The 115343-nt window shown below is 36.1% G+C and carries 116 protein-coding genes, 1 pseudogene and 1 other annotated feature (1 of these 118 cut by a window edge); of the genes and pseudogenes, 95 read left to right on the top strand and 22 right to left on the bottom strand.

Annotation, left to right across the window (positions count from 1 at the left end; translation table 11 throughout):
• Nucleotides 1-298: 298 nt before the first annotated feature.
• The 6 genes from menB (at nt 299) to menC (ending at nt 7722) form a co-directional block, all read left to right on the top strand.
• Entirely contained in the window at nt 299-1114 is an 816-nt protein-coding gene (menB, locus tag I586_RS13075) for a 1,4-dihydroxy-2-naphthoyl-CoA synthase (RefSeq protein WP_010762126.1), read from the top strand.
• Nucleotides 1115-1132: 18 nt separating this feature from the next.
• Nucleotides 1133-2602, top strand: coding sequence for an o-succinylbenzoate--CoA ligase (locus I586_RS13070; RefSeq protein ID WP_010766618.1), 1470 nt, complete (start codon nt 1133-1135; stop codon nt 2600-2602).
• Nucleotides 2599-3981 (top strand): isochorismate synthase, encoded by a 1383-nt coding sequence (locus I586_RS13065; protein ID WP_010766617.1) that lies wholly within the window; start codon nt 2599-2601, stop codon nt 3979-3981. The genes I586_RS13070 and I586_RS13065 overlap by 4 nt, the downstream gene beginning before the upstream one ends.
• Nucleotides 3965-5686: a 2-succinyl-5-enolpyruvyl-6-hydroxy-3-cyclohexene-1-carboxylic-acid synthase gene (gene menD / locus I586_RS13060; RefSeq protein WP_010766616.1), complete on the top strand. Its 1722-nt coding sequence runs from the start codon at nt 3965-3967 to the stop codon at nt 5684-5686. Before I586_RS13065 ends, menD begins: the two co-directional genes overlap by 17 nt.
• The gene (gene menH / locus I586_RS13055) at nt 5687-6529 is read left to right on the top strand and encodes a 2-succinyl-6-hydroxy-2,4-cyclohexadiene-1-carboxylate synthase (RefSeq protein WP_010766615.1); all 843 of its coding nucleotides are present in this window, start codon (nt 5687-5689) and stop codon (nt 6527-6529) included.
• Nucleotides 6530-6612: 83 nt separating this feature from the next.
• On the top strand, nt 6613-7722 hold the full coding sequence (menC, locus tag I586_RS13050) for an o-succinylbenzoate synthase (RefSeq protein ID WP_010766614.1): 1110 nt from the start codon (nt 6613-6615) through the stop codon (nt 7720-7722).
• Nucleotides 7723-7771: 49 nt separating this feature from the next.
• Here the strand turns inward: menC and I586_RS13045 are convergent, their stop codons facing one another.
• Nucleotides 7772-9301, bottom strand: coding sequence for an AMP-binding protein (locus I586_RS13045; RefSeq protein WP_010766613.1), 1530 nt, complete (start codon nt 9299-9301; stop codon nt 7772-7774).
• A gap of 306 nt (nt 9302-9607) precedes the next feature.
• On the opposite strand from I586_RS13045, the gene rpsF reads away from it, so the two are divergent.
• The 6 genes from rpsF (at nt 9608) to dnaB (ending at nt 14966) form a co-directional block, all read left to right on the top strand.
• Entirely contained in the window at nt 9608-9910 is a 303-nt protein-coding gene (rpsF, locus tag I586_RS13040; protein WP_010766612.1) for a 30S ribosomal protein S6, read from the top strand.
• Nucleotides 9911-9959: 49 nt separating this feature from the next.
• Nucleotides 9960-10511 (top strand): single-stranded DNA-binding protein, encoded by a 552-nt coding sequence (gene ssb, locus I586_RS13035; protein ID WP_010766611.1) that lies wholly within the window; start codon nt 9960-9962, stop codon nt 10509-10511.
• A 25-nt stretch (nt 10512-10536) separates the two neighbouring features.
• Nucleotides 10537-10776 (top strand): 30S ribosomal protein S18, encoded by a 240-nt coding sequence (rpsR, locus tag I586_RS13030; RefSeq protein WP_010762117.1) that lies wholly within the window; start codon nt 10537-10539, stop codon nt 10774-10776.
• A gap of 191 nt (nt 10777-10967) precedes the next feature.
• Nucleotides 10968-12944 (top strand): DHH family phosphoesterase, encoded by a 1977-nt coding sequence (locus tag I586_RS13025; protein WP_010766610.1) that lies wholly within the window; start codon nt 10968-10970, stop codon nt 12942-12944.
• Nucleotides 12945-13003: 59 nt separating this feature from the next.
• On the top strand, nt 13004-13456 hold the full coding sequence (gene rplI, locus I586_RS13020) for a 50S ribosomal protein L9 (RefSeq protein ID WP_010766609.1): 453 nt from the start codon (nt 13004-13006) through the stop codon (nt 13454-13456).
• A gap of 139 nt (nt 13457-13595) precedes the next feature.
• On the top strand, nt 13596-14966 hold the full coding sequence (dnaB, locus tag I586_RS13015) for a replicative DNA helicase (protein ID WP_010766608.1): 1371 nt from the start codon (nt 13596-13598) through the stop codon (nt 14964-14966).
• Between the two features lie 60 nt (nt 14967-15026).
• On the opposite strand, the gene I586_RS13010 is transcribed toward dnaB, so the two are convergent.
• The gene (locus I586_RS13010; protein ID WP_010766607.1) at nt 15027-15575 is read right to left on the bottom strand and encodes a GNAT family N-acetyltransferase; all 549 of its coding nucleotides are present in this window, start codon (nt 15573-15575) and stop codon (nt 15027-15029) included.
• Between the two features lie 246 nt (nt 15576-15821).
• On the opposite strand from I586_RS13010, the gene I586_RS13005 reads away from it, so the two are divergent.
• The 9 genes from I586_RS13005 to I586_RS12970 all read left to right on the top strand — a co-directional run bounded on the left by I586_RS13005 (nt 15822) and on the right by I586_RS12970 (nt 22388).
• Nucleotides 15822-17114, top strand: coding sequence for an adenylosuccinate synthase (locus I586_RS13005; RefSeq protein ID WP_010766606.1), 1293 nt, complete (start codon nt 15822-15824; stop codon nt 17112-17114).
• A 157-nt stretch (nt 17115-17271) separates the two neighbouring features.
• A complete protein-coding gene (locus I586_RS13000) occupies nt 17272-18147 on the top strand; it encodes a DegV family protein (RefSeq protein WP_010766605.1) in 876 nt (291 codons plus the stop codon).
• Nucleotides 18148-18425: 278 nt separating this feature from the next.
• Nucleotides 18426-18845 (top strand): DUF722 domain-containing protein, encoded by a 420-nt coding sequence (locus I586_RS12995; RefSeq protein WP_010766604.1) that lies wholly within the window; start codon nt 18426-18428, stop codon nt 18843-18845.
• A 497-nt stretch (nt 18846-19342) separates the two neighbouring features.
• Nucleotides 19343-19648, top strand: coding sequence for a hypothetical protein (locus I586_RS12990; RefSeq protein ID WP_010766603.1), 306 nt, complete (start codon nt 19343-19345; stop codon nt 19646-19648).
• A gap of 39 nt (nt 19649-19687) precedes the next feature.
• Nucleotides 19688-19930, top strand: a complete 243-nt coding sequence (locus tag I586_RS12985) for a hypothetical protein (RefSeq protein ID WP_010766602.1) — start codon at nt 19688-19690, stop codon at nt 19928-19930.
• 38 nt (nt 19931-19968) lie between these two features.
• Nucleotides 19969-20118 carry a hypothetical protein gene (locus I586_RS17375; RefSeq protein ID WP_167321484.1) on the top strand — a complete coding sequence of 50 codons (150 nt, stop codon included), beginning with the start codon at nt 19969-19971 and terminating at the stop codon, nt 20116-20118.
• A gap of 15 nt (nt 20119-20133) precedes the next feature.
• A complete protein-coding gene (locus I586_RS12980; RefSeq protein ID WP_010766600.1) occupies nt 20134-21456 on the top strand; it encodes a hypothetical protein in 1323 nt (440 codons plus the stop codon).
• Nucleotides 21457-21525: 69 nt separating this feature from the next.
• A complete protein-coding gene (locus tag I586_RS12975; protein WP_010766599.1) occupies nt 21526-22083 on the top strand; it encodes a hypothetical protein in 558 nt (185 codons plus the stop codon).
• 83 nt (nt 22084-22166) lie between these two features.
• A complete protein-coding gene (locus I586_RS12970; RefSeq protein ID WP_174270363.1) occupies nt 22167-22388 on the top strand; it encodes a hypothetical protein in 222 nt (73 codons plus the stop codon).
• 1014 nt (nt 22389-23402) lie between these two features.
• On the opposite strand, the gene I586_RS12965 is transcribed toward I586_RS12970, so the two are convergent.
• Nucleotides 23403-23840 (bottom strand): putative periplasmic lipoprotein, encoded by a 438-nt coding sequence (locus I586_RS12965; RefSeq protein WP_010766598.1) that lies wholly within the window; start codon nt 23838-23840, stop codon nt 23403-23405.
• A gap of 211 nt (nt 23841-24051) precedes the next feature.
• Between I586_RS12965 and I586_RS12960 the strand changes: the two genes are divergently transcribed.
• The 15 genes from I586_RS12960 to I586_RS12895 all read left to right on the top strand — a co-directional run bounded on the left by I586_RS12960 (nt 24052) and on the right by I586_RS12895 (nt 40260).
• Nucleotides 24052-27627, top strand: coding sequence for a hypothetical protein (locus I586_RS12960; RefSeq protein WP_010766597.1), 3576 nt, complete (start codon nt 24052-24054; stop codon nt 27625-27627).
• A gap of 108 nt (nt 27628-27735) precedes the next feature.
• Nucleotides 27736-28224: a hypothetical protein gene (locus I586_RS12955; RefSeq protein ID WP_010766596.1), complete on the top strand. Its 489-nt coding sequence runs from the start codon at nt 27736-27738 to the stop codon at nt 28222-28224.
• Nucleotides 28225-28271: 47 nt separating this feature from the next.
• Nucleotides 28272-28409 carry a hypothetical protein gene (locus tag I586_RS17270; protein WP_155854790.1) on the top strand — a complete coding sequence of 46 codons (138 nt, stop codon included), beginning with the start codon at nt 28272-28274 and terminating at the stop codon, nt 28407-28409.
• Between the two features lie 75 nt (nt 28410-28484).
• Entirely contained in the window at nt 28485-29567 is a 1083-nt protein-coding gene (locus tag I586_RS12950; RefSeq protein WP_010766595.1) for a hypothetical protein, read from the top strand.
• 16 nt (nt 29568-29583) lie between these two features.
• Entirely contained in the window at nt 29584-30501 is a 918-nt protein-coding gene (locus tag I586_RS12945; RefSeq protein WP_010766594.1) for a hypothetical protein, read from the top strand.
• A gap of 17 nt (nt 30502-30518) precedes the next feature.
• Nucleotides 30519-31439, top strand: a complete 921-nt coding sequence (locus I586_RS12940; protein ID WP_010766593.1) for a hypothetical protein — start codon at nt 30519-30521, stop codon at nt 31437-31439.
• A gap of 47 nt (nt 31440-31486) precedes the next feature.
• Nucleotides 31487-32068 carry a hypothetical protein gene (locus tag I586_RS12935; RefSeq protein WP_010766592.1) on the top strand — a complete coding sequence of 194 codons (582 nt, stop codon included), beginning with the start codon at nt 31487-31489 and terminating at the stop codon, nt 32066-32068.
• The gene (locus I586_RS12930) at nt 32068-32853 is read left to right on the top strand and encodes a hypothetical protein (RefSeq protein WP_244147885.1); all 786 of its coding nucleotides are present in this window, start codon (nt 32068-32070) and stop codon (nt 32851-32853) included. The genes I586_RS12935 and I586_RS12930 overlap by 1 nt, the downstream gene beginning before the upstream one ends.
• Before the next feature lie 4 nt (nt 32854-32857).
• Nucleotides 32858-35434 (top strand): phage tail tip lysozyme, encoded by a 2577-nt coding sequence (locus I586_RS12925; protein WP_010766590.1) that lies wholly within the window; start codon nt 32858-32860, stop codon nt 35432-35434.
• Nucleotides 35434-36096, top strand: a complete 663-nt coding sequence (locus I586_RS12920) for a hypothetical protein (RefSeq protein WP_010766589.1) — start codon at nt 35434-35436, stop codon at nt 36094-36096. Before I586_RS12925 ends, I586_RS12920 begins: the two co-directional genes overlap by 1 nt.
• A 4-nt stretch (nt 36097-36100) precedes the next feature.
• Nucleotides 36101-36292, top strand: a complete 192-nt coding sequence (locus I586_RS12915; protein ID WP_034702456.1) for a hypothetical protein — start codon at nt 36101-36103, stop codon at nt 36290-36292.
• Entirely contained in the window at nt 36282-36764 is a 483-nt protein-coding gene (locus I586_RS12910) for a hypothetical protein (RefSeq protein WP_010766588.1), read from the top strand. The genes I586_RS12915 and I586_RS12910 overlap by 11 nt, the downstream gene beginning before the upstream one ends.
• Nucleotides 36751-38481, top strand: coding sequence for a hypothetical protein (locus I586_RS16980; protein ID WP_010766587.1), 1731 nt, complete (start codon nt 36751-36753; stop codon nt 38479-38481). The genes I586_RS12910 and I586_RS16980 overlap by 14 nt, the downstream gene beginning before the upstream one ends.
• A 62-nt stretch (nt 38482-38543) precedes the next feature.
• The gene (locus I586_RS12900) at nt 38544-39365 is read left to right on the top strand and encodes a hypothetical protein (RefSeq protein WP_010766586.1); all 822 of its coding nucleotides are present in this window, start codon (nt 38544-38546) and stop codon (nt 39363-39365) included.
• Nucleotides 39366-39594: 229 nt separating this feature from the next.
• A complete protein-coding gene (locus I586_RS12895) occupies nt 39595-40260 on the top strand; it encodes an ImmA/IrrE family metallo-endopeptidase (protein WP_010766585.1) in 666 nt (221 codons plus the stop codon).
• Nucleotides 40261-40324: 64 nt separating this feature from the next.
• Here I586_RS12895 and I586_RS12890 read toward each other — a convergent pair whose 3' ends face one another.
• Nucleotides 40325-41956, bottom strand: a complete 1632-nt coding sequence (locus I586_RS12890; protein ID WP_010766584.1) for an ABC-F family ATP-binding cassette domain-containing protein — start codon at nt 41954-41956, stop codon at nt 40325-40327.
• Between the two features lie 250 nt (nt 41957-42206).
• Here I586_RS12890 and I586_RS12885 point away from each other — a divergent pair, with 250 nt between their 5' ends.
• The 6 genes from I586_RS12885 (at nt 42207) to I586_RS12860 (ending at nt 49411) form a co-directional block, all read left to right on the top strand.
• Nucleotides 42207-45104 carry a sigma-54-dependent transcriptional regulator gene (locus I586_RS12885; protein WP_010766582.1) on the top strand — a complete coding sequence of 966 codons (2898 nt, stop codon included), beginning with the start codon at nt 42207-42209 and terminating at the stop codon, nt 45102-45104.
• A 252-nt stretch (nt 45105-45356) separates the two neighbouring features.
• Entirely contained in the window at nt 45357-45851 is a 495-nt protein-coding gene (locus I586_RS12880; protein WP_010766581.1) for a mannose/fructose/sorbose PTS transporter subunit IIB, read from the top strand.
• A 284-nt stretch (nt 45852-46135) separates the two neighbouring features.
• On the top strand, nt 46136-47134 hold the full coding sequence (locus I586_RS12875; RefSeq protein WP_010766580.1) for a mannose/fructose/sorbose PTS transporter subunit IIA: 999 nt from the start codon (nt 46136-46138) through the stop codon (nt 47132-47134).
• Between the two features lie 33 nt (nt 47135-47167).
• Nucleotides 47168-47974: a PTS mannose/fructose/sorbose transporter subunit IIC gene (locus tag I586_RS12870; protein WP_010762081.1), complete on the top strand. Its 807-nt coding sequence runs from the start codon at nt 47168-47170 to the stop codon at nt 47972-47974.
• Between the two features lie 22 nt (nt 47975-47996).
• Complete coding sequence (locus I586_RS12865; RefSeq protein WP_010766579.1) at nt 47997-48908, top strand: PTS system mannose/fructose/sorbose family transporter subunit IID; 912 nt, start codon at nt 47997-47999, stop codon at nt 48906-48908.
• A 128-nt stretch (nt 48909-49036) separates the two neighbouring features.
• Nucleotides 49037-49411, top strand: a complete 375-nt coding sequence (locus I586_RS12860) for a DUF956 family protein (RefSeq protein ID WP_010766578.1) — start codon at nt 49037-49039, stop codon at nt 49409-49411.
• A 50-nt stretch (nt 49412-49461) separates the two neighbouring features.
• Here the strand turns inward: I586_RS12860 and I586_RS12855 are convergent, their stop codons facing one another.
• Both I586_RS12855 and I586_RS12850 read right to left on the bottom strand, forming a co-directional pair.
• Nucleotides 49462-50268 carry a DUF1129 domain-containing protein gene (locus tag I586_RS12855; RefSeq protein WP_010766577.1) on the bottom strand — a complete coding sequence of 269 codons (807 nt, stop codon included), beginning with the start codon at nt 50266-50268 and terminating at the stop codon, nt 49462-49464.
• 2 nt (nt 50269-50270) lie between these two features.
• Nucleotides 50271-50600: a PadR family transcriptional regulator gene (locus I586_RS12850; protein WP_010766576.1), complete on the bottom strand. Its 330-nt coding sequence runs from the start codon at nt 50598-50600 to the stop codon at nt 50271-50273.
• 194 nt (nt 50601-50794) lie between these two features.
• On the opposite strand from I586_RS12850, the gene I586_RS12845 reads away from it, so the two are divergent.
• The 4 genes from I586_RS12845 to I586_RS12830 all read left to right on the top strand — a co-directional run bounded on the left by I586_RS12845 (nt 50795) and on the right by I586_RS12830 (nt 53841).
• A complete protein-coding gene (locus I586_RS12845; protein WP_010766575.1) occupies nt 50795-51322 on the top strand; it encodes an HdeD family acid-resistance protein in 528 nt (175 codons plus the stop codon).
• A gap of 18 nt (nt 51323-51340) precedes the next feature.
• Nucleotides 51341-51742 (top strand): hypothetical protein, encoded by a 402-nt coding sequence (locus I586_RS12840; protein WP_010766574.1) that lies wholly within the window; start codon nt 51341-51343, stop codon nt 51740-51742.
• A gap of 106 nt (nt 51743-51848) precedes the next feature.
• Nucleotides 51849-52646, top strand: a complete 798-nt coding sequence (locus I586_RS12835; RefSeq protein ID WP_010766573.1) for an HNH endonuclease — start codon at nt 51849-51851, stop codon at nt 52644-52646.
• A gap of 103 nt (nt 52647-52749) precedes the next feature.
• Nucleotides 52750-53841: a DUF5105 domain-containing protein gene (locus I586_RS12830; RefSeq protein WP_010766572.1), complete on the top strand. Its 1092-nt coding sequence runs from the start codon at nt 52750-52752 to the stop codon at nt 53839-53841.
• A gap of 63 nt (nt 53842-53904) precedes the next feature.
• Here I586_RS12830 and I586_RS12825 read toward each other — a convergent pair whose 3' ends face one another.
• Nucleotides 53905-54102, bottom strand: coding sequence for a hypothetical protein (locus tag I586_RS12825; RefSeq protein ID WP_010766571.1), 198 nt, complete (start codon nt 54100-54102; stop codon nt 53905-53907).
• A gap of 166 nt (nt 54103-54268) precedes the next feature.
• Between I586_RS12825 and I586_RS12820 the strand changes: the two genes are divergently transcribed.
• From I586_RS12820 to dhaS, 5 genes are all read left to right on the top strand, one after another.
• Nucleotides 54269-54847, top strand: coding sequence for a TMEM175 family protein (locus I586_RS12820; RefSeq protein ID WP_010766570.1), 579 nt, complete (start codon nt 54269-54271; stop codon nt 54845-54847).
• A 275-nt stretch (nt 54848-55122) separates the two neighbouring features.
• Complete coding sequence (locus I586_RS12815) at nt 55123-57243, top strand: coiled-coil domain-containing protein (RefSeq protein ID WP_010766569.1); 2121 nt, start codon at nt 55123-55125, stop codon at nt 57241-57243.
• Nucleotides 57244-57393: 150 nt separating this feature from the next.
• On the top strand, nt 57394-58260 hold the full coding sequence (locus tag I586_RS12810; protein ID WP_010766568.1) for an ABC transporter ATP-binding protein: 867 nt from the start codon (nt 57394-57396) through the stop codon (nt 58258-58260).
• A gap of 11 nt (nt 58261-58271) precedes the next feature.
• On the top strand, nt 58272-59033 hold the full coding sequence (locus I586_RS12805; protein ID WP_010766567.1) for an ABC transporter permease: 762 nt from the start codon (nt 58272-58274) through the stop codon (nt 59031-59033).
• A gap of 132 nt (nt 59034-59165) precedes the next feature.
• The gene (gene dhaS, locus I586_RS12800; protein ID WP_010766566.1) at nt 59166-59714 is read left to right on the top strand and encodes a dihydroxyacetone kinase transcriptional activator DhaS; all 549 of its coding nucleotides are present in this window, start codon (nt 59166-59168) and stop codon (nt 59712-59714) included.
• A 44-nt stretch (nt 59715-59758) separates the two neighbouring features.
• On the opposite strand, the gene I586_RS12795 is transcribed toward dhaS, so the two are convergent.
• A complete protein-coding gene (locus I586_RS12795) occupies nt 59759-60751 on the bottom strand; it encodes a dihydroxyacetone kinase subunit DhaK (protein ID WP_010766565.1) in 993 nt (330 codons plus the stop codon).
• A 406-nt stretch (nt 60752-61157) separates the two neighbouring features.
• On the opposite strand from I586_RS12795, the gene dhaK reads away from it, so the two are divergent.
• The 14 genes from dhaK to rihC all read left to right on the top strand — a co-directional run bounded on the left by dhaK (nt 61158) and on the right by rihC (nt 73003).
• Entirely contained in the window at nt 61158-62141 is a 984-nt protein-coding gene (gene dhaK / locus I586_RS12790) for a dihydroxyacetone kinase subunit DhaK (protein WP_010766564.1), read from the top strand.
• A gap of 56 nt (nt 62142-62197) precedes the next feature.
• Entirely contained in the window at nt 62198-62785 is a 588-nt protein-coding gene (gene dhaL, locus I586_RS12785; RefSeq protein WP_010766563.1) for a dihydroxyacetone kinase subunit DhaL, read from the top strand.
• Entirely contained in the window at nt 62778-63146 is a 369-nt protein-coding gene (gene dhaM, locus I586_RS12780) for a dihydroxyacetone kinase phosphoryl donor subunit DhaM (RefSeq protein ID WP_010766562.1), read from the top strand. The genes dhaL and dhaM overlap by 8 nt, the downstream gene beginning before the upstream one ends.
• Before the next feature lie 23 nt (nt 63147-63169).
• Complete coding sequence (locus I586_RS12775; protein WP_010766561.1) at nt 63170-64300, top strand: glycerol dehydrogenase; 1131 nt, start codon at nt 63170-63172, stop codon at nt 64298-64300.
• Nucleotides 64301-64646: 346 nt separating this feature from the next.
• Nucleotides 64647-64949: a WXG100 family type VII secretion target gene (locus I586_RS12770; protein ID WP_010766560.1), complete on the top strand. Its 303-nt coding sequence runs from the start codon at nt 64647-64649 to the stop codon at nt 64947-64949.
• Nucleotides 64950-65171: 222 nt separating this feature from the next.
• Nucleotides 65172-65714, top strand: a complete 543-nt coding sequence (locus I586_RS12765; RefSeq protein ID WP_010766559.1) for a hypothetical protein — start codon at nt 65172-65174, stop codon at nt 65712-65714.
• A gap of 13 nt (nt 65715-65727) precedes the next feature.
• On the top strand, nt 65728-65931 hold the full coding sequence (locus tag I586_RS12760) for a hypothetical protein (RefSeq protein ID WP_010766558.1): 204 nt from the start codon (nt 65728-65730) through the stop codon (nt 65929-65931).
• Nucleotides 65932-66098: 167 nt separating this feature from the next.
• Nucleotides 66099-66635, top strand: a complete 537-nt coding sequence (locus I586_RS12755) for a hypothetical protein (RefSeq protein ID WP_010766557.1) — start codon at nt 66099-66101, stop codon at nt 66633-66635.
• A 198-nt stretch (nt 66636-66833) separates the two neighbouring features.
• Nucleotides 66834-67970 carry a hypothetical protein gene (locus I586_RS12750; RefSeq protein ID WP_010766555.1) on the top strand — a complete coding sequence of 379 codons (1137 nt, stop codon included), beginning with the start codon at nt 66834-66836 and terminating at the stop codon, nt 67968-67970.
• Nucleotides 67971-67986: 16 nt separating this feature from the next.
• Nucleotides 67987-68295, top strand: a complete 309-nt coding sequence (locus I586_RS12745) for a hypothetical protein (protein WP_010766554.1) — start codon at nt 67987-67989, stop codon at nt 68293-68295.
• Nucleotides 68296-68324: 29 nt separating this feature from the next.
• Complete coding sequence (locus tag I586_RS12740) at nt 68325-68582, top strand: hypothetical protein (protein WP_010766553.1); 258 nt, start codon at nt 68325-68327, stop codon at nt 68580-68582.
• A 201-nt stretch (nt 68583-68783) separates the two neighbouring features.
• On the top strand, nt 68784-71375 hold the full coding sequence (gene mprF, locus I586_RS12735) for a bifunctional lysylphosphatidylglycerol flippase/synthetase MprF (protein ID WP_010766552.1): 2592 nt from the start codon (nt 68784-68786) through the stop codon (nt 71373-71375).
• 235 nt (nt 71376-71610) lie between these two features.
• Nucleotides 71611-71943, top strand: coding sequence for a hypothetical protein (locus tag I586_RS12730; RefSeq protein ID WP_010766551.1), 333 nt, complete (start codon nt 71611-71613; stop codon nt 71941-71943).
• A 136-nt stretch (nt 71944-72079) separates the two neighbouring features.
• The gene (gene rihC, locus I586_RS12725; RefSeq protein ID WP_010766550.1) at nt 72080-73003 is read left to right on the top strand and encodes a ribonucleoside hydrolase RihC; all 924 of its coding nucleotides are present in this window, start codon (nt 72080-72082) and stop codon (nt 73001-73003) included.
• 209 nt (nt 73004-73212) lie between these two features.
• Here the strand turns inward: rihC and I586_RS12720 are convergent, their stop codons facing one another.
• From I586_RS12720 to I586_RS12685, 8 genes are all read right to left on the bottom strand, one after another.
• Nucleotides 73213-75849, bottom strand: coding sequence for a YfhO family protein (locus tag I586_RS12720; protein ID WP_010766549.1), 2637 nt, complete (start codon nt 75847-75849; stop codon nt 73213-73215).
• Between the two features lie 351 nt (nt 75850-76200).
• Entirely contained in the window at nt 76201-77028 is an 828-nt protein-coding gene (gene hisJ / locus I586_RS12715; RefSeq protein WP_010766548.1) for a histidinol-phosphatase HisJ, read from the bottom strand.
• 41 nt (nt 77029-77069) lie between these two features.
• Nucleotides 77070-78317, bottom strand: coding sequence for a glutamate-5-semialdehyde dehydrogenase (locus tag I586_RS12710; RefSeq protein WP_010766547.1), 1248 nt, complete (start codon nt 78315-78317; stop codon nt 77070-77072).
• A gap of 16 nt (nt 78318-78333) precedes the next feature.
• Nucleotides 78334-79128: a glutamate 5-kinase gene (proB, locus tag I586_RS12705; protein WP_010766546.1), complete on the bottom strand. Its 795-nt coding sequence runs from the start codon at nt 79126-79128 to the stop codon at nt 78334-78336.
• Between the two features lie 144 nt (nt 79129-79272).
• Nucleotides 79273-80511 carry a DUF1015 domain-containing protein gene (locus I586_RS12700; protein WP_010766545.1) on the bottom strand — a complete coding sequence of 413 codons (1239 nt, stop codon included), beginning with the start codon at nt 80509-80511 and terminating at the stop codon, nt 79273-79275.
• Nucleotides 80511-81698 (bottom strand): phosphoglycerate dehydrogenase, encoded by a 1188-nt coding sequence (locus I586_RS12695; RefSeq protein WP_010766544.1) that lies wholly within the window; start codon nt 81696-81698, stop codon nt 80511-80513. Before I586_RS12695 ends, I586_RS12700 begins: the two co-directional genes overlap by 1 nt.
• A complete protein-coding gene (serC, locus tag I586_RS12690) occupies nt 81699-82790 on the bottom strand; it encodes a 3-phosphoserine/phosphohydroxythreonine transaminase (protein WP_010766543.1) in 1092 nt (363 codons plus the stop codon).
• Between the two features lie 259 nt (nt 82791-83049).
• A complete protein-coding gene (locus tag I586_RS12685; protein ID WP_010766542.1) occupies nt 83050-83745 on the bottom strand; it encodes a MurR/RpiR family transcriptional regulator in 696 nt (231 codons plus the stop codon).
• Nucleotides 83746-83787: 42 nt separating this feature from the next.
• Here I586_RS12685 and I586_RS12680 point away from each other — a divergent pair, with 42 nt between their 5' ends.
• The 28 genes from I586_RS12680 to I586_RS12540 all read left to right on the top strand — a co-directional run bounded on the left by I586_RS12680 (nt 83788) and on the right by I586_RS12540 (nt 110253).
• Nucleotides 83788-84405, top strand: a complete 618-nt coding sequence (locus I586_RS12680) for an AAA family ATPase (RefSeq protein ID WP_010766541.1) — start codon at nt 83788-83790, stop codon at nt 84403-84405.
• Nucleotides 84406-84417: 12 nt separating this feature from the next.
• Nucleotides 84418-85734: a PTS sugar transporter subunit IIC gene (locus tag I586_RS12675; protein WP_010766540.1), complete on the top strand. Its 1317-nt coding sequence runs from the start codon at nt 84418-84420 to the stop codon at nt 85732-85734.
• 158 nt (nt 85735-85892) lie between these two features.
• Nucleotides 85893-87263: a hypothetical protein gene (locus I586_RS12670; RefSeq protein ID WP_010766539.1), complete on the top strand. Its 1371-nt coding sequence runs from the start codon at nt 85893-85895 to the stop codon at nt 87261-87263.
• Nucleotides 87264-87389: 126 nt separating this feature from the next.
• Complete coding sequence (locus tag I586_RS12665) at nt 87390-87869, top strand: dCTP deaminase/dUTPase family protein (protein WP_010766538.1); 480 nt, start codon at nt 87390-87392, stop codon at nt 87867-87869.
• A gap of 103 nt (nt 87870-87972) precedes the next feature.
• On the top strand, nt 87973-89343 hold the full coding sequence (radA, locus tag I586_RS12660) for a DNA repair protein RadA (RefSeq protein ID WP_010766537.1): 1371 nt from the start codon (nt 87973-87975) through the stop codon (nt 89341-89343).
• Nucleotides 89344-89423: 80 nt separating this feature from the next.
• On the top strand, nt 89424-90566 hold the full coding sequence (locus tag I586_RS12655) for a PIN/TRAM domain-containing protein (RefSeq protein WP_010766536.1): 1143 nt from the start codon (nt 89424-89426) through the stop codon (nt 90564-90566).
• On the top strand, nt 90553-91278 hold the full coding sequence (ispD, locus tag I586_RS12650; RefSeq protein ID WP_010766535.1) for a 2-C-methyl-D-erythritol 4-phosphate cytidylyltransferase: 726 nt from the start codon (nt 90553-90555) through the stop codon (nt 91276-91278). The genes I586_RS12655 and ispD overlap by 14 nt, the downstream gene beginning before the upstream one ends.
• A gap of 9 nt (nt 91279-91287) precedes the next feature.
• Nucleotides 91288-91761: a 2-C-methyl-D-erythritol 2,4-cyclodiphosphate synthase gene (gene ispF, locus I586_RS12645; protein ID WP_010766534.1), complete on the top strand. Its 474-nt coding sequence runs from the start codon at nt 91288-91290 to the stop codon at nt 91759-91761.
• Nucleotides 91762-91776: 15 nt separating this feature from the next.
• Nucleotides 91777-93234 carry a glutamate--tRNA ligase gene (gene gltX, locus I586_RS12640; RefSeq protein WP_010766533.1) on the top strand — a complete coding sequence of 486 codons (1458 nt, stop codon included), beginning with the start codon at nt 91777-91779 and terminating at the stop codon, nt 93232-93234.
• Nucleotide 93235: 1 nt separating this feature from the next.
• Nucleotides 93236-93436: a binding site (T-box leader), on the top strand.
• Nucleotides 93437-93581: 145 nt separating this feature from the next.
• A complete protein-coding gene (gene epsC, locus I586_RS12635) occupies nt 93582-94118 on the top strand; it encodes a serine O-acetyltransferase EpsC (RefSeq protein WP_010766532.1) in 537 nt (178 codons plus the stop codon).
• Nucleotides 94115-95527, top strand: a complete 1413-nt coding sequence (cysS, locus tag I586_RS12630; protein WP_010766531.1) for a cysteine--tRNA ligase — start codon at nt 94115-94117, stop codon at nt 95525-95527. The genes epsC and cysS overlap by 4 nt, the downstream gene beginning before the upstream one ends.
• Nucleotides 95524-95922 carry a Mini-ribonuclease 3 gene (locus I586_RS12625; protein ID WP_010766530.1) on the top strand — a complete coding sequence of 133 codons (399 nt, stop codon included), beginning with the start codon at nt 95524-95526 and terminating at the stop codon, nt 95920-95922. Before cysS ends, I586_RS12625 begins: the two co-directional genes overlap by 4 nt.
• A complete protein-coding gene (gene rlmB / locus I586_RS12620; protein WP_425250069.1) occupies nt 95903-96748 on the top strand; it encodes a 23S rRNA (guanosine(2251)-2'-O)-methyltransferase RlmB in 846 nt (281 codons plus the stop codon). The genes I586_RS12625 and rlmB overlap by 20 nt, the downstream gene beginning before the upstream one ends.
• 87 nt (nt 96749-96835) lie before the next feature.
• Nucleotides 96836-97366 carry an NYN domain-containing protein gene (locus I586_RS12615; RefSeq protein ID WP_010766528.1) on the top strand — a complete coding sequence of 177 codons (531 nt, stop codon included), beginning with the start codon at nt 96836-96838 and terminating at the stop codon, nt 97364-97366.
• 87 nt (nt 97367-97453) lie between these two features.
• Complete coding sequence (locus I586_RS12610; protein WP_010766527.1) at nt 97454-98014, top strand: sigma-70 family RNA polymerase sigma factor; 561 nt, start codon at nt 97454-97456, stop codon at nt 98012-98014.
• Nucleotides 98015-98147: 133 nt separating this feature from the next.
• A complete protein-coding gene (locus tag I586_RS12605; protein WP_010766526.1) occupies nt 98148-98393 on the top strand; it encodes a Veg family protein in 246 nt (81 codons plus the stop codon).
• 244 nt (nt 98394-98637) lie between these two features.
• A complete protein-coding gene (gene ispE, locus I586_RS12600) occupies nt 98638-99489 on the top strand; it encodes a 4-(cytidine 5'-diphospho)-2-C-methyl-D-erythritol kinase (protein WP_010766525.1) in 852 nt (283 codons plus the stop codon).
• 181 nt (nt 99490-99670) lie between these two features.
• On the top strand, nt 99671-100630 hold the full coding sequence (locus tag I586_RS12595; protein ID WP_010766524.1) for a metal ABC transporter substrate-binding protein: 960 nt from the start codon (nt 99671-99673) through the stop codon (nt 100628-100630).
• 78 nt (nt 100631-100708) lie between these two features.
• Nucleotides 100709-101419 (top strand): metal ABC transporter ATP-binding protein, encoded by a 711-nt coding sequence (locus I586_RS12590; protein ID WP_010766523.1) that lies wholly within the window; start codon nt 100709-100711, stop codon nt 101417-101419.
• Nucleotides 101420-101710: 291 nt separating this feature from the next.
• A complete protein-coding gene (locus tag I586_RS12585; RefSeq protein WP_051092212.1) occupies nt 101711-102169 on the top strand; it encodes a DUF2712 domain-containing protein in 459 nt (152 codons plus the stop codon).
• Between the two features lie 63 nt (nt 102170-102232).
• Nucleotides 102233-103009 carry a hypothetical protein gene (locus tag I586_RS12580; protein WP_010766521.1) on the top strand — a complete coding sequence of 259 codons (777 nt, stop codon included), beginning with the start codon at nt 102233-102235 and terminating at the stop codon, nt 103007-103009.
• A gap of 648 nt (nt 103010-103657) precedes the next feature.
• Nucleotides 103658-104314: a hypothetical protein gene (locus tag I586_RS12570; RefSeq protein ID WP_010766519.1), complete on the top strand. Its 657-nt coding sequence runs from the start codon at nt 103658-103660 to the stop codon at nt 104312-104314.
• Nucleotides 104315-104323: 9 nt separating this feature from the next.
• Nucleotides 104324-104950, top strand: coding sequence for an ABC transporter ATP-binding protein (locus I586_RS12565; RefSeq protein ID WP_010766518.1), 627 nt, complete (start codon nt 104324-104326; stop codon nt 104948-104950).
• A complete protein-coding gene (locus tag I586_RS12560) occupies nt 104947-105579 on the top strand; it encodes a hypothetical protein (RefSeq protein ID WP_139242652.1) in 633 nt (210 codons plus the stop codon). Before I586_RS12565 ends, I586_RS12560 begins: the two co-directional genes overlap by 4 nt.
• A gap of 484 nt (nt 105580-106063) precedes the next feature.
• Entirely contained in the window at nt 106064-106900 is an 837-nt protein-coding gene (locus I586_RS12555) for a metal ABC transporter permease (RefSeq protein ID WP_010766516.1), read from the top strand.
• A gap of 268 nt (nt 106901-107168) precedes the next feature.
• On the top strand, nt 107169-108002 hold the full coding sequence (purR, locus tag I586_RS12550; RefSeq protein WP_010766515.1) for a pur operon repressor: 834 nt from the start codon (nt 107169-107171) through the stop codon (nt 108000-108002).
• Nucleotides 108003-108326: 324 nt separating this feature from the next.
• Nucleotides 108327-108959, top strand: coding sequence for a CvpA family protein (locus tag I586_RS12545; RefSeq protein WP_010766514.1), 633 nt, complete (start codon nt 108327-108329; stop codon nt 108957-108959).
• A 148-nt stretch (nt 108960-109107) separates the two neighbouring features.
• On the top strand, nt 109108-110253 hold the full coding sequence (locus tag I586_RS12540) for an ArgE/DapE family deacylase (protein ID WP_010766513.1): 1146 nt from the start codon (nt 109108-109110) through the stop codon (nt 110251-110253).
• Between the two features lie 100 nt (nt 110254-110353).
• Here I586_RS12540 and I586_RS12535 read toward each other — a convergent pair whose 3' ends face one another.
• Together I586_RS12535 and mazE are read right to left on the bottom strand one after the other, a co-directional pair.
• The gene (locus I586_RS12535; protein ID WP_010766512.1) at nt 110354-110728 is read right to left on the bottom strand and encodes a type II toxin-antitoxin system PemK/MazF family toxin; all 375 of its coding nucleotides are present in this window, start codon (nt 110726-110728) and stop codon (nt 110354-110356) included.
• Nucleotides 110725-110949 (bottom strand): type II toxin-antitoxin system PemI/MazE family antitoxin, encoded by a 225-nt coding sequence (gene mazE, locus I586_RS12530; protein ID WP_010766511.1) that lies wholly within the window; start codon nt 110947-110949, stop codon nt 110725-110727. The genes I586_RS12535 and mazE overlap by 4 nt, the downstream gene beginning before the upstream one ends.
• A gap of 1342 nt (nt 110950-112291) precedes the next feature.
• Between mazE and I586_RS17585 the strand changes: the two genes are divergently transcribed.
• The gene (locus I586_RS17585) at nt 112292-112375 is read left to right on the top strand and encodes a putative holin-like toxin (RefSeq protein ID WP_390621154.1); all 84 of its coding nucleotides are present in this window, start codon (nt 112292-112294) and stop codon (nt 112373-112375) included.
• 240 nt (nt 112376-112615) lie between these two features.
• Here the strand turns inward: I586_RS17585 and I586_RS12525 are convergent, their stop codons facing one another.
• The 4 genes and pseudogenes from I586_RS12525 to I586_RS12515 form a co-directional block, all read right to left on the bottom strand.
• Nucleotides 112616-113002, bottom strand: coding sequence for a type II toxin-antitoxin system HicB family antitoxin (locus I586_RS12525; RefSeq protein WP_010766510.1), 387 nt, complete (start codon nt 113000-113002; stop codon nt 112616-112618).
• A 31-nt stretch (nt 113003-113033) separates the two neighbouring features.
• Nucleotides 113034-113222, bottom strand: a complete 189-nt coding sequence (locus I586_RS12520) for a type II toxin-antitoxin system HicA family toxin (RefSeq protein ID WP_010766509.1) — start codon at nt 113220-113222, stop codon at nt 113034-113036.
• A gap of 285 nt (nt 113223-113507) precedes the next feature.
• Nucleotides 113508-113639, bottom strand: a pseudogene (locus tag I586_RS17565) (DUF3788 family protein); the annotation flags it as partial.
• A 1-nt stretch (nt 113640) separates the two neighbouring features.
• Entirely contained in the window at nt 113641-114288 is a 648-nt protein-coding gene (locus I586_RS12515) for a FusB/FusC family EF-G-binding protein (protein ID WP_010766508.1), read from the bottom strand.
• Nucleotides 114289-114834: 546 nt separating this feature from the next.
• Between I586_RS12515 and glmU the strand changes: the two genes are divergently transcribed.
• A protein-coding gene (gene glmU, locus I586_RS12510) for a bifunctional UDP-N-acetylglucosamine diphosphorylase/glucosamine-1-phosphate N-acetyltransferase GlmU (RefSeq protein ID WP_010766507.1) crosses the window boundary here: on the top strand, nt 114835-115343 show its beginning. The gene runs 874 nt beyond the window's last position; the window shows 509 of its 1383 coding nt (coding positions 1-509); the start codon lies at nt 114835-114837; the stop codon falls past the right edge of the window.

Below are 115343 nucleotides of genomic sequence, written 5' to 3'. Positions count from 1 at the left end.
TTAGTTTGGTGGGTATTATTATATGAGCAAAATTTAGGTGGAGGATTGTGTTGTGCTATTTATTTCTTTTTCATGTGCACCTAATAGTACATGAAATACATATTTTAACGAACAGGAATATAAACAATTTTAAATTCTTCTGATTTCGCTTCATATGATTTTTCACCACTCTCTAAACCCTCTATCATTCTAAAACTTGCATATTTGTGTATAATAGAAGCATTGAAAACAAATATAGTATCGCAGGCTAGACTTTCGATAAAGTGTTGATCACTAAAAATTATAGGGAGGTTTCCTCATGAGAAACTGGACAACAATCAAAGAATACGACGAAATTTTATTTGAACAAGAAGGAAAAGTAGCAAAAATTACGATTAATCGCCCTCAAGTTCATAATGCTTTTACACCAAAAACAGTCATGGAAATGATTGACGCATTCAACATCAGCCGTGATAAACAAGATGTCGGTGTGATTATCTTAACCGGTGCAGGAGACAAAGCATTTTGTTCAGGTGGAGACCAAAAAGTTCGCGGACATGGCGGGTATGTAGGCGAAGATAGTGTTCCTCGTTTAAATGTATTAGATTTACAACGTTTGATTCGTGTGATTCCAAAACCTGTCATTGCGATGGTCAAAGGATATTCGATCGGCGGCGGAAACGTCCTTCAACTTGTTTGTGATCTAACGATTGCTGCAGATAATGCTAAATTTGGTCAAACAGGACCCAATGTAGGCAGTTTCGATGGCGGTTATGGCTCTGGCTATTTAGCTCGTGTGGTTGGTCATAAAAAAGCGAAAGAAGTTTGGTTCCTATGTAAACAATATTCAGCTGAAGAAGCGCTGGATATGGGCTGGATCAATACCGTAGTTCCGTTGGCAGATGTGGAAGATGTTACGATGGAGTGGGCAGAAGAAATGTTGAAGAAAAGTCCACTTGCATTGCGCATGATCAAAGCGTCATTAAATGCTGATACAGATGGACTAGCTGGAATCCAGCAATTAGCAGGAGATGCAACATTACTGTATTACACAATGGATGAAGCAAAAGAAGGACGCGATTCATTTAAAGAAAAACGTGACCCTGATTTCGATCAATTTCCTAAATTTCCATAAAATAAAAAGGTGAAAAATATGCGTAATTGGCTGCAAAAACAAGTAAATCAAAGACCAGATCATCCTGCTTTTTATTGGCAGGATGAAGTATGGTCTTTTACTGAAGTGGAACAAGAAGTTAAACAATGGGCAGAAGTATTTTCTTTAGAGATTCCAACTGAAGAAAAACGAGTGGGCCTATTTAGCCGTAATTCAAAAGAAATGTATTTTTCCATTCTTGCATTATGGGAGTTGGGCAAAGAGTTAGTTTTCTTGAATACACATTTAAGTATACAAGAACTTAGCTATCAGTTATCAGATGCGCAAGTCAATTTTATTGTAACAGCTACGGAGAGTCTAACGTTTCTTGCCGAAGTGGATGCTGTAACATTGATTGAGATGGTCTGTCCTGGAAGTAAAAAAGTATCTACAATTGAAATAGTGAATACTTATCAACTTGAGGCATCCGCTTCAATCATGTATACATCAGGTACGACAGGAAATCCTAAAGGCGTTGTGCAATCTTTTAGTAACCATTTAGCTAGCGCTTTGGCAACACAAGAAAATATGAATATTACAGTAGAAGATTGTTGGCTTTGCCCAGTCCCGCTATTTCATATCAGCGGATTGTCGATTATTATTCGTCAACTGGTTTTGGGATGTAGTTTTCGTTTATATAGTAAATTTGATGCTAAAACAGTGACAGATGACTTAACTCAAGGTAGAGGAACGGTGATTTCTGTTGTAGCGGTCATGTTACAAGAATTATTGGAAAGCTACCCTGCAACGGGGTATAGTCCCCAATTTAAAGCAATGTTACTCGGTGGCGGACCGATTTCTCCCAAAGCGTTAGAAACATGTGAAAGCTATAAAATACCTGTGATTCAATCGTATGGAATGACCGAAACCTGTTCACAAGTCGTGGCATTACGTTTTGGAGATGCTGCGAGAAAAATGGGTTCTGCTGGGAAACCGTTGAAGGGTATATCACTTAAAATCGTTGATGCTAAAGAGCAACTATTACAACCAAATGAAGTCGGGGAAATTCTATTAAAAGGGAAGAATGTCATTCGGCACTATTTAAATGGCGAACAATGGCAAACCGTAAAATGGACGGCAGACGGCTGGTTTAAAACGGGAGATATGGGGTATCTAGATGAAGAGGGCTATCTTTATTTGGTAAGCCGTTTAAGCGAATTGATTATTTCAGGCGGGGAGAATATTTATCCTACAGAAATTGAGCACGTTTTACAAGAATTTCCAGGAGTAAAAGAAGTTGCAGTAGTTGGTGAGCCGGATGAAAAATGGGGTGCAGTCCCAGTTGCATACATTGTAGGTACATCAACAATCACAAGGGAAGAGGTAAATACTTTTGCCGAAAACTATTTAGCAAAATATAAACTCCCTAAACGAATTTATTTATGCCACTCTCTCCCAAAAACGGCGAGTGGAAAATTAGCGAAGCACCGCTTAACAACAACAGAAAGGGAGGCTTTTTTAAACAAATGAGCATTCCTAAAGAATTAGAACAAGCCTATGAAAATGGCTATCGTCAATTTAGTTGGATCAAAGAAATAAATGAAACGTCAGTTTCTTTGCGTACCTATTTTGAGAAGGGGCAAAAACGTTTCAAAGGAGCACGTTTTTATTGGCAAACAGCCGACAAAGATTTTACGTTAGCCGGCTTTGGAAAAGAAAAAGAATTGACGTATGATCAGGCCTCGTTTGAACAAGTAGATGCATTTATTCTAGGAGAACAAGACAAAATCTATCAAAATCTTTCTGTTACAGGAGCAGGAGCTCTTTTATTCGGTGGATTTGCTTTTGATAGTAAACAATCTGGAAAAAATGATTGGGGTCGGATGGAACAAGGACTTTTTTATTTGCCAACTTTTTTACTTACTGAAGCGAAAGAAAAGCAATACCTTACGATGAACTTTACTGCTCAAAGCAGAGATACGTTACAGCAAAAGTGGTTGGAACTTGCAGACCAATTCGCAAAACTAGCGAGTACAGAAATACTAGAAAAAAAGGATCATGCACAAATAAAAGCAGAAGAAATCGCTGTATCTGAATGGATGGCAGTTGTTGATGATACTGTAGCTAAATTGAAAGAAGCAGGTCCGTTAGAGAAAGTTGTTTTAGCTAGACGAATGGAAGTAAAGAGTGACCAAGTATTTCAAGCAGATATTATCTTAAAAAATCTTCAAAAACAACAAACAAATACGTACTTTTTTGTTTTAGAATCAGATGAACAGACGTTTATTGGAGCTACACCGGAACGCTTATTAAAGGCCTCTAAAAAGATGTTTTCAACAGCTAGTATCGCGGGTTCTGTTTCACGTGGAACAACACAAATCGAAGATGAATCATTGGGTAATTACTTGTTGAATGACATGAAAAATAAGCAAGAACACAAAATAGTTGTAGATAGAATCGTCAAAGAATTAGAAGCGATGACAGGAACTACGATTCAGGCTCAAACACCACATCTATTAAAAAATCGGGATATTCAACATCTATACTTACCGATTGAAGGGGAGCGGAAAAAAGACTACCGATTCCTCACAGGAATTCAACAACTCCATCCAACGCCTGCTCTAGGTGGCGAACCAAAGGAGTTAGCTTTGATGTGGCTTAAAGAGCATGAGCAATTAGATAGAGGATTGTATGGTGCACCAATCGGGTGGGTAGCAATCAAAGAGGATATTGGTGAGTTTGCGGTAGGAATTCGATCGGCCGTATTTTCTGGGAAACGCGGTTATTTATATGCTGGGTGTGGTATTGTCAAGGATTCTCAAGCAGAGCAAGAAAGAATAGAAACAAAAATTAAATTTCAACCGATGTTAAGAGGAATAGGTGGGGAACGTCATGACAAATCAGAGTGATACGACAAACTATTTACAAGCTTTTGTTGAGGGGATGATCAGCAGTGGAGTAGAACAGGCTGTGATCAGCCCGGGCTCTCGTTCGACACCACTAGCATTGCTGTTACATCGCCAAGAAAAAATCACAACATTTGTTGAAGTCGACGAACGTTCGGCTGCATTTTTTGCTTTAGGATTAAGTAAAGCTAGCGGTAAGCCAGTTGCGTTATTATGTACATCAGGAACGGCTGCTGCAAATTATTATCCAGCCATTTGTGAGGCAAATGCTAGCCATATTCCGTTGATTGTTTTGACCACAGATCGGCCACATGAATTGCGTCAAGTCGGTGCGCCGCAGGCAATGGATCAATTCCATTTATTTCAAAGTCATGTAAAAGAATTTATAGAAATGGCAATTCCAGAAGGAACTAAGGCGATGCTGGATTATTCATATTGGCAAGGAATGCGCGTAATAGATACAGCGTGTCAAACACCAAAAGGTCCTGTTCATTTAAATTTCCCATTAAGAGAGCCGTTGCTACCCGATTTGAATCAGGCACTGATTGCTGAAAAAACAACTAAAATAGTTGTTGGCAAAAAGCAATTATCTGAGGACGAACTAATCAAGTTTGTGGACGCATGCCAAGGAAAAAAAGGAGTTTTGGTGGTAGGGGGAAGCCATACACCAGAAGAGGCTAAAGTATTTATTGAACTAGCAGAATCATTGAATTGGCCGATCCTTAGTGATCCATTAGCAAATATCACTGCTTGTGGCAAAGATAGTTCTTTAATTATGAGTTATGCTGACCTGTTTATTCAAGAAGTCGAAATGAATCAATCCCCAGAAGTAGTCATTCGATTCGGCATGGTGCCTATTTCAAAAAACACAATGTTTTGGCTGCAATCACTTAGTGAGACAAGTAAAATCTATTTTGTTGACGAAACTGGTGAATGGCAGGACCAACTAAAACAGACTCAAGTGGCTATTCAAGCGGAAGAACAGCTATTTGCGAAGGCAATCAGAGATAGGGTTAAAATAAAAACGACTGATTCATGGCGAGATCAATGGATTAACTGGCAAGAAATAACTGCACAGCAATTAATGAAACTTAGCGAAATGAAGACATTAAATGAAACATCAGCAAGCATTCTTGTCCATAAAAAAATGGCAAAAGATGGTCAATTATTTGTCTCAAACAGCAATGCGATTCGTTTTTTAGATCGTTTTTCATCACCCGAAAGTAATCAGTATCAATTATTTGGGAATCGTGGAATCAACGGAATCGATGGTATTGTTTCAACTGCTTTGGGCATGTGTGCAACGCATCCAAATCGCCAAAATGTATTGCTGATTGGAGATTTGGCGATGTATCATGATATGAATGGATTATTACTGGCTAAACGGTATAATTTACCGTTAACGATTGTTTTGCTAAACAATAATGGTGGTGGTATTTTTTCTTTTCTTTCACAACGTCAATTAAAATCGGATGATTTTGAACCAATTTTTGGTACGCCCATCGATTTAGACTTTTCTTTAGTTGCTCAATTATATGATGCTGAATACACAAAGGCAGAGAGTTTAGAGCAGTTGGAACAGTTGTTAGAAGCGACGCAAACACAAGCGAAGTTTCAACTGATTGAAGTTGTCGGTGATCGTCAGGAAAATGTGTTACTCTATGAAAAAGTTATTGGTGGATTGACAGAGAAGCTGGGTAAAAAATAAATGAATATTACGATAAACAAAGTAAATTACTATTATGAGTGGCTGTCAGTCTACAAGCCAGATCGTCCAACTTTAGTTTGTTTGCATGGGTTTACTGGAACTAGCCAAACATTTGCTCCTGTTTTCCACAAAAAAAATGAGATGAATATTTTAGCAATTGACTTAATAGGTCATGGCCGTACAGACTGCTATGTTCACCCTTATCGCTATCAAATGGAGTGTTTGTGTCAAGATATTGCGATAGTTACGGAAAGACTGGGTATAATACAGTTCTCTTTATTAGGCTATTCAATGGGCGCTAGAGTGGCTTTAGGCTTCGCGTGTCTATTTCCTCAAAAGGTTCAACAACTAATCTTAGAGAGTGGTTCTCCTGGCTTAAAGAGCGAAGATGAGCGAATGATACGTAAACGTTCAGATGAACATTTAGCTAGTTTCATTATGAGCCATTCTATTGAAACATTTGTCGAAAAATGGGAAAATCTGGCTCTTTTTGCTAGTCAAAAGCGATTATCGTCTAAAATACAAGAAACACTACGTAAAGAACGATTATCCCAACAAGCATTTGGTTTGGCTTGTAGTTTATGGTTTATGGGGACTGGCGTCCAACCTGATTTTTGGGACGAGCTATACAAGATAGTTGCGCCTACCTTATTGATAGTTGGAGATTTAGATGTTAAATTTCAAATTATTGCCCAAAATATGCAAGAGAGACAACCGAAAGTATCAATCGAAATCGTAGAAGACGCAGGTCATTGTATTCATTTGGAAAAACCAGAGATATTTGAGGAAGTTGTTTATACATTTTTATCTAGCGCTACAAATCAATCCTTAGGACATAGATAAACCGTCAGTGAAACAAAAGCGTTTCACTGGCAATTTTCTACAGGGTTCTTGGTTTGTTCTGCTTTTAAAAGGAGGAAACCACATTGGAAATTCAGCGTATTGATCGTTATCGTGTTCGATTGCCTTTACGAATTCCTTTTGAAACAAGTTATGGACGTCTAACAGAAAAAGCTTTTGATATTTTACTTGTGACAGACGAATTGGGGAATCAAGGTATTGGAGAACTGGTTGCGTTTGAACAGCCGGATTACATAGAAGAGACAATAGATACTGCTCGAACAATTATTGAAAAACATTTAATTCCGTTGTTGGTGGATACAGATATTCAACATCCTAAAGAAGTTGCAGGTCTTTTTGATGGAGTGAAAGGCAATCAAATGGCTAAATCTAGCCTTGAAACCGCAGTCTGGGACTTATACGCAAAACGTAGTAATAAAAGCTTGAAAACCTATTTTAATGATACTAGAGCGCAGATTCCAGTTGGTGTTAGTATTGGGATACAAACCGATCTCACTAAATTGATAGATCAAATTACAAAGTATATTGATCTTGGGTATAAAAGAGTTAAATTGAAAATACGACCAGGCTATGATTTGAAACCAATCGAAGCAATTCGAAAGAAGTTTCCTGATATTGCACTAATGGTAGATGCTAACTCCGCCTATACCATTAAAGACATTCATCACTTGCAGCAATTAGATGCCTATAATTTAGCAATGATCGAACAACCCTTTGCAGCGAATGATTTTCTAGACCATGCATATTTGCAAAATGAAATCCAAACAGCCATTTGTTTAGATGAAAATATTCGAACGTTGAGAGATTGTGAGTTGGCATTTTCTTTGGGGAGTTGCCGTAGCATCAATTTAAAAATACCAAGAGTAGGCGGTCTTACAGAAGCTATGAAAATAGTCGATTTCTGTAAAGAAAAAGAGATACTGGTTTGGCTAGGTGGCATGTTTGAATCGGGTATAGGAAGGGCATTAAATCTACAATTTGCTTCTCAAAAAATCTTCACGTTTCCAGGAGATATTTCAGCTTCGGATCGCTATTACTATGAGGATATTCTGACGGAACCTATTGAGATTAGAGATGGGGACATCAGAGTGCCAGATGGATTAGGAATAGGCGTTGATTTATCCCAAAACACGTTATTAAAGTATGGTGTTTACGATACGCTATTTATTAAATAAAAAGAATCATAGGCTGTTTTATGCTAGCCTATGATTCTTTTTTCTATAATTATTTCTGCTCTTTTAAAGCTTTTTCAATCTGTAATCGTTGTACTTTCATTGTAGCTGTACGAGGAATTTCATCCCAATCCATAATAATCGGTTTGTTCAAATGAGGTAAATCAGTCACTTGTTCCCACCAAGCATCCCAGTCCATTCCTTGTTTTGGATCAACGGCTAAGATTGGTTGGGGAGAGTTATCTTTCGCTCGAACAATAATCACTTCTTGAAGAAAATCAAGGGCGTCTAATAGGTGATCTTCGATCGCTAAATTACTATCGATTTTATCAATCAAGTCTACTTGACGATCTTTAAGGAATAAATGGCCATTTTCATCCATGAAGCCATAATCACCACTGTCCCACCAAGGGCCAAAGACAGTTGCTTGGAAGCGATCATCTTCTTTATAGTAGGTCAGTGCACGTCCCTTAGATAAAAATTGGATGTGTCCATCCGTCATAGCGGGTAAAACAGTCCCATCTTTATCTGCGATTCGTGCTTCAGTTAACCCTTCTAACCCAACACCCATATCACGAGCATCGGATGTTTTAAGCGATTCTAAGGTATGTGCTTTTAAGATCATAGGTCCGCATTCACTTTGTCCATAAACTTGAAGAAAAATTGGATCATTTTTCTCTGAAGCTTTTAAGAAACTTGCCATCGTAGCATTGTTGATTGCATCAAAAGTAGAGTGATAATAACGAACACTTGCGAAAGCTTCGGGTTGTCTTTTTGCTAAAGATGTCCACTGAACGAAATTATTTGGATGAGTTTCAACTGCAATCGGTTGGTATTCTGAAAGCATTTTTGCTACAGAATCACTATTAGAAATCGATAACGGCATTAACGGAAAACCCATGGCCATTAAAGAAGAAATTCCAATATTAAACCGAGAGTGAACGGGCGATATATGAAAACCAACAAGTTTCTTCTCAGCAATTTTTGTAAAAATCGTCTTTTGCCATTTTGTACGCCAGCCCATAGAATTAGCAGAATGACAAATGAGTTTAGGAATGCCTGTTGTACCAGAAGTATGTGTCATATAAGCAATCATATCTTTGGGTAATTCTACTTGGGAAACTTCATTAGCAGGTGCTTGTAATAGTTTTGCAACTGAAATCTGTTTTTCAGAAGAACTATTCTTTACTTTTGCGATTTTTTCTGCTGTTTCATCATCAAATAAGATAAACGGATTTTCCAATCTATCAACAAAAACTTCAATTGTTTCAGGGGGAAAATGATAAGAAATCATCACTGGAACAGCTCCTAAGTAAGAAGCAGCAACAGCTAATAAATACGTATCGAATTTTGAGCTTTTGAAAATAATGATTTTATCCTCAGCTTTTACACCTAAACTAGCCAGTTGATAGGCACGATTTAAAATGGCTTCGTGACTTAATTGATACGTGTAACTTGTTCCAAGTTCAGGAAAAGCCGGTAAAGATTCATCATGAATAATGGCAGTCTCTGGGTTATTACGTGCAGCCTCAAGATAATTCGTGTACAAGTTGAGTGGTCGGTATTCTAACAATTGATTCAATGTAACAGCATCCTTTCAAACTACGTTAAAGTATTTGTGTAATTTCGAACAAGGATAGTATAACATGAAAAATAAATAACCTAAATTATAAGCAATAGAAATAAATTCATTGATTTTTGCGTATATTAAAGTAAGACACGAGAGAAAAATGAATGATAAAAAAAATGATCAAAAATTGCTAATAACGCTTGATTTTATCAGCTTTTAGCTGTATAATGAAACATTGTGAGTAGTCTATAAATTTTAGATAACTCTCCTTGCTCTTAGCAACCTAAGAGCCTAAAGTCCATAGGGAGGTGAAAATCAATGAGTCAAGTTACGAATTATGAAGTTATGTATATTATTCGTCCGAACATTGATGAAGAAGCAAAAACTGCTTTAGTAGAACGTTTCGACACAATCTTGAAAGATAACGGAGCTGAAGTTATCGAATCAAAAGATTGGGAAAAACGCCGCTTAGCATATGAAATGAACGGATTCCGTGAAGGCATCTATCATATCGTTAAAGTATCTTCTCCATCAACTGCAGGAGCAATCAATGAATTTGATCGTCTTGCTAAAATCAATGACGATATTATCCGTCACATGATTATCAAGGAAGAAGTATAACCAAATTGTTTCACGTGAAACATTTGGATTGACGAAAGGAGATGTTTAAATGATTAACAACGTTGTATTAGTTGGAAGACTAACAAAAGATCCCGATTTACGATATACATCTAGTGGTTCAGCAGTTGCGACATTTACTTTAGCAGTAAACCGTAACTTTACGAATGCAAATGGAAATCGTGAAGCAGATTTTATTAACTGTGTGATTTGGCGTAAACCTGCTGAAACAATGGCAAACTATGCGCGTAAAGGTACATTATTAGGCGTAACTGGTCGTATTCAAACTAGAAATTACGAGAATCAACAAGGTCAACGTGTTTATGTGACTGAAGTTGTATGTGAGAATTTCCAGTTGTTGGAGTCTCGTTCTGCATCAGAACAAAGACAAACAACAGATGGATCAGATTCAACACCAAGCTATAATGCTGGTGGCGGAAATAGTTTCCAACCACAGAATAATAATTTTTCAGGACAAAACAATTTTAATCAATCATCCTCTCAGTCTAGCAATAACGGTATGCCTGATTTCGATAGAGATTCTGATCCATTTGGTGGGACAGGTTCAACTATTGACATTTCAGATGATGATTTACCATTCTAAACGAATTTGATAGGAGGGAATAAGAATGGCACAACAAAGAAGAGGCGGACGTAAACGTCGTAAAGTCGATTATATCGCTGCTAACCATATTGAATATATTGATTATAAAGATATTGAATTACTTAAAAAATTCATTTCTGAACGTGGGAAAATTTTGCCACGTCGTGTAACAGGTACTGGTGCTAAGAACCAACGCAAATTAACAATTGCAATCAAACGCGCACGTATCATGGGCTTATTACCATTTGTTGGTGAAGAGCAATAATATAGAATTTACTTAGAGGTCAAGGACTAGTTCTTGACCTCTTTTTTTATTATAATAAATTACTATAAAGATAGTAATTAAAAATGAATAATCTGATTCCGTATGTTTCACGTGAAACATTTTGGGTTCGCAGAATTGTTCTTTTTATGCTAAAATAATCTTATCTGCAGAACAATGGAGGAGTCTTAATAATGAAAAAAAATGGTATGAATCGGATTTTGGGTTCTGTATTCGTCCTCTTTTTATTAGAAGTAATGCTGTTTTTCTTCATATCTAATAAATACATAACCATAACTGGATTATTGTTACTTAATCTTATCTTGATAAATCGTGTTTATTATCTAATTAAAAAAATTGAGATATCTAACACTGAAAAGATTAGAGAAGCAAGTACGCTTGCGGAGAAATCGTTGGACTATGCATTTAATGAAGTGTCGGTTGGAATCATCAATTACGATCCAGATACAAAAGAAGCAAAATGGTTAAACCCGTTTGCGGAAGATATTTTTCATAAAGATGGACAAACGCTTATCAGTCCAGAATTAATACAAACATATGTATCACGTGCTGAAAAAGGGAAGGATATATTTAAAGTTGGCAATAATGTTTATCGTTTCAATATTGATACAAACCAAAATACGATAACCTTTAAAGATATTACTGAAGAGAGTAATTTATATCAAGAAAAATTAGAAATGCAGACAGCGATTGGAATTGTATCAGTTGATAACTATGATGATATTACAGATAGTATGGATGAAAAAGAAATCTCTTACTTGAACAGTTTTATCACTACAATGGTATCTGATTGGATGGATGAATATCAAGTTTTTTATAAAAGACTGAATGCAGAACGTTATTTTTTTATTGCGCAGTTAGAAGATATTAAAAAAATGATGGATTCTAAATTCCAAATTTTAGATAAAATCAGAAAAGAATCAAGTACAAGAGAGATACCGATTACACTGAGCATGGGCATTTCATACGGTGGTGAAACATTAAGTCAAACAGGGAATACCGCCCAAACTAACCTAGACACAGCCTTAGTAAGAGGCGGCGACCAAGTCGTAGTTAAAGAAGCGAAAGACAATGCGAAACCAATTTTTTATGGTGGTAGAACAGCTTCTGTAGCAAAGAGAACGCGTGTTCGTTCTAGAGCAATGAGTACTGCAATTCAAGGGATTTTGGCAGAATCATCTGATGTTTATATTATGGGACATCGCTTTCCTGACATGGATGCAATCGGTTCGGCTTTTGGTATGGCGCGACTAGCAAAATTTCATAATAAAGAAGCTTGGGTCGTGCTAGATAAAAATGAGAGTATTCCTGATGTTGAACGAGTAATGGCTGAACTGGAGAAATATCCTGAGCTGGCGAAGCAAATCATCACACCAAAGGAAGCAATGAAACGAAAAACAGACAGTAGTCTATTGATTATGGTTGACTACCATAAACCGTCACTTTCGATTTCGCAAGAGCTATATGAGCAGTTTGATAAGGTAGTAATTATCGATCATCATCGCCGTGGAGACGAATTTCCTGCCAAACCATTACTCGCTTATATTGAATCTTCGGCATCATCTGCTTCGGAATTGGTGACAGAATTGATTGAATATCAGAGTAATGCGCAAAAGCGGTTGGATAAACTTGAAGCCACATTATTATTGGCTGGAATTGTTGTTGACACAAAGAGCTTTAGTGTTCGGACGACTGCACGTACGTTTGATGTAGCCAGTTATTTAAGAACTTGTGGCGCTGATTCATCTTTAGTACAATATTTATTAAGCTCAGATTTAACCAGTTATTTGGAAATGAACAGTTTAATTGCCCAAAGTGAATATGTTACGCCAGATACTGTCATTGTAACTGGCAGTGAAGAAAAGGAATACGACAGCGTAACTGCAGCTAAAACAGCTGATACCTTGTTATCAATGGTTGGAATCAATGCGGCCTTTGTTATAACTAAGAGAACTGACAAGCAGATTGGGATCAGTGCACGAAGTAATGGATCAATAAACGTCCAACTAATTATGGAAAATTTAGGCGGTGGTGGTCATTTCACGAATGCTGCGGTACAATTAACTGGTATGACAGTATCTGAGACAAAAGAGCAGTTGCTGAAAGTAATCCATCAAAATATAGACTTAATGTATGATCCGGCTCCTTAAACAACTAGAGTTTAAAAGAAATTATGGATTATTCATTATATACAAGGAGGAATAATAGTATGAAAGTTATTTTTTTACAAGACGTTAAAGGCAAAGGAAAAAAAGGGGAAGTGAAAGAAGTACCTACAGGATACGCACAAAATTTTCTAATCAAAAACGGGTACGCTCAAGAAGCGAATAAAGGGAGTATCAGTGCTTTAGCTGGACAAAAGAAAGCACAAGATAAACACGAAGCGGAAGTTTTAGCAGAAGCGAAAAAAATGCAAGAATTTCTAGAAAAAGAAGAAACTGTTGTAGAGCTTAAAGCGAAGGCTGGAGAGGATGGACGTCTCTTTGGATCTATTCCTTCAAAACAAATCGCAGAAGCCTTAAACAAGCAATATAAGGTCAAATTAGACAAACGTAAGCTAGAACTATCACAACCGATTCGTTCACTAGGCTTTACAAAAGTACCAGTTAAATTGCATCATGAAGTAACAGCAACAATCAAAGTTCATGTTGTAGAAGAATAATGTCAAAAAACAGAGCATAGTCTCTGTTTTTTCTTATCTTCAATCCAAAATGATATAATATTGTCATTGTACTTTTCGGTTATTTCTTGTTAAAATGAAAAGACTGAAAAGCGTAATTTGAGCTATAGGAGAGAAAAAAATGAATGAAGTATGGCAAGATCGAGTACCGCCCCAAAGTATGGAAGCAGAGCAGGCCGTTTTAGGGTCGGTTTTTTTAGATGCTGAGGTTATTATCGATGCTTTAGAATACATAGAACCAAAAGATTTTTATCGCCGTAATCATCAATTGATTTTTCAGACTATGCTTACCTTGAATGATCGAAATGAAGCGATTGACGTTATTACGATCAAAGATCGTTTGGAACAAGAAAACCTATTAGAAGACGTGGGCGGTTTAAGCTATTTATCTGATTTAGCATTAGCTGTACCGACTGCTGCGAATATTGTTTACTATGCAAAAATCGTCGAACAAAAATCATTACTGCGTAACTTGATTCAGACTGCTACTGAAATTGTGACTAAAGGGTTTGAACAAGGTGAAGATGTTGAAACAATACTAGACGATGCAGAACGCAGTATTTTAGAAGTTTCAGAGAAAAGAAATCGAAGCGGTTTTTTATCAATCGCAGATGTATTGAATACCTCGATTGCAAATATTGATCAACTTTATCAAAATGATGAAGAAATCACAGGATTGCCAACTGGCTATCCGGCCTTAGATAAAATGACTGCAGGACTACAAGCGGAAGAATTGATTATTTTAGCGGCTCGTCCAGCCGTAGGTAAAACGGCTTTTGCCCTAAATATTGCCCAAAATATTGGAACAAAAACAGATCGTTCTGTTGCTATTTTCAGTTTGGAAATGGGTGCAGAATCATTAGTTAACCGGATGCTGTGTGCGGAAGGTTCGATTGAAGCTGGACACTTACGAACAGGTCAGCTATCAGAAGAAGAGTGGCAAAACCTGATCATTGCGATGGGAAGTTTATCTAGAGCACAAATTTATATCGATGACACACCAGGTATTAAAATTACCGAAATCCGAGCAAAATGTCGTAAACTAGCACAAGAGCGTGGCAATCTAGGCTTGATTTTGATTGATTACCTGCAACTGATTGAAGGAACTGGTCGTGAAAGCCGCCAACAAGAAGTATCAGAAATTTCTCGTCAATTGAAGAAGCTAGCAAAGGAATTAAAGGTTCCTGTTATCGCCTTATCTCAATTATCTCGTGGTGTGGAACAACGTCAGGATAAACGTCCTGTGTTAAGTGATATTCGTGAGTCTGGATCAATCGAGCAAGATGCGGATATCGTAGCTTTTCTTTATCGTGATGATTACTATGATCGCGGGGAAGAAGGCGAGGATGGTGCTCGTGAAGAACCAGAAATCGACAATGTGATCGAAGTGATTATCGAGAAAAACCGGAGTGGTGCTCGAGGAACTGTAGAACTGTTATTTATTAAAGAGTTCAATAAATTTGCGTCACTATCACCGAGAGAAGAATTCTAAATAATAGATAGAAAGATAGCCCAAGTAAGTAGTTACTGAAAACTTACTTGGGCTATCTTTTTAATTGAAGTCTGCTTTTAAAAGAGAATATTTATTTAAATCCCTAAACTCATTATACATAATAACTTCTGCTTTATCGGTTCCAACAAAAGAGAAACCATTTTTAATCGCAACGGCATTACTTGCCTTATTTTCAGTATCAGCTCGAATACTTAATTTATTTAATCCCATATCTTCAAACCCAATTGCACAAACCTTTTTCACTACTTTTGTCATAATACCTTTATTGGTTTGAGATGAATGAAGCCAGTAACCAAGCTCAGCCTTTTTATTAGCAGCGTCAATAAAATGTAAATCAATACAGCCGATTATTTTCTGACCAAACGCAATGATAAATAAGCGGTCAGTCCCCTTGACATAGCCTTCTAATTTCATTTTGATATAGTGCTCCTGTGGTTCAAAAGAGGTTGAAGAATCCACAAAATCAAGGAATCTCCTCAAATGCTCCCGATCTGAATCAACCACTTCAAAAAGTTCCTGAGCCATCTCGAGAGTTGGCTGGACTAAAGATAGAGATTCGTCAATCTCCAAACAAAAAGAATGTTTCATATCCCGAATAGACCTCCTATTAAGTGTATAGTGTATTGTTTATGATTATAACAAAGCGAGAGTTCTTTACAAGAGAATAAATAAATTTTCGCTTTTTTATCTGATGAAAAATAATTCATGAAATAATGTTCGTGTTTTGCCCGCTTTTCTTGTGTTCAAAAAAACAATATTCGATTTTTCCTTGAAAGCGTTCTGTTTTATTGGTACAATGAATCAGGACAAAATAATTTAGAACGAGGTGTTCGAATGTCATCAGTTGTAGTAGTCGGAACGCAGTGGGGCGATGAAGGAAAAGGAAAGATCACAGATTTCTTAAGTGAGAATGCTGAGGTCATCGCACGTTATCAAGGCGGAGATAATGCAGGTCATACCATTAAATTTGATGGTGTTACTTATAAACTACACTTGATTCCTTCAGGTATCTTTTACAAAGATAAAATCAGTGTGATCGGAAATGGCGTTGTCGTTAATCCGAAATCATTAGTAAAAGAACTGGCATATTTAAAAGATAATAATGTAACCACAGATAATTTACGTATCTCAGACCGTGCGCATGTCATTTTACCTTATCACATCCAATTGGATCAATTGCAAGAAGATGCTAAAGGCGACAATAAAATCGGTACAACGATCAAAGGGATCGGTCCTGCATACATGGATAAAGCAGCTCGTGTAGGGATTCGTGTGGCAGATTTATTAGATAAAGAAATCTTTGAAGAACGTCTAAAAATCAATTTAGAAGAAAAAAATCGTCAATTCGTCAAAATGTTTGATAGCGAACCTATCGCCTTTGAAGACATTTTTGAAGAATATTATGAATATGGTCAACAAATCAAACAATACGTAACAGACACTTCTGTTATTTTAAATGACGCATTAGACGCAGGAAAACGTGTTTTGTTTGAAGGTGCCCAAGGCGTTATGTTAGATATCGACCAAGGAACGTATCCATTCGTGACATCATCAAATCCAGTTGCTGGAGGCGTAACAATCGGAAGCGGTGTAGGTCCTTCTAAGATCAATAAAGTCGTCGGTGTATGTAAAGCTTACACATCACGTGTTGGTGATGGACCATTCCCTACAGAATTGTTTGATGAAACAGGAGAAACAATTCGTAAAGTTGGGAAAGAATATGGTACTACAACAGGTCGTCCACGTCGTGTTGGTTGGTTTGATACGGTTGTGATGCGTCATTCAAAACGTGTATCAGGAATCACGAATTTATCATTGAATTCGATTGATGTGTTAAGTGGCTTAGACACAGTTAAAATCTGTACAGCCTATGAATTAGATGGAGAAATGATTTATCATTATCCTGCTAGTTTGAAAGAGTTGAGTCGTTGTAAACCAGTTTATGAAGAGTTACCAGGTTGGTCAGAAGACATCACTGGATGTAAAACACTTGCAGATTTACCAGCTAATGCAAGAAACTATGTACACCGTATTTCTGAATTAGTTGGCGTGCGTATTTCAACATTTTCAGTCGGTCCAGACCGTAACCAAACAAATGTATTGGAAAGTGTTTGGGCACAAATTTAAAGTTTTAAAAAAGCAAAAGACAATAGAAAATTTGTCTTTTGCTTTTTTTTCATTTTTCTCCTATTACAAGCCTTTTTTGGTTGTTTACTCTTTGGATAAAGTATGAGTATACAGTAATTATGTGTTAAAATAGAAAAATAGTTAGGGGAGATTTTAAATGACATTTAAATTAATGACAGATTCATGTTGTGATTTGCCATATACATATTTAGAAGCAAACGATGTTGATTTTATCAGTATGACGATTCAGTTAAATGGAAAAGAATTAGTCGATGATTTGGGGAAGACATTTGATTATAACTGGTTTTTACAAGAAATTAAAACGGGCGGTATGCCGACAACTTCTCAGGTAAATGTTGGGCGCTATATTGAATTTTTTAGACCATTTGTTGAAAAGAAGATGCCGATCTTATACCTAGCCTTTTCCTCTGGTTTAAGTGGATCGTATCAAAGTGCGATGCAAGCTGTTGATATCTTAAAAGAAGAGTACGCTGATACGGAAATTTACGTGATTGATACAAAAGCTGCAAGTTTAGGTGAAGGATTACTTGTCAGCGAAGTCATCCAGTTAAAAGAAGATGGACATACGTTAGATGATATCTTATTATGGCTATCTGAAAATACAATGACTGTTCATTCATGGGTAACGGTCGATGATTTAAAACACTTAGAACGTGGTGGAAGAATCTCAAAAGCAGCTGCTGCAATCGGTGGTTTGATGAATGTTAAACCAATCATTATAGTAGATGAACAAGGAAAACTTCAAAACATCAGCAAAGTTCGTGGACGAGGCAAAGCGTTGAAAAAACTAGCAGATGAGACGGTTCAGGGATTGATTGAACCATTAAACCAAACCCTATTCATTGCATATGCTGGAGATTTAGAAAGTGCAGAGAAAGTCAAAGCGCTGATTGAAGAAAAAGTGGAAGTAAAGGAGATTCGCGTTCATCCATTAGGTCCAACAATCACGAGTCATACAGGAAATGGTTGTATTGCAGTTTTTTCTAGAGGAAAAAAAAGAGAAATAAAATAACGTTAATCTATATTAGAGACATCCGTCTAAACATTTTTGAAAGTTTAACTTTTTGAAAATGCTTAGACGGATGTCTCTATTTTTTTCGACTTAATTAAGAGAGATGGAGTCAGTCATTTTTTTTGGGAGACAATTGACAGTAATTCGAAAGTAAAAAAGAATTTATATAAAGTAAGATGTACTTATTGAGTGAATAAAATACAGTTATCAGCTTAAAAGTGAGTCGCTATATTGGTTGTATTAGCGAGAATGGTCGATCAATAAAAGGAGGCAATAAGATGAGAAAATCAACATTTAATTACATTAAAGAGATTCTGTCAGATTATCCAAGAATCGAGGAGTACATTAAACAACGCGAAGAAGAGTTAAGATACCCCTATCGTGAAAATGACTTAAACTCAGGAATTAAAGGAAGTGGGGCTGGATATAATGCTCAAGATAGCTTAATGATTACTATTGAACAAGATCAAAGGCTAGCTGCCTTAGAACGAAATAAACGTATTGTATCTAACCTACTAGAAGAATGTTGCGAAGATACTAAAACAATTATTCAAGAACTGTATATGCGGAGAATGCCCAAGTATACGATTCAAGGTTTAATTACAAATAATTTGATTTTTGTTGGACGAACAAAAGCTTTTGAATTAAGAGATTGGTTCTTTTTACAGGTAGCAAAAGATTTGAATTTAACGATATAAGGTCCGAACGATAGTCGGATTTTTGAAGTATATTTCCACGGTAAGATGATAGTATCAAAAAAAGTTACAGTTTTTTAAATAACTAGAACAACTATTTTTTTGATAGATGAAGACCCATTGTTCCATTGAAATACCAAGTATGGACGATATGCGAATTTTCAAAAGCAACATTCGGTATAAAATGAACCTATCGAGAATGAGTTATGAAATGCACTGGCTGACGGAAGCTCAAAAGAATAATTATAAACTTACTTCCAGTCAAATGTGCTCTAATAACCAAAAGTATCGTGTTAGGCAATGTATCACAATTCCGGCAGGTAGATTTTTGTGAAGGTCAGAGAAGTGTATGATCTGATCAAAATTTATCTACGTTTATATAGATCAAGATATGACGATCGCATATCTAAATGAGATTTGTATACAACGACTAATTAAGTTTCATAGTAATTTGATTAGTAGACTCTATTACAAGTAAGAGAAAAAAGTGAGGAAGGTCAATGAGCAAGTATTTTAAATTGATTGATGCAATCGATACAATAACAACATTAAATGTTGCCAGTCAAAAAGAGGGCGTAACAGCGTATAGCCACATTCGTTTAAAACCTGGTGAAAGATATGAATTAGGGGACGATAAAGTATTTCGTCAGTCATTGAAGAATATTCAAATTGAAAGACCCTATTCGCAACAGTTAGTGAATGAATTGACGTCTTTAAATATCGACTACACAGAAAGTTTTTGTAAATCTTGCGGTGGCCGTATCAAAAAAATCTCGTACTTTGCTATAGAATTTATTGAGGAATGAACGTTATTTTACGAAAAGGCAATTACTGGAGGCTGTGTAATGAATATTCAATTTTTAGGGATCAAGAATCAAATTAAAAAATCTGGCTGTTCATCATGCGGCAGCAGACAAGTGTCAAAACACATGTTTCAACGTGAAGCCCGCATGGTTTTACCAAGTGGGCAAACAAAAACATTTTATGCTGGAGAACTATATGACGTGATGGAGAAAGATGGGAATTTTTTACTAGAACAAACATATAGTTTAGATGGACAAGCTGTAAAAATGTTTAAATTAGGATGAATGAGTGTGTTTCACTTTTAAAATTAGGAGGAAAGAAAATGACTAAAGAGAAAAAGACAAAAGACGTTTCGAAGAAAAATACTGTTGATGCACAAGTATTTATTCAACGAAAATTACAAACATTAAACCAAAAAAATGGCGGAAGATATGAGCGCGATGCAACACGTGTCGTTCAAAATAATCAATAATAGGGGGAAATATAAATGACAAGATGTAGCAATGATACACTAATTTCAAAAATCGGGATGAAATCATTAAATAAATTGATGGAAGTTGATTTTGCTGTATTAACGGATATTGACAGTTGTGTCAAAGTAAATACAAAAAATTATATTAACTATGACGGAATGAGTGCAGTCTACAATGTGTACAACACACCAGAAGATATGTTCAACTGTCTAGCAGAAGGCTGTAAAAACTCAGGGACATTGACTGTCATGAACACTGCAGGCTCTTCAGTTGGGGCATCTTTTGCAGTAAATGCAGATGCAACAGAATTTGCAGCAGGGGTAATCACGTATTACGTTCATTTACCTGCAGCTGGAGTTTACAGTATAGAAACGTCTATTTCTGATATTGCTGATCAAAATAAATTAAATTCAGATATTTATCAAAACTTGGTGACGGTACAAGAGGCAGGTTTCCATCCAGTTGTGATTGATTTATCTAAACTTCCAGCAATGGAAATGGGTACAGGTTGGGCTGCTGGAGAAAATGGAATCATTATTCATGTAGATGTGATCCCAAATAGCACAACGATTTCAACGGTTGGTTTTTCTTCAATTTACGTTTATAACAGCATTGAAGATTTTGAAATCAATGATGTTGTTAAAATTGGCTGTATCGATGAATTTGCGGGCGAATTAACAGTAGATCCAGTGGAAGCAAGCTGTTTTGGTGCAGGATATGATGCAACAAGTATCGCAATCGAAAGAACATTGACTGGTAAGAGCGCTACAGCGAATTACTGGAAATTGAACCCATTGATGTCTAAAGGTACATTAACAAGCGGTTGGATTATCCAAACAGCAGATAAAGCAGTTTCTGCTACTACAATTGATGGCGTGGACTATGGTTATGTTCAACTTGCTGATATGAATATGGACGAATGTGCCTTTACATCAGCAGCAATCGCGGATAGCTGTAATGTAACAGAGTCACTATTGAATCGTGTTAATACACCCGCAGTTGTTGAAATCAACGAAAAACAATTTATCGTTTTAGCTGATGGAAAAATCTTATTCCATAAATCATTAGTCGGGAAAGATCTAGTAATCAGTTATCCGAAAAAAGTTGATGTAGAGCACTTTGTTGGAAATGAAGATGTATTAGATGCACGTCGAGTACGTATGTCATTTACACAAGAACAAACAGATGGCGTGAAACAAAACTATGTTTATAATAACGTCTTGATCACTTCATTCCCTGGAACAGTGAATAACGAAGAAACTACTTTTGAGTTTACAATTTCAGTACAACGCGATAAAAACGGTAACTTCTTTGAAATGTACCGTGTAGCAGAGTAATATAAATCATTTAGCTTTACGGGCTAGTATTTAGAGCCCGTTTAGCTTTTAAAATTAGGAGGAACAGAGATGGAAGAAAAAGGCATGAAAGCCGCTGATTTTTTAGCGATTAGCAATAATTTGAAAAAAACGAATGAAAAGGATACTCCTTTTGCGGTGGTAAAAGATCAAGAGGTATCAGTGATCGGGGATGCAAATAAAACTGAAGTGAAAAAAGCAGACTATAGTGTGAGATTCCGTGTCCCTCAAACTCATTTTGAGCAAAAACCAGAAGGTGCTAAAGAGGTTGGATCTTATTATGTGTTTAGCGTTGCATTTGGAGATATCACGATCACACCACGTTCAGATTTAAGAATTGTTGATGCGATTATGAAAATTATCCCATTTTTCAATAAGTTGAAAGAAAATGGCGATATGGAAGACTTTAGCAAAGAAGAATTGTTATCTGTTTTTGTAGGCGCAGGTGATGAAATTCATTTAGCTATCTACAACTTAGTTGCAACATTCTTAGGGATCGACGATCAGATGGGCGAGTATATGCTGCCATTCTCTGTGATCGAAAACCTAAACAAAATCATGGAAAATCATCCAGAAGTCTTTAATGAAGCAGATGTTTTTTTCGGTTAATCTACAGACAAGCATGTGAAAATGAGACTTCAGTAGAAAAAGAATCGGAAACATTTTTTGCGAATTTGAATATTTACACGTACATGGCTCATTATGTAGCCAAAGTGTTAAAGCAACGCCCGAATATTATCTTAGATGAGTGGGGCGTTGCTGAATTATTAGTGGCTTACGGGCAATATGCAAACGAAGAAAGTTATAGTAATTTTCTAGAATGGAAATCGCTTGGGAATGAAACGAAGCGCAAAGTGAAGAAACCAAAAGAGTATGCGGTCTTGTTTTATACGAATGATGATTTGGCGGATTAATTTTTTTTAATATAAGAGACTCTGTCAGAGTCTCTTTTTTGTTTACTACTTTAAAAAAGTATCAATCAGTATGAACGATATCCGAATTTTTAGATATGATTTCCGTTGTAAGATGGTAGTATCGAAAGAATGGTTAAGACAATGACTAAAGAACTGGCTCGTAAGCAACAACCTCATTGTTAAATTAACGGTAGTAAATTCAACAGTGGCGTCACGAACATAAACTTCGTCACCCTAGTAGGAGCCATATAGTGGCGAAAAAGGTATTTTTTCACCGCTGATTGTTCTAACGCTAACTGTGCTAAAACCATCATCGATAGCAGTTAAGCCCTAAACACTTGGAAGAATACCACTGTCTTTTCCAATAATAAAATAACAAGTTAAGGTTTTAGAGTTTTTTTCAGATTTTTACACTTTAGAGCTACCGATGGCAGATGACTAATTGGTGGAAGAACTAGAATTATTACCAGCTGACATTAAAATGATAAGTTTTACCAATAAAACCTATTTTCTTAATAGAAACACACCTTGTTGGGTTTGCTATATTTATACTATAAAGTAATAAACAATATAATAGCAGTCATCGAGTAAATAAATTATATGTTAAAAAATTTTAAGCATGAGCAGATAGCCCATGTTTTTTCTTTGTAACCACAAAAAAAGAAGTTGTTTAGAGATAAAAAAGGAGGCAACAGAGTGGCAATAAAAGGATAAGGTAGTTTTCTAATGGCGATAAGTTTACTTGGACTTTGTCAGAATCATTAAGTTATGGATGATATTCAAATTTCTAGATCTGAATTCTGCTATAGAATATTATTATAAGAAAATAGTTAGAATATTGAGTGATAGAACAATTCCATGAGAAATACAGAAAGATTTTCGTGGAATGTTTATTCTCTAAACAAGTATGATTAATTAGTTTAACGTTCAATTTAAGAAAGGGATCAAAGGTATAAAATAAAAAAACCACATGTTTATGTGGTTTTTGTTTGATGATTTAACGGTATAAAGTAATTAATCGACTTTAGTGAATTCTACAGAGACTTTAGAAACTCGAACAGTGTCACCTTCTTTTACTACCATTCCGGTTACAGATTCATGGTATAGATCGGAGTCGTCATCTCCATCTTTAACATAATTTTTTTTATAGTTTTCTTTACCTTTTAGTGAAGCCATGTGTTCTCTAAGGATGGGTTTATCATCAGAAGTTCTAGCGGTGACAGTACCATATCCGTCATCAACGGCTTTTAGATCATAAGTTCCGGGTTCTAAATCGCCATCTTTACCTACAGTAAGTCTACCTGTCAGTGTTTTTGTAGAACTATTATTTGTAATTGGTGCTGAAGAACTAGAGGATGCACTTTGCTCATTTTTCTGAGAAGCAGAGTCGGTTGAGCTGCCACAAGCAGCTAATAATATAACAGGAATTACCAGTAGAAAAAGTTTTTTCATTTTAAAATTCTCCTTATTTTTATGTCATAATATTTTAGTAAAAAGTAGAATATATTATAGCATAGTTTTTTTTTATTATAAAGCTTAAAAATTAGATTACGGAATAATAGTTATCAAAATGTAAACAATTGATGTTTTTTTAGAAGTATTTTATCAGTTGATTAGAACCATTATTATTCTATTAGCAGGAAATTAGAAAGGAGGCAAAAAAGTGGCAATAGAAAAGATAGGGATAAACATAAAAAGTAATGCAAAAGGCATAGAACAGCAACTATCTCAATTTTACTCTAAAGTAAAACAGTTGAAAATTGACAAATCTAATTTTCAACCTAATGTTGAAAAAATTGAAAAGGTATTAAATCAGGTAAAAAGTTTCAGCGTTATAAGTGATACTGCTAAATCAATTCAAAAAGGAGCAGGTGCTCTTGAAAGTATCAGTGATAAAGTTCCTGAAATGACAGGAGGAGGTTCAGGAGTATTAGTTACAGGAATGGATGCAGTTAGTGAGATTGTTCAGTTGTTAGGAAGTACGGCAGAAGCGATGGAACAAATTAACAATAAAGTTCCTTCAAATTTAGGAAAATTACTTCCTAAATTACTTAACATGGGGGTTGCAATAACGGGAATGGGTATTCTTGTTGGGATTGTTGGTAAATTAGCAGGAAAGTCTTCTGGTACAGCAAGTGCAGGACTTGAAACCGTTGGAGGCATCACAAAACTTCTAGGAGAAGCAGCAGAAGCGTTAAAACAGATAGATGATAAAGTTCCCTCAAATTTAGAGAATTTAGCTCCTAAACTACTCAACATGGGAATAGCAATAGCTGGAATGGGTATTCTTGTTGGCATTGCGGGTAAACTTGCAGATAAAAATCCTGTAGCGGCTCTAGTTGGGTTGGGGTCAATATGGGCAATAACAGAATTATTGATGAAAGCAGCAGAAGCATTAAAACAAATTAATGACAAAGTTCCTGGAAATCTAGAGAAGGTAACTGCCAAAATGGTTAGTATTGGAATAGCTATTGGTGGAATGGGTATTATAGTTGCTGCAGTAGGAGCGTTAGTAGCAACTGGTGTAGGAGCATTAATTGCAGGAGCTGGTCTGGCAACCGTTTATTTACTAGCCTCAGAACTCATGCATGTCTCTGAAGCTATTAGTCAGCTTGATAAAAAAGTACCAACGAATATTGATAAAGTAAAGCAAAAGATAAAAGTTATTGCTGAAGTGATTAAAGAGTTTAGTTCTTTAGGTAGTCCGATAACATTAATAAAGAATATTTTCGGATCTTTAAATACAAAAGTAGTATCTAGGACTATTAAAGTATTTATTGATATTGCCAAAGATTTTGAGTTGCTTAATAAAATGAAAATTCAATCTGAAGTTATCAAAAAGAAAATTCAAAATATTCAAGAAGTATTAGATATGATTAAAGGTAGTAGTATTACTGAAATGCTTGGAAGTGTACTCAAATCTGCTGACAGTAGTGCCCTATCTGGTACAGTAGACAGTTTTGTAGCCATTGCATTAGATTTTGATGTGTTGCAAGGTATTCCAATTAATGCTGAGGCTGTGAGTCAAAAGCTAAGAAGTATTCAAGAAGCTTTGACTGTTTTTGACGGAGTAGGATTAAGAGAGATATTTGACAGTTTTACAGAAGCGATTAATACATCGATACTATCTGGTATAGTTACTCAGATGGTGGATATTGCTAATTCATTATCAACTTTACAAGGAATCCCTTTGGATACTGAGGCAATTAAAATAAAAATAGAAAGTATCAAAGAAGTATTGGGAGTTTTTAAAGGAGCTAGTTTAAAAGATTTATTTGGTCATGGATTAGAAGCTATTGATACTACAGTTTTGATAATGTTGATTGATCAACTTAAATCTGTAACCACAAAATTAAAAGAGTTTGATGCCGAGGCATTAGACGAAACAGCTTTAGCTTCTATTTCTCAAAAAATTCAAAATATTAAGAGTGTATTAGCATTATTTACAGGGGCTTCATTTGGCGAATTGCTTGATGATTTATACGAATGGGCAAGTACAAAAATTGTTACTGGTACAATTGGTTCTTTGATAACAGTTTGTAGTAAATTTAAAGAACTAAATGAAGTAACTGAAGGACTAAATTTTGAAACGATAGGCGAAACCATTAGAAAGATAAAGGAAGTATTAGGTGAACTTAGTGGCTCTACTCTTGAAGATTTATTGGATAGTGTTATAGAAGCTTCAGATCTTAAAATAGCTGCTACTTCAATAGAAAAAGTAGTAGAAATTGCAGAAAACTTATCACAATTACAAAAACTTAAATTTACGTATTCAAGTATCGAAAAAAAAATTACAGACGTTCAGAAAGCAATTGAGCTACTAGACTCAGACAAAGGTATATTTGCAGGTTTAATGGGTATATTTAATGGTAAAATTGATGAATCTACTTTAAAAACAGCAGCGGCTAGTATGCAACAGGTTGTAGCAATAGCTAAAAATTTAGCTATTTTGCAGGAAATCCCTTTAGATGGAGATAGAGTATCAGAAAAAATCGGCTATGTGAATGCAGCTATTGAAAAAATGGGTAAAGCAAATCTTTTAGATCTGTTTGGTCAAATGCTAAAAACAACTGAGTTGACTGAAGTTAAAAATTCTGTCGATGCAATGATTCCATTAATGGAATCATTGAATAGTCTAGTAAAAGATGAGTTTAATGATGTTATGATTAATGATCGTATCTCGAAACTTAATTTTATCATCCAAAATTTAGGGAGTGGCAGTCTTAAAACTATATTTGAAAAAATGTTGAAGGTTGAAGAGTTATCACAGATAAAAGCAGCTGTTGATATCCTTATACAAATTATAAGTAGTTTTGGCAATCTCAATACTACTGCTGAAAATGTAGATTTTCAGGCTGTAAACACAACAATTGCAAATGTTGCAAACTCGGTAGGCCAAATCAATAATCTTGAGAGTGCTACCGATGGAGTTAACCAAATCAATGCTTTACTGCAATCATTCAATATGTTGATAACAATGTTACAAGGGTTGGAAGGGCAATTTTTACCAATTGGAACAAGTTATGGTCAACAAATTCTTCAAGGGTTTAATGGTGTAGCGGTTCCTACAAAGATATTAGAGCAAATAAATCAACTTATTACCAATCTTCAAGCAAAATACAGTACGTTTACAGAGATCGGTAAAACCTATGGAAATAACCTAAAAACAGGTTTTGCAGAGGGCGTAGCAAACATGATCTCACTACTAACAGATGCAATAAACAAACTTACAACAGAAGAATCTAAAGCACAATTTTCAATACCTCTTAACACACTAGGAAATACACTAGGTGCATCTTTAATTGATGGTTTTAAAGAAGGAATCAGAGGAATGGCTACGGCGATAAACGAAGAGCTTAGTAATGTTAAAACAGCAACAACTAAGTCTCAAGGTGGTGAAGTCGAGTTTCATGCTTCTGGTGGATTAGCGGGTATTTTCAAAAAGAAAGGTACCGATACTGTACCAGCCATGTTAACACCAGGGGAATTTGTTCAGCGTAGAGCCGCTGTTAGTACCTTTGGTCTTGATTTTATGAATAAAGTAAATAATCTTGATGTTCGTGGAGCATTCAGCGCATTGACGGGTAGATTTAATACTCAGTCGATGCTTATTCCAGCAGTTTCAACCGTCGTCAATAACATTAACCATACAACAAATAATGCTAATAGAGTAACACAAAATGTAGTTGGTGGAAATGCTGATTATATTATGAAACGAGCAAGTCGTTATTTAAGATAAGTATCTAAGGCATAAACGTATACTAGATATTAACCATAAAATGAGTTTCTTTCTATAGTGATATATGTTAAAATACAAATAGTTATTTTTACGTTACATGAGGAGAAAATGAAAAAAATAGTAATATCCGTATTAACATTAACAGCACTTTTAGGACTAAGCGCATGTGGTTCTACAGAAAAAACTCCAAAAAAAGAAACAGCTGTAAGTACAGAAGATTCTTCCACAAAAAAAGATAAACAGATGAAACAAATGGAAGAGGACTTAGAGGAAAAAGGCGTAGAAATTAATATCAATAGTATAGATGATAGTTTATATTTTATTAGAGAAAAAGGAATAGACTATGATTATTTTGATATGACGTTTGATGTGTTACATGACCCAGATGAAATTCGTAATATTATGCTCAGATTAAAGGGAAATATTAGTGGGAAAGATAAAGATACTCTATATTATGAAGTGAGTAAAGGAAGGATAGTTGAGTCATCGGTAGACAATACTAGTATAAATGACATGGCTAAAGTTCTCAAAAGTCTAGACTATTCTGACAAAGAAATCTTAGAGTTTGCACAATGGTACTATAACAAAAATCAATAGAATAATAAAAAAATGCAGAAGATATAGTTAACAATGAAGATCAAAAAATGGAAGAAGATTTAGGAGAACAAGGTGTAAAAATAACATCAAGAAACTACGTGTATCTTACTAGAGAGAAAAGCCTAGACTATTCCGACAAAGAAATTCTAGAGTTTGCTCAATGGTACTACAACAACAATAAATAAAAGAACAAGAACAGCCTCCCAGCTGTTCTTGTTCTTTTTTATACATCTAACCAACCTCAAAGAAAGGAGTAAATCATGACAATATTAAACAGAAAGTACATCCAATTCAACGATCTCGTGATCGATAACTACGAAATGCTACAATCAGCGGATCTTAGCGGCGGTTTTAAAACTGGTACAACAGAATACAGCTTCGGTCATGGAAGCTATGCCAATTTTAAAGCCAAGCAACAGTTTTCTCTGGAGCAGTCACTAAGTATGACGCTAAAACTCGATACAAGAAAATTGAGTTGTGATCAAAAGAAATTTTACAAAGATTATGTCTTCATGAATATCGTCAAAGCAGGCAAGTTATGGGCCATTGAAGGCGAACAACTTTTATGGACGAATGCCTTTATCAAAGATTTCAGTGAGTCCTATTCAATGGAACGACATGTTGTCAATATTGATATCGATCTTGTCTTATACGAAGGAATTTGGCATAAAGCAGACACGAAAAAAGTTTTCTTAAAACCATATGTAGCGTGTAATTTTATGGACTGTTTAGATTTTCAAGAAGTCGATGAGTGCCAAGATTGTTGTATTTCGTGCACCCAAACCAAACATGAACCGTGTCCAAAATGCGTCTGTGAATGTGATTTTCTAACTGGAGATAACTCACTTTGCGAACTGAAAAAAGACGTCGCAAATGCTTTTTATAGCCAATGTGGTGATACGTATCAAATCATTTATAACTGTGAGGCAGGGAAAAAGATTTGGTCTGAAGAAAAAATGCTTGGACATAAAATCTGTAAGGCAGAGCCATGTAAAGATATTATTGCAGGACAGTTTTACAGTGACACGATCATGGATAGTGACAAGCTCACAATCACGTTGATCGGAGCGATGAAAGATCCAGTGATTACCTTGAACGGTAACACAATGCAAATTTTAGGCGAATATAACGGTAAATTGACCTTGACATCTAGCGGTGAGATTTATTATCTCGAAGATCAGTGCTGTTCAGAAAAAGTCATCAACATCAATCAATTAGTGATACCAATTGGCAGTACATTTGGTTTTAGTGTTCATCATGGAACGAACGGCATCATCGTCGAAACCAATAATTGCTGTGAAATGACCTGTGTGTATGTCAAAGTCGACAGATTAACGATTTAAAAAAGGAGGGAAATACATGTCTGATTATTGTACAGCTTGCGGCGCTCTAAAAGAATACGCACCGAATTTTGTGAAGAATGGCATCACAGATAAAGAGTGTAAAAGCCTACAAAAAGATACGGGATTAAACCCAGATTTGAAAGAATTGCATAAAAATTGTGAAGACCTCAATGATATGTTGGATTGCTTACTCCATTCGTTACAAGACAAATTACCTGCGTATACTGTTTGTGACTGGAAAGAGTACATGAAAGAACTAACGAACAATTTATACACGATTCAAAAAGCCATGATCTGTAGTGAATGTGGGCAATGGGCAAAACTTCATGAAATTGAAGATTCAATCAATAAATTATGGGCAAAAATGGCGAAAGTCGAAGCAGCATTAGATGCATTAGCTGCCCAAAAATGGGAAATTGATGTGCGCCGTTTAGTGCAATCTGAAGTACCAGAATTAAAGATTCATATTGATCGATCAGGATATTTTGAATTTAACTGGACTGATTGGGATATGAACGGTTCTGTTATCACCAATCCAATGGGGCGAGGAAAACTTACCGGAAGAATCAATTTTGGCATGACTCAAGAAAATGGGATGAATGCGAAATGGCAAGTTAGAAGTGTGACCTTGGATACTGTAACATATCAATCATTGAATGTCAGAAGCTTAGAATTCATCATTAAGTTTTATGTACCAACAATTTCAGGTGGAACGCTAGAATATGAGCGTCCTCATAATAGCTTGGAAACGTTCACGGATAAGATCAATAAAACAATCCCTATCAATTTAAAAGGAGTTTTAGACTCTGGACAAAATAGCGGTTGGTTACAAATTTTTACCTTTAAAGATCAAGGAAAAGTGTTGAGCAGTATTGTGGACGGACAGGTTCGATTTTCCAATAAAAATCTGACATCCGTTCCACCTTATATTTAGAAAAGGAGATGAACAGAATGGCTGATTATTGTACAGCATGTGACAATTTAAAAGACTATGCAGCGAATTTTATCATAAACGGTATTACAGAAAAAGAATGTAACAGTTTGAAAAAAGATACAGGGTTAAATCCTGATTTAGATGTCCTGCATACTAACTGTGAGGATTTAAATGATCTTAACGATTGCTTGATTGGTGCTTTAAAGGATACCTTAGCAGATCAGAGCGTATGTGATTGGAAAGAGTTTATGGATCAATTAATGACAAACCTACAATTGATGAATCATGCAATGGTTTGTAGTGATTGTGGACAGTGGCTCAAAATTCATGAACTGGAAGATTCAATCAATAAATTATGGAAAAAAATGGCAAAAGTCGAGGCAGCTTTAGACGCGTTAGCCGCTCAAAATTGGGAGGTAAATGCGACTTACACAATCGACTATTCCACACCAGAAATGAGTGTTTCGATTGACAGAAGTACAGGGAATTTTGTTTTTAACTGGACCGATTGGTTAAATAGTTCCTACACTACAAGATTGGGTCGAGGTCGTGTAACGGGCAAAGTCAATTTTGGAATGGGACAAGAAAGTGGGTTGTCTGCGAAATGGCAAATACGAAGTGTGACAGTGAATAACTGTACATATAAATCCGAGCATGTTAGTGATGTGAATGAATTTGTGATCAATTTATATGTTAAAAGTGATAAAGAAGCGCGCATATTTCAGGTGAAACATAACACGACAGAGGATAAAACATGGAGCATTAACCAAACAATCAATATTGGGATGAAAGGTGTTCTTGCACCAGGTAGCGACAGTGGTTGGATTCAATTTCTCGAAGTCTTTAACGATAGCGTATCAAGTTCGCTAGATGATCGTGCCAATGTAAAAATTCAGTTTGCTAATAAAAATAAAGCACCCGTTTCTCCCTATGTTTAGAGAGTTAGGGGTATGTAAAAGAAGAGTCAAAAGAGAGGATGAAAAAAATGACAGATTGCCAAGCGTGTGAAGAGTTGAAAACAACCAGCCCAGAATTTGTATTACATGGGATCACAGATAAAGAGTGTAAAAGTCTACAGAAAAATACAGGATTGAATCCAAAATTACCTGTCTTACACAATAATTGCCAAGATTTAAATAACATGAATGATTGTTTGTTAGGCTATTTAGGAGAAGAACTTACAGCAGTTAATATGTGCGATATTAAAGACTTTATTCAGGATTTTTTAAATAATCAACGATTGATGAATAAAGCCTTGATCTGCTCTGAATGTGGACAATGGGAATTGATTGAGAAAATGCTAGATGCATTACTAAAAATCATCGAAAAATTAAAAGAAATCGGTGTTTGGGAAGGTGGCCTTGAAGGCGGATTTATTCCTGGTAAAGGAATCGCTGGTGGGAATATCAACTTGTTTGGTGGCTCTCCAGATGGCGCTCATTATATTAGAACTAACAATAAATCAACAGAAAATGATTTGGCTGGCGGAATCAATGCAGCATTATTGAAGCAGCTGAAAGCCGAATTGAAGGAAGAATTGAAAGAAGAACTCAAAGAAGGTGAATAATGATGGCGGAAAAAAAATATGCTCCGATTCGAGGAAGTTGGGGTCATGATCCAGGCGTTCCAGGAGATGTTTATATTGTTGGGGCGCCAACCGTAGCGCAGTTTCAAGCAATGCCAGGAAATCCACCAGGATTTCCTAAAGAAAGTGGATATGGGGAAGGAATAACAGCTGAAAAAGTGAATGATAATTTGTATAGATTACGTCTTTCCTTGGTTGCTTATGGAACTAGAGCGACAACAGGAAGTTATACACCTTATGTTTATGCAGGTACTTTAGGGGCTGAATACGACTGGCAATTGATTGTGGCTAAAACAACTGTACAAACAGAAGATCCAGCGAGTGCACCTTACACACATGCATTCACAGAACCATTGAAACAGAGATATTATGGGTCACAGCCTCTTTATGCGATGGCTGGTTGGAACAATCCACATTCTGCAACTAGTTCTGGAGGAACATGGTACAACGATGTTACGAAAAATACGTTTGATGCAACTAATATTACTTGGTTAAAAATAACGATTTATGGGGATGATACATTTCCTCTAGCATATAGCTATATCCAATTTAAAGATATTATTGATGACTACCGACCAATGGCGATTCGGAAAAATGGTGCGTGGAAATCTCTCGACAACACAGGTGGATTTTGGCAGATTCGCAAGTCAGGAAAGTGGATCGATGTTCCGAAAACGTCATTTAGTGATGATGGTAAGCCAAACAAAAGTGCGAATCAAATTCGCAAAAGTGGAACATGGAAAGCACAAAGTAAAATAGGGGGGTAAATAGATGTCAAGCATTGAAACAGCAATTAATTGGATGGATCAACGCAAAGGGAAAGTATCCTACAGTCAAGGGGCTAGATTAGGTCCAAATAGTTACGATTGTAGTTCAGCTGTTTATTATGCGTTGATCGCAGCTGGCGTATTTACTGTCGGTACAATGGGAAATACAGATACTCTATTTGGACACCTTGAAGGCGTTGGCTGGCAGCAAGTAAGTAATCCACAGCGAGGAGATGTTTTTATATGGGGTGTAAGAGGCGCTTCTGGTGGTGACAATGGGCATGCAGGAATATTTGTTGATACTACCTCTATTATTCATTGCAATGCGTTTGCAAATGGGATATCAATTGATAATCATGCATCTAGACTCAGTTATAATGGGAATCCACCAACGACTTTTTACCGCAATCCCAAAGGTTCTAGCGGGTCCACTCCAGCACCAGAAATAACATCAGAGGAAGAGCGGAGAGCTTGGTCGATTGCACAGCTCCTAAATAAATCTGGTTATAATATGATTTCGATTGCGGGTTTATTGGGAAATATTGACGTTGAAACAGGTGGATCAATGAATCCTGATACGGATCAAACACATGGGGGTCCAGCTTATGGACTAGTTCAATGGGATGGCTCTGCCTATCCATTAATAGGCAGCCCAACTTCTAACGGCCGAGAATATGTCCAGCGTATACTCGCTCATGCAGGTATAAACGGAAACTATACAAGTGTAGAAGTCCAAACTCGTTTGATTGATTGGTGCATGTTCAATGGACAATGGATCGGTGTTGTTGAGCCTAAATCTGTGGAAGCATTTAAAAATGCTACAGATGTTGAACAAGCAACACTGGCGTTTCTTAAAAATTTTGAACGAGCGGGGACAGAACATTTTCAAAGAAGAGTAGATGCAGCGAAACGTTGGCATGATTTTTTGAATAAGTTGCCATCTGACCTAGGTGATTTTGAAACATTCGAAACAATGACAAATGTTGGATCATTGGACTTTTTAGGAATCAAAGAAGGGGAAATCCACGCGTCTGGCTGGCATTTTAGCTCAGATAAAGGGGAGCAATATATCGCGTTTATTAATGCTGAAACAGATCAAGAATTAGGTCGAATCAAAGCCGAACCTATCAACCGTCCCGATGTTAAAGAAGCATATCCCAAAGTTATTGGCGTAGATCAATCAGGCTTTGAAGTGAAGTTTAAAGTAGCCAATGGAACTGCCGTCTATGTTAAAGGAATTCGGACGAATGGAACAGCAGTAGATGAACTGATTTTTGATAAGATTATCATTTTTGAACAAGCCTTTGATGTTGAAATCGATCCCTATGCGAAAGGAAATACTAAATTCTTTTTTGAAATTTTAGAGGGCGGAAAAGTCATCAAACGTGGGACTAAAATCCTTAATACGCTTAGTTGGAGTAATGAATTGATGTATGTACCGACAACGCAAATCGTTTTGCCGATAGAATATACGGAATGGATCAATGGACGTGAGGAAATCAAACTATATATCAACAAAAAAGTATTTCATGGAATTGTGACTGGTTATACATTGGACAAAGAAAATGAAACGTTATCTATCGATTTGGCCCATGTGATTTCTGAATGGGAGTACCGCCAAATTTCAACCAATTTAGCTGCTAAAAATCGAACAGTCAATGATATCTATAGTACGTTGGATTTCCGCTATCCAGGCTGGAATGTGAATTATAGACAAGATTCAGCGATGCGTGTGATCGATTATGTCTACAGTCGACAGAATAAATTAGAAGGTTTGACGAAAACATGTGAGTTGACGCCAGATCTTTTTTGGCGTGTTGGGTTTCATTTTGGTCGGGGGCTGGAAATCGGTTCTTTTGGTGAAAAGAAATCGTATCTATTTTCTACAAAACCTAGTAGCAAACAAAATATTCGTATCATTGCTGAACCCACGATTGCACATAGTTTTGATCATGTTATCAATATTGCTACAGTGTATGGAGAAAAATCAGATTCAGGGATGTCGAGTATGAGTTTGAGAGAAATATATGAAAATAGCGCAAGTCAAGATCCTAAATTTCCAGTCTTGATTTTAAGAAAAGGAATCAACAATGAACGAGGATATGATTATATTCAGTTTTCAAAATTAGCTCCGAACGGTAATATCGAGTATTCGGTGATCGACACAGAAAGTATTGCCTTAGAATCAGCTAAAGTAATCGAAGGATCCTTTTCATTCAACGATCTGGCTCCGTTTAATACAAGTGAAGAGACGATTACAGATGAAGATCGTGCCAAAGCGGCTAAAACTGCTTATGATGCAGCAGTGAAAAAATTGAAACAGTCCAGACGTACCTACCAAATTGAGTTGACAGTAGAAGAGCTTCCAGAAGAAATCAATGTTGGTGATAAAATTCGCTTACTGTATGATAACCAATTATTAATGATTGAGGAATGTTCAAATTATATGAAAAAAATCCTGAAAATGGATGACTGGTTTTACATTACAAGTATCAATTATTCAATCGATCAAAGTGGTGTAGAGACGAATAGTGTTGTTTTGGAGAAATTCTTAAAAGTAGATAGGGAGGGTGGTCAGTAATGCAAATGTCATATGATTCAGCTCTGAATAAGATGGCTGAACGAATCGCTGATCGAACAAGTGAAAGTAGACAAGGTCAGCTTCAACGACGAAATCAAGTAGTCGATATTTACGGAATGGAATTTACGCGGCAGGGTGATACCGATCATCCTGCCACTTTTTATATCTCTGTTAGCCCAGACTTGATTTATTATGAACGATTTGAATTCAAAATCATTATCCAGCCGTTTGCTATGCCGGTTGGTTCAGGTGGTGCAACAGGCTCAACAGTTGTTCAGGTTGGTGAGACAAGCTTAACGGTAAACCCAAATACCATTAGTCCCAATCCTCATAAACATACGACAGAGCCTCATAACCATTCACTGAGTGCAGGTATCTCTTTATTTACTAGTAGCGTGTCTGATTTTGAAGTTTGGATCGAAGGAATCGATGTTACACCTTATTTGAAGGCACAATACAATGGTTCATGGATCGAAGGAGAAGGGGTATTCCCAAGTAAAGGCTTGTCTAACTATGATTTGCTGAAAGCCGTGGGGTTTATGCCAACTTGGCAACGGGGCGCTATTTTAACACCTGGTTATAAAAAAGTAGAACTGAAAGGGACTGGGATTTTCAATGCAACGTTAGTGAACTATTTAAAGTATTCCCATGTAAATCGGTGATGATATGAATAAATATGAGCAACAAGCGCAAAAAATGAAGAACCATTTACAACACCATCCTAAAGATTATCAAACAGTAATCAGTCTTTTTAAAGTCGAAAGTGACGCTATTTTCTATGAACAACAACAAAGTAAACATCTTATGCTAAAAGAGATTGCAAAATATCAGAAAAAAGGGGATTCTCATGGAAAATAAACATTCAACGGACGGTATCGCAGAAGATCTGATCAGAAGCTTTGTTCAAGTTGCAAGTGCCGAAATGCATGCCAAAACCTTACTGGAAAAACGAGTGTCAGAATTAGAAAATGGGTTGATAGATTTAGAAACAGATCTTGAGTCACAATTACAAAAAATCGCTGACTTTAAAGAAGAAATCATCACCTTAGCTGAAGTAAGGCGAACGGACATGCTCTACCTTTTTGAACTATATGGAAGTCGTGGGGATAAAGAGAAATGGTGTACAGTAAAACATTTGGCAATGGCGATGATGACAGCGTTTGAAGCGTGGCAAGCAAGTGATCATGATGAAGTGTTATTATCCGCTGCATTAACTAAAAACAAATTATTCATAAAAGCTATAACTCAATTTTTAGGCGTTGAAATAACAGAATGTGCTGCATGCTTTGCAGATATTATAAAAGGAGGAGAAAACGTTGACGAAACCTAAAATTTGTAACGACAACAAGAAACAGCCCTCAGTCCAAGATTTTTGCGATTTTGGAGACTGGGAAGTTCCTGTAAAAAATTTATCAGATATCAAAGAACCAAACCGAGACCATGCGTATATTTTACCAGATAATTCTGTTTGGGTATTGTCTCATGATGGTAAGAATTTTATCCAGATAAACCTTGGAGAAGGATCTGGCGATAGCCAACCAACTCAAATTGAAAATAATGATGGATTTATTTCTGTTGATAGAAGCGGAACGTATGATGTTTCGGTCGATTTGGATATGAAAAAAGTTACTGAAACGTTAAAACCTGAATTTCAAGTGAGCAAAATTACTGCAGATGATGGGTCTGCAGAGCTTGTTGTAACTGCACCAGAAACTATATTAGGTAAAGTTGTAACTGCGGGGGCAGGGTTTAAAACTGGTTTTGCCAATCCAGCAGTAGCAGATGCACCAACAGTGGATGGAGAAATAAGATTTTTATCAAGTATGATCCAATCAGATGGAGGCAGTGTTATAGCACTGGATAAATCTGGTAATGTATACAGTCGGATGATATCGTCCAATAAATGGTCCTCCGCAGATTGGCGACAGTTTGCTCGAGTTGATTTGGCTCAAATGATTAAAGTTACTAAAGACACTGGTGCTCAAGTTGTTACCGCTGGTGGGAATGTCACACTATTACAAACGATATTGGGGCAAGGAATCGGATTTCGTGCTATTTCAGCAGCCCCCTCTGCGACAGATAATCCTACAAATCAAGCTTTGCGAGGTACGGCACTTATGAATTCATCAACTTCAGGAAACTTTATTGGTCTGTCTGAAGATGGCATTCATTATTCGAGAGCTATTTCTGCTGGAAAGTGGGTTGGTGAATGGAACAAGTCAGGATCAACTATTGATTCAGTGTCAGATACTCAATATTGGGTAAGCTTTAATGCAGCTTATACACAAATAAATGTAAGTGCGATTGGAGATAAGACGAATAGAGTGCTTTACCTTGCGGGGAAATACTATGCTGGTGGAGGGAGATACGAAGAGGAATTTGATACCACTTATTGGTATATAGATTTTGATCTTGCAAAAGCTGATATTATCTCTAATCTTGTCGTCTATCGTGATGTTAATAAAAAACGAATAGATTATGAGTACAACCTAGAAAATGATATCAATATAGTGAAACTAAAAAATAAAAAAATTCTCACGTATGGCGGTTTAACAACGACGACCAACACTGAGAAGGTACTAGGTTTGTCCACGAATAGCTTAAATTTAGGTACTTTATCAAGTGATTTTTCGTATTTTATCATTCAAAGTCTGAACTTCTTTACTATTAAGCTCAGAGTTGAGGGAGGATTTTACTTTGAACCTAAAAAGGGAAGCATTGTAAGGACACAAAATTTCAAAAATAGACCACAAATAACTAGGGGATTAAAAGAGTCCTTTGCTTTTGACGTCGCTGCTAAGGGTGATCCTGGCAATGGCGGTGGAGAGTACAAAAATTATACAATTACCGGTTACTATCAAATGATAAAAAATACAGCAGATGACAGCTATGATTTTAGCTTAGTGCTGACTGGTATGTTTGATTGGATGGCGGATATACCTAATACAGATAATTCAATTTTAAGCGATAAAAATAATGTTTTTTCCACCTCATATGTTGGTAAAGAGTATGAGTTTGTTGTGAGACAAAAAACAGTATTTTTATAGTATAAATGGAAAAATACTACTGGTACTAGATAATATAAAGGTACTACTAAAGGAGGAAAAAAATGAAACCAAAAATTTGTAACAATAATGATAAACAGCCCTCAGTCCCAGATTTTTGTGATTTTGGTGACTGGGAAGTTCCTGTAAAAAACTTATCAGATATCAAAGAGCCAAACCGAGACCATGCGTATATTTTACCAGATAACTCAGTTTGGGTATTATCGCATGATGGAAAGACATTTACTACAATCAATAGTGGGGGCAATGGTAACACTCAACCAACACAATTCAATAATACAGATGGTTATCTGCATATCAGTGGCAGTGGTACGTATAATGTTACGACAGATTTAAACACAGAAAAAGTTGTTGAACTGGTCAAAGAAAAGGTAGAGATTCCCCAAATTAAAATTGCGACAGACAAAGCTGTAGGAATTGTAAAGCCAGATAATCGTACGATTACAGTGGATGAAGCAGGAACTCTGACGGTTCTTAGCGACGATTCTAACTATATAAATAAATCAGACGCGGTCTTATTTGACGAGACAGGATTTTTTGCTATTGAAGATAGTAATGTTATCAAACAAAATCAAACTGTTTACTTTAGTGTGAATTTAATCAGTATCTTAGCATTTTCATTTCCAAGAAATGCTAAGTTTAAAATCGGCAAATTAATAGATCCAGATCTGTTTCCAAAGACTAGATTGGCTGTCAATATGGTAACAGAAAACCCAAGTACAGCAATTTATGCTAACACGGCCATTACCATTGAGAAAAATGGCGATATTATGTTAGTGAACACATCCGACGTTGGAATCGGCTCTGCTTACAATTTTCGATTTGGAAATACCCATTTAATTAATTTGACTTATGTTACTGTATAAAATCGGTAGAGAGATTAAGAAAATTTAAAGATAAAAAACGTGATATTTAGAAAAAATCGTTATTTTTTAATAGAATTTATCATAATAAGAAACAAAAATAGGTCTTAGGTCTGATTACAGAAATATTACAAATAGATTACGATTGATTTACAAAAAGGAATTTATAAAAGTAAAATGTGTAAGTGATAAAGCACAAGGTGAAGAATAAGGAATAAGGTGGGGATGGTAGATGTTCAAATACTTGAAAGAATATGTTGATTTTTCTGTTAGAGTAAATGATTATATTTCAACGATTATGTTAGATAATGAGATAAGTTGTGAGAGTTACAATTATTCTCGCATATGGAAGCTGATGCAATCTCAAGGAGCAGTAATCAGAGGGTTTCAATTTAATGATATCGCAAGTGAGCAGATCGCCGGGCTACTCATACAAGATCCATTAGAAACCACAATCGGATTCAATCGAGAGCTAGATGAAAAAAGTAAAAATTTTATAATTAGTCATGAAATTACCCATTATTTGTTTCATATGGATAAACAAAATCAGCTTTTTTATGATACAGTGAGGGACATACGATCATGTGAGCACAAGCAACTACAGGAATTTCAAGCCAACATAGGTGCCTCTATAATTTTGGTTCCAGATAGAGTATTATTCTATTCTTTAAAAAAAGGCTGGGATCTTTCGCAAATATCTGATAGTTTCGGCATCTCAGAGGACCATTTAGTTATGCGTTTGATTCAGATGATGCAGGCAAATTTAGGCTTATCATTTAGAACTGCGAAAAAACATACTGATCTATTCTGTGGTACAGGAAGGGTGACCTCAGTTCAACTTGCTACGAAGTTAGAGTACCAAATAGAAAGGCCAAACTATTTTACTGAAATAGTTTAAAATAACAAAAAAGCTATAAAGAGGAGATGAGTGTGACTCTATCCTCTTTATAGACATTTAAAAATTAATATTCACCAGAAAACAGTTCATCCAATTGTTTTTGAACGTCTTTATTTTCCAAGAATTCGTCATATGTTGTGTCTGCACGATCGACAACACCTTTGTCAGAAACGGCGATGATACGATTTGCTAATGTTTGAATAAATTGGTGGTCATGTGATGCAAATAGAATTGCACCAGTGAAGGCCATCAAACCATCATTCAAAGCAGTAATCGATTCTAAATCTAAGTGATTCGTTGGATCATCTAAAACAAGGACATTTGATTTAGACAGCATCAATTTAGATAACATTACACGAACTTTTTCGCCCCCAGAAAGCACGTTAACTGATTTCAGTACGTCTTCCCCAGAGAATAACATTCTTCCTAAGAATCCACGTAAGAACGTATTATCATCTTCTTCTTTACTTGCAAATTGGCGTAACCAATCTAAAATCGTCAAATCAGTATCGAAGTCTTTGCTATTGTCTTTCGGTAAGTATGCTTGGGTTGTTGTAACACCCCAACGAACGCTACCAGTATCAGGTGTAATTTCACCCATGATGACTTTGAATAACGTTGTTGTAACGATATCATTATCTGCAATGAACGCTACCTTATCTACGTTATTTAGAGAGAAAGAAATATTATCTAAAATCTTTTTACCATCGATCGTTACAGAAACATTTTCTACGTGTAGTAGATCATTTCCGATTTCTCTATCTGGAGTGAAACCAACAAATGGGTAGCGGCGTGATGATGGTTGAATATCATCTAAGGTAATTTTGTCCAACATTTTTTTACGAGAAGTTGCTTGTTTTGATTTCGATGCATTGGCACTGAAACGAGCGATAAAGTCTTGCAACTCTTTGATTTGTTCTTCTTTTTTTGCGTTAGCATTTGATTGTAATTTCGCAGCTAATTGGCTTGATTCCAACCAAAAGTCATAGTTACCAACATATAATTTAATTTTTCCGAAATCAAGATCGGCCATATGCGTACATACTTTATTTAAAAAGTGACGGTCATGGGAAACGACGATAACGGTATTTTCAAAGTTGATCAAAAATTCTTCTAACCAGTTGATTGAACGAGTGTCCAAACCATTGGTCGGCTCGTCTAATAGTAAAACATCAGGTTTACCAAATAGTGATTGAGCAAGTAATACTTTGACTTTTTGACCCGCTGTCAATTCACTCATTTTTTGGTCATGTAGACTTTCAGGGATGTTCAATCCTTGTAGTAAAACAGCTGCTTCAGGTTCAGCTTCCCAACCATCTAACTCAGCAAATTCCCCTTCAAGCTCAGCTGCTTTGATCCCATCTTCATCAGTGAAATCTTCTTTCATGTAAACAGCATCTTTTTCTTTCATTACTTCATACAAGCGTTTGTGACCCATGATAACTGTTTCTAAAACTGTATTCTCTTCAAAGTCAAAGTGATTTTGTTTCAAAATAGCTAAACGTTCATCAGGACCTAAAGCAACATTTCCAGTTGTTGGTTGGATATCACCAGATAAAATCTTTAAGAATGTTGATTTACCAGCGCCATTAGCCCCAATTAAACCGTAACAGTTACCAGGCGTGAATTTAATATTTACATCATCAAAAAGTTTGCGGTCTGAAAATAGCAAACTTACATCATTTACAGTAATCAATTGTTTTCCTCACTTCATATAGAATAGTTAAACCTCTCTGCATTATAGCGAGGAAACCCATATTTTTCAAGGAATTTCAGACTTTTTCAGAAATACCTTATAGTTTTTACTAAAATGAAGCTACTTTAGAAAATAGAGTGTTTCATGTGGAACATTCTAATGAAAGAGCAATTAGTGTACTTTTTTAGCGATACACTGTATGATACACATGAAATTAGTGTATCGTTTGAGTTTGAAAGGAGAGATACAGATGAAACGCATCGAACGAATTTATCTTTATGTAAAAGAGCAGACGGAAAATTTAACGCCTAGTGATGTTTCTTTAGGTAGCGGTGTGACAACAGGCGATGTTTCAGATGCTTTAGATATCCAAAGAACCAATGCTAGTAAAGACTTAAATCAACTTGTTCGAGAAGGATTATTAGACAAGACGGAAGGACGACCAGTCAAATATGTCGACAAAGCTATTTTTAAATATGAACCGTTAACCAAGCCAGTTAAAAGCTACCGGGAACATAGTCTAGTTGAGGATCATGCAGCACGTATGGACCATATACATAAACCATCAAAAAAATTTGCTGGGGAAGATATTTTTAAAGGTATGATTGGTTCAACAGGCAGTATGAGAACACCTGTGGAACAAGCAAAAGCTGCAATATTGTACCCGCCCAAAGGATTAAATTGTTTGATTACAGGACCGACTGGTTCTGGAAAAACCTATTTTGCACATGCAATGTTTCAGTTTGCATTATTGAACCATGTGGTTGCGCCTGATAAAAAGTTAGTTGTTTTTAATTGTGCGGACTATGCACATAATCCAGAATTGTTGATGTCTCACTTGTTTGGGTATGCTGAAGGAGCCTTTACTGGTGCGACAAAGGCTAAGGAAGGGATCATCCACGAAGCAGATGGCAGTATTTTATTTTTAGATGAAGTTCATCGCTTACCGCCAGAAGGACAAGAAATGGTCTTTTATTTCATGGATCACGGAACGTATTCAAGATTAGGGGAAACGGTCAAAAATCGTCGAGCAGATGTCCGCATTATTTGTGCAACCACTGAAAATCCAACCTCTTCTTTGCTAAATACGTTTGTCCGCAGAATTCCAATCATCATTCAGTTACCTAATTTTATTGATCGACCAGCGAAAGAAAAAATTGATTTATTAAGAGTAATGATTTCAATGGAAGCAGCCCGTATTCAAAAGAAAATCTCCTTATCAGAAGATGTTGTAAAGGCTCTAATAGGAAGTGTTTCTTATGGAAATGTCGGTCAATTAAAATCGAATGTTCAACTCGTAACGGCTAGAGGATTTTTAAATCATATCGATCAAGAGGAACTAGGGATTACCATTGATGAACTAACAGATAGTATCAAAGAAGGCATGATGCAACTCGCTAGCAATCGCGAGGCGCTGGCAGAGCTATCAAAATATTTAGAGCCACAAATGATCGTCACACCAAATGAACCGTTAGTCACAATTCAATCTGATTCATATGAGTTACCGTATAATTTATATGAGATCATCGGAGATAAAGCGGCTTTATTAAAAGAAGATGGGCTAGAGCAAGAAGTGATCAATAATTTTATTACCACAGATATCAATGTACATTTGAAGTCCTTCTATAAGGATCATGGGTTTACGTTTGATACTGAAAATAAATTAGCCGAGATCGTTGATCAGCGGATTATTGATGTCACAAAAGAAATCTATAACTTCGCGAAGCAAAAACTAAATTATAATTTTCAATCTAATTTTATTTATGCAATGAGTTTACATATCAGCTCCTTTTTAAAACGAATTCAAAATGGTGAAGAACGGCAACATCAATTAAATGAAAATATCAGAAATATGGTATTGGATTATCCCATAGAGTTTGAGACAGCCGAAGAAATCAAGCGGATCATCGAAATTAATTATCAAATGAAGATACCTGAATTTGAAACGTATTACTTAGCGGTTTTACTGATTTCGTTAAGAGAAAATAAAGATGCAGGACGGATCGGGATCGTGGTTGCGGCTCACGGGAAAAGTACAGCAACAAGCATGGTGCAAGTAGTATCTCAACTGTTGAACGTTGATAATCTAAGAGCGGTCGATATGCCTTTAGAGATGCAGCCAAAAGAAGCACTTCGCCAAATCGTCAATGTGGTGAAAGAAGTTAATGAAGACAGCGGTGTGATCTTGTTAGTCGATATGGGGTCATTGGCCACATTTTCTGACGAAATAATCCGTCAAACAGGGATCGAGGTGCGCACAGTTGATATGGTCACCACACCGATAGTCCTAGAGACAGCTCGAAAAACAACACTGATCGATACACAATTAGATACGTTGTATGAGTCGTTGAAAAACTTCCAAGGTTATGCGGACATCCACCAAGAAAGAGAACTTGATTCTTTAGATCCTTGGAAAAAACGAGTAATAATAGCCATTTGTGCATCTGGAGAAGGAACGGCTAGACGAATGAAAGAAATGATCGAAGCAGCTGTGACACCACAAATTGGTTTGGAGTTGGAAGTGTTGCCTTTATCCATTATTGATATGAAAGAGCAACTTGTTACGATTCAAGAAGAATATCGTGTGATTGCAACAACTGGGATCACCGATCCTAAAATTGCAGCACCTTTTATTCCAATGGAAACTTTCTTCTCTGGTGAAGCAGAATCTGTGATCAATCAGTTATTGATAGACAGTGACGTTTATGTAGAAGCAAGTGAATTGGATGAAGTGGCAGCTAAAAAACTCTGTATCGATTACATGGAAGAAAGTTTTACCTTTATCAATCCCAAAAAAGTGATTGATCCTCTTTGGGAATTTACAGACATCATCCGAACAAAGTTAGACCTTCAGTTAGACTATTCTTTTTATGTTAATCTAGTTATGCATTTGGCGGGGATGTTGGAAAGGGTACTGCAACACGATACATTATCGCTGACAGAAGAGGAATTGAAGCAAATAACAGCTGAACCTAGCTATGAAATTGTCATGAAAGCAGCTTTATACCTCAAGCAAGTATTCAAACTAGAATTGCCGATGGAGGAAGTGTATTATATCATCCAACTGATCAAGAATACGCAATTGAATCAAATACAAAATACAGAAGATACACTAGAAGCAATACAGAAAGAAGATACACTATTTTAGTGTATCTTCTTTCTGTATTTTCTTAAAAAAGTCCTTAGTTTTTCTGTTGTTTTAACAATACACTATTTTTGGCACGATAATTGCTTTAAATAAGTCAGTAGGTGAAATCTGCCTATTGTTCAATTGCTCAACTTTCCTGATTTAGTCGATTCTATAGTCTTTATTTTGGTAAAAAAAAGTTAATCGTAGTATTTTATTACTAATATAGTGAGAATTTACGGATCAGAGTAATGATAAGAAGGAGAACAATACATGATGGATATTCGTTTGGTACGAATAGATGACCGTTTGATCCATGGTCAAGTAGCGACTGTCTGGACCAAAAGTACCAATGTAAACCGGATTTTAGTCATTAGTGATGCCGTTGCGCACGATACACTAAGAAAGGCGTTATTAGTACAAGCAGCGCCGCCTGGTGTAAAAGTAAATGTCATTACTGTTGAAAAGATGATCGATATTTTTTCAGATGATCGTTTTGACAGCTTAAAGGTAATGTTGTTGTTCACAAACCCAAAAGATGTACAACGAGTGGTTGAAGGTCACGTCGTATTTAACTCTGTAAATATTGGTGGAATGAGTTTTACGAGTGGCAAACGGATGATCACAAATGCAGTTGCGGTTAATCAAGAGGATATTGATGCATTCAATTATTTACATCATCAAGGGATTGCGTTAGAAATCCGGAAAGTGGTTGCGGACAACCAAGTAGATTTGATGGAATTGCTGAAAAAAGAGCAGTTAGTATGATTCTTTTTTCAGATTCTATATAAATGAAAATGACTGACTCAATGTTAAATGTCGTAACTTGTGGATAGAATTGGAAGGAGTGATCCAATCGATCAAAGTTGATACATGTAGTGGTCGTTTAGTAGTAAGTACTCATCAAAAATCATCTAACAGATCGTAAGAAGCGATTGAGAACACAAGCTGAGTAACGCATTTTTTCTTTTTATATTTTCTAGTATGTGTTTTCATCTGTGAAGCTGGTTGTGGTGAAAAGTAATTGAAAAAAATATAGGAGGTATCAAATTATGGTAGGAATTATTATTGCTAGCCATGGGGAGTTTGCTCAAGGCATTTTACAATCCGGTTCCATGATTTTTGGCGAACAGGAAAAAGTACAAGCAGTTGTATTGATGCCTAGCGAAGGCCCAGATGATTTAAAAGCCAAATTAAAAGCAGCAATCGCAACGTTTGAAGAAGAAGACGAAGTATTGTTCTTAGTCGATTTATGGGGAGGAACACCGTTTAACCAAGCAAACAGTTTGTTTGAAGAACATAAAGACAAATGGGCAATCGTTAGTGGTTTGAACTTGCCAATGTTGATCGAAGCCTATGCGTCTCGTTTCTCAATGAATTCTGCTCAAGAAATCGCAACACATATTCTTGAAACAGCTAAAGAAGGCGTAAGAATCAAACCTGAAGAGTTAGAACCTGCTGAAGCACCAAAAGCTGTTGTAGAAGATACTCAGCCAAAAGGTGCATTACCTGAAGGTACAGTTGTCGGTGACGGCAAAATCAAATTCGTTTTAGCTCGTGTCGATTCTCGTTTACTACATGGTCAAGTAGCAACAGCTTGGACAAAATCAGTTTTACCAAATCGAATTATCGTTGTATCAGATGCTGTTTCTAAAGATGATCTTCGTAAAAAATTGATTGAACAAGCCGCTCCTCCAGGCGTAAAAGCGAACGTTATTCCGATTAGTAAAATGATTGAAATTTCAAAAGATCCACGTTTTGGGAATACAAAAGCATTATTGCTATTTGAAAATCCAGAAGATGTGGTAAAAGTAGTTGAAGCAGGCGTAGATATCAAAGAAGTAAACGTTGGTTCTATGGCACATTCAGTCGGTAAAGTAGTCGTAAGTAAAGTATTATCAATGGGACAAGAAGACGTTGAAGCTTTTGAGAAATTAGAAGATCTAGGTATTAAATTTGACGTTCGTAAAGTTCCAAATGATTCTAAGGCTAATATGGATGAAATTCTTAAAAAAGCGAAACATGAGTTAGCAGAAGCACACTCAAAATAATTCAAAAATTCAAATGAAAATAGGAGGCTTATCATGTCTATTATAACAATTATTTTAGTAATTTTAGTTGCCTTTCTAGCTGGTATGGAAGGAATTCTAGATGAATTTCAATTTCACCAACCGTTAGTGGCATGTACCTTAATCGGTTTAGTAACAGGTAACTTGGAAGCTGGGATCGTTCTTGGCGGAACATTGCAAATGATCGCACTTGGTTGGGCGAACATCGGAGCCGCAGTAGCACCGGATGCAGCGTTAGCATCTGTTGCATCAGCAATTATTTTAGTATTAGGCGGACAAGGTGTTAAAGGTGTTCCATCAGCAATCGCGATTGCGGTACCACTTGCAGTAGCAGGTCTTTTCTTAACAATGATCGTTCGTACACTTGCTGTACCGATCGTGCATATGATGGATGCAGCGGCTGAAAAAGGCGATATCAGAAAAATTGAAATGTTGCACATTTTAGCAGTATGTATGCAAGGGATTCGTATTGCAATTCCAGCAGCAGCTCTTTTATTCATTCCAGCAGAAACAGTGCAATCAGCATTAGAATCAATGCCAGCATGGTTAACTGAAGGTATGGCAATCGGTGGTGGTATGGTCGTAGCTGTAGGTTACGCATTAGTAATCAACATGATGGCAACCAAAGAAGTATGGCCATTCTTTATCATTGGTTTCGTTGTAGCAGCAATTTCTCAATTAACATTGATCGCACTTGGTGCTTTAGGTGTAGCTTTAGCGTTAATCTACTTGAACCTTTCTAAAATGGGTGGTTCTTCAAATGGTAGCGGCGGTGGAAGCAATACTGGTGATCCACTGGGCGATATCTTGAACGACTATTAAAACAAGAGGAGGAGAAAGAGACATGGCAGAAAAAATTGAATTAACAAAAAAAGATCGTTTAGCCGTTGCATGGCGCTCTACATTCATCCAAGGTTCTTGGAACTATGAACGTATGCAAAATGGTGGTTGGGCATTTTCAATGATCCCAGCGATCAAAAAATTATATAAAACAAAAGAAGATCGTGCGTCTGCACTAAAACGTCACTTAGAGTTCTTTAACACACACCCATACATTGCTTCCCCAATTCTTGGTGTAACATTAGCTCTTGAAGAAGAACGTGCCAATGGCGCTCCTGTTGATGATGTAGCAATTCAAGGGGTTAAAGTTGGGATGATGGGACCTTTGGCTGGTGTAGGTGATCCAGTGTTCTGGTTTACTGTTCGTCCGATGTTAGGTGCACTAGGTGCTTCACTGGCAATTGGTGGAAATATCTTAGGCCCAATCATTTTCTTCGTCGCTTGGAACTTAATTCGTTGGTCATTTATGTGGTATACACAAGAATTCGGTTATAAAGCTGGTTCTAAGATCACAGAAGACCTTTCAGGCGGATTATTGCAAGATGTAACAAAAGGTGCTTCGATCCTCGGTATGTTCGTCCTGGCAGCCTTAGTACAGCGGTGGGTATCGATCAAGTTTATCCCAATCGTTTCTACGGTTAAGTTAGATAAAGGCGCGTATGTTGAATGGGACAAACTGCCAATCAATGGCGAAGGTCTACAAAAAGCCTTTGAAGAAGTTGGCTCAGGTAAAGCTCTTTCTGCAATGAAAGTCACAACATTACAAAATAACTTGGATCAATTGATTCCTGGTTTAGCAGCGTTATTACTTACATTCTTGTGTATGTGGTTATTGAAGAAAAAAGTTTCTCCAATCGTTATCATTCTTGGTTTGTTTGTAGTAGGCGTGTTAGGTCACGTAGTCGGATTACTATAATTTGTCTGTGCGTTTTATGCTTGGGATGAAGCCAGTTGGTTTTGTCCCAAGTTTCATTTACATAGCTTAATTGGGTGAAAACACATATAATGGAGACTATAGATCACGGAAGAAATGGAGCAGATAGAATGGTTCAATCACTGAATACTAAGGTAGATTTCATAACGGATGCCACCGCTTTTACGGGACTTACGGATTATGGGAAGATTATGATCGGCGATAAAGGTTTTGAATTTTATAATTCTCGTGATACTCGAAAATTCGTTCAAATTCCGTGGGAAGAAGTTGATTATGTGATCGCTTCTGTCATGTTTAAAGGGAAATGGATTCCGCGTTACGCTATCCAGACAAAGAAAAATGGTACGTTTACCTTTTCTTCTAAGCAACCGAAAAAAGTACTAAGAGAAATGCAAGAATATGTCGCACCAGATCATATGGTACAGTCATTAGGATTTTTTGATGTCATCAAACGAGCATTTAAAACGATGGGGAAGAAAAAATAAAAATATAGGAGCCAAAACGTTATTGTTTTTGGCTCCTGTATTTTTTTATATCAATTCTTTTTTTCCTGCATATAAAGTTGAACAGAAGGAAGGACAAACATCAACAGCAATAATAGTGTGGAAAAAATAGTTTTACTAGCTAAAGAGAATGTCGTCGGATTGACTAGTCCTATTAAAATGGTCAATTCAAAAACGGCGAGAATAACGGTTGGGACAGCATCTAAAAAACTAGTTTTTTCTAAATAGTATCCTACTAAAATGATTCCAGAAAAAATCAGTAGAATGAAAGCAAACAGTTGATGAGAAAGAATCACTGTTTTCCCTATTCCGTTCATTTTATTATCGATGACTGGTACTAGAAAAGTCGCTACCCAACACATAAAAGCTGATAAGGCGAAAGAATAACTCGCTTTTTTTGAGAAACTGCTGTATTTCACGGCGGCAAGTATAAAAACGATTGCTAGGGCCAATAATAAAATCGGAAGACCTGTTTTGAAGAAACTGACAACGATCACAGGTTCCAAGAGAAGTGTAAATAAATTGAATTGAAGGAGCAAAATAAAAACCATCAAGACAAATTTCATTAAATCCTTGCCTGAATTGTTTGGTAATTCCGCTAAAATAGCATCACTGATTTCTTTCGGATTTTTACCGAAAAATACGTGTGCTGAAGTACCGTTTTTTTGGGCATCGAGAATATCTTGTAAAATATCTAAGAGAATTTCTTCAGTCTGTTTTTCCTTCTTATTCATGTTTACTCGGATGTAAACTAAAATCTCTTCATAGTATTTTTTATTTTCTGGATTCAGTTGTTTTCTTAGCTGATTATTTTGTTCGACTAATTCTTTTGCATTCATTTTCAACCCTCATTTTCTTTTTCAATAATATTGTTTACACCTGTGGAAATCACAGTCCATTGTTTTTCAAATTGCTGTAAATAAGCTTCGCCTGATGGCGTTAAAGTGTAATATTTTCGTTTCGGCCCTTCTGAGGAAGGACGCATTTCACCTAAGATTAATTGTTGTTTTTGAAGCTTGAGTAAAATTGGATAAATACTTCCTTCGCTGACCATATTTAAGCCATAGGTTGATAACAGAGTAATCATTTCATATCCGTAGACTGTCTTTTTTTGAATGATTTTTAAGATACAACCTTCGAGTAATCCTTTTAGCATTTGGGTAGTATCCAAATGAGCGCCTCCTTTTGAATGAGTAACTTGTAATACAATATACCAAGAATCTACTATGTTGTAAAGCAATATAGTGGGATGATTTATCGGTGATGTAATAGTATTTCTTATTTTTTTAAACCTTTTGCTTTGACCTTGTCATTTTTTAGGAGTACCATAAAATTGTAGATAGAATTAAAAAGGAGCGAGATAGTATGAAGGAAACAAGCAGAAGAGGTATAGACTGGGGTTCTATGATTTTAGGAATTCTATTTGTTTTAACAGCATTAGTATCATTTCAAGATCCAGCTGGCAATTTGATTGCGATTGTGATGGTATTTGCGTTATTTGCGATTTTAAAAGGAATTTTCGAAATATTTGTTCGCAACAGATTAAAAGAATTAACAGGATATAAGGCCTATGCACCAATTATTTTAGGTGTGATCGATATCATTATTGGGGTTTATTTCTTATTTAACTTAAATATCGGCGTTGCAGCATTACCATTTATTTTTGCAGTCTGGTTTATTTTAGACTCTGTATTCGGGTTATTTGCGTTAGATTTGGCAAAATCCGTTAGTCCTGGATACTTTTGGTTTACATTAGTTGTAGATATTTTAGGGATTATTTTAGGAGTCATGTTATTGATGAACCCGTTATCTTCAGCATTAACATTGAGCTTTCTAGTTGGCTTTTATTTTATGCTTTTTGGTATCACACATATCGTATACGCATTTAGATAAAACAAGGAGGAACAAGCGATGAAAAATTACGCAGAAAAAGAAGCAAAGTTAGTAGAAAAAATAGGGAAAGAAATGGACAAGCTAGATGTTACTCTTGGAAAAATGGAAGAGACAGATAGCAAAATCAAACATTTTTTCGAACAAGAAAAGGCTTTGCATGAAGTAAAATCAATTATCCGCAAAGAAAACAAGATTGAAAAAGAAGAGAAAAAAGCACAAGACAAAGCAGTTGAAGATGCTGAAAATTGGATGGATGATCAAGCTTCACTTGTGTATCAAATCAACACTGAAATCGATAAATTAGATACAACCTTAGGCAAAATCGATAGCGATGAAAATAAAGTGAAAAGCTATTTAGAACAAAAGAAGGCGATTCATGAAATTAAAAAAATCGTTAAAAAAACTGAAGAATTAGGGTAATGTCTAACTCTTAATAAGAAAGTAGAGGATGGTTTTTTCAAACCATCCTCTACTTTTTAAATTGAAAAATACGTTATAATAGAAAAAAATACAAAGGACTGACTTTATGAGCTATCATCGATTTAAATTACCTAAAGCTTATTGCCCAAAATGTTCAAGAAAAGTTGAATTGCTTTTTCCAGAAGAAAAGTCAGAATTACCGCAGTTTTATATTTGTTTTAAATGTAAGAGCGTTGGTCAATTTGGTGTAGGTGAATTGACCGCAAATGATTTTTCTGCTTTTTCTAAAGAAAGGAAAAAGGAAATCCAAGAGATTGTTGAAGAAATACCAGATAAATATAAGTATAAAGCCAAAGGCAGTCAGCTACGTTTAGAAGAAAATACAGATACCTATACAAGACGATGGTTAAGTCTTTATGAATACGAAAAAGCTTTTGGAGAAGAATTAGGATTTAAAACGATTGATTTTAGAGAAAATAAGCGCTTATGCAAATGGTGTAATCAACCTTTAGAAGGTCGACGTAAATCATTTTGTTCAGACACTTGTAGTCGAAATTACGGTAAAACTACATTTTTCAAACGCGGTGTTTCGACATTGCCCTATAGAATTGCCAGTAGAGATCGATTTTATTGTAGAATAACTGGAGAGGATTTAGCACTAACGAATCGGTTTGGTGTTAGGATACCTGCTAGTAATCAACAAATGGAAATTCATCATTTAGTTTTTGTATCAGAGGGTGGGAGTGATCATGAAAGCAACCTTTTGACTGTTTCAAAGCAAGTGCATAAAGATTATCATAAAGGAATCGAGTACGCAGTAGAAGCGATTGACACAATCAAAGACCAACAGCTATTTCTTCATAAAAATAAAATGTATATAGGCGATATAAACGAAGGATCTTAAATTCTCAAAAAATTGAAACAATCCCAATAAGATTGAGATAAATCCTCCTTCTAACTATAGTAAAATAGAATGGTGTCTAATAAATAGTTAGAAGGAGAATGAAATGAAGAAGTTAGGGTTAGTATTTTTATCAGCAGTTGCTATAATTTCATTAGCAGCATGCGGAGGGACAGGTTCTTCTAAGAAAAGTGAAGAAGATACTAAAACAGAAAAGAAAGCATCAAAATCTAAAGTTGCTTCTATTTCGATCGATGAAGGGGAATACGTTGTTCCAAAAAATGAGGAAGCAGAAGATGGGGAAGGCTTTCTAGCATTAAAAGTAACAATCAAAAATGAAACAGATAAAAGTTTGGATATGAGTGCGACAGATATCATGCTTTACGATGAAGATGATAGTAAAATCGAAGCGTTAAGCCTTTTTTTAGATGATAGCAAAACGCCTATTCTTTCGTATGAAAAAATTTCTGGTAAAAAAAGTAAAACAGGCTACATTGTATTCCCAGTAGACAAAAAAGCAGAATACAAGTTACACTTTGAACCAAGAATTTATGATGGGAAAGAAGAACCTAAGCCAATTATTCTTGATGTTGATACATCTGAATACAAAGACCATAGTGGAGATGCAACTAAGAGTGCAACAGCTTTTATTGACGAAGTCTTTTTAGCGACTGAAAATAAAGATTATAACAAGCTTGTAGCGAATGATCGTGATGAAGCAGTTAAAAACTTTGATGAAAACTTTACTAAAGCAATCAAGAAACAATTTTATGACTACAAAGTAACGGATGAAGAAGGCATGGCTTTGGCGAAAGTATTTAGAGAAGATAACGCTAAAGTAGCGACTGTTGACTATGAAATCACTTCTTATTTCCCTGATGTAGCGGAAGTAACAGTTAACGTGGAAGCATTATCTTTTAAGGAAATGAGAGATGATATGGATGCGGCAAACGATGAATATTATGATGCGAATAGAGATCAAGATTTTAGTGAGAGAAATAAAGCCGCTCAAAAGGCCGTGTTAGATAAATTACCTGAGATTTTCAAAAATACAAAACCAGTTAGTATCGATAACTACAGTGATGGTTTTAAAGTAGTAATGAAGAAAAAAGAAGATAAATGGGAAATTCAAACAAAAGGTTCAATGAATTACTTCGATAGTTTTGAACAAGCTTTTCGTGGTGATATAAGCAAATAAACAAAAAAAGAGCTGGATTTAATCCAGCTCTTTTTTTTATTTATGTTGAATTATTTGTTGTGTTTAGTAATATCTACGACGGTTTGAAGGACTTGAAATCATACGAACCAACCAAACTGCGATAGCCACAGGAATCATGATCTTGATCGCAAGCCATAACAGACCACTCAATAAACCAAGTACAATACTTAATACAATGCTTCCAACGAAAAATAACCCAATTACTAGTAATATATTCATTATCATCGATTGTTGTCTCATTCTTAAAACCTCCATTTTTTCTCTCGTTCTCTATGAATAAAGTATAGCAAGAATCTGTCAGTGAAGAATCCATCTAAAGGCTGATTTTCTCTCCATCTTTAGGCGGGTCAAATTGATTGCATAAACTGAAAAAGAACGTAAAATAAAAATAAGGAGATGAAAAAAGATGTCGAAATCAAGACTAGAAGCCTTTACAGATGCCGTCATTGCGATTGTGATGACTATCTTAGTTTTAGAATTACATCAGCCTACGACAGATACATTAGCTGGTTTAGCTGGTATTGAACGGAAACTGTTTATCTATATAGTGAGTTTTGTCATGCTGGCAATTTATTGGAATAATCATCATCACATGTTCCAATTAGTTCATAAAATCGATGGACGGGTACTTTGGGCAAATAATTTTTTTATTTTTACTTTAACATTGGTTCCGTTTGCGACAGCATGGGTCGGTGATTTCATTGATAGCTTAATTCCACAGATAACTTACGGTATAATGACGCTATTAGCGAATATTTCATATCTGATATTAACGAGAGAACTGATAAGAGTGAATGGTTCGGATTCTACATTAAGTGAATTATTTCAACGCTATAATAAATCGTATATTACGATTATTATGAATATAGTAGGATTGATTTTAGGTTTTCTGCTCCATCCTTATTTTGTATTGATTGTGAATATTGGGATTTTGATTATGTGGATCATTCCAGATCGGCGAATTGAAAAAAAATATAAAGAATAACAAAAGACAACATAAAACGATTCATCGTTTTATGTTGTCTTTTTTGTGTGATTTCACGATGATGAATTAATTAAAAAAGAACATAAATGTGTCTTTTTAAATAGTTATTCTCATTTTTTTACTATATCAGCGCATTTTATGAAAACAAATCTATAGGTTTTTAAGGTAAAATTAAAGATGATTGTTTAAAAAAAAGACATGATACATATAGAACCATAAAAAATATTTCTTAATAAGAGGGCAAGGTATAAGTAAAAAAGGGGCCGTTAGTACATATGGAAAAGTTGACTATCACAAAAAATACAACAGAAAATAAAAAAGTTTTTTTAAGAAAAGAAATCGAAGCAAACCGATTAGGAGAAGAGATATACTCAGATGAAGTGTTGAGTCAATATTCTGTTTACCTATTAAGGAAGTTCGAGGGGTCATCGGATTATGAACAACCAGAACAATTTGAAGAACTTTTAACGGATCTTCCTGAACAATTTAATCAGGAATTTGAAGACTGCGTTGCAAAAAATCTTTATGTACGAGTAACGCAAAAAGCGGTTTATGTTACGCTATTAATTGCTTTAGCACACCCGCTTAGCAAGTTGCAAATTAGCGATTTACGTACGTGGATTAGTAGCTTAAAAGTTCCTGAATTGCCTTTAGAACATGTCTCTAGTTTTACGGAAGAAGTTCCTGTTGAAATGATGAAAGGATTACAGGAGACAAATAGTGAAGTTTTACTACTAACGGAAATGATGAATCAATTTAGTGAAAATCTAAATGATATCTATAAGGAAGTTCAAGCTGTTAAAGGAAAGAAAACACCACCAGTAGTGAAAGTAGTCCAAAGTAAAGTTGCAGCAAAAGAGGCATTGGAATCTGAAAATGCGAAACAATTAAAGGCGACAGATGCGAAAATAACGCAGCTGATCAAAGAGTTTGCATCTTTCAAAATGCAAGTAGAGGATAAATTAAATAATCTGCCGAAACCCAAAATGCCGCCTAAGTTTAAGATTACATTTGGCGCTGGGGAAGAAGCGGGGCCGTCTTTAGAAACCCGTTTGGAAGAAGCCTTAAAGAAGATTGATTTGCTAACGCAAAGAATGACTCAAACCGATCAACAAGTCTTAACATTAAACGAGACCATTGAAAAAAATAAACCAGCGTCTAGACCTAAACTGAATTTTTCTACAGCTAGGAAGACAAATAATGAACAAAATCTCTTAGCCGATAAACTAGCAACAACTAGTGAAGAAGTCACGAGTATTGCACAGCAATTACAACAAATAAATAATAAATTAAGTACAGTAGAATCAACTGTTTTAGAAACAAAGCCAGATTCAGAAGCATTGGCACGAATCGAAAAAGATCATGGACAATTACAAGAAACAGCATCAGAAACGATTAAGTTGAATCAAGTGATCGATCAATTGACGAAGAAATTGCAAAGTGTCGAAACGGAACTGGCAACAGTGAAAACGGAAAAGAAAAAAATACCTGTCGTAAAACTGACAAAAAGCGATTCTACAATAAAACTAGCTGAACAACATCAAAAAGACCAAGAACAATTAAAATCAAATGCGACAGAAATCATAAAATTAACCCAAACTGTTGGGAAAGTGGATATCCAATTGATCAAAGCGCACCAAAAAATTGCTGAATTAGAACAAAAAATGCGTCAAAGTCAAACAGCTCCAATCGTAAAGAAAGAACCAGCGGTAGCGGTTCAAAAAGCACCTGTGGCAAAATCAACGAGTCAAATGATAGGACCGGCTGCTCCAGCCCCATCAAAACCAGTGACACAAGAAAGCAGAAGTTTTCCGTCAAAAGAGACATTCCTGCAAGCAAATCGACCAAGAGCAACGGCCGACATGGGAGAAGAAAGACCGACTGTGACGTTAGCGATCGAAGAAATGCTTGATCGAGTTTCCGAGAAACATCCTCAAACGACTGAGGCAAAAAGTTCATGGGCTTTGGAAGAAGGGTATGATCAAAATAATCGCTCTGCTGAAGAGGCACAAGGACCCTCATTACGTCGCCTGAAAAAATTAGAGTGGGATATCCATTCACTTTTCCAACTAGGAAGAGGTATGGGGCATAAAGGAATGATGCCAAAAGATGACTTTTATGCCAATATTCGCAGTATTGAAGTATTACCTTATTTATGGGCAACCGTTTATGAGCGAGAGAAAAAAGATATTTTATTAGGCAACGAATTAAGCACGCAAAAATTGATTGATGATTTGAATGACTTTTTAGAAGAAGTAAACATATTATCTAAGAAAAGAAAAGTCATGGGGAAATGGATTTATTGTCCTAAAGAAGTCGAGCAAAAGATGGAAGGGTATAAACTGTTGAGTGAATACTTAGAAATATATCTTGCGCGACAAAACGAAGGACAGTAAGGGTGTAAGAACTGAGAGTGACGAATGTAAGTTACTCTCAGTTCTTAATTTCTCTCCATATACATTAAAAAACATGATAAACTAGTATTGTTACATTTTTATTTAGGGTGTAGAACGAAGTAAAAAAACAAAAAATTAAAGGAGTTTACTATGGAAATTAAAGTAAGGGATTTAGTTATGCGCTATGGTCGTGCTGAAGTTTTGAACATCCGTTCACTTGACTTTGAAAAAGGCACTTCGTATGGTCTAGTTGGTCATAATGGTGCTGGTAAAACAACGTTCTTTAAATGTATGACCAACATTATTGCCAATTATCAAGGAGAAATTTTGATTGATGATATTTCGGTCAAACAACATAATGAAGTGTTATTAAATGTTGGGATCGTGTTAGATGGTATGTCTGTTTATTCGAATCGTTCAGGTTGGTTTAACATTCAATATTTTTCAGGCTTACGTGGGAATTTTGATGAAGAAAAAGCGAGAGATTTAGCAAGAGAGTTAGATCTGTATGCTGTTTTAGATCAAAAAGTAAAAACATATTCATATGGTATGCAGAAAAAATTGATTTTATTGATTGCGTTGATGCACAAACCAGAAGTTTTGATTTTAGACGAGCCATTCCGTGGCTTAGATATCGATACCGTTAAGTGGTTTAAAAAATATTTAAAACAATTGACGGAAGAAGGATTAACATTAGTAATTTCTAGTCATGTCCAAAATGACCTAGAAGCATTGTGTGATATTGTGTATGTGATCGATCGTGGTCGGATTGCAGAAACGATTGATATCAATGTTGAAAAGGAAAAACAAATTCGCCGTATCGAGACAACAAATAATACTCGTCTAAAAGAAATTTTAGATGAAGTGAATTATTATTATCAAGTAGATGCTGAAGATGGTGTGAAATTGGACATCTCTGATGAACGTTGGGCACTTGTGAAACAACGCTTGATAGAGGATGCAATTGAGATTTCTGAGTTATCTAAAGTGAAAATTTTAGATGAGAAATTGAATTAGGAGGGGCGATAATGACTGGAAAACTGATTTTTAAAATGGAATTATTTAAATTTTTACGAGATAAAAGCTTTTTGATCACTGCTGGAGTGATTGGGGTAGTGAACATTATTTTAACGATACTTACATTGAATGTATTAGCGGACAATTCAGATTCATATTATGGATCAAGTGCTACTGCATCAATGGTGGGAACGATTGTACTAGTTGGGTTTATCGTAGTTTTGGCTAATATAATTTTTGCGTATGTCTATCCATTTCACATGATTTCGATGGATTATAAGAATAACGTTATGGCAATGATGGTTGCGTCTGGTGTAAATAGACGGAAATTATTTTTCGCAAAAATTGGTGCGATTTTTATTTGTACAATTGTGATGATGTTGATGATTGCACTGATTCCAACGATTCTATTTATGATAAAATTGGTACAACTGGATTCATGGGATAGTTTTGCGGAAGGATTTAATTCGGCGTTTTATTATACAGATTTGAGTTTTGGTAAATTTATGGTTGACTCTTTATTAGGTTATTTAAATATGCTGATGGTCATTGCTACTTCATGTATTATAATGAAAGGTAAAAATTTGTCCTTCTTATTATTCTTTGGCTTCAATATTTTAAGTAGTTTGATTATTGGGATTTTAAAATCGTTAGCTTACTCATTTGATTTTAGCTCAACTGGAAGTTATATTTTCCAAGTGTTCCTTACGCTTATATCAATCGTGGTTTTTGGTTATATCTCGCTAAGAACATTAGAAAGACAAAATTTATAAAAAGTGATCAAAAGATAAAACTGGGAAATCAAGTCAGTTTTATCTTTTTTATTTATTCGTAGGAGCATTGATTTTCTTACTGTCGATTAACTGGTACAATAAAGGCAATAAAGAAATTAAAGGTGCAGATAAATGACAGGATCATTGATTACGAAAAAGAAAATCGCGAAGGTATTTAAAAAGCTCGTAGCACAAATTGGCTTTGAAAAAGTAACGATCGCAAAAATCATGCAAGAAAGTAATATGCGACGCCAAACGTTTTATGACCATTTTCAGGACAAATTTGATTTGGTGGATTGGATTTTTCAACAAGAGGCTATTGAAAAAATTGAAGATAATCTGGCGTATGAAGGTTGGCAGGTCATTGTAGAAAATTTGTTTATTTATTTTGAGGAAAACCAACTTTTTTATCGTAATGTTTTGCTTTTTGAAGGGCAAAATTCGTTTCAAGAATATTATACGCAACACTTAAAGGTTTTGATCAATCAAGTTCTTGTCGTTAAAAAGAACGCAGAGAATGAGTTGAATGATTCTGATCACTTATTTTTAGAAGAATTTTATGCGAATGCATTTGTCTCCTTAACAACGAAATGGATCATTAAAGGGTGTAAAATTGAGTCCCATCAATTTGCAGAACAAATGAGATTTGCATTTTTAATGAGCTTTGAAGAAAAAGAATGAACAACAAGGTCTTAGTGAAAAGGACATTGTTGTTCATTCTTTTTTTATCCCCAGCCAAAAGCGTCGGTTGGAGCGTTTAAGTAGTCTAACCATTTGTCCTCTTTAAGCATTAGCAAAGTTAAAGAAAGGCCGTTGGTATTATAAGCTGTCAAAAAATTACCCATTCGTTTATACGTTATTTCTATATCTTCGATTTCTAGCAATTGTTGAACGTCATTCATGAAAATACTAAGTTCAAGTAAAGGAGTGCTGCCTAAACCGTTCACTAAAACAGCTGCCTTTGTTAACTCATTTCGATTGTATTGTTGTTTTAATTTATTAACAAGCTCAATCGCGATTCTCTCTGAAGATTGCATGGTTTCGATGCGATAACCGGGTTCGCCGTGAATCCCAATGCCAAAATACATTTCGTCTTCTCCTAATTCATATTGCTGAGGGACGATTCCTATAGGAGAGGCTGGTGAAAATGCCACGCCTAACGTTTTGATTAGAGGAATTACTTGCTTGGCTAGCGTCTGTAACTCGTCTAAGGTCGCTCCAACAGCAGCGGCAGCACCAAGAATTTTATGCACAAAAACAGTACCCGCAACGCCGCGGCGTCTTTTTTCGAAGGTGCCACTCTCAATAGAACAATCGTCGTCTACAATGACATGAGAAATCAATAGTCCTTTTGCCTGTGCTTGTTTTTCAGCATCTAAGAAACGAACTAAATCCTTTTCAAAATTTTTAATAATCAGCAAAGTTCCATGTCCATTATAGGTTTGTTCGATTGCTTGAAGAATTTCATTACTTGCTGGCGGTTCAAAAATAGCCCCCATCACTGCGCAATCTAACATATTTTCTCCAATATAACCAATGTGAGCAGGTTCATGGCCACAACCACCGCCGCTGAGCAAGACCACTTTATTTTCTGCAATCTTTTTTTTAGTGACAATACCAGTTCCTTTTTGCCAATTTAATTTATCCTCATATGTATAAGTAAGTCCAGCTAGTAATTGCTGACGTATATGCCCGCTGGAATTAATCAATTGCTTCATTGAGCCTCCGCTCCTTTTTCATATTATCTGTTTTCTATTATACGCTGTCTTTGGAGTGAAAACTAGAGTTTGGATAGATAATGGAATGAAAGCGGACACATAAACTAGTTTGTCCGTTGCAACTTTTTTCATATGCGAGTATTGTAAACGTATACAAAGATGGTAACAACGTTTCGCTTTGCTACACCTTGTACCTTTCAACATCAGTTCATTGTACTTACTGTGTTTCAAAGAAAAGCGTAGCGGGATCGACCAACTCCGACAGAAAAATAGGAAAATATGAAGGTGGCGCTTTTTGCCTCACTCAGATTTTATCTTTTTTCCGAGAGACTAGCTTGTGAAGCTAGATAAAATAAAAACATAACAAGCTCGTTCAGCCACAACAGAAAAAACAGGAGGGAATATCATGAAAAAAATTATCAATCAAGCTCAAAATGTAGTTCCGGAAATGGTGCAGGGATTTGTCCGCGCTCATCAAGAGACAATCGAACAAGTACCAGAAACATTTGTTTTAAAACAAAAGGAAATTGGTAAACAAGTTGCATTGATCAGTGGTGGTGGCAGTGGTCATGAACCGGCTCATGCTGGATTTGTCGGCTCGGGTATGTTGCAGGCAGCAGTTTGTGGTCAGGTATTCACATCACCAACTCCTGATCAAATTTTTGAAGGAATCAAAGCGGTCGATCAAGGGCAAGGTGTTGTGATGGTTGTAAAAAACTATTCTGGGGATATTATGAACTTTGATATGGCAAAAGATTTAGCTGAAATGGAAGATATCAAAGTGGGCACAGTGGTTGTAGATGATGATATCGCAGTTGAAGACAGCACATATACTCAAGGAAAACGAGGGGTAGCAGGTACTGTTTTAGTTCATAAGATTCTAGGCGCAGCAGCGCGTAATGGTGCATCAGTAGAAGAATTAGTTGCATTAGGAGAACGCGTGGTTAAGAATCTAAAAACAATCGGGGTTGCTTTGACAGGCGCAACGGTTCCTGAAGTAGGAAAGCCGGGATTTGTATTAGCAGATGATGAAATTGAGTTTGGTGTTGGTATTCATGGTGAACCTGGGTATAAACGAGAAAAAATTAGACCATCTAAGGAGATGGCAGAAGAATTGATTTCTAAATTAGCAGCAGCATTTCAATGGAGTAAAGGAGATCAATTCGCTATTTTAGTGAATGGTTTAGGTGGGACGCCCTTGATGGAACAATACATTTTTTATGATGATGTAATGAGTTTGTTAGATGTTGAAGGTGTGAAGGTTTCATTTTCAAAAGTTGGCAATTATATGACTTCATTGGAAATGGACGGAATTTCTGTCACGTTATTGAAAGTAGAAGAGGATTGGGTAGCAGCGCTGAATGAAGACGTTGATACAGTTGCTTGGTAAAGGTCAATCTAGATTGAGCATTGTTACGTATAATTTGAAAAACGGAGGGGACTTTAATGTTTACAGTAGATAATCTAAAAAAATCATTACAACTATTTAAAGAAAAAATCGATAAAAACAAAGATTACCTAAGTGAGTTGGATACGCCAATCGGTGATGGTGACCATGGAAATAATATGGCACGTGGTATGGAAGCTGTGAGTGAAAGTTTGCAAAGTAAAGAGCCTCAAACAGTGCAAGATGTCTTCAAGCTTACTGCAATGGCTTTGATCAGTAAAGTCGGCGGAGCTTCAGGTCCACTTTATGGCACAGCTATGATGGAAATGGCTAAAGCTGCTGCAACAACTTCAGAGGTATTACCTATTTTAGAAGCTGGCTTAGCAGGAATTGAAAAACGTGGAAATAGCAAACCTGGGGAAAAAACGATGTTAGATGAATGGGCACCAGCAATCGAAGCAATTAAAAATGGAACGTTGACAGATGGCTCACTAGAGTCTGCTGTAGAAGCGACAAAAGAGATTACTGCGACTAAAGGACGTGCGTCTTATGTTGGTGAACGCTCAATCGGCCACATTGATCCTGGCGCAATGTCTAGTCTGTATTTCTTTCAATCGTTGATGGAAGCAGGTGTCTTTGATGCGTAATGGTGTAGTGATCGTATCCCACGTTAAGGAAATAGGCGAAGGTGTTGACCGTTTGATCAAAGAGGTCGCAAAAGATGTTCCGATAACTGTTGCTGCTGGGTTAGAAGATGGTGCAGTCGGTACTTCTTTTGAAAAAATCATGGAAGCCTTTGAGAAAAATTCGGGTGACACATTATTTGCGTTTTATGATTTAGGTAGTGCCAAAATGAATTTAGAAATGGCAATTGATATGACGGAAAAAGAAGTGTTATTGTTTGATACGGCTTTAGTAGAAAGCGCTTATACAGCAGCTGCGTTACTGCAGGTAGATACAGCGATCGATGTCATAAAGGAGCAATTAGCGCCTTTAAAAATAAAATAAGATTAGGATAGGAGTTTGTACACATGAGAAAAGCGTTTATTAGTCCAACGAAATACGTTCAAGGTGAAGATGAGTTATTGAATTTAGGTTACTTTGTGACAACATTTGGCAAGAAAGCTTTGTTGATTGCCCATGCTGATGATGTGAGTCGTGTAAAAGACAAATTAGATAAAACGGCTGAAACCTTTAATATTTCTTTTGTAGAAAGTAATTTCCACGGAGAAGCCTCTCGAATTGAAGTGGCTCGTTTGCAAAAAGTGGCGGAAGAAAATGAATGTGATTGTGTAATCGGTCTTGGCGGCGGTAAAGCGATCGATACCGCAAAATGTGTGGCAGAAGGGCATAACTTGATCATTGTACCTACAATCGTTGCGACAGATGCGCCAACCAGTCACTCAGCAGTGCTTTATACAGAAGATGGTCAATTTGATGATTATGCTTATTTTGTGCAAAGTCCAAGTGTGGTGTTGATTGATACAGTGGTAATTGCAAATGCGCCAACACGTTTCTTGGTTTCTGGTATGGGCGATGCGTTATCTACTTATTTTGAAGCAAGAGCAACCCATAATTCATATTCTAATGTCAATGCTGGATTGCCTTGTGGCGCACGAGAAGGTGTCTGTCCACCAGCGAAAGGAACAAATACAGCGTTGGCCTTAGCTAAATTATGTTATGAAACAATTCTAGAAGATGGGTTAAAAGCCAAAGAAGCTTCAGATAATAATGTGGTAACTCCTGCATTGGAAAACATCATTGAAGCCAATATCTTACTTTCGGGATTAGGGTTTGAAAGTGCGGGTCTGGCTGCAATCCATGCAATTCATGATGGTTTGACGGTTTTACATGATGCACATGGGGCAACTCACGGTGAAAAAGTAGCATTTAGTACAATTTGCCAGTTAGTTTTAGAAAATGCGCCGAAAGCTGAATTATATGAAGTATTAGATTTTGCTTTATCGATCGGTTTACCAGTATGCTTGGCGGATTTAGGTGTGAAAGAAATTTCAGATGCTGAACTGATAGAAGTTGCTGAAAAATCATGCATCCCAGAAGAATCGATTCATTCAATGCCATTTCCAATTACTGTGGATCAAGTCAAAGCAGCGATTATTGTGGCAGACAAAATCGGAACTGAGTATAAAAATCATAAGTAATTATAATGGTTCCATCGAAGTCAAAATAAAGTGAATCAACGTGTCTATTACGTAAATAGAACAAGGCTAGTCCATAATAACTTGAATTCTATATCGATTGAAAAGCCAAAGGATCGTCTTCTTTTGGCTTTTTTGTTTATTTCAAGAGAGGGTTGGATTTCCACCTTACTATTTCACTGTAAGGATAACAAGATATCCATTCGTTGATTTGAAGCACAATCGATTAAATCAATAAGATAGTTTTTATCAGAAATATAGAGTTTTTGTTAATAAATTGATAAAAATAAATTTCTTTTTGTGCTAAGATTATATAGTAAATACTTAATTAGAAAAGGAGCAATTAAACATGGCTGGAGATCGCATTAAATTATCCCCACAAGAACTACGCACGTCTGCTACAAAATACACGGATGGATCAAATCAAGTAAATGACATTTTACAAAAACTACAATCTGAACAAGACACTATTCAAGGTAATTGGGAAGGATCAGGATTTGATAGCTTTAATGATCAATTCACTGCATTAAAGCCAAAAGTATCTGAATTTGCTGAACTACTGGAGCAAATTAACAAGCAATTAAACGAAGTTGCAAACATCGTGGAAGAAACGGATCAAAATATTTCTTCTGCAATTGGTCGTGGCTTGTAAAAAGTATAGCGAAGATAAAAGAAGTTACGATTACTTCTGCTGTTTATTCTGATTTCAAGAGACTGAGATATAACTTTCAGAGTTATATCTCAGTCTGTTTTTTTAAATTAATTGAAAAAAACTTTTATGACATAAGTAAATGGAAGCGAGAAAAACATTGGCTATATGTTTATAGTGTTGATATTCTTAATAAGAATATAGTATTAAATAGGCGGTGAAACAGTGAAACGAAAACTAATTTTAGCAATAATAACAGGAATGATAGTACTCATTCTTTTATTTATAGGAAAAAAATATATGGATAAAAAAGCAGTAGAAAAAAGTTATCAAGATGGGATTGAACTGATACAAAATTATGTAACCGATTATTTAGTCAAAAACTATGAAAGCATTGAAAAAATTGAGTGGCAAGGTGTAGGAGTTGAATGGCGTAGTTCACCTATTTTGGGAAGTTCTATTTTAGGAAATTACGTGAATAGTAAAGCTAAAATATTTGTTTCTTCAGATAAATTCTTTACTGTACGGTTCACATTAACTGACGAAGCAGAATATGATGGTGATTTAAACAAATATATTCTAAAGCATTCTTTGAATCCTAATAATATAGATTCTCTCCTTGAATTAGAGATAGAGAATGCTGTTGGAAATTTTAATATAGGAGACAAGCTAGATCAATTAGGTTCTAAAAAAATAAAAAAATCTAGAGAAGGTAGCCCTAAGGCTAAAATTATTTATAATCTGGAAATTCATGAGCTAGAATATTAGGAGGGAATAGTCTGTGAATAATGAAATTACAACAGAAGTTTTAGCTAAAGCAATTGATGAGACAAAAGATACTGTTCAAAATAAAAATATTGGCAGTAAACTTAGATTAGATATATCAAATAAGAAACAAGACTACCAAATCATAAACAAAGCAGCCAGTGATGAAGATAGCCAACTAAACGCAATGGCTATCGCTCCGATAGTCAATGGTACCTGATTATAATAATGTAGCCGTCGTCTATGCTGGAAGCAACGGATATAATAAGATAGAAGAAAATAAGTTACATAGACAGTCAAGAAAGGGATGTACAGAAAAGATTGCTATATGTCAATCGTATTGTTATTCTTACATAAGAACAGGGCATTAATTTAGGTGGTGAAGAAATGAAAAAGAAATGGATTTTAGCAACATTACTAGGAATGGTTCTGCTCTTCATTATATGTATAGGAGGAAAAAAATATATGGATAAGAAAGCTGTAGAAAAAAGCTATCAAGATGGGATTGAACTCATTCAAAACTATGTAACAGATTATTTGGTTAAAAATTATGAAGGTATTGAAAAAATTGAGTGGCAAGGTGTAGGTGTAGAATGGCGAAGTTCTCCTGTTTTTGGTGGGTCTATTTTGGGGAATTATGTGGTTAGTGATGTCAAAGTTTTTGTTTCTAGTGATAAATTTTTCACTATGGATTTTACTCTAACTGAGGAGATGGAGTATGATCAGAATTTAAAAAAATACGTTTTAACAGATTACATGAATCCTAGTAATTTGGAGTCAACCGTTGAAATGGAGATAGGAAATTCCACTAGAGAATTGAGTGAAAAAGATAAGCTTAGATTTAAAAAGATAAAAAAATCTGACAAAGGTAGCCCCAATGCTCAAATTATTTTAAATTTAGATATTCATGAATTGACTTATTGAATTGACTTATTAAGAAGGGAGATAGGCTATGAGTATTGAAATTACAACAGAAGTCTTGGCTAAAGCAATAGATAAAACAAAAAAACTGTTCAAGATAAAAAAATTGGAGACACACTTAGTTTAAAGGTTGAACATGGTAAACAAGATTACCAAATCATAAACAAAGTAGCTAGTGATGAAGATAGCCAACTAAATGCAATGGCTATTGCCCCAATAGTCAATGGGAAACCTGACTATAACAATGTAGCTGTTGTTTATGCTGGAACCAACACACATAAGGAAACAGGAACCAACGGTTATATTACTGCAGGAGGAGCTGCTACCGGTGGTCTTTCAGGGGAATATGAGGGGGCACAAGCTTTTTTAAACAAAACACAAGATAAAATAGCGAAACATAACGGGTCGATTACGGACGTTGCTGGCTTTAGCCAATCTGGTGGCTATATGATGAAAATGGCCGCAGAACATGGTAAAGAAATGGGCTTTCAAACAACAAGTTTTGATGACTGGGGACGAGATCAGTTTGGAACGCTCACAGATGATCAACAGAAATGGCTAAAAAATAATCCTGAAATGTTGCGACGGTATCAAAATGATTCTTGGGCGAATCTTTCAGGACGTGATCATATGTATGGAACTGTGTCACGTATTGAAGGAATAGGGTTCAATGGACACAACACCCTTGCTAAATACTTTGACGGGGACACATTAAATTTAGATCGTTTAGCAAAAGATGGTATCTTTGCTCCTGGCATGACCAAAGCGCAAGTAGAACTAGCTGCCAAAAATTGGGCGAAAAAAAATGGGGATAAAAAATTCTGGACGGGAGACGATGCGGAAGCCAAAGCTCGCGTAAAAGAGTATTTAAAACTATATGGAGCTTATAAGATACTTGATCTTTCAGAACTAAAAAAATTGAGAAAAAAACTAAAATCCAGTGGTGGTGGCTTATCAAAGAATGAAGAAATCTATTTAGATAACAGTGAAGCTTTATTGGCTGTGACAACCGCCTCGCAGACAATGAAAGACGGATTAATTGACGTAATCATGATCTATCAAGATGCGATTACAGAGGCAAATGAAGTTTGGACAGAAGGACTCCAACTTGCTCGTTCAATCGGAACAGAACTGAATGACTCTGAAATAATGGATGCATTGGCTTCAGTTGGAGCAACAGAAGCCAGTATTGTTACAGAACCTACAACCTTTTATGAAGAACAAATAGCGAAAGCAAAACAGCTAGGTGAAAGCTTTGATAGCCTTGTTTCTGAAATTAAAGCGGGGATTGATAAACTTGTTCAAAGTGATAAAGAGTTATCCAGTCAACTTTTTTAGAGGAAGGAGTATTCAGTTGGATCAACAAGAAGCAATAAAAATAGATTACCTAAAGAAAAAACGTCAATTTGAAGAAAAAGAAGAGGATATTCTTTTTCAAAGAGACCAGGGAATACGTGCTGTAGAAGAAATTGCAGATCGGACACACTATTATTTAAAAGACTACGTTCCAGATCAAGAATTTATTATACAAGCTGTACATAAATTGGATAGACTGAAAGAAGAAGTCTATGAAGCGGCACAACAGGATAGAAAGCAGATTGAGCGAAAAGTAGAAGAATTAGATGATACTTACTATCGTGATATTCGTACATTATCTGATTAGAAATTAGAAAAGAAAGAGAGTGATTTTTGATGTTAGACGATGTAACAAAGGATCTAAAAAAAACTGCACAGAAAGAAGCCATTGCTTCAGCAATCGGTCATTCTATGAACCAGAAAATACAAACTAATAAACAAAATGCGAAACAAACTGGAGAAACAAAGCTGTCCGAACTTAAAACAAATATGGCAACCGTATCAGAGAGTATGGGCAATTCTGTTAAAGGACAATTCGGAAAAAAAGTAAAAAAAGCCTTTAAAAAACAAAGCGAAAGCTTGGATAAGTTTTAGATGTTGCTTGATGTGTAAAGGCAAAACCAATTTCAACCAATAAAATTTCATGAAACAATAGTCGAAGACGGGTCCTTTCATTTCAAAGGGGTCCCTTTTTTTATAGAAAACAAGCGATCTTACAAGCAAAACTGGAAAAATAATCCGTTATACGCTAACATATAAAAGAAAACTCTAAAAAAGGATAAAGGTGGTGAGCGAATGAAAAGTAAAATAAACCAATTAATTCACTGGATGAAAGAACACAATTTATTATTGAAATTGATATTTCTCGGTTCTGTTTTGATTTTCGTAGCAAACCAAGTGACCCATATCGTACAAGGCATGACTTGGCAAGATGTCTTTCACACCATGGGACAACAGAATCGTTTTAGAATAATTGGAATGGTTTTAGCAGGTTTGATTGGTGTGCTTCCGATGATTTTGTATGACTTGGTTGTGGTAAGAGTGCTTGAAGAACAAGGTAAAGCTAAAATGAATCGTTGGGATTGGTTTGTTTCCGCGTGGGTGACAAATACGATCAATAATCTTGCAGGTTTTGGTGGTGTCGTCGGGGCCACATTGCGAGCAAATTTCTATGGCAAAGATGTACCACGTAAAAAAGTAGTTGCGACCGTTTCAAAAGTTGCTTTATTCATGATCTCTGGGTTGTCTATATTGTCTTTTATTGCCTTTATTGATGTCTTTTTTATTCGACCAGATAGCTTATTTCGAGAGTATTGGGTTTGGTTGCTTGCAGGTAGTTTGATTGCACCAGCGTTATTATTATTTACACAATTAAAAAAATATACACTGTTTAAAGATTTTTTCCCAAGAGGTATTTTTCTTTTGTTTGGGGCGTCACTCGGTCAATGGTTAGGTGCGATGTTTGTCTTTTTAAGTGTTGGGGCGTTGATGAAAGTCGATGTATCGCTACTTTCTGTTTATCCAATGTTTGTGATTGCGACGTTGATTGGAATGTTGACGATGGTGCCAGGTGGTATGGGAACGTTTGATGTATTGATGATTTTAGGCTTGTCTCAGCTAGGTGTGGGACAATCCACAGCTGTTGTTTGGCTGATCTATTATCGTTTATTTTATTATGTGCTACCATTTATTACTGGAATTATTTTATTTATTCATCAAACAGGTATCAAGATCAATCGCTTTCTTGATAATCTACCGCGAATGTTTTCACAAAAAGTGGCTCATTTTATTTTAGTGGCAGCTCTTTATTTTGCGGGTATCATGATGGTTTTACTGTCTACGATCACGAATTTATCGAATGTTAGTCGATTGTTTAAATTTCTATTGCCGTTTTCTTTTGACTTTTTAGATCAAACATTTAATATGCTGATTGGATTTTTACTACTAGGACTGGCTAGAGGAATTTCAATGAAAGTAAAAAAGGCTTATTGGCCAACCATTGGTTTAATGATTTTTGGTATTTTGAATACTATTTCTAGGACAGCTTCATGGCAGTTGATTTTGGTGTATCTTGTGATTCTTTCAGCCGTTTTTTTAGCTAGAAAAGAATTTTATCGAGAAAAATTTGTTTATTCTTGGGGAGCGTTAGCTGTCGACGGTGTTTTATTTAGTTTCCTATTTATTATTTATGCGGTTGCTGGCTATTATAGCTCGCATCCAGATAAAACGGGGCCGCTCCCGCATATGTTTTTACTGTTTCCATCGGATGATGTGTGGTTCTCCGGCTTACTAGGATTGGGTATTTCAATGATTGGTCTGATTACACTGTATCAATACTTAGCAGATACCTCTAAACAATTAGGTGAAACGTATCAAGAACCACGTTTGACAGCATTGATTGCCAATTACGGTGGGACACAAAGTAGTCAGCTCTTGTATTTAAAAAATTATTCTTATTATTATTATCAAGAAAACGATGTGGATGAGGTTTTGTTTGCTTATCAAATCAAGGCAAATAAATGCTTTTTATTAGCTGATCCGATTGGGAATAAAGATAAATGGGCAGAAGCCACGTTAGCATTTATGGATGCAGCAGATTTATTAGGCTATCAAGCTGCTTTTTATCGAATTAGTGAAGCCTATACGATGGTTTTACATGATTTAGGATTCAACTTTATGAAAGTTGGAGAAGAAGGAATCGTTGATTTTACTCGTATGGATGCGACACCAATTTCTTTCGCTACGAATAGTATGGAATTAAAACATTTAAGCAATTTGGGTTACACCTTTACAATGTATCATGAACCTGTTTCAGATGAGTTGTTTCAGTCGTTGGCCCGTGTATCAGAAGAATGGTTAGGGTCTCAACGAGAACGGAATTTTGTGGGTGGTTGTTTTAATAAAGAATATCTAGCGTTAAGTGATATTGGTATTTTGCGTAATGTAGATCATGAAGTGATTGGGTTTATTACAGCAAAACCAATTGTTCAAAACCAGAGAATGTCTTATGATTTACTGCGTTATTCTGACAAAGCACCTGAGCATGTTACGGATTTTTTATTAACACATTTTATAGCAGAGTATCAAAATCGTGGCTACACTTCGATTGATTTGGGGACAGCGCCATTGTCTAATGTTGGTGAAACGAAATATTCATTTTTGAATGAACGTTTGATCAATATTTTCTATAAATATGGTGATCAAGCATACGGATTCAAAGATACAAGAAAAGAAAAAGAGCGATATGTAACGAATTGGGAATCTAGGTATTTTGCTTACTCAAAACAAAGTAATACATTGTTTGCATTTATTCAGTTGGCGTTACTAATTGAACGAGGAAAGGGAAAAGCAGCTTCAATAGTAGAAGAAGTGATGATTGGCGAATAATAAGATAGTGTCGAGTAGGTTGCTTCTGCCTCTACGGTTCTCGTTTCACTCCAATCCTCGAAGCATCGAGGACCATTTGCTCCCACCGTTTATTCTTATACCAGGTGTCTGGGATATGACTCGCAGAGTTATGTCCCAGACCCTTCGCTTTTTTTGATAGGTCTCAAGTACCACTAGCAAAAGGCAAAAGAAAGCGTATAATAAATGTAAAAGGGATAAATGGGGGAATTTTCCGATGACGATTGAACAAGTAACTGTAACAACCAAAGTTGAATTAGAAGCAGAGCTAGATAAGAAGACAGATGAGATCATCGTTGAAGGTGATTTTAGTCAAAATATAGCAGAAATTAAAAAAGGACAATTAGAGGATACAGATATGCTGGGTTTTGCTGTAGGGAGCCTTGGTGCAGGTATTTTATTTGAATATGGCATTAATAAGTTATTGGATGTCTTCGACCCGGCTACAAAAGAAGATAAAAAAATCCGTAAACAAATTGAGCGTTTATATAGAATCAAGCGTTTGACGAAAGACTCATTTTTGCTTCGTTTGAAGCAACTAGACTATTAATAATAAAAGATATGGGGAACAGGTATTTTTCTGTTTCCCATCTTTTTGTAGAAAAGGAGTAACTTTAGCTTGAACGATGAACATGGGAGAATCGTTTATTCAGTAAAGCAAAAGTTTAAAGGAAGGAAAGTGTAAAATGAAAAAAACAAGAAGAATAATCATCGATACCGATCCAGGAATCGATGATGCTGTTGCGATCGCTGCTGCATTATTTGATGAGAGGCTTAATATTAAGTTGTTTACAACGGTTTCTGGAAATGTCAGCGTAGATAAAGTAACCAAAAACTTACTTAAATTACTCGCTTTTTGGAATAAAGATGTTCCAGTAGCGATTGGTTCAGATCGTCCATTGCTTCGTGAAGCAATCAATGCAAGTGATATTCATGGAAGTACTGGGATGGATGGCTACGACTTTCCCGAAGCGAAATACGATGTATTGACGAAAAATCATGCAGTGATCGAAATGTATAAAGTATTGATGGAGTCAAAAGAAAAGACGACGATCGTTGGGATCGGACCACTGACAAATATTGCATTATTACTTAGAGTATATCCAGAAGCTGTAGAGAAAATCGAAGAACTTGTAATAATGGGCGGTTCTTTAGGGAGAGGCAATTATGGCGTATTATCGGAATTTAATATTGCAGCGGACCCAGAAGCCGCAAAAATTGTTTTTGAAAGTCATATTCCCCTGACGATGGTTGGGATGGATGTTGGGGAAAAGGCGTTAATTTCAACGAAAGAACAAAAACAAATTCAGAAAATGAACAAAACTGGCAATATGATCGACCATTTATTTCGCAATTATCGTGGTGGAAGTTTAGAGACTGGATTGAAGATGTATGATGGGTGTGCGATTTCATACTTGTTAGAGCCTGAAATGTTTGAATTAAAAGAAGCCTATGTTGCAATTGAGACCCAAGGGACATTAACTGCGGGCGCTACTTTGGTTGATTTAGAGGGCTACTTAGGCAAAGAAACCAATTGTCGAGTGTGTGTGACTATCAATACGCAAGAGTTTAGACGTTGGTTTTTAGAAGCCATCGGGAAATGTGATTGATTTCCTATTTAGAGTAAGATAGTATTTGTTGTACAAAAAAGGTGTCTGGGACATAACTCTGCGAGTCATATCCCAGACACCTGGTATAAGAATAAATGGTGGGAGCAAGTGGTCCTCGATGCTTCGAGGATCGGAGTGAAACGAGAACCGTAGAGGCAGAAGCAACAAGTTTTTAACCAATATGTTGAACGCGTTTATTCTATGCTTATTTATTTTCTTTTCCGTTTTTTTGTTTTAGGTTTTACTAATGCTAACTTAGGTTTATTGGTCATTTTTACATAAACTACAAAACCACCAATACAGACAATAAATAAAATCACACCAGGGACAAAACCTTCTGGTAGATAAACAAATTCAATTGTATGTTCACCTTTAGTTACGGGAATACTAACAAAGGCCTTTTTAAACGATTGTACGGGTACTTTTTTCCCATCCACATAAGCTTTCCAGCCTTTATCATACGGAATTGTGGTCAAAAGAACTTGGTCTTTTTCAGCATGCACTGTTCCAACTGCTTTCCGTCCTTTCGCTGTCAAATCAGCACCTTTTTCTTGGATTGCTTGAACGGACCGCTCGAACGCTTTTGTATCTAATCCAACTACTTTTGGCTCCATGAAACTGACCGCAGTTGTGCCATAGAAACTAACAGTGAAAGTAACGGTAGTTGGCTCATCATAATAACCGATATTGTAATATTGACCGGTAATGTTGATTTGTGATTTTTGACTGCTTCCATTTACCGACATTGTAGCAGTTGAGCTTTCTAGCTGACCGAAATCTGTCGGAAACAGGCTAAGGTAAGCTTGAGTATTTGCGGGTACATCTACAGTCCAAGTGATATCTTTAGACACGTTGTTTTGCAATTCTCTATAGGTTACGGAGCCAGCATTTTGCTCAATCTTGACATTTGTTTTATTGAGAATCGTTGGCTGGTAAAATTTGAAATAGTCTTCTTTTTGTTCAGATAAGGCATTGAACAATTTAGTTTGGCTGCTTAAATTATCATTGGCGGGTTGTTTGACTTTATAGATATCTTTATCCGCTAAAAAGCCTAAAGGCAAAGCATTACTGTTTTCATATAATGAGAATTTCCCAGCTTTATCAATAGAGTTAAAGCCAAATTTGAATGGGTCACTTTCAGAAATATTATATTTGATCCCAACCAAAGAATCCATCAATAAGGTATTATTTGGGTAGCGAATATTCAGGCCAGTGCCTCTAGAACGGAAACCTAAGTCATTTAGATAAGAAGATGAATGACGATTTCTGATAGAAGAAAATAAGCTGACACCGCTATAACCATAATTGATACTATCGTTAGATGAAACTGGATTTAAGTTCTCTAAACGATAAAAAGAGTCATTTTCTTTTTTCGTTTTATCAACCAGTTTTTTGATAGAAGGATACGGTTCAGAGTAAAGACTGCGAGAAGCGTAATTCCAATCATCCAAAATCCCCTTCAACATAACGTTGGTGTTGATAAATGCTTCTGCCGAAACGAGCAACAATAGCAAGATGATCAGATAATTCATCGGTATCTTTTTCAATTGATAAAAAACGATTCCTGCCAAATACAAAGCTAAAAATAAAACAGTCAAAATAAACGATGTAATTGGGATGTAATCATAACTTGTTGCGCCTTTTGTTCCTTCTGCTAAAGCAAATACTGCAATGATCATGATAGTAGTAGCGACTAATAGACCCAGATCATCTCGTTTGAATTTCTCAAATCCATAACCTGCTAGCATTACTACTAAGAATGAAAATAAGAAACTGTAACGGAACAAGAACATATTTGGTGCATGCATACCGTGCCAGAATAAATTCAACGGTGTGATATAGAAACTGGCAGTTAGAATGACGAACAAGCTACCAAATAACAATTTGTTTTTCAAAGGAATCTCTTTTGTGACAAAATAAAAAACACAGAAAATCAATGGTAGTAGTCCTACATAAATAAAAGGGATCGAGCCGTATTTTGTTGTATCGTAAACACCAATCATGTTTTTCATAACGATATCCCAAAAGGCTGTTGCTTCTGTTTTGAATTGCGTCACTTGAGATAGCGTCTCACCATTTGCTCGTAAATCAAGAACAGCAGGTAACACCAAAATCATCGAAGCGCCTCCGGCTAAAAGAGAGGTTATGCCATAAGGAATAATCCGTTTTTTATATACTTTCCAGTTCGACAACATTCGGACGATAAAGTATAGAAATGAAAAGACACCAATCATAAAGCCCATATAGAAATTTGAAATAAATAACAGTAAATAACTGACAAACAATAACGTTGGTTTTCGTTCATCCATCAACCGATGAATACCTAAGATAACGAGTGGAAGATATGTAAAAGCATCTAACCACATAATAATTTCAGAATGCGCAGTTGCAAAAGACATCAGCGCATACGGAACGCTTAGCATCACATGTCCCCATTTAGGTATTTTAAATGTATGCTTAGCAAACACCCAAAAAGCCAAACCTGCTGAACCAATTTTTAATAAGGTAATCAAATAGAGCGCATCTGGAATATTTTGATTTTTAAAAAAGAGAACAAGAGGTGTGAACAATCCACCCAGATAATAGGAAATCAACGAAAGATAGTTGAGTCCTAACGATGCATTCCAAGTATAAAAAATGCTTTGTTTCCCGTGGAGCACATTATTAAAGCTAGCATGAAAGTTAGAAAACTGTGAAAAAGAATCACTCGCCATCACACTTCGGCTACTGCCCGGATAAATTCCGATACTTAAATAAATAATAACCATTACAAAAAAAGGAATGAAAAAGCTGGCGGTCATATACGGCCAATTTTCTTTAGTAAATGTTTGTATTTTTTTCTTCATAATCAACCTCACAACATAATAAATAGAATATATATAGTTTAGCATATCCATTGAGAAATTGATTGCTATAAAGAAAAAATTAAAGAAAATCGTGAACGATTAAATTAGAAAAAAATGTCATTTACGATTTTTCAAAATAAGATATCCACAGAAACAATAATGTGGAAAACAAATTTGCTTTAACTGTTATCCACAATTTAGAGTGTTGCGTCGTGTAAATCCAAAAGTTCGGATAACAGAGAATCGCAAATTCATTTTATAGAATTTAAGTAGAATAACGAAATAATAGCTTATTTTAAATATAAAAAAACTACGATTCGAAGAAGTAAGCCTTCAAGAATCGTAGTCGTGTTAAAGCCAGTGCTGAATCTTTTCATAACCTTGCCCGACATTGTCCAATGAATGTGTATCAGATCCATAGACAAAAGGAATCGCTGATTTGATTGCTAATTCAGTTATCCACACCTGTGGATAAGTCTGTTGATAACCCTGTTTATAAAATCCAGCTGTGTTTAAATCCAAACTGTATTTTTCTTGTTGTACCCGCGTTAAAAGGTTGTGGACAAGTGCTTTATTCGTTAAAGAATAATCCGTTGGTTCTTCAAAGAAACGCTCGAATTTTTGGCATAAGGAGATATGTCCTAAACGAGTAGGTTTAAACGGACCAAGATCAGCTTCTAAAGAAGCTAAAACCTTCTGGTAGTACAGTTTTTGAGCTTTTTCAAAGCTATCTAAGTAATCCACGATACCTGTCTTATATTCTTCAAAAGAATAGTCGATGCCACGTAATCCATCTTTCCCCTCAAGAAAGTGAACAGATAGAATCCCATCGTCTGTTTGTGGCCCATATTCAGCTAAAAAGTCACGAGTCCATCCTTCAAATGCTGAAAAATAATCCAATTCAAATCCAATGTGAATAAGAATGTCAGAAGCATACTTTTTTCGTAAATCATTCATTCTTTTGAAATAGTTATCCACATCATTTAAAGCCATTGAGGCTGTTGTCCACACTTTTGGATCGCCTGCTGCCAATTTTTCTATCCCTGTTGGTAAAGGGGCGTGCTCTGTAATACTGTATTCTTTAAAACCAAGGCGAATCGCCTTTTGAATCAATAATTCAGTGTCTTCGACTTTTCCATGTGGACAAAATTCTGTGTGCGTGTGTCCGTCGCGTTTCATGAAAGCCCTCCTAACGATTTTAGAATGGTTGTGGCTTCGTTTTATTTCCGATATTGCCCATCTCCATAAACAATATATTTCGTCGACGTAAGTTCTGCTAAGCCCATCGGACCGCGTGCATGTAATTTCTGTGTGCTGATGCCAATTTCCGCACCAAAACCAAAAACAAAACCATCTGTAAATCGTGTGGAGGCATTCGCGTAAACGGCCGCTGCATCCACTTGTTGTAAAAATTGTTGCGTAGCAAAGTAGTTATCGCTGATGATGCTTTCAGAATGTTTTGTATTGTAGCGATTGATATGTTGTATTGCCTCATCCAAAGAATCGACTACTTTAACAGCTAAGATGTAATCATTGAATTCAGTTTCCCAATCTTCTTGAGTTGCTGCCATCGAGTGCTCAAAAATAGCGAGTGCCCGTTCATCAGCTCGTAACTCTACATTGTATTCGTTTAATGCTTTTTCGATAACAGGTAGATAATCCTGCGCTACGTCTTGATGGATCAACAAGGTTTCAGCCGAATTACAAACTGAAGGTCGTTGGCATTTTGCATTGACGATGATATTGGTTGCCATCTCTAATTGGGCGTCTTTATCGATATAAACATGACAATTTCCAGTGCCCGTTTCGATTACGGGAACAGTTGCAGTGGTTAAAACTGTTTTGATCAAATTCGCACCACCGCGTGGAATCAAAACATCTAAATAGTCATTTAATTTCATTAATTGTTGTGCTGTTTCTCTAGAAGTATCGTCAACGAATTGAATTGCAAAAGGTGAGGCTCCTTTTTGTTTTAAAGCTTGTTGTAAAACAGTTACTAGAATTTGATTTGAATGAAACGCTTCTTTGCCGCCACGTAAAATCACTGCATTCCCTGTTTTAAAGCATAAGCTTGCAGCATCAGTCGTCACGTTTGGGCGGGATTCATAAATGATACCAATAACACCAAGAGGGACACGTTGTTTGCCGATCATCAAGCCATCTTCGTTTTTCCACATTTTGTCGACTTCACCGATTGGATCAGGCAATGTTGCGACTTGGCGAATTCCATCAGCCATGTCCTTGATTCGTTCGTCTGTTAAACGCAAGCGATCAAGCATAGTGTCGGTAATTCCATTTTCTGTGGCTTTCGCTAAATCTTTTTGATTTTCGGCTAAGATGTCATCTGTATTTTTCTCTAGTTCATCTGCCATACATTGCAATAAATCATTTTTTGTTTTTGTGTCCATTAAGCCTAATTTGTAGGCTGTTTCCTTGGCTTGTTTCCCTAATGTTAGTAAATCAGTCATTGGCTTTCCCTCCAGTTTAAATAAATAATGTACCGATCATTTCACCGTTTAAAATGTCAAAAATAATCTTAGGTTGTTTGCCATTTGCTAAAATCATAGCACCGTCATGTTCTAAAATGCGCTCTGCCGCTTTTAATTTGCTATACATGCCGCCAGTACCAAAGCGACTGCCTTTGCCTCCTGCCAGTTGTAAAAGTTCATCATTGATTTCATTGATTTCTGAGAACAGTGTTGCTTTTTTGTTTGTATTTGGATTATCAGAGAAAAAGCCATCGATATCTGATAACATGATCAACGCATCTGCTTGAATCAATTGGGCTACGATTGCAGATAACTGATCGTTGTCGCCAAATTTTGTTAGATGGTCCAATTCGTCGATCGCGACGGTATCATTTTCATTAATAACTGGAATAATCCCCATCTGTAGCAGTTGTTCCATTGTATTTGTCACATTTTTACGGCTTTCAGGGTATTCAATCACGTCTCTCGTTAATAGTAATTGAGCAATTTGTTGGCTATACGTCAAAAAACGTTGATTGTAGATATTCATCAACTCTGCTTGTCCGACTGCTGCTACAGCTTGTTGTTCTGGTATCGTAGGAGGTCGTTTATCCATGTTTAATTTATTTAAACCAACACCGATCGCACCAGAAGAAACTAGAATAATTTCTTTGCCTTGGTTGCGCAAGTCAGATAAAGTGAAAGCCAATTGATCGATGGCACTTAAATTGATATTTCCATTCGGATAAATCAAGGTACTTGTTCCTACTTTGATGACGATTCGTTTTGCTTCTTTTAATTGTTTTCGCATGGTTGACCTCGCTTATTTAGAGGCTTAGGTGGGAGGATGCGCTTCTACCTAAGCCGTTTTTGTTTATTTAAAAGAAAGCTTGGACAAAAAATTGTGCTTTTGTCCAAGCTTCAGTTTTTATTCTTCTATTTTACAGCTTTCTGCTTAATTTGTCTCTAAATCATGAACAAATAATCCACTCAATAATTTAGGCTCAAACCAAGTTGATTTTGGCGGCATGATTTTGCCAGCGTCTGCGACGTTCAACAAATCATCCATTGTTGTTGGGTAAACAGCAAATGCGACAGCCCATTGCCCACTATCCACTAACTGTTCTAATTCCTTCATTCCACGAATGCCACCAACAAAGTCGATTCGTTTGTCTGTACGGATATCTTGAATATCAAAAATATTAGCAAATACATGGTTTTGAAGTAAAGAAACATCCAGACCCGCAACAGGGTCGTCCGATAAAATCTTGTCTTTGGCGGTCAGTGTATACCATTGCCCATCTAAATACATCCCGAATGTTTTCGGCAGAGTAGGTTTACCGTCTTTCGTTTTGATAACAGTAAAATTCTTTTCTAAACGACTGAAGAAATCTGCTTCGATTGGTCCTTTTACGACACGATTATAATCTAAGATTTCCAATTCTTCTTTAGGGAAAATAACCGATAAAAAGTAGTTGAATTCAGCGGTATCTGTGCTGTCAGAGTGAGCTGCTTTTTTCTTTTGACCGACTTTTACAGCTGATTCAGTGCGGTGATGACCATCCGCGATATATAACGCTGGCACATCTTGAGCAAAAGTTACAACCAGTTGCTCGATCACTTCGGGTTTATTTATCAACCAAACGCGGTGTGTGACATCGTGGAAACTGGTGAAATCATAAGCTGGATCATGCGTTTTTTTCCAGTCATCCATCATTGTTTGGATTTGCTCATTTCGACGATAGGTTAGAAAAATCGGGCTCGTATTTGCATCGCAAGCTTCAATGTGGCGAATGCGATCGACTTCTTTTTCTGGGCGGGTAAATTCGTGTTTTTTGATTTTACCTTCTGTATAGTCGGAAATCGACGTGCAAGTCACAAGTCCTGTCTGAGCGCGACCGTTCATTGTTAATTCATAAAGGTATAAAAGCGGTTGATCATCTTGAATCAACCATTGCTTTTGTAAGAATTCTTGTAGATTACTTGCGGCTTTCTCATAAACTTGATCATCATAAGGCGAAAGTGTTTCAGGTAAATCGATTTCGGCCTTATCAATGTGTAAGTAAGAATAAAGATTCTGCTCACCTAGTTCGCGTGCTTCTACAGAATTTAAAACATCATAAGGCAATGTAGCGATTTTTTCACTGAATTCAGCTGCTGGTCGAATACTTTTAAATGGATGGATTAGAACCATTAATAACTCACCGCCTCAGTATTTTTGATTGTTCTTACACGAATAATATTTTCGGCTGCTTGAATTTTCTCAGCTGCAGCATTGATTTTTTCTTCGTCCGTTTCTGCAATATCAACAATTGTGTAGGCATAATCATCACGACTACGGTTGATCATTGTGTCGATATTGATTTCCAAGTTTGCGATCCCGGTAGAGATTTGTCCTAACATATTTGGCACATTTCTATGCACGATAGTGAAACGGAAAGGTGAATTAAAGGCCATCTCTACAGTTGGAAAGTTGACAGAGCGTTTGATATTACCTGTTTCTAGGAATTTTTTCAGTGTTCGTGCTGCCATTTTTGCACAGTTGATTTCTGCTTCTTCTGTAGAAGCACCTAAGTGAGGTAAAACCAAAACTTTTTCGTTGTGTAATAATCGTTCGTCCGCAAAATCAGTAACAAAATTACTGATTTCTCCATTCGCAAGAGCGTCAATCACAGCTTGTGTTTCGACTAATTCACCACGGGCAAAGTTGAGTAAAACGGCATTTTCTTTCATTTGTGCTAATTGTTCTTTGCCAATCAGATGGTGCGTATTTTCAGATAAAGGAACGTGTACGGTAATAAAATCACAGGTCTTTAGAACTTCTTCCATACTTTGCGCCCGTTTGACCCGACGTGAGATACTCCAAGCGGTATCAACAGAAACAAATGGATCAAAGCCAGTGACTTCCATACCTAAACGGTAAGCATCATTAGCAACCATTGCACCGATTGCGCCAAGTCCGATCACACCAAGTTTTTTACCTTCTAATTCAGTACCTGCAAATTGTTTTTTCTGTGCTTCAGCTTGTTCTTCGGTATCTGTTCCAGTCAACGTTTGGACCCAATTAGAACCTTTTAAAATCGGACGGACAGATAAAAGTAGGCAGGCAATCACTAATTCTTTTACCGCGTTCGCGTTGGCCCCAGGTGTATTAAAAACGACGATGCCATTTTCGGTACATTGCTTAACAGGCACATTATTGGTTCCCGCACCAGCACGAGCAACAGCCAAAACGGAAGTAGGAAATGCATAGTCATGAAGTTTTTCACTACGTAAGATGATACCAGCAGGTGTTTCAGTTTTGTTGATGGTGAAATTTTCTTCGTTAAAACGTGCTAAACCAACGGGTGCAATTGCATTGAATGTTTTAATATCATACATCTATTTTGTTCCTCCATTTTCTGCTTCAAATTGTTTCATCAACTCAACTAAGGCAACGACACCAGCTTTTGGAAAGGCATTGTATAAACTTGCGCGCATACCACCTACAGAGCGGTGTCCTTTTAAGTTTTCAAAGCCTGTTGCTAAAGCTTCTTGATTGAATTTTTTATCCAAATCTTCGTTTCCTGTGATAAAAGGAATGTTGTTGATCGAACGATCTTTTGGATTGACTGGTGACGAAAATAGAGCAGATGAATCGATTTCATCATATAAAATGGCTGCTTTTTCTTTGTTTTGTTTTTCCATTTGACTCACGCCACCTTGTTCTTTGATCCATTCAAAGACAAGTTTTGCCATGTAAATGCTGTATGTTGGCGGGGTGTTGTACATTGAACCATTTTTTGCATGGATGTCATAATCTAACATGGCGCTAAGAACATCTGCTTGGCCGATCAAATCATCACGAACGATCACAACAGTTAGTCCAGCTGGACCGATATTTTTTTGTGCCCCAGCATAAATCAACCCAAAGTCAGCAACATTATAGTCGATCGACAAAATATTTGAAGACATATCAGCCACGATTGGAACGACTCCTGTATCAGGTAAATCATAGATTGTTGTGCCTTCAATTGTATTATTGGTCGTGATATGGACATAAGCAGCATCTTGAGGAATGTCTTCTTTGCGGATGTCAGGAATATAAGTAAAATTTTTATCTTCGCTTGAGGCAATCACTTCAACATCGACATTACCAAGTTTTTTCGCTTCACTGATCGCTTTTTTTGCCCAAGAACCAGTATTGACATACAACGCTTTTTTATGTTGCGCTAAATTCAAGGGAACCATAGTAAACTGCATGCTGGCTCCTCCTTGTAAAAAGAGTACTTTATAGTTATCGGGAATAGTCATTAATTCTCTGAGTAATGTTTCGGCATTTTCAATGATCGATTCAAAAAGGGAGGAACGATGACTCAACTCCATCACGGACATACCGCTGTTTTCGTAATTCACCAATTCGGATTGTGCTTTTTCCAATACACTTTTAGGTAAAACGGCGGGACCAGCTGAAAAATTGTAAACAGTTTTCATACATCTATCTCTCCTTCGATATGATCATTCACTTACCATTATATTATAGTAAATGTGAAAACCATTATAACAGAAAGCTTACATTAAAAAAAGATTAAAAAGTAAGTTTCGTATTTTTTTTCACAGAGTTTTTCATTTCGAACACAAAATAAACATGTTTACAAATCTGTAAACATGTTTATATCTAGCTGAAAGCGCTTCTTATACAGATTTTTTTCCACTATAATACGGATGAAGAAACATCGGCCGAATCGTTCTTCTACCGTAAATTTTGAAGTGTATAACTCATGAGCAATTCAAATTGAATTAGAACTGTTCCAAAGAATAACTGAGGATAAAAATCTTGATGGGAGCTTTGGGAGTACGTATTTGTACTGATAGAAAGTGTAGAAAGTCTGCTAATAGCTGATTGGTCACTACCGACAAAGCAAATACTTTCCAACTCATTTGCTTGAGCAATTTCTGCTAGTTCAAACATCCTACCAGTATTACCGGAATTGCTGATGAAAATCAGTAGCACATCCTCTTTATGGCTTTCTCTTAAAAATTCTAAGTGACTGTTTGACGTAGCTCTGAAACCGTAGAGATTGAAGTATTCAGAAAAGTAATTTGCTAAATTTTGCGAAAAACCAGATCCTAAGATCATGATGTTTTTATCTTGATATTTTCTTAAAAGTGTTAAGAAATCTTCCCCATACGCCTTAATCACATCATGTTTTTCAAGACGTTCTTGGTTAAGATTGAACTCACTAATATAAAAAACAAGTTCACTATACCCAGTAAAGTTCATCTTCTTAGCCATATTAATGATCGTAGCGGTTGAAACAAAGCTTTGTTTCGCAATTTCTCGAATACCTAAATTTTTTAATTCCTGGCGATGGTCGGTCATATATTTTAGAATTTGACTTTCCGTTTTATTCAATTGGTATTTTTCTGCAAGACTATCGATATTCACTAGAATCACCCTTAAAATCATTTTAGTTAGGAGTATTATAACATGACAGAACAAGAATATATCAATGATCCGTGGGCAAGAATCAAAACTAGAAATAACTTGAATGGCGATGAAGTGGTGTCAGCACTGCAAAAATCGATTCGTCGTGGAAATGAACGGGCGGCATGTGATTTTGCTTATGAAATGTACATCACATCTCCCCAGTTTGAAGAAAAATTATGGCGCAGACTACTAGCGATTTCGGTAGAAGATATTGGTATGGGGAACGAAAATGCTGCAATCATGGTCAATAACTTGAATCAAATGCGTAAAGAATTTCAATACAATGAATCAGATCGTGCGATGTTCTTTTTCCATGCGATTCGTTATTTATGCCAATCTGAAAAAGATCGGTCCTCCGATTTATTGAAAAATATCGTGATCAAAAGTTTTGCGATGGGCTACGTACCTGAAATTCCAGATATCGCATTAGACAAGCACACGACACGAGGGAAAGAAATGGGCCGGGATTCAAAGCATTTTCTAAATGAAGCAAGTGTTGTTATTCCTCAGGCTGAAGTCACAAATAACTATAAAGAAGAATACGCAAAAATCATTGATCACTATGACCCTGATGAAGTTGTTGAATCGGCTTTTGAATTCAATTCTTGGCAAGTCTAAGGAGGAAATCTAATGAATAAATCAGATAGCGCAAAAGAGTCTGTTGTAAATCGATTGAATGACATTTTAAGTCCCTTTGCAAATAAGGTTGGAAATCAGCGACACCTTAAAGCAGTTTCGACTGGGATGATGTTTGGTCTACCGTTTATTGTGATTGGTTCATTTTTCTTGATTTTTGCAAATCCACCTATCAATATGGAGCACTATGATCCTTCACATGCTGGGATTTTTATGAAGTTTTTAGCTAATTGGAAAGAATTTGCTGTTGCTAATTATGATATGATTACAGCACCTTATAATTTAACGATGGGCATTATTGGGTTGATCAGTGTTTTTGGAATTGCCTATTCACTATCCAACGAGTACAAACTGAATGCAGCTATGAATGGTATGGTGAGTATGGTAACGTATCTGCTAGTGTGTACGCCAGTTAAAGAGGGCACAATTTCTCTGACTTATTTAGGGACAAATGGGTTGTTTGTGGCAATTATTTTAGGCCTGTTAGTTGTAGAAGTTAGCCGTTTCTTTGAAGTGAAAAACATTAAAATATCGCTACCGGATACAGTACCGCCAATGGTTGTGACGTTTATCAATACATTGATTCCTTTAGTGACAAATATTATCCTATTTTATGGGTTGAATTTAATTTTTCTAGGCATGATTGATCAAACATTTCCTGATGCGGTAATGTCTGTGTTGACACCAGCTGTTAACGTAGCTGGGAGTTTAGGTGGTTTACTATTGATCGTAACGTTGGGAAATGTGCTTTGGTTGTTTGGAATCAATGGGTCCTCCATTATTTTTCCAATCGTTTTTACCTTAGGCGTTGCGCAAACAGGACTGAATGCAGAGCAAGCTGCCAATGGAGAAGCAATGACGCATTTGATGAACTTGCAAATGTTTCGTATTTCTGTTTTAGGTGGGGCTGGAAATACACTAGGTTTAGTGATTTTGATGATGTTTAGTAAAGTGCCACAATACCGCACGATTGGCAAATTGTCTTTTGTTCCAGGTATTTGTTCAATTAACGAACCAGTTATTTTCGGATTGCCGATCGTGTTTAATCCGATTTTAGGGATTCCATTTTTGATCATGCCAGTCATTTCCCTATTTTTAACCTATTTTGCTCAAAAAATTGGGCTGATCTCCTTAGGTTTCATTGTAGATCCGTCTTTCACACCATTCTTTGCCCAAGCCTATTTAGCGACGATGGATTGGCGTAATATTCTATTTTACATTTTTCTAGTTGTTTTAAGCATTTTTGTTTATTACCCGTTCTTTAAAGTTTTTGAGAAGAATCAAACAGAATTAGTAAATGAAGCATTGTAGTAAAATAATGAGAAGCGTTAGGTAAGAATTTAAATAAAAACAGACGTCTATTGCATAGTTTATGTTATAGACGTTTTTTCTGTTGGTGATTGATTCCACTTTTGGGTCTAACGTGATAGACTACCTACATGACAAACCGATTCAAAGGAGATTAAATAATGTCTAAACTAAAAGAATTAGCGCGCAACTGCCTACAAGTTGCGCCGTTTATCTTATCAAATACAATAATTTTTATCCCTTATTTTTTATTTCTGAGTTTAAGTGATGGCACGACGATGGAAAGAATTTTACCTTTTGTGCTTTTTTATACCTTTCGTATGACGGGCATCTTTTTGTTAAAAAGTTTTAAGTTAGCTTTGACCAGTTTTAATGTGCTGATCATTTCTATTCTAATTGGTGGTGCCGGGTGTTTGATCGGCATGTTTGGGCAATTTTATTTTCCGGCATATCTTTTTTCAGCCGTTTTGTTGGGACTCAGTGCATCCTGGCTACCAGCAGCCAATACCACTGTGAATTACCATGAAAAACGTCAAGGTTATTCTGCTTTGACAGGTAGAAAGTATTTCTTTATCATTTTGATTTTTGCAGGAATCGTCGCTACGTTACTGATGACGAACGAATGGAGACTTCCTTTAATTTTAGGGGAATATACGTTACTCTACATTGCTGCGTATCATACGGTGACCCATTATCCTGATTATGAAATTGATTTCAATGAAGTTGACCAACACGTAATATCAGTAAAAGAGTTCTTTTTATTTCTATTTTACTTTGTTTTGTTGTTATTTATCCGCTCGGCTCGTTTGTTATTTGATCCCCATCTTTTGGATGTTGGACTGATTGGGTTTTCTGTGTTGTTTTTAATAGCAGGTTGGTACTTGAGTCGACAAAGAAAAACTTGGAAGCTTCCTTTATGGTTGAATTTACTAACGTTTGCTAATGGTATGTGTATGAATTTTTTACTGCTTTTTGGTACTTTTTACGTATCACTACGCTTGGGAATCGATCGCCTTACAGCTAATCTATATGTTCCATATATTTTAGGAATCGTGTTATCAGCACTTGTTATTAAATTTTCGTATCGCCTGTTTGCTAAAGTGGACCCCAAAATCATTCATATAAGTGGCTTTATTCTTTCGTTGATTTTACTATTATTTCGACCACTTTTTCCAATCGGCATTTTTCTATTAAGCTGCTTCATCAGTGCAACAGGTAATTTTTTGAATCAACACTATTATTACGAGGAGAAATTACCACAAGATCAACGGATCATTGCGAAGTATAGTACACAAACTAAAGGTAGTTTGACCCATCAATTGTTATTAATGAGCGTTTTATGGTTATTAGCTAAACAAGCACAATTACCAGTTCAAACAGTTTTGCAAATCACTGCTCATCGTACCCACAATCCGCTTGCTCTTCAACTAGTTGAGAATGTTCATATCATTAGCATTGTTGGATTGATCCTTTTGTTCTCTTTTATTCTTTATGAGGTAATAAAAAGTGAAAAAACGAAGAAATATGAATAAAATGAGCCCAATTAATGTGCAAACATTAAAAAAACACAAGAGAAAATTAAAGATACTGTAAAAGTAAGCTGGGAATCAGCGGAGTATGTTAAAATAGAAATAGTTTACAAGTAGAGGAGATTTTTGATGAAACAACGAGGATTTGAAATTATTACGGATTATGCAGACCAAGGTATTGCAATACCGCAACGTGCGACAAAAGGTGCTGCAGGTTATGACTTTGAAGCAGCAGAAACAGTTGTTGTACCAAGTATTTGGCAATTACAGGCACAAGGTGTAGCGCCAAAACCAGTTTTAGTTAAAACAGGAATCAAAGCATACATGGCTGAAAATGAATATTTAGAATTAGTGAGTCGTTCATCAAACCCTTTAAAACGCTTTTTAATGTTAGCGAATGGTGTGGGCGTGATTGATCGTGATTATTATAATAACGAAGGGAATGAAGGTCATATTATGTTCCAATTTTTAAATTTTGGCTATGAAGAGATGGTCATTGAAAAAGGGGAACGAATCGGACAAGGGATCTTCAAACCATTTCTTTTGGCAGATATTGATGACGTAGAAAACGAACGTACAGGCGGTTTTGGCTCTTCTGGCAAAAACTAAGATGAATTCACTGAAAAACTGCGTATTATACAGTGGGAAGTCTTAGTCGAAGAGACCTAAACTATGGTAAAATAAAGAATACATCAAAACGAGGAGATAGCATATGGCGAAAAAAGCAAAAGTTCAATTTGAGTGTCAAACGTGCGGGTATATCTCCCCTAAATATTTAGGTCGCTGTCCAAACTGTGGACAGTGGAACACAATGACAGAAGAAATCATTCAGGATACGACGGATCGTCGTGCTAGAGTTAGTTTAACAGGGAAAAAGACACAACCACAACGTTTAGCTGAAATAGTTCCCAAGAAAGAGCCAAGAGTTAAAACGAAGTTGGTCGAACTAAACCGTGTGTTAGGCGGTGGCGTTGTTCCAGGATCGCTTGTTTTGATTGGCGGAGATCCAGGGATCGGTAAGTCGACACTTCTTTTACAAGTGTCGCAACAACTTGCGGAAATTGGTGGTAAGGTGCTATATGTTTCTGGCGAAGAAAGTGCGGAACAGATCAAAATGCGCGCCGAACGATTAAGTTCGATCGATACAGAATTTTATCTTTACGCTGAAACAGATATGAACGAGATTTCGCGTGCAATCGAAAAACTAGAACCTGATTATGTGATCATTGACTCTATTCAAACGATGACGCAACCTGATGTAACCAGTGTTGCAGGTAGTGTTAGTCAGGTACGAGAAACAACGGCTGAATTGTTGAAGATTGCTAAAACCAATGGGATTGCGATTTTCATTGTAGGTCATGTGACCAAAGAAGGATCGATCGCAGGACCGCGTATGCTTGAGCATATGGTGGATACCGTTTTATATTTTGAAGGAGATAAACACCATACATTCCGAATTTTAAGAGCCGTAAAAAACCGTTTTGGTTCGACCAATGAAATCGGAATCTTTGAAATGCGAGAGCATGGACTAGAAGAAGTGGCTAATCCGTCTCAAGTGTTTTTGGAAGAGCGGTTAGCAGATGCAACTGGCTCCGCAATCGTTGTCGCAATGGAAGGAACACGTCCGATTTTAGTTGAAGTTCAGGCGTTAATAACACCCACGATGTTTGGGAATGCGAAGCGAACGACCACAGGGCTAGATTTTAATCGAGTTTCTTTGATCATGGCTGTTTTAGAGAAGCGTGCTGGATTATTACTGCAAAATCAAGATGCGTATTTAAAAGCCGCTGGTGGTGTAAAAATCAACGAACCGGCTATCGATTTAGCGGTAGCAGTGAGTATTGCTTCTAGCTATAAAGAAAACGGCACTAAGCCGACAGAATGTTTTATTGGTGAAATAGGTTTAACAGGTGAAATTCGCCGTGTGAATAGTATTGAACAGCGCGTGAAAGAAGCACAGAAACTAGGTTTTACTAAGATTTATTTGCCAAAAAACAATTTGGGTGGTTGGACGCCTCCAGAAGGAATCGAGATTGTTGGCGTAGCTACAATTGGAGAAACACTAAGAAAAGTATTCAAATAGGATGGAAGTTGGAGATCGCGACAACAGGTACGGTTTCTGCTTTCAATCTTTAAATAAGTATGATATTGGAGGATGAATCTATGCAAAAACGTGTCATCACACTGCTGATGGTCGTCGCTGGCGCAAGTTTAGGTATCTCATTGTTACCGATGGCTTGGGATATGGCGAAACAGGCAGATAACACATGGCTAAACAATAACTTTACTAACAGTTTGATTGGTGCACTTATTTTCTTTATTTTATCGTTAGGGTTAGCGAAGTATATTGTTTCAGGCGTGAAAAAAGTAGAAGCAGCATTAAATGAAATGAGTTTGACCTATCTATTATTCGGAAGTGTTGGTGCAATTTTAGGATTGGTCATTGGTGTGATCATTTCAATTCCAATGTACAACTTGAATATCCCGTTTGTAAATAGCGTACTGCCGATTTTAGTGATGATCATTTTTGGTTATCTTGGCTTTCGTATGGGAACAACTCGCATTGATGAATGGCGTAAAATTTTTACCCCTAAGCAAAAGAAAGTTCAGTCTGATGGTGAAGGTGAAGTATTAGATCGCAAAGTGGAAGATCATTTCCATAAATATAAAATTTTGGACACAAGTGTCATTATCGATGGTAGAATTTACGATATTGCGAAAACAGGATTTTTAGAAGGCGTTATTTTAATTCCTAATTTTGTGTTGTATGAATTACAATATATTGCCGATTCTGGTGATAGTTTAAAACGTGTTCGTGGCCGTCGTGGTTTAGATATTTTAAATGCTCTTCAAAAAGAAGAAGGTATTTCAGTAGAAATGTATGAAGGAGACTTTGAAGATATTTCAGAAGTCGACAGCAAGTTGATCAAGCTAGCCAAACTCTTGGACGGAGTAGTTGTAACAAACGACTATAACTTAAACAAAGTTTCTGAATTTCAAAACGTGCCTGTTTTGAATATCAATGCGTTAGCCAATGCTGTAAAACCTGTGGTGATTCCTGGTGAAACAATGAATGTGATGGTTGTAAAAGCGGGAACAGAACGTCAACAAGGTGTCGCTTATTTAGATGATGGCACGATGGTTGTGGTCGAAGATGGCCAGCATTATATGAACGAGCATATTCAAGTAGTTGTTACTAGTGCCTTACAGACTGCAGCAGGTCGAATGATTTTTGCTAAACCAGCTCACTCAGGTCGCGGAATTGACGACAGTAAAGAAGAACATAGAGTCAATGAGAAAAGCTGAAAATAGAAATAAAGCACTGGACTATGAAGTGATACTGTTGGCTGCAGGACAAGGGAAGAGAATGGCTGCTAGTCGGAATAAGATTTTATTGCATTTAATAGGTAAGCCAGTTATTTCTTATTCATTAAATACCTTTTTAAGTGATCCAGCATGCAAACACATTGTTCTAGTCGCACAAGAGGATGAACAAGAGTTATTAGCTGCGCTGGTTAAAAAAGAAACCAAGAAAAAGAAATGCCACATAACGATCGTTTCTGGTGGTTCTGAGCGTCAATACAGTGTTTATAATGGATTGAATGTACTCATGAATTTAGAGAATATTGTAATGGTTCATGATGGTGCTAGACCTTTTGTCAATTTAGCTCAATTAAAATCACTTCATCGAAAAGTGCAAGAAACAAGGGCTGCTATCTTAGGTGTTCCAGTTAAAGATACCATTAAGCGGGTAATAGATGGGATTGTGCAAGAAACAGTTCCACGTGAAACATTATGGCAAATTCAAACACCCCAAGCTTTTTATGCTAAGGATTTACTTGCTGTTCACAAATGTGCACAACAAGAGGGATACTTAGGTACAGATGATGCTTCACTTATTGAAAAATATAGCCATTTAGCAGTTTCGATGGTCTTGGGAAGTTATGAGAATATTAAGTTGACTACACCAGAAGATATGTTGATTGGGGAAGCAATTGTGAAACGAAAAAGAAGCTAGGTGAAAAAAATGATACGAATTGGACAAGGATTTGATGTTCATCAATTAGTAGAGGGGCGTAAGTTGATTATCGGTGGCGTGGAACTTCCGTTTGATAGAGGCTTACTAGGACACTCAGATGCTGATGTGCTATTACATGCAATTACAGATGCAATCTTAGGCGCTGCAGGCTTTGGAGATATCGGACATATGTTTCCAGATACAGATCCTAAGTTTAAAGATGCAGACTCAATGAGATTATTACACGAAGCGAATCAAAAAATTTTGGCTGACGGCTTTACTATTGGCAATATTGATTGTACAATTTTAGCAGAACAACCAAAAATGAAGCCTTATTTAGAACAAATGAAAGAAAACATCGCTAAAGCGTGTCAGATTGAGCTAAATCAAATCAATTTAAAAGCCACAACGATGGAAAAAATGGGCTTTATTGGTCAAGAAGAAGGAATGGGAGCGATCGCGGTCGCTTTACTTGATAAATAGAAAGAGGAATGCACAATGACAAAAGTACGTGTACGTTACGCACCAAGTCCAACTGGACACTTGCACATCGGAAATGCAAGAACTGCTTTATTCAATTATTTATTTGCCCGCCACAACGATGGTGACTTTATTATTCGTATTGAAGATACCGATCAAAAGAGAAACATCGAAGATGGCGAAAAAAGCCAACTAGAAAACTTAGCTTGGCTAGGGATGGATTGGGATGAATCTCCTGAAAAACCAGGTGAGTACGGTCCTTATCGTCAATCAGAACGTGGCGAAATTTATCAACCTTTGATCGATCAACTGTTGGTGAGCAATCGTGCTTATAAATGTTATTGTACTGAAGAAGAATTAGAAGCTGAAAGAGAAGCACAACGTGCCCGCAGCGAAATGCCACATTATTCAGGTAAATGTGCGAACTTAACACCTTCTGAACAAGCGGAAAAAGAAGCACAAGGACTGAAACCAGTTATTCGTTTCCGTGTACCAAGAAATACATCTTACACATTTGAAGATATGGTCAAAGGCGAAATCGTTTTTGAATCAGATAATATCGGTGGCGACTTCGTTATTCAAAAACGTGACGGTATGCCGACATATAACTTTGCAGTAGCAGTGGACGACCACATGATGAAAATCACCCATGTTTTACGTGGAGATGATCACATTGCGAATACACCAAAACAATTGATGGTCTATGAAGCGTTCGGTTGGAAAGCACCAGAATTTGGTCATATGACATTGATTATCAACTCTGAAACAGGGAAAAAATTAAGTAAACGTGATGAATCAATTTTACAATTTATCGAACAATATCGTGAACTTGGCTATTTACCAGAAGCGATGTTCAACTTTACGGCTCTATTAGGCTGGTCTCCAGTAGGGGAAGAAGAAATTTTCTCTCAAGAAGAGCTGATCAAAATCTTTGATCCAGAACGTTTAAGCAAATCACCAGCAGCATTTGATGGGAAAAAACTTGAATGGGTCAATAACCAATACATGAAACAATTAGATTTAGATGTTTTAACAGATATGTGTCTTCCATATTTAGTAGCAGAAGGCAAAGTCGAAGCACAACCAAGTAGTGAAAAATTAGAATGGTTGAAAAAAGTAGTTAGCTTATACCAACCACAAATGAGTTATGCTGCTGAAATCGTCAATGTATCTGAGTTGTTTTTCAATGAACACCCAGTTTTAGATGATGCAGCCAAAGAAGTTTTAGCTGGAGAAACAGTTCCAGAAGTTCTAGCTGCTTTCAAAGCACAATTAGAAGCAATGGATGTTGTTGATGTACCAAGTATCAAAGCTGGGATCAAAGCAGTCCAAAAAGAAACAGGCGTGAAAGGTAAAAATCTATTTATGCCGATCCGTGTAGCTGTCTCAGGACAAATGCATGGCCCAGAATTAGGCGATACAATTGAACTTTTAGGAAAAGAAAAAGCCTTAGATCATTTAAATAACGTTTTATAATAGAAATATGTAGAGAAGAAGAAGTAAAAAAGTGTGTGTCTTTAGAGAGACTGTGGATGGTGAAAACAGTTGTCAGCACTTTTTGAAATGCATCTTTGAATAGTTTCGGCGATAGGTAGCTGAAAACGGCCAACAACCGTTATCTGTTTTGAGGCAGGGAAACCTGTGAAAAAAAGTGGAACCACGCATAAGCGTCTTTTAAACGGAAGTATTTCGTTTAAAAGATGCTTATTTTATTATCTAGTTTCACAAACGGGGTTTTAAGAAAAAGAGTTCCTTGTGTACTGTCAGTCCTAAACGAACCTGCTACATTGTTATGTTTAATATCAAATGAAAGGAGTAAGAGTATGAGTTGGTTGAAAAGAGCTGTTGAGGCCGTCAAAAACAATGACCCAGCAGCACGGTCAACATTGGAAGCACTGTTGACATATCCAGGGGTACATGCACTATTTTGGCATCGTTTTTCCCATTTTTTATATAGACATCGCTTGTTTCTTTTAGCAAAAATCCATGCGCAGTTTTGGCGTTTCATCACAGGAATTGAGATTCATCCCGGTGCAACGATTGCGTCAGGTGTTTTTATCGATCATGGTATGGGTGTCGTGATAGGTCAAACTGCGGAAATCGAAGAAAATGTGGTATTGTTTCATGGTGTGACTTTAGGAGGAACAGGTAAAGATACAGGGAAACGTCATCCAACGGTCAAAAAGGGAGCGATGATCCATGCCCACGCTCAAATATTAGGACCTGTCGTAATAGGTGAACGGGCAAAAATTGGTGCATCTGCCGTTGTTTTAACAGATATTCCAAATGATGCTACAGCTGTAGGGATACCAGCGAAAGTCGTCAGAATCAAAGGAGAAAAAATTGGAGGTAGCGTATGATTCAAATTTATAATACATTAACGAGAGAAAAAGAAGTATTTCAACCAATAGAAGAAGGGAAAGTTCGGATGTATGTTTGCGGACCAACTGTCTACAACTATATCCATATCGGAAATGCGCGTAGTTCAATGGCTTTCGATACCATTCGACGCTATTTAGAATATCGTGGTTACGAAGTGAATTATGTATCAAATTTTACAGATGTCGATGACAAAATTATTCGAGCAGCTAAAGATCTGGGCATAACAGCGCCTGAAGTTGCAGAACGTTTTATCCATGCATTTGAAGAAGATACAAATCTTTTGAATGTAAAACCAGCTACCTTACATCCACGTGTGATGGATCATATGCCAGATATTTTGACCTTTATCCAAACGCTGATCGACAAAGGTTATGCCTATGAATCACAAGGGGATGTTTATTATCGGACCCGAAAATTTGAAGGATACGGCAAACTTAGCCATCAATCGATCGATGAATTAGAAGTGGGAGCCAGTCAGCGCACGGGTGTTGAAAAAGAATTGAAAGAAGATCCACTAGATTTTGCGTTATGGAAAGGTGCCAAAGAAGGTGAGATTTCTTGGGATTCCTCTTGGGGACCAGGTCGTCCAGGCTGGCACATCGAGTGTTCTGTCATGGCAACAAAACATTTAGGTGATACAATTGATATTCATGGTGGTGGTCAAGACTTAGAGTTTCCTCATCATGAAAATGAAATTGCTCAAAGCGAAGCGAAAACAGGACAAAAATTTGCCAATTATTGGATGCATAATGGTTTTGTAACAATTGGTGAAGACGATGAAAAAATGAGCAAATCGCTTGGGAATTTTGTAACGGTTCATGAACTGACTAAACAAGTTGACCCTCAAGTGTTGCGTTTCTTTATGGCAACAACGCAATATCGCCGTCCTATTCGTTACAGTGAAACAACGATGAAAGAAGCGGGAGTCAATTTACAAAAATTAAAAAATGCGTTTGAAAACTTGACCTTTAGAAAAGCTGATGCTGCAGCAACACTGGGTGAAGACGTCAGCAAACTACAAGAATTAGCAGATTTAGAAACACGTTTTACGACTGAAATGGATGATGATTTTAATGCGGCAAATGGTGTTACTGTTGTTTATGAGTTAGCTAAATGGTTGAATCAATACAGCGAACAAGAAATCGTTTCAACAGTCGTTACAGAAAAGGCACTAGAACAATTTACAAATTGGTTAAGTATCTTCGGTATTTTCTTCTTATCTGAAGAATTGCTGGATGACGATATCGACCAATTGATCGAAGAACGCAATCAAGCCCGTAAAAATCGTGATTTCGCCCGTAGTGATGAAATCCGTGATTTATTAAAAGACAAAGGAATAACCTTGGAAGATACAGCGCAAGGTACTAGATGGAGAAGAAGTGAATGAGAGATTACACGCAACTAAACGGTTTAGCTCTAGCTTATGTAGGAGATGCGATTTACGAGATTTATATTCGTGATTACTTAGTAGAGCAAGGACAAACAAAACCCAATATCTTACATCGAATGGCAACACACTATGTTTCAGCGAAAGCTCAAGCTTTTTTGATCCAAGAAATGTTAGAAGAAAAACTGCTTACAGAAAATGAAGAACTAATGTATAAGCGTGGGCGTAATTCGAAAAGCCATACATCTGCAAAAAATGCGGATATCACAACGTATCGAATCGCTACAGGTTTTGAATCGTTGATGGGTTATTTACATTTAACGAAACAAACAGATCGTTTGGAAGAATTGATCGATTGGTGTATAAAAAAAGTAGGTGAAAAAAATGAGAAATGACAAAAAAAAGCCTTTTAAAGGCAACAAGCCACAGAGAAAACAACCATTTAAAAAAGAGCCGAAAAGAGAACATGAAGTGACTCAAGAAGCAATCGAAGATAATTTTGTGTTCGGGAACCATGCAACGATCGAAGCACTTCAACAAGGACGAGGCAACAAGTTATTTCTTCAAGAAGATAGTAAAAGTGAAAAAGTAGAACACTTAAAACAGTTAGCAAAAGAGAACGCAGTTCCTGTTAAATGGGTACCTAAACAAAAACTAGATACAATGACGGATCATGGTGTGCATCAGGGGATCGTATTAGCGATTACAGCATACGAATACTTAACGTTGGACGAATTGATCGATCGTACAAAAGAGAAGACTGAGACGCCCTTTTTCTTGATTTTAGATAGTTTAGAAGATCCACATAATTTTGGTTCTATTTTGAGGACAGCTGATGCGACAGGAGTTGATGGTATCATAATCCCAAAACATCGTGCAGTAGGTATTACCCCAGTGGTTACAAAGGCTTCGACAGGTGCTGTTGAATATATTCCAGTTGCTCGGGTAACAAACTTGGCACAAAGCATTGCCACGTTGAAGGGAAATAGTTTTTGGATTTTCGGTACGGATATGAGCGGTACGGATTATCGCCAATGGAATACACAAGGTGCGATTGCACTGATCATCGGCAACGAGGGCCGTGGTATGAGCCAAGGACTGCATAAAGAAGTAGATGAACTATTAACGATTCCGATGGTCGGACATGTTCAGAGTCTTAATGCAGGTGTTGCAGCGGGTCTGTTGATGTATGAAGTCTATCGTGGGCGTAATCCTCTTTAGAAATTTAGATAAACGTTGAGAAAAAGCTTATTGACGGTAAGATAAGTTTTTTCTTGGCTACTTACATAAAGAAGGTGACAAAGTAAAATGAAAAAACAGTTATTGATTGTTGATGGGTATAATATGATTGGCTCTTGGCCTGAACTAGTTCAGCTCAAGAATCAAAATAAACTTGAAGATGCTAGGGAACGTTTATTGCAGCGTTTATCGAATTATGCAAAATATGAAGATTTAGAAGTGATTGTTGTATTTGATGCACAGTTAGTTCCTGGAATCCAGCAAACATATAAAAAATACCGATTAACAGTCATTTTCACTAAAGAAGATGAAACAGCAGATAGCTATATTGAGCGGATCGCAGGGGAAAAAAATGATCGATTGACTCAAGTAACGGTTGCTACGAGTGATCTAGCAGAGCAATGGCTGGTTTTTTCAAAAGGTGCTTTAAGAGCCTCGGCGAATGAATTGTATAAAAATGTTAAAAAAACAGAACGGACCATTGCTGTTCATGCAACAGATATTCACTTTCAAGATTTTCGCCGAAATTCTCCGTGGAATATTGACCAATTGTCAAAACTGTCTGAAAAATTGGACGAATTATCCAAAAAGAAAGACTAATAGTCAAACCCCATCTTTTTTATCAAGAATAAGTGGTAAGATTTTTCTAAGCATTTTGGTAGAATGCTTGGAAGGAGAATGTTGTTGATGAATCAGTATGAAGAAATCTTAAAAGGAGATGCACTGGCATTTGACCAGTTGTATCGGAAATATCATCCGGTGGTGCATAAGTTCCGAAAAAAGTACTATTTGAAAGATTTTGATCGAGAAGATTGGTTGCAGGAAGGGCGTATTGTTTTTCACAAGTCATTAGAGAAGTACCAAGAGGTGCATAACGTGTCCATCGGAAAATTTTTTAAGTCGAATTTTGAAAATCATATCCGTAGTTTGATTAGAAAACAGTGTGCACTAAAAAGAACAATTGATATCCAGTCTGTTTCGTTAGATCAAAAAATAGAAAATCAGGGAGAGTCTTTTTTTGATTACATAGGGATAGAAGATTCAGATGTATTAGAGCAAATGATCATTCGAGAGAAGCTCGAACAATTACCCACGGTATTATCGCCCTTTGAACGAACCACGTTTGAAGAATACATGAACGGTAAAGAATTAGAAGAGATCGCTAGAGACACAGATAATCATGAACCAACCGTCAGAAGTGCCTATGATCGGGCAAAAAAGAAAGTAAAATCGATTGTTTATGACTAAATGAGAAAATTGTCATTTTTCACATCAAATAATTATCCATTTATAAAATATAATTAGTTGCAATTCATTTTCTGCTATGGTAAACTTGATATTTTTATTGTTATGTGGTACAATGGAATTTGAGGTGAATGCAATGCCAACAACTTTAGCTTCCATTAAAAAAGATCTAGAATGTCGTATCGGCAGCAAAATCACATTAGTTGCTCAGACCGGCAGAAAGCGCCAAACTGAACGTAAAGGTATTTTGACAGAAACGTATCCATCTGTCTTCGTTGTAGATTTAGATCCAGATGAAAACTCATTTGAACGAGTTTCTTATAGTTATTCTGATGTGTTGACACGCACAGTAGAGATTGAATTTATCAGTGAAGCAGTCTAAAGACATGAATTGATGTTTAAAAGTAGAGCTAAAGCGAAAACGCTTTAGCTCTACTTTTTTTTACTAATGTATTATTTTAGTATTCGGAAGTGATTAGTAGAAAAAGCGAATGAGATGGATTAACGTTACACAAGTTTTGAAATGGCGACCAATTTTTAGACAAATATATACTTCTCTAAGAACATATGTTAGAATTTAAAAGATTGTGAAGACGGTTAGGTATTGGATTAGATAGGTGAAAATAATGGAAATCATAGAAAAAGCGCCCGCAAAAATCAACTTGGGGTTGGATGCTCTCTATAAAAGAAATGATGGTTATCACGAATTAGAGATGATCATGGCTAGTGTAGATTTAGCGGATCGGCTAACGTTTGAGTTATTGCCGGAAAATGAAATAATAATTGAAACGGATAGCTCCTTTTTACCAGTAGATAGAAGAAATCATGTATATCAGGCAGCAGAATTGCTGAAAAATACATTTCATATTACTCAAGGAGTTAAAATTTATATAGAAAAAAGAATACCTGTTGCAGCTGGACTAGCTGGTGGGAGTAGTGACTGTGCTGCTGCATTAAGAGGACTAAATCGATTATGGGATTTAGGGTTGTCCTTAGAAGAACTTGCAGAATTGGGCAGTACGATTGGCTCGGATGTTCCTTATTGCATCCATGGCGGTACAGCATTTGTCTCAGGACGTGGAGAAAAGATAGAATTTCTCTCATCAATGCCTCAATGTTGGGTTATTCTAGTGAAGCCTAGAATGAGTGTTTCTACTGGTTCGATTTTTGGAAGTTTATCTTTCAATAGTATTCAACACCCTGACGTTCAAGGGCTGAAAAAAGCAATCGAAGCGGACGAGTACCAGTTGATGGCAGAAAAAGTTGGCAACGCATTAGAAAGTGTGACAATCAAACGTCATCCAGTAATCCAGCAAATCAAAGATCGGATGATGAAGTATGGAGCAGATGCAGCTTTAATGAGTGGCAGCGGTCCAACGGTATTTGCTTTATGCGAGAAGAAAACACGTGCACAACGGATTTATAATGGTTTAAAAGGCTTCTGCGATGAAGTCTATATTGTGCGAACGTTAAAATAATCGAAAAATGAAGGGATGACTACAATGGTCACTCTTCATTTTTTTACTCTAAATAAGGAACTATAAAAATACTTTTTCTTTTTTACTTGACGTTCTCTTTTTCATCTGTTAAATTAGTTCTTGCTAACAAATCGGAAATATTACGATTTGAATGAGACAAATCGAAATGAGGGTCAATAAGATGAGAAAAAATAGTTGGAAATATAGTGTCGGACTGTTATTAATAGCCGTTATTTTTACATTAGCAGCCTGCGGACAAACAAAAGAGCAAGAAGAATCAGGGAAAAGTGATACAATAAAAGTCGTGACAACTTTTTATCCAATGTATGATTTTGCTAAAAATGTGGTAGGGGATGCGGGAGATGTACAATTATTGATTCCAGCGGGCACAGAACCACATGATTATGAACCAAGTGCCAAAGACATTGCGAAAATCACAGACGCAGACGTATTTGTTTACAATAGTCACGAGTTAGAGACTTGGGTCAAAGACGTTTTGGAAAATGTTGATGGAAAAAAAGTTGCAGTTGTCGAAGCAGCTAGCTCAATCGACTTAATGGAAGGTGCGGCTCACGAAGAAGAGCATGAAGACGAAGCTGACCATAGTGGACATGATCACGAATTAGACCCACATGTTTGGTTAGATCCAGTTTTAGCACAAAAAGAAGTTGAAACGATTCGGGATGCGTTAGTCAAAAAATATCCAGATAAAAAAGCCACATTTGAGAAAAATGCTACAGCTTATAGTGAAAAATTAAAAGCCTTAGATTCAGAATATAAAGAAGCATTCGCCAATGCGAACAATAAAACGTTTGTGACGCAACATGCGGCGTTTGGTTATTTAGCAAAACAATACGGTTTGACACAAGAATCGATTGCGGGGATTTCTCCAGATCAAGAACCGTCGCCTAGTCGTTTAGCTGAGTTGAAAAAATATATCAAAGAGCATAACGTGTCCGTGATTTATTTTGAAACGTCGGCTTCATCAAAAGTAGCTGAAACATTGGCGCGTGAAACAGATGTAGAATTAGCGGTCCTTAATCCGCTAGAAAGTCTTACCAAAAAAGAACAAGAGCAAGGCGAAGATTATATTTCAGTGATGAAGGCCAATCTTGAAGCCTTGAAGAAAAGTATTAAGTAAAAAATAATAGCGAGATAAAGATGTTCAGTATTTGTCTTAGCTTCCAAGCGTATATTAGTCGAAAGAAGGAGTAGGATCATGCATTATCTAGAAGTCAAAGACCTCACATTCTATTACGATGATGAACCAGTCTTAGAAGATGTTTCATATTTTGTTGATCCAGGTGAATTTGTCATTCTCACTGGTGAAAACGGTGCGGCCAAATCAACATTGATCAAAAGTACTTTAGGGTTATTGAAACCAACTAAAGGGGCCATTACAATCGCCAAAGAAAATACAGAAGGAGAAAAACTTAGCATTGGCTATATTCCGCAACAAGTGGCTTCATTTAATGCGGGATTTCCAAGTACTGTGATCGAGTTAGTTCGTTCAGGACGTTTTCCACGTAATCGTTGGTTTAAGCCATTAACAAAACGTGATCATCAACATGTAGAAAAAGCATTAAAGGCGGTCGGCATGTGGGAGATGCGTCATAAACGTATTGGTGAACTTTCAGGTGGGCAGAAACAACGTATCAGTTTAGCCCGTATATTTGCGACTGACCCTGATTTATTTATTTTAGATGAACCAACAACTGGGATGGATGAAACGTCTAGAAATGAGTTTTATCGTCTTTTAAGGCATAATGCTCATGATCATGGCAAAGCGATTTTGATGATCACGCATGATCATGAAGATATCAAATCGTATGCGGATCGCCAAATTCGTTTAGTTCGGAAGGAGGACTCACAATGGAGATGCTTTCATATGAGTTCAGAATTAGTAACGAATACAGAAAAAACACACTAAAATAAGTGTTGCTAGCTATCATATTTGGTACAAATGAATTAAAAAAAGACCTATTGAGAATTGTAGTGACCACAAAAAAATCGAACTTTTTGTGGTCACATCAAATAATAGGTCTTTTTTTTATGTTTAGTCAAATAAGCAAGATTTTTAGCTAATGTAAATACTTTGTCTATTTAATCTACGTTAAACGACTATCAGATAAATTAAATCGACTTAAAATGAACTATATGTTACAATGGGATTTTGGAATTCAACTGAATTTCTAAGTTAGGCTAAGAGGGGGAAATGAAAATGAAAAAAAGGGTAATGTGGTTAATGGCTTGTTTGCTAGTTCTTGTATCATTAGGCTTTACGGCCAAAGCGTATGCAGCGTACAAAACGGATTATGTAAAATTTACGTTTGTGATCAAACCTAAGCAAAAAAATACGTCTACAAGCACTCGCTATAGACAAACTACTAATCGGAACAGAGCTTGGACTGTTCAATTGGGTTCTTCTGAAGAGGGGTGGATGACGTATACACGTTTTTGGTTAGAAAAATCAAATGGCGAGAATGTTTCAAAAGCATTCAATGCGTCAGCTGGAGGTCCTAGGTTGTACAATTCAGCGTATTCATCAGCAAGCAAACAAAATGTAAAATTAACAGCTGAGAATAATAACTATAATAACGCATCTTATTCTTGTTATGGGACATGGGATGAGGAGACTGCGTATATTATTTCTGGTGGACAGTTATTAAATCGTCCATAAATCAATGTGTATTAGTTATAGTAGAGTGAAAGCTCTACTATATTTTTATAAAAGGAGTTTATAATGGAGTATTTTTTTAAACGTCTATTTAGTGATAGAAGAAGCAACTTTATTTTTCTTCTATTTTTTGTATTAATGTTGATCGACGTATTTATGTTGTATAAATCATTTGGAGGGTATGCCCCTAATTATTCTACATTTTTAGCGGGTAATTCAGAAGGTCATTATGCCCAAATGTTATTATTATGGCTGTTACCAGTCTATCTAGTTTTTGGAGCGAGTTATTGGTCATTGTCAGATTTTAATTCAGGAAACCTCTTGTCCATCATGATAAGAAAAGATCGAAAATATTATTGGAAGGTATACAATCAAGTCAATTTCTTTTATGGATTTTGCTTGATGTTTTTATCGGCAGTTATTAATTATGGGGCTGTGACTATTATTTTCAGAAAAGAAAAGGCTGTTCCGTTTATGGTAGAACATTCTATCAGTGTTGGTGATTTTCAGACATTGCTTCATAACTCAATTCTTTGGGAGCTTAGTCATCCAGGATTATCCAATTGGATACATATAATTATGGGAGCAGTTATAACAGGATGTATGAGTGTAATTATTTCTACTGTAAATATTTTTACTAAATCAATTTACTATACAGTATTTATAGTAATAAGCATATGGTATCTATTAATTAGTATTACACCTTCTATCATGGTTAGTTTTCAGCCATTTACGGAATACACCTTTAGCTTAAAATTTATGTACCTTATTTCAATAATATTATTAATGAGCATTTGTTTAATCATTCAACGAAAATGGTGGTTGAATTATGATTTTGTTTAGTCAAAACGTCATCAGAATGTTAATACAAATTCTTCTTCTATTTGTTTTATATTTTACTCAATTCCTAGCTAGAATTAATCCTAAAAACAGTGTGACAGATCAGATGACAAACTACTTTTCTTATTACGATTTATCTTTATTTATCTTTATACTGGTTCCTCTTTTCCTTTTTTCAATAGGGATTTTCATGCCAGAAAAAAATGTCTATGAAAATGTGAGAATGACAAAAAATAAACGCTATTTTTTTGAATGTATGAGAGGATTTCTAGAGTCCATTAGATTCATTGGAATTTATTTTTTAATTGGGTTGCTAGTATTTTTATTTGCTTCAAATTCTGTTGTTTTATCTGAATATATTAAACAAACTTTAATTTTCTTCTTTATGGTTAACATAGCATTTCAAATTTATATGTTGATAAACTTGTTAAATGGAAATAAAAGTAAGGGAAAGAATATGATTCTATCCGTTTTTTTAATCATGGGACTGTATTTTCTGTTTGAAGAGTACTTTTCTTTTTTTAATTCAAGTTTTGCATACTATGTATTAAATATTGAGATGAGTATAATTGTCTACCTCCCTATGTTTATATCTGTTACGTTGTTCTTGCTCATTATCAATTTTGAACTATTTAAAAGGACTGATCTGTTATGAAATATATTGAAGTTATTGTTTTATTTCTACTTTTTCTACTATTTGATAATGGTTTTAATTATGAACATACAACAGAGTTTTCAGTAATCGTTGGATTATCTAAAAATTTCTCGGTGAAGGAGCTCTTATCCTGGTTTTTGATATATAGCTATATGTATACTTGTTTGATGCTGTCTTGTTTTCAATTTTTAAAGCAAAAAATTATTAGTTATTCTGTTGTTAGATATGATACTAGAATCAACGTGATGAACCAATACTTAAAAAAAGTCTTAATTAACATAGCTGTAAACGTTGGTATTTTATTGATGGTAATTATTATTCGGAAAGTACAAATGCCTGACTTAATAATTACGAGTGAATATGTACTTCAAAGTGTTGCGATACTTATTGTTGGTCTGTTATCTTCTTTGATTATGTTTATGACTAAAAATCTATATCTATCAATAGTAGGAGTAAATGCGTATATTTTGGGTGTTGTTGTCTTTTCCGATATATTTTCAAAAATACCTGTAATAGGAGTAGTTTTAGCGTTTCCGTCATACTTAAATAGAATTGGTCGAGTAAGCAGCGTAATCCTATTTTTAGAGATGCTATTGGTTCTCCTATTTATAGTTGTTCATTATGTTGTAGCAAAAAAAATAAATTATTTGTGAGGGATATAAATGTTAGTTGTTGATAATATCTCAAAAAAGTTAAAAAAGCATATGGTATTAAAAAACATAAGTTTAACTTTTGAAGAAGGAAATGTATATGGTTTAGTTGGTCAAAATGGTTCGGGTAAAACAATGTTATTGCGTGCCATGGCAGGACTTATTCGGGTGCGTGAAGGGGAAATAACATATGATGGTAAAATATTAGGAAAAGATTTTGATTTTTTACCCAGTCTAGGTCTACTTATTGAACATGAAGGACTAGACCCGACAATAAGTGGCTTTAATAATTTAAGACTCCTTTCTAAAATTAAAAAAAGTGCAAATGACAAAGAGATAGAACTAGCTCTAAGTAGAGTAGGGTTGGATCCAAAAGATTCTAGGCCGGTAAAGAAATACTCTTTGGGTATGAAACAAAAATTAATTATTGCACAAGCTATATTTGAAAAACCTAAAGTTTTATTGTTGGATGAGCCAACAAATGGGCTTGATGACGAGGCTATAGAAAAATTTTATCAGCTTATTAAAGAATTGAAGAGTAATGGACGGATTATTGTCATCGCGAGTCACAACAAAAAAGACATAGATGAATTATGTGATTCCATTATCACGATTAAGGAGGGAAGTATTTGTCGGTGAGAAAAGCAGTATTATTCGTTATTTGTGGTTGTCTACTTGTATTGGTAGCGATGAGGGTGATAAATAATCGCACTATCTCCAACGAGTTTACTTTTGAAAAGAACCCCGCTAAAGAGATAGAATTGAAAAAAAATAAAACGTATACTGTAGAAGCTAACTCTGAAACTTTTCCTACAGGATTTTATGATCTATCTGAGATTGACAATAATGAGACTTTTGCAGGAAATGACAATTTGAATAATAAGGATGTTATTCGAAATAAGGCATTCTATGATACAAATAAAATTCAAACACCTAAAAAAAGTTCAGTTCAATTAAAGCCTTCAAAAGAAAAATTTTTACCATTAAAATCAGATGGTAGTGTTCAGTTAGTAAATACGTATGGTCATTTTTTTGTTCCTGTTTCTATGAGTGGAAAATATGCATTTAAAATTATAGGAGCAGGAAAAGTAGTTTGCCAAATTCAAGATATCGATGATAGTACAGGGTTTATTAATAATGTTTTAGATAATTTTTTACTTGATCAGTCGACGGAACATATTAAAGAGTTAAAATCAGATAGGATTATTTCATTTTTTAAAAATTCAGGAGATAAGGATGTCACGATATTAATCGTTCCAATTTTGTGACGTAGGTCTATTTTTAACGATGTTCTATAGGGTCAGAATTAGTAACAGATAAAACAAAAAAACACTGTAAAATAAGCATATTCATTGAAGTCAGTTTTGAAATTGTATGAAAGCTGTGGTTATAGTGAAAGACAAATTGTTACGAGAGAGCCAGTGTCTTAAAAAGTTAAGTTTTTATGGAGTGGAGAAATCTACTCTTTTTTTATGTAATTTAAATGGGAAAATGGCATTAGGAACATACTCACACCTATATCCGAATGAAGATGTCGAGGTAGTAAAAAGATTGGATCAAATTATTTAGAATAATTCTCTTGACTAGTCGTTTTTATAATGATAAAGTATATCTTGCCCTTTAATCGTAATTCTTACGATTTACATTTTTAAAGCGTAATGAGCATAGTTAAGAGAACTTAGTATTCTCGCGACTGTTCCCACAAAATAGAATAGGCTTCTAAAGCCTTATGTAACAAGGAGGAATAAGATTTTGGAGATGCTTTCATATGAGTTCATGAGAAAAGCTTTTTTAGCAGCAACCTTTATTTCGGTCATTGCACCAATGCTAGGGGTATTTCTTGTGATCAGAAGACAATCTTTAATGGCGGATACTCTTTCACACGTGTCGCTAGCCGGAGTTGCTTTGGGATTTTTCTTAAACTGGAATCCAAATATCATGACAATGGTTGTCGTGATTATTGCTGCAATTATTTTAGAATACCTACGAATGATTTATAGTACGTACTCAGAAATCTCGATTGCAATCTTAATGTCAGGTGGATTAGCGTTAGCTTTGGTGCTGATGAATCTGAGCGGAGGAAATTCAGCAGCGAGTATTCAATCGTATTTATTTGGATCGATTGTGACGATCACATGGCAGCAAGTCATTACCTTAGCCGTTTTATTCGTTGTGTTAGTGATCTTGTTTATCCTATTCAAACGTCCCATGTATGTTTTGACTTTTGATGAAGATACGGCTCATGTGGATGGATTACCAATCCATTGGATGTCGATGTTGTTTAACGTGATTACAGGTGTTGCGATTGCCGTAATGATTCCAATTGCGGGAGCGCTGTTGATTTCGGCGATCATGGTCTTACCAGCAGCAATCGGAATGCGGATAGGGAAAGGATTTAATACGGTAATCATCATTAGCGTTATTATGGGATTGATTGGCATGCTAACAGGATTGACGGGCTCTTATTATTTAGAAACACCGCCAAGTGCCAGCATCACATTGATTTTTATCGCGTTATTTATCCTCGTAAGTATCGTCCGTAAATTGGTTGTAACGATGCAAAGAAATAAGAAGATGAGCCAAAGATAAATTAGCTTATTTTAGTAGAAGGTGAAAGGAAAAACGAAAGTTTTTTCCTTCATCTTCTTTTTTGTTTCATAAATTGCGAACTATTTTTTGTTTTTTTCAAAAAATGCTCGAATTTTTTTGCAAAACACCTTATAATAGGGAACGATAGATTATGAGGAAGTATCATTTATTTTACTTGTTGAAAAATAATGAATAACGAACCTATAAAAAAATAAAGGATAGTAATTATTCTATTGGATAATAAACCTTAAAGGAAAGAGGAGAAGAAGTGACGGATTCAAAAATTCGGAGAAGCGAACGATTGATCGATATGACGCAATACTTGTTGGATCATCCCCATACATTAGTTTCTTTGACCCATTTTGCACAGCGCTACAAATCAGCCAAATCATCAATCAGTGAGGATTTAGCGATTATCAAAAAAACATTTAAACAAAGAGGTACAGGAATTCTTGAAACGATTCCAGGAGCAGCCGGAGGTGTTCGTTTTATCCCGGAAATTCCATACGAAGAATCAAAAGAATTGGTGAAAGCTTTGTGTGAACGTTTATCTGAACAAGATCGTTTGTTGCCAGGAGGATATGTTTATCTTTCTGATTTATTAGGACAGCCGGAATTGTTGCGCCAAGTTGGGAGAATCATTGCTTCTAAATATTTAGGTGAAAAAATCGATGCTGTTATGACAGTGGCGACAAAAGGGGTACCAATCGCCCAAGCGGTTTCGTATTACTTGAATGTGCCGTTTGTAATCGTGCGTCGTGATTCAAAAATCACGGAAGGTTCAACAGTTAGCGTGAATTATGTTTCTGGATCATCTGAACGAATCGAAAAAATGGAACTGTCAAAACGTAGCTTAAAACGTGGATCGAGAGTTTTAGTAGTAGATGATTTCATGAAAGGCGGCGGAACCGTTAACGGGATGAAGAGCTTGATCGAAGAGTTTGAAGCTGAACTTGTTGGGATTACTGTCTTTGCCGAGTCTAAATTTAAAGGACAACGCGCGATTGAAGATTATACGTCATTGCTGTATGTAGAAGATGTAGATACACGGACGAAAACAATCAATGTAGTTCCTGGGAATTATTTTGACGAAGAAAAATAAAAAGCTAGAATCTAAATAAACGTATTAGCCCCAAAAACAAGAATAAATTTCTAAAAATAGTTGTTCAATTTTTGTGAAATGCGCCTTGTTTTTTGGCGCTTTTTTTGTTTAACTGTAACTTTGTTATTGATTAAAGGGATTACTGATATAAAAATCACTCGTTTTATATAGTATCAAAGTAATTGAAAGGATAAATTTCTAAATATGCTTAAACGATTTTACCGACAGAATAGAAGGCTAGTAAGGTTTTTTATAGGTGTGCTACTATTCAGCTTGATCTGCTTACTGTTTTCTTACCATATTGGCAAAAGCTGGAGTCAAGCGATGAGCCCAAACGAGAGCCAACTATCAGAATCTGAGGAGGAGTCTATTTTCATTCAGGCAACAATCAAGGATATTACCTATCATAAAGTGTTTGAAGAAGACTATGAAGAAAAGATTTACAATCAACTCGATCAGGAATTTTTAACGTTAAAATTAATAGATAGTAATGGCAAAAAGCTCACACATGAAGTGATGCTGACGATACCAAAGACAACAGAGCTAAAGGATAAACCAAGGATCAAAGACTGGTGGCGCAAAAAATATTTAACAAGACTTGAGGAAAGTTACAACAATGAAATTGAGCGATTTCCCTATGCTAAAGATGCTAGAATGGTCGATAGAGAAAAAGAAATTCAATCTTTAAAAGGACGGAAAGTAACACTGACAGACAATCCTGAGTATGAGGATGTCTCGTTATCCGCTAACGTAAAACAAACAAAGAACAATGTCTTAGAGGTTATCAGTTTAATTGTTGATCCAATCTATGTTTTTGCTGGTTTTTTAGCTATATTATATACTTATTTTGTAGCTCCGTACCTTATTTCAGGAGTGGGATTATTGCTGGTGGGAATGTTTATAAGGTTCGTATACTACGAAAAAAAGGCTCAAAAGAATGATGATTCAAAGGAGTAAGGCTTTACGAAAAAATTGTTAGGTAAACTAACCGTTTTTATTTAACGGAAAATCAAATTAGGTGTATAGTTAATTCGTAAGCATATTTATCCAGTTTTTCCACACACGATGAGAAACTGAATGAATCAAATGAAAGAAGGCCAACACAATGGAAAATCAAGAAAAAGTTCAAATTTTAAAAGACATCGTTGCAATCAAATCGGTCAACGGCAATGAAAAAGAGGTCGCTGAGTATTTAAGTAAGTTATTCAAAAAACATGGGATCGACTCAAGCTTTTTAGAATATGACAAAGATCGTGATAACCTAATTGTAGAAATCGGCAATAAAAATAGCGAGAAAGTACTAGCATTTTCTGGACATATGGATGTGGTATCAGCGGGTAATGTCGCGGATTGGACTTCTGATCCGTTTAAACCAGAAATTCGTGATGGTAAAATGTACGGTCGCGGCACATGTGATATGAAGAGTGGTTTAGCTGCGATGGCCATTGCGATGATCGAGTTAAAAGAAGAACAGGCTGCCTTCAATGGACGCCTACGTTTGATTGCAACAGTGGGTGAAGAAGTTGGCGAACTAGGTGCAGAGCAATTAACCAAAGAAGGCTATGTCGATGATGTAACCTCAATGGTGATCGGTGAACCTTCTGGTTATGCTGGGATCGTTTATGCTCATAAAGGATCAATCAATTTTAAAGTAGAGTCTCAAGGTAAAAATGCTCACAGCTCAATGCCTCAACTTGGGGTTAATGCAATCGATCATCTAAATGATTTCTATTCAAGAGCGAACCAATTATTCCGTAGTGAAACCCATACAGATGAAGTCTTAGGTGATTTTATCTATAATGTTACGATGATTTCCGGTGGCGAACAAATCAACAGCATTCCAAGTGAAGCCAGTCTTCAAGGGAATATTAGAACGATTCCTGGCTATGATAACGATGTTGTGATCAAAAAAATGAACGAACTAATCGATGAATTAAACCAAAAAGACACCTACCATTTAACGTTAAGTATCGAAGCAAATAAAATTTCTGTGAAAAGCGAAAAAGATTCTGATATCGCAAAAATCGCCCAACAAGTAGCGAAAAAACAAGTGAACGTGGATATTCCAATGGTTGGCGTGTCTGGAACGACGGATGCTGCTGAATTTACCAAAGGCAAGCAAGCTTTCCCAGTAATTATCTTTGGACCAGGTAATGAAACGCCTCACCAAGTAGACGAGTATGTGGATGTGGATAACTATTTGGAAATGGTGGATATTTATAAAGAAATGGCTTTGACTTATTTAGCATAAATCCTATCAGAAAGTATAAAGATAAAAATGCCTTGCTCTGTCAGTTTTACAGAGAAGGCATTTTTTGTTTGAAAAATTCAATTGATCTCTTACTGATAATTTACTCCGTGATTAAATCCGAAAAATTAAAGATCATATTTACGATTTGTGCTGTTTCACCAAGTTCTTTTAACGTTGCTTTTTCTATAAAACGAACGTCCCTCTCTGGAGCAGTAAAATCAACTGTTTTCACTTGAAGAGGGTTGATATGACCTTTAATCTGGTGGTCAAAACTCAACGGCACAAAATGACTTTTAATGTTTTTAGTGGAAGTTATTGGACAAACTGCAATCATACCCGTTACGGCATTGTATTCATCGCTACTGATTACAACACCTGGTCGCTTTTTTTGAATTTCTCGACCTATACTAGGATCAAAATTGATGATTACAATATCTCCACGTTTTGGAGTATAGCCGTGAATCGTATAGATCACTGGAACAGTTCCTTTCCTACTGGAGGATCTTCTGGGAAACCATCTCCCACTTCGATCAATTCATTATTTTCCAAAGCAGCTTTGAACAAATTAGGTCGTTTTTTGATGAAGGTGATACTTTCATCATCACCTTTCACCGCGATGTACTCAACATTTTCTGCAATACCGAATTTAGCAGGAATTGTTAAGACAATTGCATTTCCTTGTCGTCTGGTTTTCATCCTATATTCCTCCTCAGTTTATTGTAGTACTAGTGTACAATAAAGATAAAGTAATCACAATGTAATTACTTTATCTTTGTTTGATTAGGATAACTATTTTTAAATGTTGAAGACTGATGCATTAATTGTTCTTACAAAAAACAAATAGCTGTTTATCATGTGATAGTAGAAAAATGGTTGGACGTTTCTAAACGATAAACAGCTATTTGAAATCCGCAGGTTCTGCAGGCCTGCGGATTTTTTACACAACGACCCTATATCCGCCATATGGATCATTGTTAATAATGATGAATTCAAAATCGAATACGATAGTTGCCATTCAAACGAATAAAAATGTAGAGACATATTGCTCGGTTTTTGTACGCATTGACTGGGCTGCCTGTTTGAATGAATGACAACTAGCTGGTAGGATTCGACTTTAAACCCATCAACTAGCAAGCACAATTGGTAGAATCTAAATACGCAAAAAACGTATTTATAAAGGAGAACAAAGTACTTGCTAGTTATAAAAAGAGCGAAAAAATACGGCATTAGTGACTAAACTAATACCGTGCAAAAGTGCAATAAATAACCAGCAACTACTTCAACCTACTCAAATCTGTAAAAAGTACTAGTATTTCTTACAAAAATTGAGTAAAATGAAAGAGTTGATATGAAAATATTGACTAGGGCAACTTATATTATTAGTTTACGCTGATAATATGAGGCTCTGTACGAGGATGTCCGTCCTTTTACAGAGTGCCTTTTTATTTTGTTTTTCGCTCTAATTACCTAATGTTAAACACAAAAAAATGATATTAGTCAGCTACTAATACCATGAAGCGTTCGTTAAATAACCATTCACTATCATTATTGAGTAAGTAAAAAAGAATGGAAATCCGTTTTTACTTTTAGTACAATAAAGGTAGTCAATAAGAAATTATTGGCGAGGCAACTTGTATTATTAGTTTACGCTGATAATACAGGGCTCTGTTTAGAAGATGTCCGTCTTCTGGCAGGGCGCCTTTTTTTATTTTATGTTGTAAATTTATTCTAACGTAAAGAGGTTGGGATAGTCAATAGAATTTTTTTGAACAATTTAAAGAGTCAAATTTTGGCTGAAAAAATGGACAAGTTTGACAAAAGTGGTGGAATTTTTAAAATTTTACTTGCATTGATGATTATCTGAATTATCGCCCAATAATGGTTCATTTTGCTACCGAAAATCATGATTAAGCGTTATAAATAATTGCTATTATGATATAATAATTAGTGTAGAGAAGTGAAAAGATGGTTGGCTAAATCTCTTGAAAAAGGGGTGATGCCTGATGATTAATGGCTGTGTCCCTGGAAAGGAATAGAGTTGTCAGTATATGAAGCATTAACACTTGCGATTAGTTTTGCAATGTTAGTAGTTGCCATATTGAAATTTAATCAAAAAAAATAAACCATCTTTTACTTTGGCGAGTAAGATGGTTTAAACACCTAAAATAGCCTGCTAGCTTTTCACTAGCATAATCTACATTGGAGAGGTATGTTAGCGCATATCTCTCTTTTCATTGTCATTATAACACGATTTTTTTAAATGCGCTAACGAAGTTAGGGAATGAATGATCTCATTTAAAATAGTTTAGTAGCTAGAACAAAGTCAGTTCTCACCATAACTTTAAACAGCATGCAGAAATTTTCAAACATTCAACTTATTTTTAAGTGCTTCTGTCAAAGTCTGAGAAAAATTTATATTTTCCTTTTCGGCTAAGTCATTGATCCATTCTGGAATCGATGTATTTTTTCTTACAGTTTTTGAATGAAATTTCCTTCTATACTCATTTAGATCCAACGTAACCATTAAAACAAAATCAGTTTCATTGTTTAATTTTATTTTTCTTGGATCAGATGTGGTAGGTAATTCTGTTTTATTATAGATTGCCAAACCTAACGCTTCTTGAGCCATTTCTACGGCATGATCGATACCGTTACCAAATGTAATCACTTCCGGGATGTCAGGGAATGTAACGTTATAGTTATTTCCTTCTTGATTAAAAATTGCTGGGTATACAACTAGACTACTCATTATAGTATTCCTCCTTATAGTCAAATTATGACTATTTAAGTCCTGCTTGTTTCCATATAGCATTTTCGGTTCCTATCGGTACATCGCCTGTGTGCATAGGCACTATTGTTGTGTGATGAGTGATTGGATTATACATTTTTACGTGGCTACCATTTTGATCAGTTTTTACAAATCCATTTTTTTTAAGAATTTTTACTATTTCTCTGGCTGACTTGGGCACACTGTTATTCTCCTTTATATAGAGTATGATACGCAATAATGCGTATTTATTCAACTGTTAGCTCAATTTTTTAAGATCTTTTTGATAGAGTAAATCATTTTAGTTAAAAGAGAAATAGCTAGTCAATCTAATAAGGCCAAATAGTCAAATAATTCGAAAAAGTAGAAAGGATTTGATGGAAACATCAAGTTCTCTCCATTTTTTCTTGACAATAGTAAAATTGAGGAGATAAAAAAATAAAAGTGTCTGGGACATAACTCTGCGAGTCATATCCCAGACACATGGAATTCGAATAAACGGTGGGAGCAGAAGAAACTCCTTCGGAAATAAGCTGAAATTCACAAAAATTTGAAAAGCAATTTTCGTGAATTCCTTCTTATTTCTCGGAGTTAAACACTTCTGTCCCAACCTCAATATTTTATTTCATAAATTTCACATTCTGAACAAACGCTTCTAACTCTTCTCTGCGCTCGATATTATGGTTACATTTCTCACTATCATAGCAAATATAATTCCCACGCTTTGTGTACATCCCATCACCAGATTCTTTCACTTTAGACAGAAACATCGCAACTTCTGACGTTTCATGACAAATCGGGCAGATGCCTTTTTGAGTCGTAGGAGAAATTGTTCCAGAAACACCGATTAGTTGTCCATCAATTGAAGCGATAATAAATTTCTGCTGCTTCCCACTATCATTCCAGCTGTAAAAGGTATAATCACGCAAATCCATCGTTTCCCACTCGGGGATTTTCAATTTCTTCGTCTTTTTAAATAGCTTTGTCAGCTGTTGTTTTGAAGGCGGATCAAACGGAATAACCGCTTCTTTTAACTCTTCCAAATAGTGTTCCAGTCTAGGCTTAGAAGTCGCAGCTTCTAAAAATCCTTCTAATAAAGGCTGTAACTGATCTTTATCTGCACCAAACTGTTCATTGATTTTCTCAAGAACGATCGCTTGTAGTGTTTTGATTGTATTTTTATCATTTACAGATAAATGAGCTTGTAGCAAAATATTGGCTTGTTTTCTAATAAAATTAAATTGATATGGTTGTATTTGTTTATTCATAATGGATTTCCTCTCTATCATTCAAGTGATAAAGTACTTTGCGTAAAGGCAATCCTTCAACAACCAAAGTACTTTATTATGTCAAACCTGAATGGGCTTTTGAATGAGATACGTGTGTTTGTTTAAGTATCATATTATCACCCCCAAAATAAAAGCGAAACGAGCTCGTTCAACCTTGACAGAAAAATAGGAAAAATTGAATGTGACGTTTTTTTGTCACAATCCATTTTTATCTTTTTTCCGAGACCTTCACCAAGTAGGTACTACTCTACATCTATTCATTCGATTCATAGTGTTTCGTAGCAATCCTTAGAGCTTTAGCTCTTAGGAATTGTTGAGATCGAAGCGGAGCGAAGTGGTTAGCTCGTGTAGCTAGATAACATATAAGCATATATATTATAACGCAAATCCTCAAAATTATAAATTGGTATAGCAAAAAAGCAATTGGTTCAGTTGAAAAACCATAAAGAGTAAGCTAAACTAAAACATGGCGCATAAATTGAAAATAAACTATTGAAAATAAAACAAATCTTAGGAGTGAAGCAATTGGAAAACAGATATGTCATTATCCTCGCTGCCGGTAAAGGAACACGTATGAAATCAAAACTTTATAAAGTGTTGCACCCTGTCGCTGGAAAACCAATGGTGGAACATATTATGGATCAAGTCGAAAAAACGAATCCAAGTGAAGTTGTCACGATCGTAGGGCACGGGGCAGAGGCAATCAAAGGCCATTTAGGTGAGCGTAGCCAATATGCTTTACAAGCAGAACAATTAGGAACAGGACATGCTGTGTTGCAAGCAGAATCTCATTTAGCAGGCAAAAAAGGAACGACGCTTGTTATCACAGGAGATACACCGCTTTTGACTTCTGAAACATTAGCGAACCTTTTTGATTACCACCAAGGTAAAAACGCCAGTGCGACAATTTTAACAGCGCATGCGGAAGATCCAACGGGATATGGTCGTATCATTCGTGATCATGTAGGCATCGTTGAAAAAATCGTGGAGCAAAAAGATGCCTCTGAACAAGAAGCTCGTGTTCAAGAAATCAA

Source organism: Enterococcus moraviensis ATCC BAA-383 (assembly GCF_000407445.1).
Taxonomy (GTDB): domain Bacteria; phylum Bacillota; class Bacilli; order Lactobacillales; family Enterococcaceae; genus Enterococcus_L; species Enterococcus_L moraviensis.
This window is presented reverse-complemented; position numbering and strand designations above follow the sequence as displayed.

Excerpts from the sequence above, each read along its gene's own strand:
- menB (WP_010762126.1), top strand. The coding sequence starts at position 299 with ATGAGAAACTGGACAACAATCAAAGAATACGACGAAATTTTATTTGAA.
- I586_RS13070 (WP_010766618.1), top strand. The coding sequence starts at position 1,133 with ATGCGTAATTGGCTGCAAAAACAAGTAAATCAAAGACCAGATCATCCT.
- I586_RS13065 (WP_010766617.1), top strand. The coding sequence starts at position 2,599 with ATGAGCATTCCTAAAGAATTAGAACAAGCCTATGAAAATGGCTATCGT.
- menD (WP_010766616.1), top strand. The coding sequence starts at position 3,965 with ATGACAAATCAGAGTGATACGACAAACTATTTACAAGCTTTTGTTGAG.
- menH (WP_010766615.1), top strand. The coding sequence starts at position 5,687 with ATGAATATTACGATAAACAAAGTAAATTACTATTATGAGTGGCTGTCA.
- rpsF (WP_010766612.1), top strand. The coding sequence starts at position 9,608 with ATGAGTCAAGTTACGAATTATGAAGTTATGTATATTATTCGTCCGAAC.
- ssb (WP_010766611.1), top strand. The coding sequence starts at position 9,960 with ATGATTAACAACGTTGTATTAGTTGGAAGACTAACAAAAGATCCCGAT.
- rpsR (WP_010762117.1), top strand. The coding sequence starts at position 10,537 with ATGGCACAACAAAGAAGAGGCGGACGTAAACGTCGTAAAGTCGATTAT.
- I586_RS13025 (WP_010766610.1), top strand. The coding sequence starts at position 10,968 with ATGAAAAAAAATGGTATGAATCGGATTTTGGGTTCTGTATTCGTCCTC.
- rplI (WP_010766609.1), top strand. The coding sequence starts at position 13,004 with ATGAAAGTTATTTTTTTACAAGACGTTAAAGGCAAAGGAAAAAAAGGG.
- dnaB (WP_010766608.1), top strand. The coding sequence starts at position 13,596 with ATGAATGAAGTATGGCAAGATCGAGTACCGCCCCAAAGTATGGAAGCA.
- I586_RS13010 (WP_010766607.1), bottom strand. The coding sequence starts at position 15,575 with ATGAAACATTCTTTTTGTTTGGAGATTGACGAATCTCTATCTTTAGTC.
- I586_RS13005 (WP_010766606.1), top strand. The coding sequence starts at position 15,822 with ATGTCATCAGTTGTAGTAGTCGGAACGCAGTGGGGCGATGAAGGAAAA.
- I586_RS13000 (WP_010766605.1), top strand. The coding sequence starts at position 17,272 with ATGACATTTAAATTAATGACAGATTCATGTTGTGATTTGCCATATACA.
- I586_RS12995 (WP_010766604.1), top strand. The coding sequence starts at position 18,426 with ATGAGAAAATCAACATTTAATTACATTAAAGAGATTCTGTCAGATTAT.
- I586_RS12990 (WP_010766603.1), top strand. The coding sequence starts at position 19,343 with ATGAGCAAGTATTTTAAATTGATTGATGCAATCGATACAATAACAACA.
- I586_RS12985 (WP_010766602.1), top strand. The coding sequence starts at position 19,688 with ATGAATATTCAATTTTTAGGGATCAAGAATCAAATTAAAAAATCTGGC.
- I586_RS17375 (WP_167321484.1), top strand. The coding sequence starts at position 19,969 with ATGACTAAAGAGAAAAAGACAAAAGACGTTTCGAAGAAAAATACTGTT.
- I586_RS12980 (WP_010766600.1), top strand. The coding sequence starts at position 20,134 with ATGACAAGATGTAGCAATGATACACTAATTTCAAAAATCGGGATGAAA.
- I586_RS12975 (WP_010766599.1), top strand. The coding sequence starts at position 21,526 with ATGGAAGAAAAAGGCATGAAAGCCGCTGATTTTTTAGCGATTAGCAAT.
- I586_RS12970 (WP_174270363.1), top strand. The coding sequence starts at position 22,167 with ATGGCTCATTATGTAGCCAAAGTGTTAAAGCAACGCCCGAATATTATC.
- I586_RS12965 (WP_010766598.1), bottom strand. The coding sequence starts at position 23,840 with ATGAAAAAACTTTTTCTACTGGTAATTCCTGTTATATTATTAGCTGCT.
- I586_RS12955 (WP_010766596.1), top strand. The coding sequence starts at position 27,736 with ATGAAAAAAATAGTAATATCCGTATTAACATTAACAGCACTTTTAGGA.
- I586_RS17270 (WP_155854790.1), top strand. The coding sequence starts at position 28,272 with ATGGAAGAAGATTTAGGAGAACAAGGTGTAAAAATAACATCAAGAAAC.
- I586_RS12950 (WP_010766595.1), top strand. The coding sequence starts at position 28,485 with ATGACAATATTAAACAGAAAGTACATCCAATTCAACGATCTCGTGATC.
- I586_RS12945 (WP_010766594.1), top strand. The coding sequence starts at position 29,584 with ATGTCTGATTATTGTACAGCTTGCGGCGCTCTAAAAGAATACGCACCG.
- I586_RS12940 (WP_010766593.1), top strand. The coding sequence starts at position 30,519 with ATGGCTGATTATTGTACAGCATGTGACAATTTAAAAGACTATGCAGCG.
- I586_RS12935 (WP_010766592.1), top strand. The coding sequence starts at position 31,487 with ATGACAGATTGCCAAGCGTGTGAAGAGTTGAAAACAACCAGCCCAGAA.
- I586_RS12930 (WP_244147885.1), top strand. The coding sequence starts at position 32,068 with ATGATGGCGGAAAAAAAATATGCTCCGATTCGAGGAAGTTGGGGTCAT.
- I586_RS12925 (WP_010766590.1), top strand. The coding sequence starts at position 32,858 with ATGTCAAGCATTGAAACAGCAATTAATTGGATGGATCAACGCAAAGGG.
- I586_RS12920 (WP_010766589.1), top strand. The coding sequence starts at position 35,434 with ATGCAAATGTCATATGATTCAGCTCTGAATAAGATGGCTGAACGAATC.
- I586_RS12915 (WP_034702456.1), top strand. The coding sequence starts at position 36,101 with ATGAATAAATATGAGCAACAAGCGCAAAAAATGAAGAACCATTTACAA.
- I586_RS12910 (WP_010766588.1), top strand. The coding sequence starts at position 36,282 with ATGGAAAATAAACATTCAACGGACGGTATCGCAGAAGATCTGATCAGA.
- I586_RS12900 (WP_010766586.1), top strand. The coding sequence starts at position 38,544 with ATGAAACCAAAAATTTGTAACAATAATGATAAACAGCCCTCAGTCCCA.
- I586_RS12895 (WP_010766585.1), top strand. The coding sequence starts at position 39,595 with ATGTTCAAATACTTGAAAGAATATGTTGATTTTTCTGTTAGAGTAAAT.
- I586_RS12885 (WP_010766582.1), top strand. The coding sequence starts at position 42,207 with ATGAAACGCATCGAACGAATTTATCTTTATGTAAAAGAGCAGACGGAA.
- I586_RS12880 (WP_010766581.1), top strand. The coding sequence starts at position 45,357 with ATGATGGATATTCGTTTGGTACGAATAGATGACCGTTTGATCCATGGT.
- I586_RS12875 (WP_010766580.1), top strand. The coding sequence starts at position 46,136 with ATGGTAGGAATTATTATTGCTAGCCATGGGGAGTTTGCTCAAGGCATT.
- I586_RS12870 (WP_010762081.1), top strand. The coding sequence starts at position 47,168 with ATGTCTATTATAACAATTATTTTAGTAATTTTAGTTGCCTTTCTAGCT.
- I586_RS12865 (WP_010766579.1), top strand. The coding sequence starts at position 47,997 with ATGGCAGAAAAAATTGAATTAACAAAAAAAGATCGTTTAGCCGTTGCA.
- I586_RS12860 (WP_010766578.1), top strand. The coding sequence starts at position 49,037 with ATGGTTCAATCACTGAATACTAAGGTAGATTTCATAACGGATGCCACC.
- I586_RS12855 (WP_010766577.1), bottom strand. The coding sequence starts at position 50,268 with ATGAATGCAAAAGAATTAGTCGAACAAAATAATCAGCTAAGAAAACAA.
- I586_RS12845 (WP_010766575.1), top strand. The coding sequence starts at position 50,795 with ATGAAGGAAACAAGCAGAAGAGGTATAGACTGGGGTTCTATGATTTTA.
- I586_RS12840 (WP_010766574.1), top strand. The coding sequence starts at position 51,341 with ATGAAAAATTACGCAGAAAAAGAAGCAAAGTTAGTAGAAAAAATAGGG.
- I586_RS12835 (WP_010766573.1), top strand. The coding sequence starts at position 51,849 with ATGAGCTATCATCGATTTAAATTACCTAAAGCTTATTGCCCAAAATGT.
- I586_RS12830 (WP_010766572.1), top strand. The coding sequence starts at position 52,750 with ATGAAGAAGTTAGGGTTAGTATTTTTATCAGCAGTTGCTATAATTTCA.
- I586_RS12825 (WP_010766571.1), bottom strand. The coding sequence starts at position 54,102 with ATGAGACAACAATCGATGATAATGAATATATTACTAGTAATTGGGTTA.
- I586_RS12820 (WP_010766570.1), top strand. The coding sequence starts at position 54,269 with ATGTCGAAATCAAGACTAGAAGCCTTTACAGATGCCGTCATTGCGATT.
- I586_RS12815 (WP_010766569.1), top strand. The coding sequence starts at position 55,123 with ATGGAAAAGTTGACTATCACAAAAAATACAACAGAAAATAAAAAAGTT.
- I586_RS12810 (WP_010766568.1), top strand. The coding sequence starts at position 57,394 with ATGGAAATTAAAGTAAGGGATTTAGTTATGCGCTATGGTCGTGCTGAA.
- I586_RS12805 (WP_010766567.1), top strand. The coding sequence starts at position 58,272 with ATGACTGGAAAACTGATTTTTAAAATGGAATTATTTAAATTTTTACGA.
- dhaS (WP_010766566.1), top strand. The coding sequence starts at position 59,166 with ATGACAGGATCATTGATTACGAAAAAGAAAATCGCGAAGGTATTTAAA.
- I586_RS12795 (WP_010766565.1), bottom strand. The coding sequence starts at position 60,751 with ATGAAGCAATTGATTAATTCCAGCGGGCATATACGTCAGCAATTACTA.
- dhaK (WP_010766564.1), top strand. The coding sequence starts at position 61,158 with ATGAAAAAAATTATCAATCAAGCTCAAAATGTAGTTCCGGAAATGGTG.
- dhaL (WP_010766563.1), top strand. The coding sequence starts at position 62,198 with ATGTTTACAGTAGATAATCTAAAAAAATCATTACAACTATTTAAAGAA.
- dhaM (WP_010766562.1), top strand. The coding sequence starts at position 62,778 with ATGCGTAATGGTGTAGTGATCGTATCCCACGTTAAGGAAATAGGCGAA.
- I586_RS12775 (WP_010766561.1), top strand. The coding sequence starts at position 63,170 with ATGAGAAAAGCGTTTATTAGTCCAACGAAATACGTTCAAGGTGAAGAT.
- I586_RS12770 (WP_010766560.1), top strand. The coding sequence starts at position 64,647 with ATGGCTGGAGATCGCATTAAATTATCCCCACAAGAACTACGCACGTCT.
- I586_RS12755 (WP_010766557.1), top strand. The coding sequence starts at position 66,099 with ATGAAAAAGAAATGGATTTTAGCAACATTACTAGGAATGGTTCTGCTC.
- I586_RS12750 (WP_010766555.1), top strand. The coding sequence starts at position 66,834 with ATGGCTATTGCCCCAATAGTCAATGGGAAACCTGACTATAACAATGTA.
- I586_RS12740 (WP_010766553.1), top strand. The coding sequence starts at position 68,325 with ATGTTAGACGATGTAACAAAGGATCTAAAAAAAACTGCACAGAAAGAA.
- mprF (WP_010766552.1), top strand. The coding sequence starts at position 68,784 with ATGAAAAGTAAAATAAACCAATTAATTCACTGGATGAAAGAACACAAT.
- I586_RS12730 (WP_010766551.1), top strand. The coding sequence starts at position 71,611 with ATGACGATTGAACAAGTAACTGTAACAACCAAAGTTGAATTAGAAGCA.
- rihC (WP_010766550.1), top strand. The coding sequence starts at position 72,080 with ATGAAAAAAACAAGAAGAATAATCATCGATACCGATCCAGGAATCGAT.
- I586_RS12720 (WP_010766549.1), bottom strand. The coding sequence starts at position 75,849 with ATGAAGAAAAAAATACAAACATTTACTAAAGAAAATTGGCCGTATATG.
- hisJ (WP_010766548.1), bottom strand. The coding sequence starts at position 77,028 with ATGAAACGCGACGGACACACGCACACAGAATTTTGTCCACATGGAAAA.
- I586_RS12710 (WP_010766547.1), bottom strand. The coding sequence starts at position 78,317 with ATGACTGATTTACTAACATTAGGGAAACAAGCCAAGGAAACAGCCTAC.
- proB (WP_010766546.1), bottom strand. The coding sequence starts at position 79,128 with ATGCGAAAACAATTAAAAGAAGCAAAACGAATCGTCATCAAAGTAGGA.
- I586_RS12700 (WP_010766545.1), bottom strand. The coding sequence starts at position 80,511 with ATGGTTCTAATCCATCCATTTAAAAGTATTCGACCAGCAGCTGAATTC.
- I586_RS12695 (WP_010766544.1), bottom strand. The coding sequence starts at position 81,698 with ATGTATGATATTAAAACATTCAATGCAATTGCACCCGTTGGTTTAGCA.
- serC (WP_010766543.1), bottom strand. The coding sequence starts at position 82,790 with ATGAAAACTGTTTACAATTTTTCAGCTGGTCCCGCCGTTTTACCTAAA.
- I586_RS12680 (WP_010766541.1), top strand. The coding sequence starts at position 83,788 with ATGACAGAACAAGAATATATCAATGATCCGTGGGCAAGAATCAAAACT.
- I586_RS12675 (WP_010766540.1), top strand. The coding sequence starts at position 84,418 with ATGAATAAATCAGATAGCGCAAAAGAGTCTGTTGTAAATCGATTGAAT.
- I586_RS12670 (WP_010766539.1), top strand. The coding sequence starts at position 85,893 with ATGTCTAAACTAAAAGAATTAGCGCGCAACTGCCTACAAGTTGCGCCG.
- I586_RS12665 (WP_010766538.1), top strand. The coding sequence starts at position 87,390 with ATGAAACAACGAGGATTTGAAATTATTACGGATTATGCAGACCAAGGT.
- radA (WP_010766537.1), top strand. The coding sequence starts at position 87,973 with ATGGCGAAAAAAGCAAAAGTTCAATTTGAGTGTCAAACGTGCGGGTAT.
- I586_RS12655 (WP_010766536.1), top strand. The coding sequence starts at position 89,424 with ATGCAAAAACGTGTCATCACACTGCTGATGGTCGTCGCTGGCGCAAGT.
- ispD (WP_010766535.1), top strand. The coding sequence starts at position 90,553 with ATGAGAAAAGCTGAAAATAGAAATAAAGCACTGGACTATGAAGTGATA.
- ispF (WP_010766534.1), top strand. The coding sequence starts at position 91,288 with ATGATACGAATTGGACAAGGATTTGATGTTCATCAATTAGTAGAGGGG.
- gltX (WP_010766533.1), top strand. The coding sequence starts at position 91,777 with ATGACAAAAGTACGTGTACGTTACGCACCAAGTCCAACTGGACACTTG.
- epsC (WP_010766532.1), top strand. The coding sequence starts at position 93,582 with ATGAGTTGGTTGAAAAGAGCTGTTGAGGCCGTCAAAAACAATGACCCA.
- cysS (WP_010766531.1), top strand. The coding sequence starts at position 94,115 with ATGATTCAAATTTATAATACATTAACGAGAGAAAAAGAAGTATTTCAA.
- I586_RS12625 (WP_010766530.1), top strand. The coding sequence starts at position 95,524 with ATGAGAGATTACACGCAACTAAACGGTTTAGCTCTAGCTTATGTAGGA.
- I586_RS12615 (WP_010766528.1), top strand. The coding sequence starts at position 96,836 with ATGAAAAAACAGTTATTGATTGTTGATGGGTATAATATGATTGGCTCT.
- I586_RS12610 (WP_010766527.1), top strand. The coding sequence starts at position 97,454 with ATGAATCAGTATGAAGAAATCTTAAAAGGAGATGCACTGGCATTTGAC.
- I586_RS12605 (WP_010766526.1), top strand. The coding sequence starts at position 98,148 with ATGCCAACAACTTTAGCTTCCATTAAAAAAGATCTAGAATGTCGTATC.
- ispE (WP_010766525.1), top strand. The coding sequence starts at position 98,638 with ATGGAAATCATAGAAAAAGCGCCCGCAAAAATCAACTTGGGGTTGGAT.
- I586_RS12595 (WP_010766524.1), top strand. The coding sequence starts at position 99,671 with ATGAGAAAAAATAGTTGGAAATATAGTGTCGGACTGTTATTAATAGCC.
- I586_RS12590 (WP_010766523.1), top strand. The coding sequence starts at position 100,709 with ATGCATTATCTAGAAGTCAAAGACCTCACATTCTATTACGATGATGAA.
- I586_RS12585 (WP_051092212.1), top strand. The coding sequence starts at position 101,711 with ATGAAAAAAAGGGTAATGTGGTTAATGGCTTGTTTGCTAGTTCTTGTA.
- I586_RS12580 (WP_010766521.1), top strand. The coding sequence starts at position 102,233 with ATGGAGTATTTTTTTAAACGTCTATTTAGTGATAGAAGAAGCAACTTT.
- I586_RS12570 (WP_010766519.1), top strand. The coding sequence starts at position 103,658 with ATGAAATATATTGAAGTTATTGTTTTATTTCTACTTTTTCTACTATTT.
- I586_RS12565 (WP_010766518.1), top strand. The coding sequence starts at position 104,324 with ATGTTAGTTGTTGATAATATCTCAAAAAAGTTAAAAAAGCATATGGTA.
- I586_RS12545 (WP_010766514.1), top strand. The coding sequence starts at position 108,327 with ATGAGCCCAAACGAGAGCCAACTATCAGAATCTGAGGAGGAGTCTATT.
- I586_RS12540 (WP_010766513.1), top strand. The coding sequence starts at position 109,108 with ATGGAAAATCAAGAAAAAGTTCAAATTTTAAAAGACATCGTTGCAATC.
- mazE (WP_010766511.1), bottom strand. The coding sequence starts at position 110,949 with ATGAAAACCAGACGACAAGGAAATGCAATTGTCTTAACAATTCCTGCT.
- I586_RS12525 (WP_010766510.1), bottom strand. The coding sequence starts at position 113,002 with ATGAGTAGTCTAGTTGTATACCCAGCAATTTTTAATCAAGAAGGAAAT.
- I586_RS12515 (WP_010766508.1), bottom strand. The coding sequence starts at position 114,288 with ATGAATAAACAAATACAACCATATCAATTTAATTTTATTAGAAAACAA.